The sequence below is a fragment of the Actinoplanes auranticolor genome, from assembly GCF_018332655.1.
GTDB lineage: Bacteria > Actinomycetota > Actinomycetes > Mycobacteriales > Micromonosporaceae > Actinoplanes > Actinoplanes auranticolor.
Window position 1 is genome coordinate 1 of sequence record NZ_BOQL01000028.1, and the last position, 110,572, is coordinate 110,572.

At 71.5% G+C, this 110,572-nt stretch carries 116 protein-coding genes, 2 tRNA genes and 1 riboswitch (1 of these 119 cut by a window edge); of the genes, 59 read left to right on the plus strand and 59 right to left on the minus strand.

Annotated features, from left to right (window positions below; translation table 11 throughout):
* Positions 1-2 precede the first annotated feature (2 nt).
* Entirely contained in the window at positions 3-401 is a 399-nt protein-coding gene (locus Aau02nite_RS18210) for a hypothetical protein (RefSeq protein ID WP_212989653.1), read from the minus strand.
* Between the two features lie 598 nt (positions 402-999).
* Here Aau02nite_RS18210 and Aau02nite_RS18215 point away from each other — a divergent pair.
* Together Aau02nite_RS18215 and Aau02nite_RS18220 are read left to right on the plus strand one after the other, a co-directional pair.
* Positions 1,000-2,214, plus strand: a complete 1,215-nt coding sequence (locus Aau02nite_RS18215; RefSeq protein WP_212989654.1) for a TolB family protein — start codon at positions 1,000-1,002, stop codon at positions 2,212-2,214.
* Positions 2,215-2,520: 306 nt separating this feature from the next.
* The gene (locus Aau02nite_RS18220; RefSeq protein ID WP_212989655.1) at positions 2,521-2,775 is read left to right on the plus strand and encodes a hypothetical protein; all 255 of its coding nucleotides are present in this window, start codon (positions 2,521-2,523) and stop codon (positions 2,773-2,775) included.
* A gap of 1,132 nt (positions 2,776-3,907) precedes the next feature.
* On the opposite strand, the gene Aau02nite_RS18225 is transcribed toward Aau02nite_RS18220, so the two are convergent.
* The gene (locus tag Aau02nite_RS18225) at positions 3,908-4,447 is read right to left on the minus strand and encodes a site-specific integrase (RefSeq protein WP_246595263.1); all 540 of its coding nucleotides are present in this window, start codon (positions 4,445-4,447) and stop codon (positions 3,908-3,910) included.
* Between the two features lie 45 nt (positions 4,448-4,492).
* On the opposite strand from Aau02nite_RS18225, the gene Aau02nite_RS18230 reads away from it, so the two are divergent.
* From Aau02nite_RS18230 to Aau02nite_RS18240, 3 genes are all read left to right on the plus strand, one after another.
* Complete coding sequence (locus Aau02nite_RS18230; RefSeq protein ID WP_212989657.1) at positions 4,493-4,666, plus strand: hypothetical protein; 174 nt, start codon at positions 4,493-4,495, stop codon at positions 4,664-4,666.
* A gap of 636 nt (positions 4,667-5,302) precedes the next feature.
* On the plus strand, positions 5,303-6,208 hold the full coding sequence (locus tag Aau02nite_RS18235) for a hypothetical protein (RefSeq protein ID WP_246595246.1): 906 nt from the start codon (positions 5,303-5,305) through the stop codon (positions 6,206-6,208).
* 170 nt (positions 6,209-6,378) lie between these two features.
* Entirely contained in the window at positions 6,379-7,599 is a 1,221-nt protein-coding gene (locus tag Aau02nite_RS18240) for a TetR/AcrR family transcriptional regulator C-terminal domain-containing protein (protein ID WP_212989659.1), read from the plus strand.
* On the opposite strand, the gene Aau02nite_RS18245 is transcribed toward Aau02nite_RS18240, so the two are convergent.
* The 3 genes from Aau02nite_RS18245 to Aau02nite_RS18255 all read right to left on the minus strand — a co-directional run bounded on the left by Aau02nite_RS18245 (position 7,549) and on the right by Aau02nite_RS18255 (position 8,944).
* Positions 7,549-8,427 carry an IS5 family transposase gene (locus tag Aau02nite_RS18245; protein ID WP_212989660.1) on the minus strand — a complete coding sequence of 293 codons (879 nt, stop codon included), beginning with the start codon at positions 8,425-8,427 and terminating at the stop codon, positions 7,549-7,551. The two genes, Aau02nite_RS18240 and Aau02nite_RS18245, sit on opposite strands and share 51 nt — an antisense overlap.
* 107 nt (positions 8,428-8,534) lie before the next feature.
* On the minus strand, positions 8,535-8,711 hold the full coding sequence (locus tag Aau02nite_RS18250; protein ID WP_212989661.1) for a hypothetical protein: 177 nt from the start codon (positions 8,709-8,711) through the stop codon (positions 8,535-8,537).
* A gap of 160 nt (positions 8,712-8,871) precedes the next feature.
* Positions 8,872-8,944: transfer RNA gene (locus Aau02nite_RS18255), tRNA-Lys, on the minus strand.
* A 156-nt stretch (positions 8,945-9,100) separates the two neighbouring features.
* Between Aau02nite_RS18255 and Aau02nite_RS18260 the strand changes: the two genes are divergently transcribed.
* From Aau02nite_RS18260 to Aau02nite_RS18275, 4 genes are all read left to right on the plus strand, one after another.
* The gene (locus Aau02nite_RS18260; protein WP_212989662.1) at positions 9,101-10,384 is read left to right on the plus strand and encodes a L,D-transpeptidase; all 1,284 of its coding nucleotides are present in this window, start codon (positions 9,101-9,103) and stop codon (positions 10,382-10,384) included.
* 143 nt (positions 10,385-10,527) lie between these two features.
* On the plus strand, positions 10,528-11,796 hold the full coding sequence (locus Aau02nite_RS18265) for a L,D-transpeptidase (RefSeq protein ID WP_246595247.1): 1,269 nt from the start codon (positions 10,528-10,530) through the stop codon (positions 11,794-11,796).
* Positions 11,797-11,895: 99 nt separating this feature from the next.
* The gene (locus Aau02nite_RS18270; protein ID WP_246595248.1) at positions 11,896-12,330 is read left to right on the plus strand and encodes a hypothetical protein; all 435 of its coding nucleotides are present in this window, start codon (positions 11,896-11,898) and stop codon (positions 12,328-12,330) included.
* Between the two features lie 79 nt (positions 12,331-12,409).
* Positions 12,410-13,156: a nucleotidyltransferase domain-containing protein gene (locus tag Aau02nite_RS18275; protein WP_212989663.1), complete on the plus strand. Its 747-nt coding sequence runs from the start codon at positions 12,410-12,412 to the stop codon at positions 13,154-13,156.
* A gap of 7 nt (positions 13,157-13,163) precedes the next feature.
* Here Aau02nite_RS18275 and Aau02nite_RS18280 read toward each other — a convergent pair whose 3' ends face one another.
* The 6 genes from Aau02nite_RS18280 to Aau02nite_RS18305 form a co-directional block, all read right to left on the minus strand.
* Entirely contained in the window at positions 13,164-13,529 is a 366-nt protein-coding gene (locus tag Aau02nite_RS18280; protein ID WP_212989664.1) for a nuclear transport factor 2 family protein, read from the minus strand.
* Positions 13,530-13,586: 57 nt separating this feature from the next.
* Positions 13,587-13,943: a PRC-barrel domain-containing protein gene (locus tag Aau02nite_RS18285; RefSeq protein ID WP_246595249.1), complete on the minus strand. Its 357-nt coding sequence runs from the start codon at positions 13,941-13,943 to the stop codon at positions 13,587-13,589.
* A gap of 35 nt (positions 13,944-13,978) precedes the next feature.
* Complete coding sequence (locus Aau02nite_RS18290) at positions 13,979-14,410, minus strand: response regulator (protein WP_212989665.1); 432 nt, start codon at positions 14,408-14,410, stop codon at positions 13,979-13,981.
* 2 nt (positions 14,411-14,412) lie between these two features.
* The gene (locus Aau02nite_RS18295) at positions 14,413-14,676 is read right to left on the minus strand and encodes a Flp family type IVb pilin (RefSeq protein WP_212989666.1); all 264 of its coding nucleotides are present in this window, start codon (positions 14,674-14,676) and stop codon (positions 14,413-14,415) included.
* Positions 14,677-14,743: 67 nt separating this feature from the next.
* Positions 14,744-15,094 (minus strand): DUF2750 domain-containing protein, encoded by a 351-nt coding sequence (locus Aau02nite_RS18300; protein WP_212989667.1) that lies wholly within the window; start codon positions 15,092-15,094, stop codon positions 14,744-14,746.
* Positions 15,095-15,166: 72 nt separating this feature from the next.
* Positions 15,167-15,640 (minus strand): DUF2000 domain-containing protein, encoded by a 474-nt coding sequence (locus Aau02nite_RS18305; RefSeq protein WP_212989668.1) that lies wholly within the window; start codon positions 15,638-15,640, stop codon positions 15,167-15,169.
* Positions 15,641-15,711: 71 nt separating this feature from the next.
* Here Aau02nite_RS18305 and Aau02nite_RS18310 point away from each other — a divergent pair, with 71 nt between their 5' ends.
* From Aau02nite_RS18310 to Aau02nite_RS18320, 3 genes are all read left to right on the plus strand, one after another.
* On the plus strand, positions 15,712-16,179 hold the full coding sequence (locus Aau02nite_RS18310) for an Lrp/AsnC family transcriptional regulator (protein WP_246595250.1): 468 nt from the start codon (positions 15,712-15,714) through the stop codon (positions 16,177-16,179).
* Between the two features lie 24 nt (positions 16,180-16,203).
* Entirely contained in the window at positions 16,204-16,689 is a 486-nt protein-coding gene (locus Aau02nite_RS18315; protein ID WP_212989669.1) for a GNAT family N-acetyltransferase, read from the plus strand.
* A 110-nt stretch (positions 16,690-16,799) separates the two neighbouring features.
* A complete protein-coding gene (locus tag Aau02nite_RS18320; RefSeq protein WP_212989670.1) occupies positions 16,800-17,417 on the plus strand; it encodes a hypothetical protein in 618 nt (205 codons plus the stop codon).
* 118 nt (positions 17,418-17,535) lie between these two features.
* On the opposite strand, the gene Aau02nite_RS18325 is transcribed toward Aau02nite_RS18320, so the two are convergent.
* From Aau02nite_RS18325 to Aau02nite_RS18345, 5 genes are all read right to left on the minus strand, one after another.
* A complete protein-coding gene (locus Aau02nite_RS18325; protein WP_212989671.1) occupies positions 17,536-20,121 on the minus strand; it encodes a lipopolysaccharide biosynthesis protein in 2,586 nt (861 codons plus the stop codon).
* 234 nt (positions 20,122-20,355) lie between these two features.
* The gene (locus Aau02nite_RS18330; protein ID WP_212989672.1) at positions 20,356-20,862 is read right to left on the minus strand and encodes a GrpB family protein; all 507 of its coding nucleotides are present in this window, start codon (positions 20,860-20,862) and stop codon (positions 20,356-20,358) included.
* Positions 20,859-21,962: a magnesium and cobalt transport protein CorA gene (locus tag Aau02nite_RS18335; RefSeq protein ID WP_212989673.1), complete on the minus strand. Its 1,104-nt coding sequence runs from the start codon at positions 21,960-21,962 to the stop codon at positions 20,859-20,861. The genes Aau02nite_RS18330 and Aau02nite_RS18335 overlap by 4 nt, the downstream gene beginning before the upstream one ends.
* A 137-nt stretch (positions 21,963-22,099) precedes the next feature.
* Positions 22,100-22,837, minus strand: coding sequence for an ABC transporter permease (locus Aau02nite_RS18340; RefSeq protein ID WP_212989674.1), 738 nt, complete (start codon positions 22,835-22,837; stop codon positions 22,100-22,102).
* Between the two features lie 3 nt (positions 22,838-22,840).
* A complete protein-coding gene (locus Aau02nite_RS18345; RefSeq protein ID WP_212989675.1) occupies positions 22,841-23,821 on the minus strand; it encodes an ABC transporter ATP-binding protein in 981 nt (326 codons plus the stop codon).
* Positions 23,822-23,883: 62 nt separating this feature from the next.
* Between Aau02nite_RS18345 and Aau02nite_RS18350 the strand changes: the two genes are divergently transcribed.
* Positions 23,884-24,840 carry a helix-turn-helix transcriptional regulator gene (locus Aau02nite_RS18350; RefSeq protein WP_246595251.1) on the plus strand — a complete coding sequence of 319 codons (957 nt, stop codon included), beginning with the start codon at positions 23,884-23,886 and terminating at the stop codon, positions 24,838-24,840.
* 184 nt (positions 24,841-25,024) lie between these two features.
* Positions 25,025-25,582 carry a riboflavin biosynthesis intermediates N-glycosidase gene (gene ybiA, locus Aau02nite_RS18355; protein ID WP_246595252.1) on the plus strand — a complete coding sequence of 186 codons (558 nt, stop codon included), beginning with the start codon at positions 25,025-25,027 and terminating at the stop codon, positions 25,580-25,582.
* On the opposite strand, the gene Aau02nite_RS18360 is transcribed toward ybiA, so the two are convergent.
* Together Aau02nite_RS18360 and Aau02nite_RS18365 are read right to left on the minus strand one after the other, a co-directional pair.
* Positions 25,572-26,084 carry a GNAT family N-acetyltransferase gene (locus Aau02nite_RS18360; protein ID WP_212989676.1) on the minus strand — a complete coding sequence of 171 codons (513 nt, stop codon included), beginning with the start codon at positions 26,082-26,084 and terminating at the stop codon, positions 25,572-25,574. The genes ybiA and Aau02nite_RS18360 overlap by 11 nt on opposite strands.
* Positions 26,085-26,121: 37 nt before the next feature.
* Positions 26,122-26,946, minus strand: coding sequence for an ATP-binding protein (locus Aau02nite_RS18365; protein WP_212989677.1), 825 nt, complete (start codon positions 26,944-26,946; stop codon positions 26,122-26,124).
* A gap of 126 nt (positions 26,947-27,072) precedes the next feature.
* Between Aau02nite_RS18365 and Aau02nite_RS18370 the strand changes: the two genes are divergently transcribed.
* Entirely contained in the window at positions 27,073-27,915 is an 843-nt protein-coding gene (locus Aau02nite_RS18370; RefSeq protein WP_212989678.1) for an LLM class flavin-dependent oxidoreductase, read from the plus strand.
* A 42-nt stretch (positions 27,916-27,957) separates the two neighbouring features.
* Positions 27,958-28,446, plus strand: coding sequence for an NUDIX hydrolase (locus Aau02nite_RS18375; protein WP_212989679.1), 489 nt, complete (start codon positions 27,958-27,960; stop codon positions 28,444-28,446).
* A 19-nt stretch (positions 28,447-28,465) separates the two neighbouring features.
* On the opposite strand, the gene Aau02nite_RS18380 is transcribed toward Aau02nite_RS18375, so the two are convergent.
* Positions 28,466-29,014 (minus strand): GNAT family N-acetyltransferase, encoded by a 549-nt coding sequence (locus tag Aau02nite_RS18380; RefSeq protein ID WP_212989680.1) that lies wholly within the window; start codon positions 29,012-29,014, stop codon positions 28,466-28,468.
* A 114-nt stretch (positions 29,015-29,128) separates the two neighbouring features.
* On the opposite strand from Aau02nite_RS18380, the gene Aau02nite_RS18385 reads away from it, so the two are divergent.
* Entirely contained in the window at positions 29,129-30,649 is a 1,521-nt protein-coding gene (locus Aau02nite_RS18385; RefSeq protein WP_212989681.1) for a beta-N-acetylhexosaminidase, read from the plus strand.
* 121 nt (positions 30,650-30,770) lie between these two features.
* On the opposite strand, the gene Aau02nite_RS18390 is transcribed toward Aau02nite_RS18385, so the two are convergent.
* Entirely contained in the window at positions 30,771-31,907 is a 1,137-nt protein-coding gene (locus tag Aau02nite_RS18390) for a hypothetical protein (protein ID WP_212989682.1), read from the minus strand.
* Positions 31,908-32,012: 105 nt separating this feature from the next.
* Entirely contained in the window at positions 32,013-33,227 is a 1,215-nt protein-coding gene (locus Aau02nite_RS18395; protein ID WP_212989683.1) for a cytochrome P450, read from the minus strand.
* Between the two features lie 212 nt (positions 33,228-33,439).
* On the opposite strand from Aau02nite_RS18395, the gene Aau02nite_RS18400 reads away from it, so the two are divergent.
* Together Aau02nite_RS18400 and Aau02nite_RS18405 are read left to right on the plus strand one after the other, a co-directional pair.
* The gene (locus Aau02nite_RS18400) at positions 33,440-35,758 is read left to right on the plus strand and encodes a M48 family metallopeptidase (protein WP_246595253.1); all 2,319 of its coding nucleotides are present in this window, start codon (positions 33,440-33,442) and stop codon (positions 35,756-35,758) included.
* Positions 35,759-35,953: 195 nt separating this feature from the next.
* Complete coding sequence (locus tag Aau02nite_RS18405) at positions 35,954-36,448, plus strand: hypothetical protein (RefSeq protein WP_212989684.1); 495 nt, start codon at positions 35,954-35,956, stop codon at positions 36,446-36,448.
* Here the strand turns inward: Aau02nite_RS18405 and Aau02nite_RS18410 are convergent.
* The 3 genes from Aau02nite_RS18410 to Aau02nite_RS18420 form a co-directional block, all read right to left on the minus strand.
* Positions 36,437-37,474 carry a helix-turn-helix transcriptional regulator gene (locus Aau02nite_RS18410; RefSeq protein WP_212989685.1) on the minus strand — a complete coding sequence of 346 codons (1,038 nt, stop codon included), beginning with the start codon at positions 37,472-37,474 and terminating at the stop codon, positions 36,437-36,439. The genes Aau02nite_RS18405 and Aau02nite_RS18410 overlap by 12 nt on opposite strands.
* Before the next feature lie 78 nt (positions 37,475-37,552).
* Complete coding sequence (locus Aau02nite_RS18415) at positions 37,553-38,734, minus strand: hypothetical protein (protein WP_212989686.1); 1,182 nt, start codon at positions 38,732-38,734, stop codon at positions 37,553-37,555.
* A 10-nt stretch (positions 38,735-38,744) separates the two neighbouring features.
* Positions 38,745-39,389, minus strand: coding sequence for a hypothetical protein (locus Aau02nite_RS18420; protein ID WP_212989687.1), 645 nt, complete (start codon positions 39,387-39,389; stop codon positions 38,745-38,747).
* A gap of 299 nt (positions 39,390-39,688) precedes the next feature.
* Here Aau02nite_RS18420 and Aau02nite_RS18425 point away from each other — a divergent pair, with 299 nt between their 5' ends.
* The 4 genes from Aau02nite_RS18425 to Aau02nite_RS18440 all read left to right on the plus strand — a co-directional run bounded on the left by Aau02nite_RS18425 (position 39,689) and on the right by Aau02nite_RS18440 (position 44,412).
* On the plus strand, positions 39,689-42,952 hold the full coding sequence (locus Aau02nite_RS18425; protein WP_246595254.1) for a sensor histidine kinase: 3,264 nt from the start codon (positions 39,689-39,691) through the stop codon (positions 42,950-42,952).
* The gene (locus tag Aau02nite_RS18430; RefSeq protein WP_212989688.1) at positions 42,953-43,369 is read left to right on the plus strand and encodes a roadblock/LC7 domain-containing protein; all 417 of its coding nucleotides are present in this window, start codon (positions 42,953-42,955) and stop codon (positions 43,367-43,369) included. It begins immediately after the preceding gene.
* Between the two features lie 112 nt (positions 43,370-43,481).
* On the plus strand, positions 43,482-43,832 hold the full coding sequence (locus Aau02nite_RS18435; RefSeq protein WP_212989828.1) for a DUF742 domain-containing protein: 351 nt from the start codon (positions 43,482-43,484) through the stop codon (positions 43,830-43,832).
* Complete coding sequence (locus Aau02nite_RS18440; protein WP_212989689.1) at positions 43,813-44,412, plus strand: GTP-binding protein; 600 nt, start codon at positions 43,813-43,815, stop codon at positions 44,410-44,412. Before Aau02nite_RS18435 ends, Aau02nite_RS18440 begins: the two co-directional genes overlap by 20 nt.
* Positions 44,413-44,428: 16 nt before the next feature.
* Here the strand turns inward: Aau02nite_RS18440 and Aau02nite_RS18445 are convergent, their stop codons facing one another.
* Positions 44,429-46,138, minus strand: coding sequence for an AfsR/SARP family transcriptional regulator (locus Aau02nite_RS18445; protein WP_212989690.1), 1,710 nt, complete (start codon positions 46,136-46,138; stop codon positions 44,429-44,431).
* Between the two features lie 166 nt (positions 46,139-46,304).
* Here Aau02nite_RS18445 and Aau02nite_RS18450 point away from each other — a divergent pair, with 166 nt between their 5' ends.
* From Aau02nite_RS18450 to Aau02nite_RS18460, 3 genes are all read left to right on the plus strand, one after another.
* Complete coding sequence (locus tag Aau02nite_RS18450) at positions 46,305-47,108, plus strand: hypothetical protein (RefSeq protein ID WP_212989691.1); 804 nt, start codon at positions 46,305-46,307, stop codon at positions 47,106-47,108.
* A 77-nt stretch (positions 47,109-47,185) separates the two neighbouring features.
* Positions 47,186-48,250 carry a lactonase family protein gene (locus tag Aau02nite_RS18455; RefSeq protein ID WP_212989692.1) on the plus strand — a complete coding sequence of 355 codons (1,065 nt, stop codon included), beginning with the start codon at positions 47,186-47,188 and terminating at the stop codon, positions 48,248-48,250.
* Positions 48,251-48,491: 241 nt separating this feature from the next.
* On the plus strand, positions 48,492-50,192 hold the full coding sequence (locus tag Aau02nite_RS18460) for a VWA domain-containing protein (RefSeq protein WP_212989693.1): 1,701 nt from the start codon (positions 48,492-48,494) through the stop codon (positions 50,190-50,192).
* A 52-nt stretch (positions 50,193-50,244) separates the two neighbouring features.
* On the opposite strand, the gene Aau02nite_RS18465 is transcribed toward Aau02nite_RS18460, so the two are convergent.
* The gene (locus tag Aau02nite_RS18465) at positions 50,245-51,378 is read right to left on the minus strand and encodes a PP2C family protein-serine/threonine phosphatase (RefSeq protein WP_212989694.1); all 1,134 of its coding nucleotides are present in this window, start codon (positions 51,376-51,378) and stop codon (positions 50,245-50,247) included.
* 50 nt (positions 51,379-51,428) lie between these two features.
* Here Aau02nite_RS18465 and Aau02nite_RS18470 point away from each other — a divergent pair, with 50 nt between their 5' ends.
* Positions 51,429-51,914 carry a MarR family winged helix-turn-helix transcriptional regulator gene (locus Aau02nite_RS18470; RefSeq protein WP_212989695.1) on the plus strand — a complete coding sequence of 162 codons (486 nt, stop codon included), beginning with the start codon at positions 51,429-51,431 and terminating at the stop codon, positions 51,912-51,914.
* 170 nt (positions 51,915-52,084) lie between these two features.
* On the opposite strand, the gene Aau02nite_RS18475 is transcribed toward Aau02nite_RS18470, so the two are convergent.
* Complete coding sequence (locus tag Aau02nite_RS18475) at positions 52,085-53,146, minus strand: ROK family protein (RefSeq protein ID WP_438841147.1); 1,062 nt, start codon at positions 53,144-53,146, stop codon at positions 52,085-52,087.
* Positions 53,147-53,343: 197 nt separating this feature from the next.
* Here Aau02nite_RS18475 and xylA point away from each other — a divergent pair, with 197 nt between their 5' ends.
* The 3 genes from xylA to Aau02nite_RS18490 are packed head-to-tail and all read left to right on the plus strand — an operon-like array spanning position 53,344 to position 57,385.
* Positions 53,344-54,531 carry a xylose isomerase gene (gene xylA, locus Aau02nite_RS18480; RefSeq protein WP_212989696.1) on the plus strand — a complete coding sequence of 396 codons (1,188 nt, stop codon included), beginning with the start codon at positions 53,344-53,346 and terminating at the stop codon, positions 54,529-54,531.
* A gap of 22 nt (positions 54,532-54,553) precedes the next feature.
* Complete coding sequence (xylB, locus tag Aau02nite_RS18485; protein ID WP_212989697.1) at positions 54,554-55,969, plus strand: xylulokinase; 1,416 nt, start codon at positions 54,554-54,556, stop codon at positions 55,967-55,969.
* A gap of 9 nt (positions 55,970-55,978) precedes the next feature.
* Positions 55,979-57,385 (plus strand): MFS transporter, encoded by a 1,407-nt coding sequence (locus tag Aau02nite_RS18490; RefSeq protein ID WP_212989698.1) that lies wholly within the window; start codon positions 55,979-55,981, stop codon positions 57,383-57,385.
* Here Aau02nite_RS18490 and Aau02nite_RS18495 read toward each other — a convergent pair.
* The 7 genes from Aau02nite_RS18495 to Aau02nite_RS18525 all read right to left on the minus strand — a co-directional run bounded on the left by Aau02nite_RS18495 (position 57,363) and on the right by Aau02nite_RS18525 (position 62,762).
* The gene (locus tag Aau02nite_RS18495) at positions 57,363-58,994 is read right to left on the minus strand and encodes a glycoside hydrolase family 13 protein (protein ID WP_212989699.1); all 1,632 of its coding nucleotides are present in this window, start codon (positions 58,992-58,994) and stop codon (positions 57,363-57,365) included. The two genes, Aau02nite_RS18490 and Aau02nite_RS18495, sit on opposite strands and share 23 nt — an antisense overlap.
* Before the next feature lie 37 nt (positions 58,995-59,031).
* Positions 59,032-59,751 carry an HD domain-containing protein gene (locus tag Aau02nite_RS18500; protein ID WP_212989700.1) on the minus strand — a complete coding sequence of 240 codons (720 nt, stop codon included), beginning with the start codon at positions 59,749-59,751 and terminating at the stop codon, positions 59,032-59,034.
* A 43-nt stretch (positions 59,752-59,794) separates the two neighbouring features.
* On the minus strand, positions 59,795-60,721 hold the full coding sequence (locus Aau02nite_RS18505) for an MHYT domain-containing protein (protein WP_212989701.1): 927 nt from the start codon (positions 60,719-60,721) through the stop codon (positions 59,795-59,797).
* Between the two features lie 204 nt (positions 60,722-60,925).
* Positions 60,926-61,069 (minus strand): GPGG-motif small membrane protein, encoded by a 144-nt coding sequence (locus tag Aau02nite_RS18510; RefSeq protein ID WP_212989702.1) that lies wholly within the window; start codon positions 61,067-61,069, stop codon positions 60,926-60,928.
* A 112-nt stretch (positions 61,070-61,181) separates the two neighbouring features.
* Positions 61,182-61,925 (minus strand): metallophosphoesterase family protein, encoded by a 744-nt coding sequence (locus tag Aau02nite_RS18515; RefSeq protein ID WP_212989704.1) that lies wholly within the window; start codon positions 61,923-61,925, stop codon positions 61,182-61,184.
* Positions 61,922-62,176, minus strand: a complete 255-nt coding sequence (locus tag Aau02nite_RS18520; protein ID WP_212989706.1) for a hypothetical protein — start codon at positions 62,174-62,176, stop codon at positions 61,922-61,924. Before Aau02nite_RS18520 ends, Aau02nite_RS18515 begins: the two co-directional genes overlap by 4 nt.
* A 1-nt stretch (position 62,177) precedes the next feature.
* Positions 62,178-62,762, minus strand: a complete 585-nt coding sequence (locus tag Aau02nite_RS18525) for a nucleotidyltransferase (protein ID WP_212989708.1) — start codon at positions 62,760-62,762, stop codon at positions 62,178-62,180.
* 128 nt (positions 62,763-62,890) lie between these two features.
* Here Aau02nite_RS18525 and Aau02nite_RS18530 point away from each other — a divergent pair, with 128 nt between their 5' ends.
* A complete protein-coding gene (locus Aau02nite_RS18530; protein ID WP_212989710.1) occupies positions 62,891-63,733 on the plus strand; it encodes a nucleoside/nucleotide kinase family protein in 843 nt (280 codons plus the stop codon).
* 7 nt (positions 63,734-63,740) lie between these two features.
* Here the strand turns inward: Aau02nite_RS18530 and Aau02nite_RS18535 are convergent, their stop codons facing one another.
* The gene (locus Aau02nite_RS18535; RefSeq protein WP_212989712.1) at positions 63,741-64,421 is read right to left on the minus strand and encodes an SDR family NAD(P)-dependent oxidoreductase; all 681 of its coding nucleotides are present in this window, start codon (positions 64,419-64,421) and stop codon (positions 63,741-63,743) included.
* A 550-nt stretch (positions 64,422-64,971) separates the two neighbouring features.
* Here Aau02nite_RS18535 and Aau02nite_RS18540 point away from each other — a divergent pair.
* Positions 64,972-65,973 (plus strand): sigma-70 family RNA polymerase sigma factor, encoded by a 1,002-nt coding sequence (locus Aau02nite_RS18540; protein ID WP_041840672.1) that lies wholly within the window; start codon positions 64,972-64,974, stop codon positions 65,971-65,973.
* Between the two features lie 65 nt (positions 65,974-66,038).
* Here the strand turns inward: Aau02nite_RS18540 and Aau02nite_RS18545 are convergent, their stop codons facing one another.
* The 3 genes from Aau02nite_RS18545 to Aau02nite_RS18555 form a co-directional block, all read right to left on the minus strand.
* Positions 66,039-66,965 carry a C40 family peptidase gene (locus Aau02nite_RS18545; RefSeq protein ID WP_246595255.1) on the minus strand — a complete coding sequence of 309 codons (927 nt, stop codon included), beginning with the start codon at positions 66,963-66,965 and terminating at the stop codon, positions 66,039-66,041.
* Between the two features lie 47 nt (positions 66,966-67,012).
* Positions 67,013-67,147, minus strand: a riboswitch (cyclic di-AMP (ydaO/yuaA leader).
* Between the two features lie 201 nt (positions 67,148-67,348).
* Complete coding sequence (locus tag Aau02nite_RS18550) at positions 67,349-67,684, minus strand: DUF3817 domain-containing protein (RefSeq protein ID WP_212989714.1); 336 nt, start codon at positions 67,682-67,684, stop codon at positions 67,349-67,351.
* Positions 67,685-67,728: 44 nt separating this feature from the next.
* Complete coding sequence (locus tag Aau02nite_RS18555) at positions 67,729-68,175, minus strand: hypothetical protein (RefSeq protein WP_212989716.1); 447 nt, start codon at positions 68,173-68,175, stop codon at positions 67,729-67,731.
* A gap of 88 nt (positions 68,176-68,263) precedes the next feature.
* On the opposite strand from Aau02nite_RS18555, the gene Aau02nite_RS18560 reads away from it, so the two are divergent.
* Both Aau02nite_RS18560 and Aau02nite_RS18565 read left to right on the plus strand, forming a co-directional pair.
* Positions 68,264-68,521 carry a DUF6158 family protein gene (locus Aau02nite_RS18560; RefSeq protein ID WP_212989718.1) on the plus strand — a complete coding sequence of 86 codons (258 nt, stop codon included), beginning with the start codon at positions 68,264-68,266 and terminating at the stop codon, positions 68,519-68,521.
* 16 nt (positions 68,522-68,537) lie between these two features.
* Positions 68,538-69,107 carry a DUF1360 domain-containing protein gene (locus Aau02nite_RS18565; protein WP_438841149.1) on the plus strand — a complete coding sequence of 190 codons (570 nt, stop codon included), beginning with the start codon at positions 68,538-68,540 and terminating at the stop codon, positions 69,105-69,107.
* A gap of 68 nt (positions 69,108-69,175) precedes the next feature.
* Here the strand turns inward: Aau02nite_RS18565 and Aau02nite_RS18570 are convergent, their stop codons facing one another.
* Together Aau02nite_RS18570 and Aau02nite_RS18575 are read right to left on the minus strand one after the other, a co-directional pair.
* Entirely contained in the window at positions 69,176-69,358 is a 183-nt protein-coding gene (locus Aau02nite_RS18570) for a hypothetical protein (RefSeq protein ID WP_212989720.1), read from the minus strand.
* 44 nt (positions 69,359-69,402) lie between these two features.
* On the minus strand, positions 69,403-69,600 hold the full coding sequence (locus Aau02nite_RS18575) for a hypothetical protein (protein ID WP_246595256.1): 198 nt from the start codon (positions 69,598-69,600) through the stop codon (positions 69,403-69,405).
* Between the two features lie 342 nt (positions 69,601-69,942).
* Here Aau02nite_RS18575 and Aau02nite_RS18580 point away from each other — a divergent pair, with 342 nt between their 5' ends.
* Together Aau02nite_RS18580 and Aau02nite_RS18585 are read left to right on the plus strand one after the other, a co-directional pair.
* On the plus strand, positions 69,943-70,149 hold the full coding sequence (locus Aau02nite_RS18580) for a hypothetical protein (RefSeq protein WP_212989724.1): 207 nt from the start codon (positions 69,943-69,945) through the stop codon (positions 70,147-70,149).
* 107 nt (positions 70,150-70,256) lie between these two features.
* Positions 70,257-71,156 carry a GAF and ANTAR domain-containing protein gene (locus Aau02nite_RS18585; RefSeq protein ID WP_212989726.1) on the plus strand — a complete coding sequence of 300 codons (900 nt, stop codon included), beginning with the start codon at positions 70,257-70,259 and terminating at the stop codon, positions 71,154-71,156.
* A gap of 6 nt (positions 71,157-71,162) precedes the next feature.
* On the opposite strand, the gene Aau02nite_RS18590 is transcribed toward Aau02nite_RS18585, so the two are convergent.
* From Aau02nite_RS18590 to Aau02nite_RS18610, 5 genes are all read right to left on the minus strand, one after another.
* Entirely contained in the window at positions 71,163-71,465 is a 303-nt protein-coding gene (locus tag Aau02nite_RS18590) for an antibiotic biosynthesis monooxygenase family protein (RefSeq protein WP_212989728.1), read from the minus strand.
* A gap of 94 nt (positions 71,466-71,559) precedes the next feature.
* The gene (locus tag Aau02nite_RS18595; protein ID WP_212989730.1) at positions 71,560-73,299 is read right to left on the minus strand and encodes an MDR family MFS transporter; all 1,740 of its coding nucleotides are present in this window, start codon (positions 73,297-73,299) and stop codon (positions 71,560-71,562) included.
* Positions 73,296-73,781, minus strand: a complete 486-nt coding sequence (locus Aau02nite_RS18600) for a MarR family winged helix-turn-helix transcriptional regulator (protein ID WP_246595257.1) — start codon at positions 73,779-73,781, stop codon at positions 73,296-73,298. The genes Aau02nite_RS18595 and Aau02nite_RS18600 overlap by 4 nt, the downstream gene beginning before the upstream one ends.
* Positions 73,782-73,849: 68 nt before the next feature.
* The gene (locus Aau02nite_RS18605) at positions 73,850-74,479 is read right to left on the minus strand and encodes a class I SAM-dependent methyltransferase (protein ID WP_212989734.1); all 630 of its coding nucleotides are present in this window, start codon (positions 74,477-74,479) and stop codon (positions 73,850-73,852) included.
* A gap of 65 nt (positions 74,480-74,544) precedes the next feature.
* Complete coding sequence (locus Aau02nite_RS18610; protein WP_212989735.1) at positions 74,545-75,429, minus strand: AfsR/SARP family transcriptional regulator; 885 nt, start codon at positions 75,427-75,429, stop codon at positions 74,545-74,547.
* A gap of 210 nt (positions 75,430-75,639) precedes the next feature.
* Here Aau02nite_RS18610 and Aau02nite_RS18615 point away from each other — a divergent pair, with 210 nt between their 5' ends.
* Positions 75,640-76,299, plus strand: a complete 660-nt coding sequence (locus tag Aau02nite_RS18615) for a response regulator (RefSeq protein ID WP_212989737.1) — start codon at positions 75,640-75,642, stop codon at positions 76,297-76,299.
* A 283-nt stretch (positions 76,300-76,582) separates the two neighbouring features.
* Positions 76,583-77,782, plus strand: coding sequence for a hypothetical protein (locus tag Aau02nite_RS18620; RefSeq protein ID WP_212989739.1), 1,200 nt, complete (start codon positions 76,583-76,585; stop codon positions 77,780-77,782).
* A gap of 19 nt (positions 77,783-77,801) precedes the next feature.
* Here the strand turns inward: Aau02nite_RS18620 and serA are convergent, their stop codons facing one another.
* Together serA and Aau02nite_RS18630 are read right to left on the minus strand one after the other, a co-directional pair.
* Entirely contained in the window at positions 77,802-79,028 is a 1,227-nt protein-coding gene (gene serA, locus Aau02nite_RS18625) for a phosphoglycerate dehydrogenase (protein WP_246595258.1), read from the minus strand.
* 145 nt (positions 79,029-79,173) lie between these two features.
* On the minus strand, positions 79,174-80,091 hold the full coding sequence (locus tag Aau02nite_RS18630; protein WP_212989741.1) for an aminoglycoside phosphotransferase/kinase family protein: 918 nt from the start codon (positions 80,089-80,091) through the stop codon (positions 79,174-79,176).
* 141 nt (positions 80,092-80,232) lie between these two features.
* On the opposite strand from Aau02nite_RS18630, the gene Aau02nite_RS18635 reads away from it, so the two are divergent.
* The gene (locus tag Aau02nite_RS18635) at positions 80,233-80,469 is read left to right on the plus strand and encodes a hypothetical protein (protein WP_212989742.1); all 237 of its coding nucleotides are present in this window, start codon (positions 80,233-80,235) and stop codon (positions 80,467-80,469) included.
* A 19-nt stretch (positions 80,470-80,488) separates the two neighbouring features.
* Here the strand turns inward: Aau02nite_RS18635 and Aau02nite_RS18640 are convergent, their stop codons facing one another.
* From Aau02nite_RS18640 to Aau02nite_RS46505, 5 genes are read right to left on the minus strand one after another with little or no spacing between them, the layout of a single operon-like run.
* A complete protein-coding gene (locus Aau02nite_RS18640; RefSeq protein ID WP_212989744.1) occupies positions 80,489-81,814 on the minus strand; it encodes a glycosyltransferase 87 family protein in 1,326 nt (441 codons plus the stop codon).
* On the minus strand, positions 81,811-82,950 hold the full coding sequence (locus tag Aau02nite_RS18645) for a hypothetical protein (RefSeq protein ID WP_212989746.1): 1,140 nt from the start codon (positions 82,948-82,950) through the stop codon (positions 81,811-81,813). Before Aau02nite_RS18645 ends, Aau02nite_RS18640 begins: the two co-directional genes overlap by 4 nt.
* Complete coding sequence (locus tag Aau02nite_RS18650; protein WP_212989747.1) at positions 82,947-83,270, minus strand: PadR family transcriptional regulator; 324 nt, start codon at positions 83,268-83,270, stop codon at positions 82,947-82,949. Before Aau02nite_RS18650 ends, Aau02nite_RS18645 begins: the two co-directional genes overlap by 4 nt.
* A 9-nt stretch (positions 83,271-83,279) precedes the next feature.
* Complete coding sequence (locus Aau02nite_RS18655) at positions 83,280-83,588, minus strand: MOSC domain-containing protein (RefSeq protein ID WP_246595264.1); 309 nt, start codon at positions 83,586-83,588, stop codon at positions 83,280-83,282.
* Positions 83,476-83,745 carry an MOSC N-terminal beta barrel domain-containing protein gene (locus tag Aau02nite_RS46505; RefSeq protein ID WP_246595259.1) on the minus strand — a complete coding sequence of 90 codons (270 nt, stop codon included), beginning with the start codon at positions 83,743-83,745 and terminating at the stop codon, positions 83,476-83,478. Before Aau02nite_RS46505 ends, Aau02nite_RS18655 begins: the two co-directional genes overlap by 113 nt.
* A gap of 162 nt (positions 83,746-83,907) precedes the next feature.
* On the opposite strand from Aau02nite_RS46505, the gene Aau02nite_RS18660 reads away from it, so the two are divergent.
* Both Aau02nite_RS18660 and Aau02nite_RS18665 read left to right on the plus strand, forming a co-directional pair.
* Positions 83,908-84,162 (plus strand): hypothetical protein, encoded by a 255-nt coding sequence (locus Aau02nite_RS18660; protein ID WP_212989749.1) that lies wholly within the window; start codon positions 83,908-83,910, stop codon positions 84,160-84,162.
* Positions 84,149-84,292, plus strand: a complete 144-nt coding sequence (locus Aau02nite_RS18665) for a hypothetical protein (RefSeq protein WP_212989751.1) — start codon at positions 84,149-84,151, stop codon at positions 84,290-84,292. The genes Aau02nite_RS18660 and Aau02nite_RS18665 overlap by 14 nt, the downstream gene beginning before the upstream one ends.
* Before the next feature lie 101 nt (positions 84,293-84,393).
* On the opposite strand, the gene Aau02nite_RS18670 is transcribed toward Aau02nite_RS18665, so the two are convergent.
* A tRNA-Arg gene (locus Aau02nite_RS18670) sits at positions 84,394-84,469 on the minus strand.
* A 69-nt stretch (positions 84,470-84,538) separates the two neighbouring features.
* A complete protein-coding gene (locus Aau02nite_RS18675; protein WP_212989753.1) occupies positions 84,539-85,549 on the minus strand; it encodes an alpha/beta hydrolase in 1,011 nt (336 codons plus the stop codon).
* A gap of 178 nt (positions 85,550-85,727) precedes the next feature.
* Here Aau02nite_RS18675 and ssb point away from each other — a divergent pair, with 178 nt between their 5' ends.
* From ssb to Aau02nite_RS18725, 10 genes are all read left to right on the plus strand, one after another.
* Positions 85,728-86,612: a single-stranded DNA-binding protein gene (gene ssb / locus Aau02nite_RS18680; protein ID WP_212989755.1), complete on the plus strand. Its 885-nt coding sequence runs from the start codon at positions 85,728-85,730 to the stop codon at positions 86,610-86,612.
* A 757-nt stretch (positions 86,613-87,369) separates the two neighbouring features.
* Entirely contained in the window at positions 87,370-88,377 is a 1,008-nt protein-coding gene (locus tag Aau02nite_RS18685) for a cobalamin biosynthesis protein (protein ID WP_438841150.1), read from the plus strand.
* Complete coding sequence (locus tag Aau02nite_RS18690; protein ID WP_212989757.1) at positions 88,374-89,918, plus strand: cobyric acid synthase; 1,545 nt, start codon at positions 88,374-88,376, stop codon at positions 89,916-89,918. Before Aau02nite_RS18685 ends, Aau02nite_RS18690 begins: the two co-directional genes overlap by 4 nt.
* Positions 89,919-89,921: 3 nt before the next feature.
* Entirely contained in the window at positions 89,922-90,530 is a 609-nt protein-coding gene (locus Aau02nite_RS18695) for a uridine kinase family protein (protein ID WP_212989759.1), read from the plus strand.
* A gap of 42 nt (positions 90,531-90,572) precedes the next feature.
* Positions 90,573-91,643: a M48 family metallopeptidase gene (locus Aau02nite_RS18700; protein WP_212989761.1), complete on the plus strand. Its 1,071-nt coding sequence runs from the start codon at positions 90,573-90,575 to the stop codon at positions 91,641-91,643.
* Between the two features lie 145 nt (positions 91,644-91,788).
* Positions 91,789-93,132, plus strand: coding sequence for a dipeptidase (locus Aau02nite_RS18705; RefSeq protein WP_438841151.1), 1,344 nt, complete (start codon positions 91,789-91,791; stop codon positions 93,130-93,132).
* A 1-nt stretch (position 93,133) separates the two neighbouring features.
* Positions 93,134-94,600: an FAD-dependent monooxygenase gene (locus Aau02nite_RS18710; RefSeq protein ID WP_212989765.1), complete on the plus strand. Its 1,467-nt coding sequence runs from the start codon at positions 93,134-93,136 to the stop codon at positions 94,598-94,600.
* Positions 94,597-95,388 (plus strand): HAD-IIB family hydrolase, encoded by a 792-nt coding sequence (locus Aau02nite_RS18715; RefSeq protein WP_212989767.1) that lies wholly within the window; start codon positions 94,597-94,599, stop codon positions 95,386-95,388. Before Aau02nite_RS18710 ends, Aau02nite_RS18715 begins: the two co-directional genes overlap by 4 nt.
* A gap of 98 nt (positions 95,389-95,486) precedes the next feature.
* Entirely contained in the window at positions 95,487-95,708 is a 222-nt protein-coding gene (locus Aau02nite_RS18720; RefSeq protein ID WP_212989769.1) for a hypothetical protein, read from the plus strand.
* 307 nt (positions 95,709-96,015) lie between these two features.
* Entirely contained in the window at positions 96,016-97,578 is a 1,563-nt protein-coding gene (locus Aau02nite_RS18725; protein WP_246595265.1) for an ATP-dependent DNA ligase, read from the plus strand.
* Positions 97,579-97,593: 15 nt separating this feature from the next.
* Here the strand turns inward: Aau02nite_RS18725 and Aau02nite_RS18730 are convergent, their stop codons facing one another.
* From Aau02nite_RS18730 to Aau02nite_RS18740, 3 genes are all read right to left on the minus strand, one after another.
* Positions 97,594-97,797 carry a hypothetical protein gene (locus Aau02nite_RS18730; RefSeq protein ID WP_212989773.1) on the minus strand — a complete coding sequence of 68 codons (204 nt, stop codon included), beginning with the start codon at positions 97,795-97,797 and terminating at the stop codon, positions 97,594-97,596.
* Between the two features lie 84 nt (positions 97,798-97,881).
* A complete protein-coding gene (locus Aau02nite_RS18735; protein ID WP_212989775.1) occupies positions 97,882-98,316 on the minus strand; it encodes a hypothetical protein in 435 nt (144 codons plus the stop codon).
* Positions 98,317-98,326: 10 nt separating this feature from the next.
* Complete coding sequence (locus Aau02nite_RS18740) at positions 98,327-99,145, minus strand: SURF1 family cytochrome oxidase biogenesis protein (RefSeq protein ID WP_212989777.1); 819 nt, start codon at positions 99,143-99,145, stop codon at positions 98,327-98,329.
* Positions 99,146-99,256: 111 nt separating this feature from the next.
* On the opposite strand from Aau02nite_RS18740, the gene Aau02nite_RS18745 reads away from it, so the two are divergent.
* Together Aau02nite_RS18745 and Aau02nite_RS18750 are read left to right on the plus strand one after the other, a co-directional pair.
* A complete protein-coding gene (locus tag Aau02nite_RS18745) occupies positions 99,257-100,720 on the plus strand; it encodes a cobyrinic acid a,c-diamide synthase CobB (protein WP_212989779.1) in 1,464 nt (487 codons plus the stop codon).
* A 96-nt stretch (positions 100,721-100,816) separates the two neighbouring features.
* Complete coding sequence (locus Aau02nite_RS18750; RefSeq protein WP_212989780.1) at positions 100,817-101,416, plus strand: TIGR03086 family metal-binding protein; 600 nt, start codon at positions 100,817-100,819, stop codon at positions 101,414-101,416.
* Positions 101,417-101,429: 13 nt separating this feature from the next.
* Here Aau02nite_RS18750 and Aau02nite_RS18755 read toward each other — a convergent pair whose 3' ends face one another.
* Positions 101,430-103,616 carry a transglycosylase domain-containing protein gene (locus Aau02nite_RS18755; protein WP_212989781.1) on the minus strand — a complete coding sequence of 729 codons (2,187 nt, stop codon included), beginning with the start codon at positions 103,614-103,616 and terminating at the stop codon, positions 101,430-101,432.
* A gap of 72 nt (positions 103,617-103,688) precedes the next feature.
* Between Aau02nite_RS18755 and cobC the strand changes: the two genes are divergently transcribed.
* Genes cobC through Aau02nite_RS18775 form a run of 4 tightly spaced genes read left to right on the plus strand, consistent with a single transcriptional unit; the run spans position 103,689 to position 107,440 of the window.
* Positions 103,689-104,792: an Rv2231c family histidinol phosphate aminotransferase CobC gene (gene cobC / locus Aau02nite_RS18760; RefSeq protein ID WP_212989782.1), complete on the plus strand. Its 1,104-nt coding sequence runs from the start codon at positions 103,689-103,691 to the stop codon at positions 104,790-104,792.
* The gene (gene cobT, locus Aau02nite_RS18765) at positions 104,789-105,841 is read left to right on the plus strand and encodes a nicotinate-nucleotide--dimethylbenzimidazole phosphoribosyltransferase (protein ID WP_212989783.1); all 1,053 of its coding nucleotides are present in this window, start codon (positions 104,789-104,791) and stop codon (positions 105,839-105,841) included. The genes cobC and cobT overlap by 4 nt, the downstream gene beginning before the upstream one ends.
* Before the next feature lie 11 nt (positions 105,842-105,852).
* Positions 105,853-107,037, plus strand: coding sequence for a uroporphyrinogen-III C-methyltransferase (gene cobA / locus Aau02nite_RS18770; protein ID WP_212989834.1), 1,185 nt, complete (start codon positions 105,853-105,855; stop codon positions 107,035-107,037).
* 28 nt (positions 107,038-107,065) lie between these two features.
* On the plus strand, positions 107,066-107,440 hold the full coding sequence (locus tag Aau02nite_RS18775) for a VOC family protein (RefSeq protein WP_212989784.1): 375 nt from the start codon (positions 107,066-107,068) through the stop codon (positions 107,438-107,440).
* Here the strand turns inward: Aau02nite_RS18775 and Aau02nite_RS18780 are convergent.
* The gene (locus Aau02nite_RS18780) at positions 107,429-108,859 is read right to left on the minus strand and encodes an alpha,alpha-trehalose-phosphate synthase (UDP-forming) (protein ID WP_212989785.1); all 1,431 of its coding nucleotides are present in this window, start codon (positions 108,857-108,859) and stop codon (positions 107,429-107,431) included. The two genes, Aau02nite_RS18775 and Aau02nite_RS18780, sit on opposite strands and share 12 nt — an antisense overlap.
* Before the next feature lie 130 nt (positions 108,860-108,989).
* Between Aau02nite_RS18780 and Aau02nite_RS18785 the strand changes: the two genes are divergently transcribed.
* A complete protein-coding gene (locus Aau02nite_RS18785) occupies positions 108,990-109,508 on the plus strand; it encodes a hypothetical protein (RefSeq protein ID WP_212989786.1) in 519 nt (172 codons plus the stop codon).
* A gap of 118 nt (positions 109,509-109,626) precedes the next feature.
* Positions 109,627-110,572: the 5' portion of an energy-dependent translational throttle protein EttA gene (gene ettA / locus Aau02nite_RS18790; protein WP_212989787.1), read on the plus strand. 731 nt of this gene lie beyond the right edge of the window; the window shows 946 of its 1,677 coding nt (coding positions 1-946); the start codon lies at positions 109,627-109,629; its stop codon lies off the right edge, out of view.

Sequence of the window (110,572 nt, forward strand, 5' to 3'; positions counted from 1 at the left end):
GATCAGGTTGAAAAAGGCTCATTGGTGGTTCTATGGTCTGCAGGGTCAACCGCCGTGTTCCGGCCAGCGATCGTGGCGAAGGTCGGCATGCCAAGGTTGACGGCGGCCTGACGACGCTGAATGGCGCCATCAACCTGGGCTAGCTTCTCCTTGGCCGCGGCAAGGCTGACGCGAAGTCCGTCGGCTTCGCCGAGCCAGCCTTCACGTTCCGCTTCTGCGATGCGAGTAGTGAGCTTGTTGCGAATCTCGATCAGGCATTGCCGCTGTTCAGGATCAACGCGAAGGAGCGGACAGCGGACGCAGCTGTGCTCGTGAATGCAGTTGGTGCCGTATGCGCGTCCGCAGTCGCCGAGGGCAAGGCGGCGACGCTCGAAGGCGCGGTGGCCTGCGAGGACCGTCACGCCCTGTGACGCAGGCGGAGTCGGCCCAACGCACGCTCGTAGCCGATGACAGTGCGTCAAGCGTTGTCGGCGTGCGGCCAGATGTCAGCGTTAGAGCGGGTTTTGGTAGACCACTCGATACGTCAACTGCTGATTGCTGCTGTTTGTGGACAATATTTCCACGACGACATATCTATCCGCGTCGGTCTCTACGCGAATCATTGTGTCTCTAGCAAGTGCAATGTCTTTCACCCACGGTATGCATCCGCGCCGTGCCGCACAGGGCTGTCGGCCAGTGCCACTTGCGATATCCGTCGGTCGCGCCGTCGGGTAGGCGACACATACGAACCGCAGCGGGTTACGGACGGACCAAGTCAGTAACCGTCCACCGAGAAGCGGAGCCGTCATGCATCGACCTGCACCTCGTCCCAGCCGCCGTACCACCGCGGCTGCCCCCCTCCCCGTCGCCGTGTCTCCGGTTCGTCGAGTCCATCACCGAAGAGCGGCAGGAACGGCCGTCGCGGTCGGGGTCGCAGCGCTACTGGCTGCCGCCGGACCGTCGGGCACGGCCCAGGCCACACCGGCTGAGGCCCAGCCGGCCACGACTCAGCGGGTCAGTGTGTCCCACTCCGGCCTGCAGGCAGCCGACAGCAGCTACGGCCACAGCATCAGCGCAGACGGACGCTACGTCGTTTTCGGCTCAAACGATTCCACTCTGGTTCCCGGCGACACGAACGGCATCGGCGACCTGTTCGTCCGGGACCTGCAGGCCGGCCCCACCACCCGGATCAACGTGTCGAGTACGGGCGCTCAAAGCGACGCAACCGCCGGCAACGGGGCGATCAGCGGGAACGGTCGCTACGTCGCCTTCGCTTCGTCGGATTCACACTTGGTCCCAGGGGACACCAACAGCGCCGCTGATGTCTTCGTCCGCGACCTGTGGTCCGGCACCATCACCAGAGTTAGCGTGTCCAGCTCCGGCGGGCAGGGCAGCGCCGACAGCCTCGTTCCGGTGATCACCGCGGATGGCCGCTACGTCGCGTTCAGCTCGTACGCGTCGAATCTGGTACCTGATGACAGCAACGGCGATCGGCTCGACGCGTTCGTGCGAGACCTGCGAACCGGGACCACCAGCATGGTCAGTGTGTCGGACGCCGGTGCCGGCGGTGACCACGAGACCGGCGCCGCCGCGATCAGCGCGGACGGCCGCTATGTCACCCTCGTCTCGGAGGCCTCGAATTTGGCGCCCGGCGACACCAACCACACCTACGACGTCTTGCTCCGGGACCGCACGGCCGGAACCACCCGCCTGGTCAGCGTCTCCAGCACCGGCGCCCGGGCCAACGGCGGCAGCTCCAACGCAGCCATGGCACCGAACGGGCGGTACGTGGCGTTCATGTCGCACGCCACCAACCTGACACCCGGCGACACCAACCAGGCCACCGACATCTTCGTCCGGGATCTGAAAACCGGCACCACCCGCCTGATAAGCACCTCGGTCGGCCGCTCGGCCAACGGCGACAGCCGACAACCAGTGATCAGCAACGACGGGCGCTACGTGGCGTTCACCTCCCACGCGTCGAACCTGACGCCGGGCGACACCAACAACGCCACCGACATCTACCTACGGGACCGGCTCACGTCGGCCACCACTCGGATCAGTATCGGCCGCCGCGGCGCCGATACCAACGGCTGGAGCGCCGGACCGGCGATCAGCGCCGACGGACGGTACATCGCGTACACATCCTTGGCCTCCAACCTCATACCCGGTGACACCAACGACACCTACGACGTCTTCGTCCGCGACCGGGGTGCCCCAGCCGACCCCCGGTAACCGTGACCCCAGACGGCGCGCTGACCCTACGTGACCTCAACCAGTCGCAAATACCGCACTGTCATCAAGACCTGCAAGGGCTTCCGGCCACGGTCATGACATGTGACCGTGGCCGGACCGCCGTCCTCCTAATCCGCTGCTTGCATCGGTAAGGCGAGAAGGGGCTTCTAGTCTGATGCGTGAGCGCCTTGCGGTGGAGGTAGCCTGCGGCTGTGACCAGCGATGATGTGAAACCGAGCCGGGTTCTTGGCGGGTTGTGTGGCGGGCGTTGCGGTGGGACATGTCGACGATCCCCGCTATGCCTCGTTGACGTGGCAGACCGCCGACCGCAACGTCCGCAACAGCTGGCTGTTGGTCGTCTTCGCCGTCGGTCTCACGGTCCAGGTCATTCTGGTCGTCGTGCGCCTGGTGCGCGGTGACGAGTGGTCGAACACCGTCGCAACCGCCGCAACCGCCATGTGCTTTGCGGTCGGTCTCGGGTTCCTCTGGGTGGCCCGCCGGCGCAGCAAGCGCTACCTGGAGCGCAACGGAGCACCTCCCCAGTCGGGGAGCGGGCAGTGACGGCGAAGATCCGTCCGATTCAAGCCCGCCGGCAGACCCGAGAGTAGGTTTCGTCAGTGGATCAACTGTCCTGGCTGTTCATAGCGGCGGCCGTCATCGGCATCGCCCCTGCCATCTACGGCGTCATCATGTGGTCAACGGGTCGCATGTCGCCACGGGACCGGCACCATTTCCCCACGGCCGCAAGAGCCGGCCGGTACTACGTGTGCGGCGGACTCGCCGTGGTGGCGTTGTCATCAGCGGCGCTACTGAGCCGCCGTGATCATGTGTGGTGGAGTCTCGTGGTCCTCGCGGTGGCGATGACTCTGAGCGCTTTGGCGTTTCTTCGCTACCGGCCTCGCCCACCCGCCGCAGGTTGACAGGCGGCTCATACCTGAGATTGCTAGGACGGCAGATGCCAGGCCAGCTGCCAACCGATGGTCACCGCATCATCAAGTGCGATGGCTTTCCCAAGCTAGGGGTCCCGCCGAGGTAGGCGGGTAACTCTGCGTGCGTGTTCGAGCGCCTCTGTGAGGTTGTGCGTGTGCAGAGCGAGTCGCTGGATGTTTGCGATTGCCACTTCGAGGTTCGCGGCGAGGGTTCTCGTTGTCGCGGCGTAGGCGGGTGTTCTCTTGCCGCAGGCTCGTCAGGGTGGTGCTGTCGACGGCGCTGCATGCTGCTTGGTCTGTTGCTGGACTGGTCGCCAGTTCGATGCAGATCGCGGGGAACCGGCGGCGCAGGGTGGTGTTTGCCATTCCGAGGCGCTGGGCGAGGACGAGGACGCTGGGTCGGCGGCCGGTGGCGGCATTCTCCTCGCGTAGTGCGTTCAGTGCGGTGCGGACGTCGGCTTCGGTGATCGTGGATGGCTTCGCGACTGCCTCAGCGAGCCAGAACCGCTGGTAGCCCCCGGCGCCGCGACCCAAGGGAACGTCGAACACCGTCAACGCCGCCTGCTCCGACAGCCGCAGCCCAGTGCGAACCATCAAATCGCAGAACGCGCTGTTGCGCCGAGCCCACCGGCCGCGGAACCCTGCCCCCGGCAACCCCTCGGAGATGAAGCCCCGCACCCCGACGTCGCGCCACCGCCGATACGCCTCCGGCGGCAGCCACTGCACCGCTCCCGCGCCGCATCATGCGAATACGTCGCCGGCCGCTACTCATCCCACATCCGGGCCCCTGCCCACCCCGCACCAAACCCGGCCGGTCGGCGCGTCACCTGCGGCACGGGGTTGCGCTGCACTTGGCCGCGGCGCACCGCCCATCGATAGAACCGGTTGACCGCCGCGACCTCCCGGTCCCAGGTCGCCCCAGCCACCCGAGGCCCGTCGGGGTCCCGGCGACGCCACACCAGATAGGCAAGATGATCGTCCTCGGAAGCGTCCCGCCACGAACGCCGGTCACGAGCCGACCAGAGGAACGACAAGAACGCCGCCACGTTCCGCGCATACCCCGACTGCGTCGTGGCCGCTGCCGCACGCATCGTCGGCTCCCGAAAGAAGCCGTTGAGGACCACGTCGAATCCAAACGACGGCGACACCAGGAACGGCGTCCCCGGCTCAACACCAGACTCCGCCAGCCACCCCGGCCAGGCCGCACAAAACTGCGCCATCCCCGGCAACGGTGACGACGGCACAGGCAACTCAGCGCGCGTGAACCGCACACGCCACACAGGATCCGACACGGCCGTGATCATGCCGGTCACTGACCGGGTATGCACAAGGCCTGGTCGTGAAGGACCTTGACGGCCTGTACCGGCCGGGCCGGGTGGTGGAAGCTCAAGCGGCGCGTCACCACCGAGGCGATCATCGGCGGGATCATCGGGGCGGTCGACGACCCACGGGTGCCGCTGCTCGACCGCGTCGACGACCGGGGCGGCTGCGCTACCTGGCGCGGACCGTGCCGCTCACGCTGAGCCAACGACAGGAGATCGGTCGGACGCTCCCTGCGGCCGGCGATGCGCCCGTGGCCGCAGCCACTGCCGGCGGCCTGGAGCGGCCAGCTCGATTGGCGCGAGCCGCAGCCCTACGTGCAGGTCGCGCCGCTGCTGGTGGTCGAGATCGTGGTCGACCAGGCGTATGAGCGAGGGCGGTACCGCCACCCAGTTCGGCATCTTCGCTTACGCGCTGACCTTGATCCGGCCGACCTGGAACGGTGGCGGCCGTAGGCGAGCCCGCCGACGCCGGCGAACAGGTCGACTCAGTGCGTCGAAGTCACCGCGCTCGGCGAGTCGACCGGCGGCGTGAGAGTCGCCGGCGTCAGCGCGGGCGCGCAATGCCTCGAAGTCACCGCGCTCGGCTAACACGTCGACCAGCCGGTGAGCGGCCCAAGACTCACCAGCATCGGCGCAAGGCGCGCAGCGCGGCGGTATCGCCGCGCTCAACCAACAGCTGACCGACAGCTCGTTCAGCCGGAAGGTGGCTGGCGGCTGCACGCCCGGGAGTCGCGTTAAAGAAACTTTAAAGAACGCTTGCTCAGCGTCATGAACTCCTGCCACATCATTGCTCGTATATCTCGGCACAAGCAGTACCGAGACGAAGAGGAGCCGTGCATGTATCGACGCGGAGTCAGCAGCCGGACGCGCAAGCTGGTGATTGGAGGTGCCGCCGCAGCACTGCTCGGCTCGGCGCTCGCGGTCGGCACGGGGATGAGCCAGGCCGCCGAACAGAGCAACGCCGCAGCCAGCTCCGGTAACATCAACGCTTTGGTGCCGGCGCTGGGTTTCGGCCCGGGCAATCCGAACGCGACGGCCGACCGCGTGGGCCCTACCGGGGTAAAAGTTCCCGGTCGCTGCCCACCCACTCAAGCCCAAGTGAACGCGCAGGTAGCGCTCAAGAATGCGAACCTTCCGAGTGGAACGGACCTTGAAAGCCGCATCCAACGTTTCGAAAAGACCTTGTCGGCGATTCAAGACTTGAAATGCCCCGCATCTTCCACGACTTTGCTGGGCCGCTTGAATTCCTTGACCGCGCTGCGCGGAAACGCGAACCGCGATAACATCCTGCGTGGTTTTGGTTTGAACGAAACGCCAGCAGATAACGCCGCCGCCACAGGATCCGGTGACGCGGCCGCGGGTGGAGCGACGGGGAACGCCGGAGCCAGCTCCGATAACACTAACGCTTTGGTGCCGGCGCTGGGTTTCGGCCCGGGCAATCCGAACGCGACGGCCGACCGCGTGGGCCCTACCGGGGTAAAAGTTCCCGGTCGCTGCCCACCCACTCAAGCCCAAGTGAACGCGCAGGTAGCGCTCAAGAATGCGAACCTTCCGAGTGGAACGGACCTTGAAAGCCGCATCCAACGTTTCGAAAAAACCTTGTCGGCGATTCAAGACTTGAAATGCCCCGCATCTTCCACGACTTTGCTGGGCCGCTTGAATTCCTTGACCGCGCTGCGCGGAAACGCGAACCGCGATAACATCCTGCGTGGTTTGGGTTTGAACGAAACGCCAGCCGGATAAAGCCGCGGGGAATGCGGCGCCGCAAAACGCGCCAGCGAAACAAGCGGCTCGCAGAGCGGCGCCGCGGACAACGGCAACCTGATCCTTCGCGGATCCTGATCCACCGCACGGAACCGCCTCACCGGAGGCCCTCGCACCACGGGGGTCTCCGGCGCGTCCGTGTGTGGGCCATGCGCGCGGTGATCTTCGGCTACTTCGGCACGCTGACCGACCCCGGCGCTGAGGAGTATCGCGAGCCCCTCGCGCACCGCACCGGCGGGCTGCTCGGCGGCTGCCGGCCACGGTTCTGGGAGGCGCTTGCCGGGAGCTTCGGCGAGCGCTCCGCGTCGCTGTATGGCTACGTCAGCAGCAAAGATGAGATGTATGACCTGATGGTCGACTGGGTCGACGGCGAGGACGGGCCGCCTCCAGCACCGAGCGGTAACTTGCGCAGCGACTTGTTCGGACTGGCCCACCGCATCCGCCGGTCCATCCTGCGGCATCCCTGGATGACCAGCGTCGCCGCAGGCCGGCCCAACTTCGGGCCGAACTCGCTGGCGTGGCACGAATACGGCTTGGCCGTCATGGACGACCGCGGGCTGACCATCGGCGAAATGCTCGTCGCCAACGAGATCCTGCAATCGTTCGTCCGTGGCTTCACCACCCGCGAGTTGGCCGAGCAGCAGGCCCTGCAAAGGGCCGGCCTCGACGCCGACGCATGGGGACGAGCGATGCGGCCGTACACCGAGGCGATCGAAAAAAGCGGCCGGTACCCGCGGTTCACCCGGGTCGTGCGAGACCCGCACCTTCCACCCGCGCCTGACCGGCACGAACTGGCGAAACGGCTCCCGTTGAATGTCGGCGGGGGCCGTTGCATGCGTGCCCCCGCAGGCGGGCGTGCCGTACTGCACCCACCGGCCGGGCTCGAGCCACGATCCGTAGGTCACCACCCGTGCGTGGTCGACGCGCGTCGCATGGGTCGCGTGCCACCTGTTGGCCAGGCCGCGGCCGTTGCCGCCGGGGCCGCGTTCGCCGCTCACGAGCGCTTCCACCGGGCGTCGGTGTGCCCAGCTGCTCCTCGATCTCGGTGGGCTCCAGGTGCACCGGGATACCGGCCGGTTGCCGACCTTGATCAGGAAGTTTCCTCGGCCGATCAGGACCTCTTCGCCGTCGGCGCCGGCCGACCAGGCCGGTGGTGCCGCCCAGGACAGCACCTCGCGGCGTTCGGCCTGCGACAGCGGCCGGACCCGGGACGCGGCGTCGAGTTCCAGGTCCGAGCAGGCGCCGATCATCATCACCGCGCATCGGTCGGCGAAGCTGCGGGCCTTGGCCCGGTCCTCAGTGCCCGTCCGGAAACCGGTTCAGGTGTGGTGATGGCGTGCGAGTCGGCGGGTCATGACGATGATCATTGACCATTGGACGATGGCGGCGTGGTGCTCGGCTCGGCGTTCGTAGTCGCGGACGGTGCGCCGGCATCGGCTGATCCAGGACAGGGTTCTTTCCACGACCCAACGCCGCGGCAGGACTTGGAAGCCGATCTGTCCGGCGAGTTTCGCGACGATCTGCACGGTGACGCCGAGCCTGGCGGCGTAGTCGGTCAGCGTGCCGCTGTAGCCGCTGTCGGCCCAGGTCATCGTGATGTGGCGGCAGAACATGCGGACGGCCCAGATCAGTGCGGGTCCGGCTTGACGGTCCTGGACTGAAGCGGCGCTGACCGCGACGACGAGCAGCATGCCGATGGTATCGACAGCGATGTGGCGTTTACGACCGTTAATTTTCTTGCCGGCGTCGTAGCCGCGGCTGGCCCGGGCCACGGTCTCCGCGGCGCGCACCGATTGCGAGTCGATGATTGCCGCGGTCGGCTCCCGGTCTTTGCCTGCGGCGGCTCTGGCCTGGTCCCGTAGCCGGTTGTGGACGTGGTTGACGGTACCGTCGGTGCTCCAGCGGGCGTGATAGTCGTAGACGGTCTGCCAGGGCGGGAAATCGGCGGGCAAGGCCCGCCAGACGCAGCCGTTGTGAGCGAGGTAGCGGATGGCGTCGACGATGTCGCGGCGTGCGTGCACCGGCCGGCGTCCGCCTCGGCGGGTCGGGTGTCCGGTAGGGATGAGCGGCGCGATGACCTGCCATTCCGCGTCGGTGGTATCTGACGGGTAGCGGCGGGCTCGCAGCGTGGGCAGATGCTCGGTGGACATGGTGGGGGTCGGGCATGCGCCGGCTCCGCCGACCAGGTAGAACGTCATATAGGGCCTTGAGGGATCGAGCGTGTTCGGTGTGGTTACCTGCGCTTCTACCTCAAGGCCCTACCTATGTCACCGAGACGCGCCGTACCGCAAACCCAACGACAGCCTCAGTTTCCAGACGGGCACTCAGGGTCGGGCAGCGCTTCCGGGTCGGCGAGGCTGTGGTTGATGAACGCGGTGCCGGTGCCCTTGGGCCGGTTGAGGCGGGTGAGGGCGTCGATGCGGTCGGCCATGCCGTGCCCGACGCGTAGCGCCCGCCATAGGCACAAGGTGAGCAGCGTCACCACTGATTCACGGCCCGGGCTGCCCGAATGGCAGCCGACGGTGGCCAGTGTCAGGGGGTATCAGCGTGTCTAGAGCACGCATAGACACGCAAGCGTCCACAAGGGACATGGAAAAAGCTCCGATCAGAGCATAAAGCCTGGTCGGAGCTATGATCACAAGTGCGCCGCGTAGGACTTGAACCTACAACCCGCGGATTAAGAGTCCGCTGCTCTGCCAGTTGAGCTAGCGGCGCTCGCTGACAACGCAGAAACATTAACACGGGCTTCCCGGGAGCCTGAAATCGGCACCCCCGCATGATCGTCCGGGCGAGTCCCACCGTCGGGGTGAACCCTCGCGTTGCGCGGGTAGGGCAGGATGTGCCCGCGGAACGTGGGATCGAGGATCAAGGATGGTCAGCATGCGGCGCTCACTAGTGGCGGTTGTGGCGTTGGTGGTGGTCACGCCGCTGGCACTGGCTGCTTGCGGTGGTGACGAGGACAAGCCCACCCCGGCTGCCTGGGTCGGCACCTCGCCCTCCGTGGCTCCTTCCGGCGGTGTGCCCGAGTCCGGGGTCGCCGAGTCCGGCCAGACCGGGGGCACCTCGGCCGTCTCGCTCACTGTGACGCCTGCCACGGGCAAGAAGAACGTCCCGGTCAGCGCGGAGATCGGTTTTAAGGTCTCCGGCGGCAAGGTGACGACCGTCGCACTCAAGGATGCGTCCGGCAAGGCCGTCGCCGGGGCGCTGCGCGACGACGGTTCGGCCTGGGTGCCGAGCAAGCCCCTCAAGACCAGCAAGAAGTACGACGCCACGGTCACCGCCGTCGACAGCGCCGGTGTCACCAAGACCGCCAGCACCTCCTTCACCACCATGGGCAAGCCGGGCAAGCGGACCGGCACCGGCCTCTACCTCTTCGACGACCGCACCTACGGCGTGGCCATGCCGGTCGTGGTCGAGTTCAGCCCCGGCATCAAGAAGAAGGACCGCGCCGCCGTCCAGAAGCGGATGTTCGTCAAGACCTCGCCCGAGCAGCCCGGCGCCTGGTCCTGGACCGCCAGCGGTACGCAGGCCTACTACCGCGCGCCCAACTACTGGAAGACCGGCACCGAGCTCTCGGTGCGCATCGCCGTCGGCGGTCATCCGACCGGTGGTGGCCGGTACGGCGACCAGGACCGCGGCGCCACTGCCAAGATCGGCCGCAGCCTCGTCATGAAGGTCGACAACAAGACCAAGAAGATGACCGTGGTGCAGGACGGCAAGACGCTCCGCACGCTGCCGGTCAGCCTGGGCAAGAAGAGCACCCCGTCCTCCAGCGGCACCATGGTCATCATGGAGAAGAAGGCCGCCACCGTCTTCGACACCACGGCTGAGCTGGGCCCGGACGAGGGGTACCGCACCGAGATCGAGTACGCCCAGCGCATCACCTGGAGCGGCCAGTACGTCCACTCCGCGCCCTGGTCGGTCGGTTCCCAGGGCCGCCGGAACGTGTCACACGGCTGTGTCAACGTGTCCCCGTCGAACGCCCGCTGGCTGTTCGACAAGACCCTGATCGGTGATCCGATCACCGTTCGGGGTACGGAGGACAAGCTCGACGCCGGCAACGGCTGGACGGCGTGGGACATGAGCTGGAAGGAATTCATCAAGGGCAGCGCGCTGCCGGTGCCGGCCGAGCTGGCCGCTCAGGAAGGCGCCTGAAGCTTGAAGCGTAAAGTGGGTTCGGTCGCTTGAATCCCGGCCGCGACGCCGCTCTCCAGGCGTCGCGGCACGAAACCGGGATTGGTGGCCCGGCATTCATGGGGGAGGATGGGCGCCGGGACGACAGCGCGGTGAGAGGGATCATGGGACTTCGTGGAGAACGGTCGGGGGCGCAGACGCTCCGGATGACCAGCCGGGCCGGGCGACGGCCGTGGCAGGTCGCCGTGGCGGCGCTGGCCACCGCGACTGTGCTGGTCACTGCCGGTTGCAGCGGTGACAAGGCCGAGACCCCCTCGTGGCAGGGCGGCGCCCCGGGCGACGGTGCCGCGGCTTCGGGTGCCCCGTCGCCGCAGCCCACGCTGAGCACGGTAGCGGTGACCTCGCCCGCGGCCGACGCCAAGGACGTCGAGGCGGCCACCGAGATCAAATACGACTCCGAGGACGCCGAGAACACCTCCGTCGAGGTCAAGGACGCCGACGGCGCCGAGGTCAAGGGCACGCTCGACAAGGACAAGAAGGTCTTCACGCCGGCCAAGGCGCTCGGCTGGGGCAAGACCTACACGGTGACGGTCAACGGCACTCCTTCGGGTGACAAGGGCGGCACCACGACCAGCACGTTCACGGTGATGAAGAAGCCGTCGAAGCTGGTCCGGGTGACGAGCTTCCTCGGCGACGGGAACGTCGTCGGCGTCGGCATGCCGATGATCGTCCGGTTCGGCCGTTCCGTGCCGGAGAAGTACCGCGACGACGTCCAGCGCCGCATGACGGTGAAGGCGACGCCGGCCCAGGAAGGCATCTGGCACTGGACCAGTCCCACCGAGGTGCACTACCGCCCGAAGACGTACTGGAAGGCGTACACCAAGATCTTCTACAGCGTGCAGCTCGCCGGGGTGCCGATGGGTGACGGCTGGTACGGCCGCTCCGACCTGACGGTGGACCTCAAGGTCGGCCGCTCGTTCGTGATGACGGTCTCCAACAAGACCAAGAAGATGACCGTCAAGCAGGACGGCAAGGTCGTCAAGACCATCCCGGTCAGCCTGGGCAAGAAGAAGACCCCTTCGTCCAGCGGCACGATGGTCGTGATCGAGAAGAAGGAACACACCGTCTTCGACACGACCGACGAACTGCCCGAGGGCGAGGGCTACCGCACGAAGATCGACTACGCGCAGCGGATCACCTGGAGCGGCCAGTTCATCCACGCCGCGCCGTGGTCCGAGGGCGTGCAGGGCAAGCAGAACGTCTCGCACGGCTGCGTCAACGTCTCCATGGCCAACGGCAAGTGGCTGTTCTCCCGCACGATGCTCGGCGACCCGATCACGGTCAGCGGCACCGAGGAGAAGCTGAGGAACGGCAACGGCTGGACCGACTGGAACATGAGCTGGGAAGACTACAAGAAGGGCAGCGCCCTCTAGGCGCGCTCTGCCCACCGCGTGCCGCGGGCCGGTCGGTTTCCGACCGGCCTGCGGGCTGTTTCCCGCCGGGTACGCCGTCAGCGGCCTTACGCTGAGTCCGTGCCAAGATCACTGTCCGCTTTCACGCTGTGCGTCCTGATCGCCGGCAGCCTGCTTGCCGCCGGCACGGTCGTCGGCTGCTCGAGCCCGTCGGCCGAGCCGGTCCCGGCACCGCTCGCATCCCCGTCCCCGGCACCCGCCGCCTCGGCCGCTCCGGTCGACGAGCCGCCCGGCGCGATCGCCTGCGACAAGGCCGTCCGCGCCGTCAGCGAGGCCTCCCTGATGAATCCCGGGGTGGTCGCCGACATCACAGCCGCCTCAGGCACGGCGGACGCCCCGGTGGCCGACGCGGCGCAGACCCTCTCGACCGCCTACACCAGGGCGGTCGCCGCACACGGCACCGACGCGGAACCGGACGCGGTGGCAGCAGTCAGCGCGGCAGCAGCGGAACTCGTCGCGATCTGCGGCGACTCGGGCCTGGAAACGGTCGGCTGACCCCGCCGTGACGGCCGCCAGGCCGGGAGGAGCGCCGCGACGGCCCCCGCGTTTCCATCGTGGGGCTACCGTGACGCGGGTGACCGTCGAGGAGATCTGCGCGACCTATCTCGACCTGGCCGACCGGCATGCGCCCGGCCTGGTCCGCGGCCTCTACCTGCAGGGGTCGGTCGCGCTCGGGGACTACCGGCCCGGGGTCAGCGATATCGATTTCGTCGCGGTCGTTTCCCGTACGCCGGACCTGCCCGCGCTGCAAGCCGTGCACGCCGACCTGCGGAGAGCACACCGCAAGCCGTACTTCGACGGTCTGTACGTCACCGCCGAGGACCTCCGGCGGGATCCGGCCACGTGCCCGCCCGGTCCTGCCGTGCACGAGTGGCGGGTCGAGCACCGGTCTCGTTTCGAGCGCCATCTCGTCACCTGGCATGTGCTCGCCCAGAGCGGGGTCGCGGTCCGGGGTCCCGCCGTGGCGGAGCTCGGCGTCCACACCGACTGGCCGGCGCTGGCCGAGGGCACCCGGGACAATCTCGCGGGTTACTGGACCCGCTGGCGTGCCGTCACCGCACGTGGCCCGATCGGCTTCAGCGCCTGGGCGACCGCCTGGGGTGTCCTCGGCGCCGTCCGGCTGCGGCACACGCTCGCCGCCGGGCGGGTCACCGCCAAGACCGAGGCCGCCGGTTATGCCCTGCGGACCTACGACGAGCGCTGGCACCGGGTGATCCGGGAGGCCCTGCGCGTCCGGGTCGGCGGACCGGCGCTGTATCGCAGTCCGGTGCGCCGGCACGCCGACATGATGGGCCTGTTGCGGGTCGTGCTGGACGGCTGAGACCGGCTCAGACGACGCTCGCGTGGGCCGCGATGATGCGCCAGCCGTGCTCGTCGTCGTGCACCCACGTCCGCGTGTAGCGCATCCGGGCCTCGAACGGCGTGCCGTCGATGCTGCCGCGCAGGCCGCCGAGGAACCAGGTGATCCCGGTGCGCCCGGCGACCAGCACGGTCAGTTCCTCCTCGTGCAGGGCGTCGATCACCTGGGTGCCGGCACGGTGCACGCGGAGGTCGTCCTGTTTGCCGTAGAGCGCACCGTCGGGCCCGGTGAAGATCAGCCTGTCGTCGAGCAGTTCGTCCAGCGCGGGCACGTCCGACGCCAGCTGGGCGGCCTGCAGGCGGCGTTCCGCCGCGCGTAACTCCTTCTCGTCCACCGGCCACCTCCTGCCACCGACGCTAGGCGATGGCCGGCGCCCGGCGGGACGGGGGGATCACTTCGGCTGGACCAGCCAGTTCCAGGCGCGGCGCAGACCGTCGGTGAAGGAGTCGTCGTCGCCGGCCTTGGCCATTGTTTCCTCGGTGGGCTCGTGCAGGTCCGTCGCGGGGACCGCCACGATGACGCCGTGCTCGAAGAGGCCGTCGATCTGGGTCGCGGCGGCGTACCGGTGACCGTCCGCCGTCTTCACGACCAGGCCCTGGAAGATCTCGTCCCGATCGTCGGAGAGAACGTGCGCGACCGTGCCGACCTTGTCGCCCGCGCGGTCGTAGACCGGCGTGCCGTCGGCGAGGACGAGGAACGACTGCGGGGCTCCGAGGTCTTCGGGAGCAGTGTTGTCCGACATGGTCATGCTGGTACCCCGCGGGGATGCGCGGTAACCGGCGCTCAGTCGCCCGGCGGGAGCAGCGCCACTTCGCGGTAGAAGCGGTCGATCGTGCGGACCGTCGCCTCGAACTCGTCGAGCCCGAACGGCTTGGTCACGTACGCGTTCGCCCGGTGCTGGTAGCTCGACGCGATGTCCGGCGCCGCGCCCGAGGTGGTCAGGATGACCACCGGGATGGTCTTCAGTCGCTCGTCGGATTTGATCGCCGCGAGCGTCTCGCGGCCGTCCATGCGCGGCATGTTGAGGTCCAGCAGGATCAGATCCGGGCGCTGGGCGTCCTCGTACGGCGCCGTGCGCAGCAGATAGTCGAGCGCTTCCCGCCCGTCCGCCACCCGGTTGACCGTCGTCTGCTGCTCGGAGCCCTCGAGCGCCTCCGAGATCATCAGGGCGTCGGCATCGTCGTCATCAACGACGAGGATCTCGAGACTCCGCACCGCTACCCCCTTGTTTGCAGTTCGGCAAGCATAGGGGGTGCCGGTGTCCGTGACCACCGGCCCTCGTGACCGATACCCAGCTGTGCCTGGGCGTTGTCACCCCCGGACGCGTCGAGGTGCTGCGCGAGGCCGGTGACCATCGCGCCGAGGTCGCCGCCGAGCAGCGTCACCGACGCGACGACGATCACGATGATGAGGCCGATGAGCAGGGCATACTCGACAACGGCGGCCCGGGTTGGGCGCCGATGAGGGTGCGTGGCGGACAACGGTCTCCTCCGGCGGTACGCGACCTGGCGCCGTCTGTATCGGTGCCGCCGGGATCCACTTAAGGGTTCAGGGCAGCTCAGTGAACCACCCGGCGACCTGCTCGGGTGCCACGTCGAAACCGGTGGCGCGGGCGCCCGCCCAGTTCACGCCGACCAGCAGGCCGTCACTGCGCAGGCCGGGCAGCCAGCTGTCCAGCCAGTCGTCCACCGGGATCTCCACCACGTCGAACCCCCGGTACGCCGGCACCGCGCCGACCACGCGCTCGGCCCGCGAGGATTTGGACCAGAACGGCATGGCGCGCCGGCCGGCCTCGTCCGCCGGGGCCGGGTGACCCGCGGCGTCCCGGATCGACCAGACCCGGCCCTCCCGGGGGACCTCGCGGCGGAACGCCGCCGAATGGGCCGCACTGAGCGACATGCCGTCTCCCTCTGTCGGTAACCGTCCCTATCGTCGCGTATCGGAGCTTTATCGGTGATTTGAACGGTTAAATCAAGCGAGCAGGCCCAGGCGGTGCACGAGCTTGTCGATCCGGTTGCGCGGCCCGACCAAGCTGATCGCGTGGTACGCCAGCTGGGCGCCGGGAGTCTCCCCGACCTGGCGCAGGTACTCGTCGTAGACCCGGGTGGCCTGGCCCTGGACCGGCATGTCGGCGACGAAGACGCCCAGCGACCCGGCCGCCCGCGTACGGATCTCGGTGAGCCGGGCGACCGGAGCGCCCAGCACCGTGCAGCCCGCCCAGGGCAGGCCCGGGTGTACGGAGCCGTCGGCGTCCTTGGCGTCGGGCCCGAGCAGCCCGGTCACGGCGGCTGTCGTGGCGGACGCGACACAGACGGCCGCGTTGGTGGCGCGCCCGGCCGGCAGCGCCTCATCGACGACGATCACCCACTTGAGCCGGGCGGAGCGGGTCGGCTCGTCGGTACGGATCTCCTCGGGCTCGAAGCCCACCTGATTAACGCCGTTCATAGTGGGAGACGGTAGGCATTTGCGCGGGAGGCTGACAAGGAATCCGTATTTAATCCGGCTACACTGCGGCAATGGCGCACCTGGACGAACTTGATACGGCATTGCTGCGGGAACTGCAGGTTGATGCACGGCGCACCAACCGCGACATCGCCGCCGCGGTCGGGGTCTCGCCGACCACGGCGCTGGACCGCACCCGGGCGCTGCGCGAGCGGGGCGTGATCCGGGGTGCCAGCCTCACCGTCGACCTGGCCGCGATCGGCCGCCCGGTGCAGGCACTGATCGCGGTCCGGATCCGCCCGCCGTCGCGGCAGAACATCGAGGCCTTCCGGAACTGGGCGGCGGCTCTGCCCGACACGCTGGGCGTCTTCGTCACCACCGGCTCGGAGGACTTTCTGATCCACGTGGCGGTGCCGGACAACGAGAGCCTCTATGCCTTCGTCATCGACCGGCTCACCGGGCACGCGCACGTGGCGGACGTACGGACCTCGGTGGTCTACGAGCACCTGCGCAACGACCGGATCAGCCCCGTCGCCCCCTGAGCCGGTGCCCCCTAGGGTCGGGGCATGCGGATCAGAGAGGCGACAGAGCAGGACTGGCCCCGGATCTACCCGTTCTGGTCGCAGATCGTGGAGGCCGGCGAGACGTACGCGTACCCGCTCGGGCTCGGCCCGGACGAGGCGCGGGCCCTGTGGATGGAGCAGCCGCCCGGTCTGACCGTGGTGGCGGTGGAGGGCGACGAGGTCCTGGGTTCGGCCAAGATGGGGCCCAACCGGCCGGGCCGCGGCGCGCACGTCGCCACGGGGAGTTTCATGGTCGACCCGCGCCGGCACGGCCGTGGCGTGGGCCGGGCGCTGGGCGAGTACGTCGTGGAATGGGCCCGGCGCAGCGGCTACCACAGCATCCAGTTCAACGCGGTGGTGCAGGTCAATGCCGCTGCGGTGCACCTGTGGCAGTCCCTGGGATTCGTGATCATCGGAACGGTTCCCGAGGCATTCGATCATCAGTCGAAAGGACTAGTGGGCCTCCACGTAATGGTTAAAAAGCTATGAATCGTCCCGAAACGCCCCCAAATCCCGTAGTAGACGGCAAATCGCCCATAACCTGATCCACGTCAGGCCAGCCCTCGGCCTGACAACGAACTAGTTTCGGAGGAAATGGGATGAACAAGTCTCGGCGTATCGGAGCCCTCGTGGCCGCCACCGTCGCTTCGGTTGGCATGTCGTCGCTGGTGGCGCCCACCGCTGCGGAAGCGGCACCGCGGGGACCGCAGCCCGTCTCCAACTTCGTGCAGCGCGTGCGGGCCAACGTGGACACCTGGGTCAGCATCCGCTGGCAGACGGACCGCCGCATCTGTGACGCTCAGGTCTTCGTGAACGGCCGGCGTGTCGACGTGGACTACCCGCGCAACGCCCGCTCGACGTCCTTCTCGCGGGGCGACTCGCTGCGCCCGGGGCGCACCGACTTCACGGCCTTCCGGGTGAACGCGGACTTCAACCGCTCCGGCGTGGCGCTGCTGCGCGCGACCATCGTGTACGACAACTGCGGCCGCTTCGACCGCCCCGTGCGCAAGACGTTCGGGATCGCCATGCCGGTCGTCGCGTTCCGCCCGGGCAACGGCGGCCCGATCGGTGGCGGTAACCACGGTGGCGGCAACGGTGGTCACCAGGGTGGCAACAACGGTGGTCACCAGGGTGGCAACAACGGTGGTCACCAGGGTGGCAACAACGGTGGTCACCAGGGCGGCCACAAGGGCGGCACCACGGGCGGGCAGCGCTGACGTCCGGTTCACTGAAGTAACGCGCGGGCGGCCGGACGGCCGGCCCGCGCGTTTCCTCTTCCCGGTTCGATTACGCGCGGCCGGCGGGGGCGGCCGGCCGCGCGTAAGTCCTCATCCCTCAGCGGGTCGCCATGATCAGCGCGGCCGGGTCGGTGCAGACCAGCTCCAGCGCCCGGGCCACCACGGCCGGGTCGTACGTCGAGGCGTGGAACGTCGCCTCCAGGTGGAGCACCCCGCCCATCTCGGACGTGGTGAGCGTGATGCCCTCCGGACCGTTCAGCGTCGGCACGCTCTGGTTCACCCGCCCGGCGGCGTCGACCGCCCAGGGCAGATCGGCGAGCACGTCGTGCCGGCCCTGGTTGCTGAAGGTCAGCCGCGGCCGCGGCTCCATCGCCACCTGCGACGGGTACGGGTCCGGCAGGGCCGGCGCGCCGGTCACCGCGATCTTGCCCTCGCGCAGCAGCATCATGGTCAGGATCCGGCCGGTGGCCAGCTCCGCCTTGAGCGTCGTGTGGATCGCCTGCGGGTCGGTCAGGCTCGGCGGGCTCAGGTACGGGCCCATGCAGAAGTTGCTGTCGATGCTGACCCCCTGGTCCACGTAGCGCCGGGCGTCGGCCAGGAAGGTGCCGCCGGACAGGTCCGGGTTCAGGCCCAGCTCGCGCAGCGCCGCGGTGAACGCCGCGAACGTGATCGCCGAGGTGGTGACGCCGGGCGCGTGCTGGTCACGCCAGGTGCGCATCTTGCCCAGCACCTCCGCCGAGCGGGTGGTCTCCACCGTCAGCCCCGGCGTCCAGGGCCGCGTCGGCACCTCCGGCAGGTGCGGCGGCCGCGCGAAACTCAGCCCCTGCTTCCACCGGCCCGGCTTGGTGCCGAACTGCTTCCACCAGGCCTTGGGCAGCGCCCACCGGTGCCGGACGGACGGGGCGATGTGCGCGGCACGTTCCTCGCCGGCCGCCCGGATCAGCTCCCGGAGCAGCGTGTTCACCGGACCCGCGTCGCCGTACGCGTGCGCCACCTTCATCGCCACGTACCCGCCGCCGGCCAGGATCCGCACCGGGTGGTGACCGCGCGGCTCGGCCTGCAGCTCGCGGGTCATCGCGTCGAAGTCGGCCGGCCCGTCACCGAGGTCGGTGACCGCCTCCCGCACATAGGCGGCGAACGTGGGCGCGTCCATGTGCAGCCACTGGGCGCCGGAGCGGTCGAGGCGCGACACCGCCCGGTGGGCCGGGTCGGCCGCGTGCAGGCCGATCAGGGCGGTCCGCAACCGCTCGGCGGTCACCCCGGTCAGCGGGCCGACGGTACGGATGTACTCCAGCGGCAGCCAGGCGCGCTCGCGCAGAGTCAGGCTGGTGGTGGACATGATGTTCTCCTCGAGGGGCGGACGGGCGAAGACGACCCGCAGCACGGTCGGCGCGACGAGCACCATCTCGGCTGCCATCACCACCGCCACCCAGGTGACGAGTTCGGTGAGGCTGCCGCGGCTGCCGCCGTACCAGGCGGCGACGAGCTCGGTGACGCCGGCGAAGACCGAGAAGATGCCGGCGCCCCGGACGCGGCCCTGCACCCGGGAGATCGCCAGGAAGAAGTGGTGGAACACGAACGGCACGTAGGTCAGGGCCAGGATCATCAGCGCGGTGCCCGCCGACTCGGCGTAGCTCGGCCCGAACAGGCCCATGATCGGCTTGGCGAAGAAGACCACGATCAGCGAGACCGGCAGGCCGCCCCCGAGGCAGATGAGCAGGCCCATCCGCACCTTGGAGCGCAGGGCGGCCTTGTCGCCGCTGGCCACCGCGAACAGTGTCAGCGCCACGTTGCCCGGCACCATCGCCAGGAACGACAGCACCATGAACGCGGTGTAGAAGGACGCGTTCGCCTCGGCCGACAGCACCGCGGTGACGACCAGGGGCAGCGCCGCGCGGGGCAGGTAGGTGGCCAGGTTGAGCAGGTTGTGGTCGAACGTCGCCCGGCCCCGGCCCCGCAGCAGGGACACGCGGGGGCGTACCGAATCCACCATGCCCTTGCGCCGCAGCGTGCGGCCCAGGATCACCACCGAGAGCACCATGCCGGCGATCCAGGTGAGCAGCAGTTCGCCGCCGGTCAGGGTGAGTGGCAGGACGGCGAGCACGCCCAGCAGGACCAGCTTCACCACGGAGAACCAGGCGTTGCGCATCAGCTGCAACGGCCCCTGCAGGAGCCCGACCAGGGCCTCGTCCAGGACCAGGGTCATCGCGTTGAGCGCGACGCCGAAAACCAGCAGCACGGTGGCGGCCGTGCTGCCGAGCGCGTTCTGCAGGCCGGGGACGGCCAGGTGGGCGAGCGCGACGTAGCTCAGCCCGCCCAGGGTCGCGGCGCTGCCGGCGACCAGCAGGCACGTGGAGATCAGTTCCCACTTGCGGCCGCGCAGCGCGGGCAGGTCGGAGATGAGCATGGTGCCCATGCCGAACATGCCGATCGTGCCGATCAGCGTCATCGCGGACACGGCCGCGGACGCCTGGCCGACGGCCTCGGCGGGTGCGGTACGGGCGGCCAGCCACCAGTACGCGAAGCCGAACAGAGAGGTGATCGCGGTCGTGGCCATCAGCGAACCGGCGTTCAGGAACAGGTCCAGATGCCCGCGCAGCACGGTGACCAGGCCACCACGGCCAGGGCCCTCCGGTCCGGCATCCAGGCTCTCCGGCACGACCTCGGTGACCGTACTTTCCACTACTACCGCCCCCAGTGCAGTGATCGAAACCAAACGGTAGTTACCCGGAGTATTCGACTGCCACGGCAGAGTGGTGCACACTCCGCATACTGTCCGGAGTGGAGACCGGGCGGACCGGGGGACGGGTCCGGGACCGTTCGGTGGATCTTTGATGCGGCTGGGACCTCAGGCGTTATGCCTGGTCACAGCCGTAACGTCCGATGCCCCGTGGGTGAGCCGGGACACGGTCGGGAGCTATTCCTCCCAGACCGGTACGGAGGGTAGACCCCGCTCGGCCCGGGCCGCGTCGGTGAGCTCCTGGATCAGCTCGGTCTTACCCCGCGTGTACGCGTCACCCGGCCCGAACTTGGCCATCAGTTCGCGCTTGAGGGCGGCGTACCGGTCCCGGTCGGCGGGATGGGTGAGCAGATGGTCGCGCAGCAGCCGCTCGTTGCGCACCGGCCAGCTCTCCGCGGTGACGACGTGCAGGTGGTACGCCGTGCTGTCGTAGTCCTCCCGCCGGTAGAAGAGGCGCTGCGGCATGTCGGTGGCCACCTTGCGGTAGCCGAACGTCGCCAGCGCACTGGTGTTGACGTCGTCGAGATCCTCGAGACCGGCCATCAGGTCGATCACCGGCTTGGCCGGCAGCCCGGGCACGGCGGTGCTGCCGACGTGCTCGACCGTCAGGAACAGCGGTGCCAGCACGACGCAGGCCTGCCGGCCCAGCTCGGCCCACCGCGGGTCCGGTTCCGCGATCGTCACAGCCAACCCACCTTCTTCAAACGCCGGTGCAGGAGCACCGCGGCCCCGGCCATCAGCAGCAGCACGCCCGCGTAGCCGTACTTCCAGCGCAGCTCGGGCATGACATCGAAGTTCATCCCGTAGATGCCGGCGATGGCGGTCTGCACGGCGGCGATCGCGGCCCACGAGGCGATCTTGCGCATGTCGTTGTTCTGGTCCACCGACACCTGCGCCAGCCGGGCCTGCAGGATCGAGTTCAGCAGGTCGTCGAAACCGGCCACCCGGTCCACCGCCCGGTTCAGCCGCCCCCGCACGTCGACCAGGTACGGGTACAGCCCCGCCGGCACGACGTCGCGGTCGAGCAGCCGCTGCAACGGCTCCTGCAACGGCAACACCGCCCGCTTGAACTCCACCATCTCGCGTTTGAGCTGGTAGATGTGGGCGATTTCGGGCGGCCGGCTGGCGGAGAAGGAGACTTCCTCCAGCGCCTCGAGGTCGTGTTCCACGTGCGCGGCGACCTCCAGGTAGAGGTCGACCATCCGGCTGCTGACCGCGTACGCGACCGCCCACGGACCCTCGGCCAGCAGGGCGGGCCGCTGCTCCAGCTCCTCGCGGACCGGCCGCAGCGCGCCCGCGGCCCCGTGCCGCACGGTGATGACGAAGCGGTCCCCGATCAGCACGGTGACATCGCCGGTGTCCACCACCTCGGAGCTCTCGGTCAGCTCCTCGTGCTCGACGTACCGCGCGGTGCGCAGCACCAGCCGGGTGACCTCCCCGATCACCTCGGCGGCGGGCCGGTGCCCGGCCTCGGCGGCCTGCGCGGCGGTGAGCTCGTGCAGGCCGAAGGCCCGGGCGATCGCGGCCATCGTGGGCTCGTCGGGCTCGTGCAACCCGAGCCACACGAAGGCGTCCTTCTGCCGCTGCGCCTGGCGGACGGCGTGGGCGTAGTGCATGGCTCCGGGCCGGCGCGAACCTTCGTGATAGACGGCACAGTCGACGACCGCGTCGGGATTGCGGCGCTGGGGCTCCGGCTCGGCGGGCACCGGACGGGCCAGTCCCTCGAGGAGCCGGCCGAGCGTACGCGGAAGGGAGCGCGTTTCGCGCCGCCGCAATCCGAACATCCGCGGTTCCCCCATCGCTCGCCGGCCGTCCGGGGATGACGGTAGCGGTTGACCGCCCGCCCGTGCCGCACCGTCTGCCCGTGCCGGGTTCGCACCCCCGCGGGCCGGGCCGGCTCGTCCGGCCCGGCCGATGCGGATCAGGCCGAGCGTTGCATCGCCCGGGTTCCGACCAGCAGGCCGAACGCGCCTACCGCCACTGCCGCGATCGCGCCGGTGACGGTCGTCGACGCCCAGACGTCGCCCGCGAACAGAGCCCGCTCCGCCTCGACCACGTAGGTCAGCGGATTCCACCGCGACAGCGCCTGCAGCCAGCCGGGCCCGGCCTCGACCGGCAACAGCATCCCCGCGAGCAGCAGCAGCGGGAACAGCAGCGTCTGCTGCACGGTCCAGAACAGCCACTCCTGGTTCTTCGCCGCCAGCGCCAGCGTGTACGACAGCGAGCCGAGCCCCAGGCAGAAGACCGACAGGATGACCAGGCCCAGCAACGTGCCGGCCAGGTGCAGATCGAAGCCGAACGGCAGGCAGAGCGCCACGATCACCGCCGCCTGCACGACGACCGGCACGATCTCCTTGAGTGCACGCCCGATCAGCAGGGCCGGCCGGCGCAGCGGGGTGACCAGCATCCGCTCGTGGGATCCGGTCTGGATCTCGAAGAGCAGGTTGGAACCGGTCATCGAGGTGCCGAACAGGCAGGACATCACCACGATGCCGGGCACGAACCACTGCAGGCTCAGGTCGTCGGGCAGCAGCGGCGCGAAGAGGCCGAGGAAGACCAACGGCTGGACCATTGCGAAGACGACGGAGAACGGGTTGCGCAGGACCGGCCGCAGCTCACGGCTGAACACCACGCCGGTATCGGTGACGAGATTGGTCATGACTCAGACCTCCACGAGTGCGGGTTCGGTGTCCTCGGTATCGCCGGCGGACCGGGCGGCGCCGCCCTCGCGCAGGCTGCGTCCGGTCAGCTGGAGAAAGACGTCGTCGAGCGTGGCCCGCCTGACCTCGACCTCGGCCGGAGGCAGCCCCCAGGCGCGCAGGTCGTCGAGCAGCCCGGTGACCAGACGGGGAGCGCCCGGGACGGAGATGGTCAGCTCGGTACCGGACCGGTGGAATTTGTGCGGGACGCGGGACGCGACCGCCGCGGCGTCGCTCTCGTGCGCGAAGCCCAGGATGATCCGGTCACCGACGTGCTCGTCCTTGAGGCGGGCCGGGGTGTCGTCGGCGATGATCCGGCCGTGGTCGATCACGATGACCCGTTCGGCCATCGCGTCCGCCTCGTCGAGATAGTGGGTGGTCAGCACGATCGTGGTGCCGTACCGCTCGCGCAGCTCGACGATGTGCTGCTGCAGGTTCGCGCGGTTCTGCGGGTCCAGCCCGGTCGACGGCTCGTCGAGGAAGAGCAGCTCGGGAGCGTGGATCAGGCCCATCGCGATGTCGAGCCGGCGGCGCTGACCGCCGGAGAGCGTCGACACGGTCCGGTCGGCGACCGCGCCGAGGTCGAGCGACTCGATCAGCTCGGCGGCCCGCCGCCGGGCCTCGGTGACCTTCATCCCGTACGCGCGGCCCTGGCTGATCAGCTCGTCCCGGCCGCGCTGGCTGTGCGCGGCGCCGTTGCCCTGGCCGATGTAGCCGATGCGGTAGCGCACCTCGCGCTGGGCGCGCACCACGTCGTGGCCGGCGACCTTCGCGGTGCCCGAGGTCGGCGGGATGAGGGTGGTGAGCATGCGCAGGGTGGTCGACTTGCCGGCGCCGTTCGGGCCGAGCAGCGCGACCAGCTCGCCCGGGGCGACGGTGAGGTTGATCCCGCGCACCGCCTGCACGTCCTTGAAATGCCTGGTCAGCTCGTGTGTCTCAATCATGGGCACGACGCTAGGGTGAGATGCGGCCACTTCCTGACCGCAATCAAACGGAGACTGGCGGTATGGCGAACACGAGTGCCCGGATGCTGCGACTGCTCTCCCTGTTGCAGACCCACCGCTACTGGCCCGGCACCGAGCTGGCGGACCGGCTCGAGGTCAGCCCGCGCACCCTGCGCCGCGACGTCGACCGGCTGCGCGAGCTGGGCTACCCCGTCGATGCGGCCCGCGGCGTCGCCGGCGGCTATCAGCTGCAGGCGGGCGCGGCGGTGCCACCGCTGCTGCTGGACGACGAGGAGGCGGTCGCCATCGCGGTCGGGCTGCGCACCGCGGCCGCGGGCGCGGTGGCGGGCTTCGAGGAGACCTCGGTGCGTGCCCTGGCGAAGGTCATCCAGCTGCTCCCGCCCCGGCTGCGTAAGCGCATCGACGCGTTGCAGGCGGCGACCGCGCCCGGTGTCCTCGGCGGCGGTCCCACCCTGGACGCGGCGACCCTGACGACGATCGCGCTCGCCTGCCGCGGCGAGGAGCGGCTGCGCTTCGCCTACACGCCCCGGGAAGGCGACGGATCGTCACGCTATGTCGAGCCGCACCGCCTGGTCTCGCTCGGCCGCCGCTGGTATCTGGTGGCCTGGGACCTCGACCGCGGTGACTGGCGCAGCTTCCGGATCGACCGGCTGACCGGGCCGCAGCTCACCGGCGCCCGCTTCCGCCCGCGGGAGATCCCGGGCGGCGATCCGGTGGCCTGGATGCGCAGCCGGCTGGCTGCGGTGCCGACCCGCTACGACGTGTCGGTGGTCGTCGGCCGGCCCGCGCCGGACGTGCAGAAATTCGTGGGGCAGTGGGGCACGGTGGAGCCGGTGTCGGCGGCCAGCTCCCGGCTGCGGATGAACGTGGACGACCTCAGCTGGCCGGTCATGGTGCTGGGGATGCTGGGCGCCGACTTCACCGTCGAGTCGCCTCCGGAACTGCGCGATCAGGCCCGCGCAGCAGGCGAAACGCTGCTGCGCGGGGCCGATCGTTAGCTGGACGGATCGGCGCCCCCGTGGCGCCGATCCGCACGAGAAACCTATCGACCGGGTACGACAGTTTCGGTGCCGCTATCCCGCAGGATGGGATAGTCGACAGTGGAAAGACGGCGATCCGGGCGGTCGCCGGATCCGGTGAAACCCGGCTGAGAATGTCGGAGGGGACCGGCATACTTCCCGCGTGGATCAGGTGCCGGGCAATGTCGAGGACGTCATCGAGCTGACCCGTGCGGGCCGGCGGCTGAAGTACGTGTTCTTCTGGGGCCACCGTCCGCAGCGTGACGGCAGCATCGGCACCGGCTGCCTGAGCCAGTGGTGGCCGTCGGCGTTCACTGTGGACGGTGTCCGGTTCAGCACGGCGGAGCACTACATGATGTGGCGCAAGGCGCTGCTCTTCGGCGACGAGGAGACCGCCCACCGCATCGTTGCGGCCAGTCACCCCCGCCAGGCCAAGATGCTGGGCCGCCGGGTCCGCGGCTTCGACGAGCAGACCTGGGCCGACCAGCGCCGTGCCATCGTCACGCAGGCCAGTGCGGAGAAGTTCGGCCAGCGTCCCGAGCTGTGTGACTTTCTGCTCGGCACCGGCGAGCGGATCCTGGTCGAGGCGAGCCCCACGGACCGGATCTGGGGCATCGGGCTCGCGGCGACCGACGAGCGGACGGCGGATCCCGCCCGGTGGCCTGGGCTCAACCTGCTCGGCTTCGCCCTGATGGCGGCCCGGGAGCAGCTCAGGGGATGAGCCGGCGCATCCGCCAGGTCCACACGTCGTCGTCCGGGCCGGCGCCGTAGGCCTTGCGTTTGCCCATCTGCTCGAAGCCGCGGGCACGGTAGAACGGGATGCCCTTGTCGTTGTCCACGACCACCGACGCCCACACCTCCCGGGCGCCGAGCGCGGTCACCTGCTCGATGATCCGGTTCAGCAGCAGGGTGCCGAGCCCGTGTCCGCGTTCGGCCGGATCCAGGTAGATGACGAAGAGCTCACCGACGCCCGGTGCGGTCGTGCCCCCGCCGGCCGTGCCCAGCACCCGGCCGTCCTCCTCGACGACCTGATAGCCGAGCCAGGCGGGCGGGTTCGCGGCGATCTCCCCGGTCACCCGCCCGGGCTCGTAGAACTCGGCGATGACCCGTTCGACGTAGTCATCGGGGACCAGGCCGGCGTAGGTGTCGCGGTAGGCGGCGGTGCAGATCCGGCAGATGGCCGCCACGTCGCCGGAGGTGGCAGCCCGGACGCTCGCGCTCATGCGACGCAGATTATCGCGGCCGGGGCGGGCCCGCCCGTCACCAGCGGCGGTGGTGGCCCGCGCGGTCGCGCACCGTGGCCCACACCATCTTGCCGCCCGCGGTCGGGATGGCGCCCCAGGCCACCGAGTCCGCGTGCACCACGCGCAGGCCGTGCCCGCGCTCGTTGAGGGGCAGCTCCGGATCCACCGGGCAGGGGTCGATGATCCGGGGCAGCGTGGGGTCGCGGTCCCGGACGGCCAGGTGCAGGGCGGTGCCACGCCGGGAGATCGACACCTCCATCTCCGTACGGGCGTGCTCGACCGCGTTGGCGACCAGCTCGGACAGCACCGCCCGGCCGGGATGCAGCAGCGGGCCGAGGTTCCAGGCGTGGCAGGCGCCGCCGACGAGGTTGCGCGCGACGCCGGGAGAGACGGGCGAGGGTGGCAGGCGCATCCGGACCACGTCGGTCAGCGGGCGATTGCCGGTGAGCGACTCCCGGGCCTCCGCGACCGTGGTGAAGACCGGCAGGTAGCGATGGGTGCCGACCTGACTCAGCCGTTGCCCGAGCGGCGTGCCGGCTGGCAGGCAGAGGGCCAGCCGGGCCGGGGGATCGGCCGCCGCGGCGGCCTGGGTGGCGGACAGCCACACCGGCACGCTGTCGGCCGCCGGGTCCGTCACACCCGCCACGTCGATGAGGATGGCGGCCGGACTCTCGGCCAGGCAGCGGCCGATCTCCAGCGCCACCGTCGCGCCCAGCTGCGGATGCCAGTCGCCGCGTACCGCGATGTCGATGACCGCGCCGTCCACGTCCGCGGTGACCGAGACCTGGGCGCGGGCCCCGTCGAGCGCGGGCAGGAACAGGTACGGAGGGTTCGCCTCCATGGCACGCGGCTCCTCATTCGACACGTCGGTCCGGGTATCAGGCAGTGTCGGCCGGGGCCGGCGACGGGTCAACGAAGCTCACCCGTACGGGTTCAGTCGTCCGGCTTCGCCGGGCAGGATGGACGGGTGACCGGACTAGGCGCCATCTTCCTGCCCCAGAATCCTCCCGAGCGGCTGCGGAGCATCGCCCGTGCCGCGGACGAGGCCGGCCTCGAGCAGCTCTGGCTGTGGGAGGACTGCTTCCTCAACGGCGGTGTCTCGGCCGCCGCGGCCGCGCTGGCCTGGACGACCAGGCTGCGGGTCGGCATCGGCATCCTGCCGGTGCCGCTGCGCAACGTCGCCCTGACCGCGATGGAGGTCGCCACGCTGCACCGGATGTTCGGCGACCGGGCGATCGTCGGCGTCGGGCACGGCGTGCAGGAGTGGATGAAGCAGGTCGGCGTCAAGGCGGCGTCACCGATGACCATGCTGCGGGAGCAGGCCACCGCACTGCGGGCGCTGCTGAACGGCGAGAGCGTGACCACGGACGGCCGCTACGTCCAGCTGGAACAGGTCAAGCTCGACTGGCCGCCGGAGCAGCCACCCGCGCTGCTCGTCGGCGCGACCGGTCCCAAGACCCTGCGGCTCACCGGCGAGCTGGGCGACGGCACGATCCTGACCGGCGGCACCTCGCCGGACGGCGTGCGGGCGGCCCGCGAGCACATCGGTGCGCCGGACGGTCACCAGCTGGTCGTCTTCCTGCCGGCTGCCCTGGGTCCGACGGCAGCCGACCGTATGGCCCGCCAGCAGGAGCGGTACGGCATGGACTTCCCGGGAGTGGCGGGTGACTCGCAGGCGGTGGCCGAGACGGTCGCCCTCTTCGCCGAGGCCGGAGCCACCACGGTCGTCCTCCAGCCGACCGTCGACGACCCGGATCCAGAAGGCTTCGTCCGGGCCGTGGCGACCGAGGTGCGCCCCCTGGTCGGCTGACACGAGCGGTATGCCGGACGGCGGTCGACTATCTTGTCCGACATGCCCATTTCGCCGTACCTGCACAGCCTGCGGGAAGTCGTCGGACACCGGATGCTCCTGCTGCCGGGCGTCACGGCGGTCGTCTTCGACGATGCCGGCCGGCTGCTGCTGGGCCGGCGCGCGGACAACGGCAGCTGGGCGCTGATCGCGGGCACGATGGACCCGGGCGAGCAGCCGGCGGAGACGGCCGTCCGCGAGGTGTACGAGGAGACCGCCGTCCACGTGGTGCCGGAACGGGTCACCAGCGTGCTGACCCAGCCGCCGAACACGTACCCGAACGGCGACCGGACCGAGTTCGTCGACATCACCTTCCGCTGTCGCGCGATCGGCGGCGAGGCCCGGGTGAACGACGACGAGTCGCTGGCCGTGGGCTGGTTCGCGCTGGACGACCTGCCGCCGATCAACGACCTGAACCGCCGCCGCCTCGAGTACGCGTTGACACCCGGCGCGGCGGCCTGGTTCAGCGCCCCGGCCGTCCACCACCCCTGAGCGCCGGCCGGCCTGCGGCTCAGAGCCTGCGGGCTCGTACGTGGTCGTCGTGCCAGACGTCGCCGACCAGGAACTTCTTCGTGCCGATGATCTCGAAGCCGTGTTTGGCGTAGAACTTCGCGGCGCGCTCGTTGCGCTGGTTGACCCCCAGCCAGCAGAGTCGCGCCCCGGTCGCGACGGCAGCCTCCAGCGTCGCCGTCATCAGCTTCGCGGCGATGCCGGAGCCGTGATTGCGCGCGGCGACATAGAACTTGCTGAGCTCGATGGCCGGCGCCGCACCCGGGTCGTCGGCGGCACGGATGACGGCGGCCAGCTCCGGGTCCTGGACCGGGCCGCCGATCAGCATCGCGTACCCGACGGCCTCGCCGGCCTCCTGGGCCAGCAGCAGGATCCGCGCCGGATCGGCCAGATACTTCTCGAAGCTCGCCAGCGCCAGATGCTCGGCGATGAATGCCTCGATGTCGGTCTGAAGCGTGCCCGGCGGGGTAGCCAGAGCGAAGGTGTCGGCCGCGAGCCGGTGCAGCTCAGCGGCGTCCGCCGGGACCGCGCGCCGGATGGTGATCGCCATGGCGTCACGATAACGGCGGCGTGACGCGGGCCATCGGGGCGTCCTGAAACTGGAAAGAGGGTTTAGAGTCGTGCCGACCGACCGATCGACGGTCCGGAACGGGAGGATGAAGCGGTGAGCGAACCGGCAATCCAGCGCAGAGGGCTCGGCGACGTGATTCCCGTGCCGGCCGAGGTGCGGCCCGACCCGGCCGCCGACTTCACCCTCGGCGAGGGTACGGCGATCCGCACGGCGCCCGGTTCGGCCGAGGCCCGCCGCATCGGTGACCACCTCGCCACGCTGCTGCGCCCGGCCACCGGCTACGCCCTGCCGGTCGGTGAGGAGTCCGGCGAGATCGCCCTGCTGCTCGACCCGGACGGCGACGGCGACGCGGACGACGACGAGGACGGCGACGAGGGCTACCGGCTCGAGATCGGCGCCTCCGGTGTGACCGTGCGGGCCGCTGCGCCGGCTGGTCTGTTCGCCGCGGTGCAGACGCTGCGGCAGCTGCTGCCCGCCGCGATCGATGCGACGACCCCGCAGCGGGAGGCATGGGTGCTGCCCGGCGGGCAGATCGTCGACCGGCCGCGGTTCGCCTACCGCGGCGCGATGCTGGACATCGCCCGGCACTTCTTCACCGTCGCCGAGATCAAGGCGTACATCGACTCGCTGGTCCAGTTCAAGATCAATCACCTGCACCTGCACCTGACGGATGACCAGGGCTGGCGGCTGGAGATCGACGGCTGGCCCCGCCTGACCGAGATCAGCGGCGGCGAGGGCACGGGGGTGGACGGGGCCGGGCCGGGCTACCTGACCCGGGAGGACTACACCGAGCTGGTCGGCTACGCGGCGGAACGGTTCGTCACCATCGTGCCGGAGATCGACATGCCGGGACACGTCAACGCGGCCCAGGTGGCGTACCCGGAGCTGACCGCCGATGGGGTGGCGCCCGCGCCGCGTACGGACATGGAGGTCGGCTACAGCTCCCTGGTCGCCGACAAGGAGGAGACGTACGCGTTCGTCGAGGACGTCGTGCGTGAGGTCGCGGCGCTGACCCCGGGCCCGTACCTGCACATCGGCGGCGACGAGGCCCAGGCCACCACGGCCGAGGACTACCGCACGTTCATCCAGCGGGTGCTGCCCCTGGTCGCCAAGTACGGCAAGCGCGTCGTCGGCTGGCACGAGATGGCCGGCGTGGAGCTCCCGGAAACAGCGATCGCCCAGTACTGGCGCATCGAGGCAACCGACGAGGGCACCGCCCGCGCCGCCGAGAACGGCAGCAAGGTGATCATCTCGCCGGCCGACCGGACCTACCTCGACATGCGCTACACCCCGGACACCCGGCCCGGCCTGGACTGGGCCGGCGTGATCGACGTGCAGCGGGCGTACGACTGGGACCCGGCCGACCGGCTCCCCGGCGTGGGCGAGGAATCGCTGCTGGGCGTCGAAGCGCCGCTGTGGTCGGAGACGCTGCGCAGCCTCACCGACGCACAGACGATGACCTACCCCCGCCTGCCGGCTGTCGCGGAGATCGGCTGGTCTCCGCGGGAGACCCACGACTGGGAGTCCTTCCAGCGACGGCTGGCGGCGTTCGCCCCCCGCTGGCGCCACCAGGGCGTCGCCTTCCACCCGTCCCCGGAGATCCCCTGGAGCTAGGGCATCGCGGCATCGCGGACCGCGACGGCTAGCGTCACGCTGACCGTGCGGTCCGCGCACAGCGCCGCCGAGTGACGAAACGGGAAGCCTCGACCTCGTCAGCGCCGCCGGCCGGCTAGCGTCAACCGATCCGTTCCACCAGGGCAACGTGGTCCTTGGCCGGATCCGAGACCGTGCCGACTCCCCAGAACGCCGAGGTGCCCGGGACGTTCTCCACCGCTGACAGGAACGGGTCGGCGGCCCAGAACGGATCGTCGGCGCGGACCTTCGGGCCGTAGACCACGCTCCACTTCTTCGCCTGGTAGCGCAGGAACAGCGAGCCCGGATACGAGACGCCGTACGGCTCCGCGGGGTTGCTGCCGGTCACCCACAGGTTGCCCGCGGCGTCGCCGCCGACGGCCCACAGGTCGGCTGACCCGGTCGGCGGGGTCACGCGCTGCCAGGAGGTTCCGTCCCAGTGCATGATCAGCGGCTGCGGGCGGGTGGTGTCGTACCCGATCGTGCCGACCGCCCAGGCGTCGGTGGCCGAGCGGGCGTGAATGCCGGTCAGGCGGGCGCTGAGCACCTTGGGCAGCGTTGCGACCCGCCAGGTGCCTCCGGTGCGCTGCACGATCAGGGGTTCCGGATATCCGGCGTCGTCGACGTGCCACGAGCCGACCGCGAACGCCGCGCCGCCCGGTGCGGACGCCACTGCGTGCAGGCTGCTGCTCCACGCATCGCTGCCCGGCACGGCCACCTCGGTGAACCGCCGGCCGTCCCACTCCATGACCAGGGCGCCGCCCGCGCGCCGGGCACCGACGACCAGCGGCTTGCCGTTGCGGGCCGACACATCGCTGAATCGGCCCTGGTCGGGCACCGGATAGCCCTGCCACGCCGTGCCGTTCCAATGGGCTGCGTACGGCAGCTGCCGGTCGTCCTGTCCGACCGCCCACACGTTCGCCGGGGTCACCGCGCACACCGCCTCCGGTGAGTCGAACTCCGCGGGCAGGAGGCTCTCCGACCAGGTCCGGCCGTCCCACCGCACCAGAGCGGCCGGCTGGGCGGGGATGTGACCGTACCTGTTGTCCTGGTAGCCCACTGCCCAGGCGTCGGCCGGCCCGGTCACGCTGACGTCGACCAGCCGGCTCGCCGGTCTCAGCGGCGGCTCCGCCACGATCCGCCAGGACGCCGCCGCCCCGGCCGGCACCGCGCCGGCCAGACTGACGGCGACCGCGCCGACCAGTGCCGCCACCGGCGCACGCCGCATCGTTGCCCCCATGGACATCTCCCTCGATAGGTGACTGCCCATCAGCGTCACAGCTGTCGATGCCCGGCGCGAGGTGTCCGGCGGGACTGTAAGGGCCTCGTAAGAGGTCCCGCGCGCTCAGGGAACCACGATCTCCACGTCGCTCGCGGGACGGGCCGGGATGCGGCTCAGATTGATGCTCAGGTCCTGCGGGGGCAGGTAGTAGTCGAGCCGGGCCAGCCGCTGCGCCAGGGTGCCCAGCAAAGCGACTGTGATCTGTTCCCCCGGGCAGCGGTGGCCTGTCCGGGGATCGCCGCCACCCTGCGGGATCAGGTCGAACTCGCCGATCGGCCGGTCCACGAACCGCTCCGGGCGGAACTCGTAGGGCTGCGGGAAGAGCAGGTTGTCGTGGTTCTGGCCGTAGACGTCGAGCAGCACCAGGGCACCCTTCGGAATGCGTTCGCCCGCGAACGTCAGGTCCTCGACCGCCCGGCCACCGAGGAACGGCGCGAACGGATAGAAGCGGCGCACCTCGTGCACGAAGGCAGCGGTGAACTCGTCGTCGCCGTCGCGCAACGGCCGGCGGTGCTGCGGCCAGCGGTCCAGGGCGTGCGCGCTGAACGCGAGGAACCACGCGACGGCGGTCGCCGGGCGGAGGATGTTGATCAGCTCCACGGCCGCCGTACGGGGCTCGAGCGGCTCGCCGTCCTCGCGGTAGTGCGCGATCGTGGTGATCGCCGCATCGGCCGGTGCGATGACGTCGCCGCTGCGTACCCCCTCGATCTTGGCGGCCAGCCAGCGCTCACGCCGGCGGCGGGCCGCCAGGGCCCGCCAGTGCCGTGGGCCCGGGGTGGCGAAGCCGTCCACCATCGCGACCAGGTCCGCGGCCAGTTTCGGCAGCTCGTCGTCGGTCACCGGGATGCCGGCCCACCGGGTCACCGCGCGGGCGATGACCAGCGCCGCCTCGTCGAAGAGGGTCACCGACGACCGGCCGCGCCAGCTCTCGGCCGCCTCGTCGAACGACTCACCGACCAGCTTGGCCAGCACGTCGATGCCGTCGTTCATCAACAGAGCCACGAACAGCGCCTTGCGGTGCCGGTGGGCCGCACCGTCGAGCGTGTGCACGGCATTCTTGCCGAACAGTGTGGCCACGACGGGATGCGGCAGCGCGGTGTGCCGCTCGACGTGGCTCTCGTCGTAGAAGAACCGCACGGCCTCCGGTCCGCAGACGGCCACCGCCCGCTGACCCAGCACCCGCAGGGGCACGGGCCGGTCGTGGTGCTTGCGGCGCAGGTCGGGCAGCCAGGCGTAGCCCTTGATGCCGGCGACGAGAGTCTGATCGAGGTTTGCCATGCGGTCGTGCATCCCCCCGAGGCCGCCGCCGAAACGGCGGCGTTGTGTCGCAAGCGTGAACGTCCCGAAATCTTCCTTAAATCTTCTTTCCCGGTACGGCGGGCCGCCACGCCGGATCCGCGCACGTCACCACCCTTGTTCGGGGCTCAATCGTGACCGTCGGACGGAGCGGCGGCCGTGGCGTTGTCGTAGGCCGGCCCTAGGCTTGCCGCGTGCAGAAGAGGGTGCTGGCATCGGCGACCGCGCTGGCCGGATTCCTGCTCGTCGCGGCGGTGCAGCTCGCGCTGGTCGTGGTGCCGGTCCTGCTGCTGCTCTCGATGCTGCCGGGCGCCGCGGCCCTGCGGCTCGGCCTGCCGGTCTGCATCGCGACGGTCGGCGTGATGGCGTACGCGACCTGGCGGGCCCTGCACACCCGCCGCCCGGAGCCGGTCGGCATCCCGGTGACCCGCGCGGACGCCCCGCGGCTGTGGGAGCTGCTCGACGGAGCGGCCGCGGCGGCCGGCACCCGCACCCCCGACCGCGTGACGATCGTCGCCGACGCGGCCGCGAAGATCATCGAACGCACCCGCCTGCTCGGACTGCTCGGCGGACGCCGTGACCTCTACCTGGGCCTGCCGCTGCTGCAAGCCTGGGACGAGGCGCACCTGCGCGCGGTGGCGGCCCACGAGCTCGGCCACTTCTCGCCCCGGCTGGGCGCGCTCGCGCCGCTGGCCTACCGCGGCCGGGTGGCGGTCGGCCGGACCGTGCCGCGCATCCCGCGGCGCAATCCGGCCGGGCCACTGCTCCGGACGTACGCGAAGCTCTATCACCGGATCGACGCACCGTTCAGCCGCGCCCAGGAGCTGACCGCCGACCAGATCGCCGCCGAGTACGCCGGCCGCGAAGCCGCCACCGCGGTGCTGCGCGACCTGCCCGCGCTGGACGCCCTGCAGCGGATCTTCCACGCGGAGTACCTGGGGCCGGGCTGGCAGGCGGGGCACGTGCCGGACGACCTGTTCGGCGGGTTCCTGCGGGTGCTCGCGGCCCGGGCGGACGACGTGGCGGTGCTGCGCGCCCGCGACTCCGGCGCTCCGTCCACATGGGACACCCACCCGCCGGTCACCGAACGGCTGGCCGCGCTGACCGCGGCACCGGTCGTCACGCCCCGGACGCCCGGCGAGGACGAGCGGGAATCCGCTCCGGACGAGCCACAGCTGGTCGGCGCGGCGGTGTCGGCTTCCGGCACCGCGGCGACCTCGGCCGGACCGGGCAGCAGCGGATCAGACGTCGGCGGATCAGGCGTCGGGACCGGCGGGCCGAGCGGTGACAAATCGGGCGATGGGTCCGACGAGCCCGACCGACCTGATGGACCGGGCGGCGACAAGGCCGCGAAGCCGGCGGAATCGCCCGGCACGGCGGTCGATCGGCCGGAGTCACCCACGCTGCTCCCGGCCAGGCCCGAGCACGAACAACCTCTCACCTCGATGGGCGGCGCGGGCGGCATGCTGACGTCCGAGGACCCGCCGGCGTCCGGGACCGGAGGAAGCCGGCCGGCTTCCGAGAGCGGAGACAGCACGGTCGGGCCCGACCCTGACGGCGGCGGAGGAACGCCCCCACCCCGTGCCGCCGGCGCCACAACGACCGGGTTCGCGTTCGGCGCGCCGGCCGGGGAGCTGGTGCCCGACCTGCCCGGCCTCGGACGGGCGCTGCAGGGCGTCGCCTTCCCCGCGCAGGGCCGCACGACCGTGGACTGGGACTCCTTCTTCGGCGCCGCCCGTACGGTCGAGATGCAGCGGGAAGCCGACGGCGCTCTCGCCACGATCTCCCGGGCCGCCGGCGTTCCGGTCGCGACCGCCGCCGACGTTCTCGATCTCGCCGCCGACGGCCGGCTGTACAAGGCCGCCGAGTCGGTCTTCGCCGGGCTGCCGGCCGATGAGACCGCCGGCCGGGTCGCCGAGCTGGTCACCCTGCTGCTCGCCCTGGCCGCCCTGCGCAGTGGCGCGGCGCGCTGGCGGCACAGCTGGACCGGCAACGCCGAGCTCATCGCCGCCGATGGTGCCCATCTCGACCTCGGCGGGCTCGCCGCGCTGGCCAGTGATCCGGCGACGGTCGCCACCGCGCGGGAGCGGCTGGCCGAGCTGCACATCGACCCGGCCGCCGTGGCCGGCGCGGACACCGCCCAGACCCGGCCCGAGGTCGTCGGGGGCGTCGTCAACCTGGTGGTCGACGGCGTCCGGACCGATGTGCTCATCGTCGACACCGGACTGTTCCTCGTGCCCGGGCTGCCGCGCTCGCAGAACGGTTCGGCGAAGCGGCGGCTCGCCCGCTTCGCCGCCGCCGACGTGCCGCGGCGCGACGAGACCGCGCCCGGCAGCCGGTTCGTGCCGTTCGCCGAGGTGGCCGGTGCGACCCGGACCCGGCGCAGGGGCTGGGATCTGAGCCTGCGCGACGGCGGGACGATCAGTGTGCGGACCGCCCTCGATTCCGACGAGTTGCCCGGTGGCTGGGCCGCCCTCGACGACGCCGTGGCTTTCCTGTCCCGTACCCGATAGTTGCCCGGCCGGCTGAACCGTTCGGCGCCGTCGCCCGTGGTGAAGACAGAGACATCATTCCGACGGGATGAGTCACGAACTTGTTACCAGGGGTCATGATGGGTGCCATGTTCGTTCGCTTACCCTTCGCCGAATTGGGTAGATGAAGGCCACTCGAAGCGGCGATGATCGTCACTGACAGGGGGGAGGGGCGCTATGGAACGGGGACCGATGGCGCTCTTCGGGGCCATCATCGCGGTCGGCCTCGGACCGGCAATGTGGCTCGGCGCGCAGTTCGGTCAGGTGACGTTGTCGCCTGAGCGTCCGCCCGCCGTGACAACCGTGCAGAACGATGTGGAAGCGCCGCGCGGCGGATCCGGTGCGGGCGACGCACCGACCGAGGCCGAGGCGATCCGTACCGAACCGAAGGCCGACACCGAACCGCTCACCCGGACCAAGAACGCCCGTCCGGCGGGGACCAAGTCGCCGACACCGTCGCCCTCCACGTCGGAGAAGCCGTCGACGCCGCCGACCGACCCGGTCTCCTCGGACACCCCGGATCCCGGCGACAACGGGACGACCCCGCCGACGGAGTCCTCGACCCCGCCGGACGAGCTGCCGCCGGACGACGAGGACCCGGACGTGCCACCGCCCACCGACCCGCAGACCGGCCAGGCCGACCAGACCGTGGCCGACACGTCACTGGTCTGACGAGCGATCCACCCGGAGCCCGGGCCCACTCGGCCCGGGCTTCGTGCTGTCGGCGGCGAGATAGGTCCGGCCCAGGCCGCGAGCCGTCTCCGCGAAACACTCGCGCAGCTCCGGCGGATCCAGCACCTCGGCCTCCGCACCCAGCTTCAGCAGCTCGATGTGGCCGTGCCGCACCGACTCGATCGGCACGGTCGTGGTCAGCCACCCGTCGTCACCGACCGGGCCCGCGCAGGCCCGGGCCGTCCGCGACATCTCCGGCGGAAAGACGTACGCCATCCGGTTCAGCGCCTCGGTCGTCATCCGGACGGTTGCCCGCGCGGTGTAGACGCCACGCTCGTACTGCTCGGTCCACTCCTGCCAGAACGCCGCCAGGTCGAAACCGGCGGGCCGCTCGGCGGGCTCGTCGAGCAGCGTCGCGTCGAGGACGTTCACCACCCGGTACGCCGTGATCCGCTCGCGGAACGCGGCCACCAGGTACCAGCGTCCCGCCTTGAGCACGACCCCCAGCGGGGACAGCGTCCGGGCCACCTCCCGGGGCGCCTTCCAGCGCCGGTACCGGACCTCGATCTTCCGGGCCCGCCACACCGCGTCCGCCACCGTGGCCAGGTGCGGGGTCGGCTCGTCGGAGCGGAACCAGCCCGGCGCGTCCAGGTGGAAGCGTTCGCGTACCCGGTCCGCCCGGTCCGCCAGCTCACCCGGCAGCGACGCCCGCAGCTTGAGCTCCGCGGCCGCCAGCACCGAGCCGAGGCCGAGTTCCGCCGCCGGGCCCGGCACTCCGGCGAGGAAGAGCGTGCCCGCCTCGTCGCCGGTGAGGCCGGTCAGCCGGGTGCGGTAGCCGTCGAGCAGTTGGTAGCCGCCGGCCGGGCCGCGGTCGGCGTAGACCGGCACGCCGGACGCGCCGAGCGACTCGACGTCGCGGTAGACCGTCCGCACGGAGACCTCGAGCTCGTCGGCGAGCTCCTGGGCGGTCATCCGCCCGCGGTTCTGCAGCAAGAGCAGCAGGGAGAGCAGCCGGGACGCACGCATCCGCCCAGCATGGCACCGGCCGCGTGCGGTGAGCACGCGGCCGGGATGCGGGGCCGGGTCGGAGAACGCCGGACGGGGTCAGAGGCTGAGGATGCGGTTCAACATGTCCCGGTATCCGCGCAGCTGTACCCGGAGCTGCTCGGTGTCGTCGGTGTCGTTGTTCAGGCCCTCGCGCTGCGAGCGCAGGCTGGCGGAGAGCTTCTCGACGGCCTCGTCGACCAGCTTGGCGGCGTCGCCGGCGGCGTCCTTGGGGCTGTCGACGAAACGCAGCTGCACGTCGCGCCACCGCTCCTGGAACGTCCGGGCGTCGTCCTGGTCGAACAGGTTGCCCGGCTCGTCCGCCGTGCTGCCGGCGGTCGTGGCCGCTGCGGCGGCGACCGGGACCGCCACGGCGGCGGGCGGGGTGCTGTCGATCGGCGTACCCGTGGCCGGGTCGACGGCCTTGGGGTCGTCGAAGCCACCGTCGTCCTTGAGCGGCGCGGCGTCAGCGGTGTTGCCGTCCGAGGCGGAGCTCTCGAGGGGGGTCTCGGTGGCGGGGTCGACGGCCTTGGGGTCGTCGAAGCCGCCGTCGTCCTTGAGCGCGCCGGACGTCGCCGGGGCCGGGTCGTCGAAGGTGGTGACCGAATCGTCCCGGTTGCCGTCCCGGTCGAGGTCGGGGCTGTCCGAAGTGTTCTGGTCGGTGCGGGCGCCCGACCCGGCCGAGACCGCGCCGGCGTCAGTGCTGGTCGTGTCGTCGAGCGGAACGTCGACGACGCCGTCGGGGTCGGTGCGGTCGCGCCCGTCGCGGGTGTCGTCCGCCGTCCAGGTGGCCGGGACGGTGTCCGGAGCGGTGACCGTGCCGTGCCCGGGGTGCGGGTCGGCAGTGGAGGTCACCACGCCGTCGCCCGGAGCGACATTGGCGTCGTCGCCGACGCCGGTGTCGGCCGCCGAGTCACGGTCGGTCGCGTCCCACCGGTCGTTGGTCGGATTGGCCATGGCCGACGCGGCCACCGCGCCGCCGACGGTCGACGCGCCGAACGCGGTCGGCTGCGGGCTGGGCTCGTGGAACGGCGGCGGGTCGGTGTCCTCGCGGCGGGTCGCGTCCGCGTCCGCGTCACTGTCGCGGACGGTGTCGTCGTCGGCCGTGGGAGGCGTGTTCGACCAGGGCGACGGCGGCCGCTGGTTCGGTACGGCCACCGGTTCGGACCGTACGTGGTCCGGCCCGTCGTCGCGGGGCTGCTCATCGCTGGACTCGCGCGCGTCGTTGGAGAAGAAACGCATGGTCGGCTCCTCAGCGGCTCGTGGCGTCGGGACGGGAGCCCGCGACGTCGCTGTCGTGGTTGTTGATCTGCTGGTTCGGGACCTTCGGCTCGTCGGCCGGGGTGCTCGCGCCCTCGCTGCGGACCGGGTTCTCACCGAGCAGGTCGGCGAAGAGGGCACGGTAGTGGACCAGCGCCTGCCGCAGGTCCTCGGTGTCCGCCTGACCGTTCTTGCTGCGCTCGCTGATCGCGTGGGCGTCACGGTAGTGCTCGAGCGTGCGGGCGTGCTCGACGGAGAGGGTGGCGAGCTGGTCGTCGTAGTCGCCGGTCGGGTAGCCGCGTTCCGCGATGAGCCGGGTGGTCAGCTCGTCGGCGGTCGACACGGCGGTCTCGGGTGCGTCCACGAACTGGATCTGCACCTCTTCCCAGGCGACCGAGTACTTGGCCTTGGACTCGGCGGACAGCGGCTTGAGCTCGAGCTCGGCATGCCGCTTCTCGCGCTCGCGCAGTTCACGCTCGGCATCGGTACGGCTGTCGGCGTCGGCGACGACGCGGTCGTACTCGGGGCCGAACGTCTGCTGCAGCTTCTTGCGGCGGCCGGCCCGGACCGCGAGCAGAATCGCGGCGACGATCACCAGCACGATGACGATCAGGACGATGGTGAGCCAAGCGGACATGGCGTTCCTCCTTCTTCACCGGGAGGTATGCCCACTCAACCAGGGTCATCAATCCGATTCCAGGTGCCAGGGTGAAATCTTGCTCACGCGGGTCGCGAGCGGGCCCTCCGCACCGGTTCGACCGGTTCGCGAGTGCTTTGTGGAGATCTGTGGCACACCGGCGAGGTGGCTGGGAGCGCATCCATTCCGTATTCTGCCGGAGGCGCACGCAGCACCGAGGTCAACGGCCGTCAATCCCTCGTCCGTGGTACCCCGGTCCGGCGTGCCGACGGTCCTGCAATCCCCTCGGGCGGAGTCTGATGCGAACCCGCAACTGGTCGATCCGTTCGAAGATCGTCGCGCTGGCCGCGGTCCCGCTGACCGCGCTGCTGGCACTCTGGATCTTCGCCACGGGCGTGACCGCCGGCCCGGCGAGCAAGCTGCTCTCAGCCCAGACCCTGGTGGACAAGGTGGGCTCGCCCGGCGAGCGGCTCGTCGGTCAGCTGCAGATGGAACGCCGGCTCTCCGTCGCGTACCTCTCGGACGACCGGCCCGTCCCGCCGGAGCTGGCCGCCCAGCGGGCCTCGACCGACCGCGCCGCCGCGGATTTCCGCCGGGTGGCGGGCAGCGCCGACGCCCAGGACGCGGCCGACGACGTGCTGCGGACCCGCATCCGTCAGCTCTTCTCCGAGCTCGACGGGCTGAACGAGAACAGGCAGCACATCGACCGCCGGGAGGTCGACGCGCTCGGCGCGCAGAATCTCTACAACAGCATCGTGGAGTCCGGCTTCCGGATGTTCATCGCGACCGCCGCCTTCGGTGACGAGCGCATCGACCGCAAGATCCGCGCCGTGGTCACCATCGCGCGCGGCCAGGACTACCTCAGCCGGAGCAACTCCCTGGTGGGCGGGGCCCTCACGGCCGGCGAGCTGAGCGCGGACGCCCGGGTCGACCTGCTGCAGGCGATCAGCATGTCCCGCTTCCTGTTGGCCGAGGGTGTCACCGACCTGCCCGCGCAGGACCGGGCGGCCTTCCAGAAGCTCAGCACCGGCCCCTCGTTCAGCCGGCTGCGCGAGCTGCAGGACGAGTTGCTCAGCGACAGCCGGCCCAGCACGGCGCTGCCGATCACCGCGGCCGAGTGGAGCCCGACCTTCGACACGGCGACCCAGCAGCTGACCGCGTTCGAGGTCAACGCCGTCGCGGCGCTGCCCGGCGACGCCCGGCCGGTCGCCGTGGACGTGCTGGTCCGGCTCGGCCTGGCCGGCCTGCTCGGCCTCATCGCCTTCATCATCTCGATCGTCGTGTCGGTGCGGGTCGGCCGCTCGATGGTCGGCCGGCTGACCCGGCTGCGCGGCGAGGCCCTGGAGATGGCCGGCGAGCGGCTGCCCGCGGTGGTCCGGCGCCTGCAGCGCGGCGAGGCCGTCGACGTCGAGGTCGAGACGCCACCCCTGGAGTATGGCCGGGACGAGATCGGTCAGGTGGGGCGCGCGTTCAACGAGGTCCAGCGCACGGCCGTGCAGTCGGCGGTCGAGGAGGCCAACGTCCGCCGCGGCATCAACGAGGTCTTCCTGAACATCGCCCGGCGCAGCCAGACCCTGTTGCACCGGCAGCTGGCCCTGCTCGACAAGATGGAACGGCGCGAGACCGAGCCGGACGAGCTCGAGGACCTGTACCGCGTCGACCACCTCGCCACCCGCATGCGCCGGCACGCCGAGGATCTGGTCATCCTGGCCGGTGCCGCCCCGGGCCGCGGCTGGCGCAACCCGGTGCCGGTGATCGACGTTGTCCGCGGCGCGATCAGTGAGGTCGAGGACTACAAGCGGATCGACATCGTGTCGGTCGAGTCGTCGGCGGTGCTGGGCCGGGCCGTGGGTGACGTCATCCACCTGCTCGCCGAGCTGCTGGAGAACGCCGCGTCGTTCTCGCCGCCGCAGACCCGGGTCCAGGTGGTGGGGCAGGTCCTGCCGAACGGGTACGCGCTGGAGATCGAGGACCGCGGCCTGGGCATGTCCCCCGAGGCGCTCGCCGAGGCCAACCGCAAACTGCTCGAGCCGCCGGACTTCGATCCCGCCGACAGCGCCCGGCTGGGCCTGTTCGTGGTGGCCCAGCTGGCCAACCGGCACGGCATCCGGGTCTCGCTGCGGCCCAGCGGCTACGGCGGCGTGACGGCCGTCGTGCTGGTGCCCGGTGAGCTGGTCACGACCGGGCAGGGCCAGGCCGCGCTGCCGGCCGGCAGCACCCCGCCGGACACGTCCTGGGACCGGCCGCTGGTCGGCACCGGCACCGAGGACCCGGCTCGCAGCTCGCTCGGGGCGCTGCAGTGGCAGGGCACCGAGCAGGTGCGCTCGATAGCGATGACCGGCCGTCCGGTGACCATCAACGGCACGGCGACCGCGGGCCCCGAGCTGACCGACGCCTCCGGCCTGACCCACGACACCGGGCAGCCCGGCCCGGGGCGGCCGGAGCCGGCCACCGCGACGGGCGCCGACGTGGGCGACCCGACCCGGCCTCTGAGCCGGCACACCCTGGGCCTGTCGGACAGCCCGGTCACCGATCCGGCCGGGACCCCCGGTGGGCCGGCGCCCAGCGCGGTCGTGGACGGGCTGACCGAGGACGGCCTGGTGCAGCGCCGTCGCACCAAGCCGCGCCGGGCGAACGACCAGCGGTCGGCCCCGCCGGCACTGCTGCCACCGAACCTGACCTCACCGGCCGGTCTCTCCACTCCGTCCGGTCCGGCCGCGCCGGTCACGCCGACTACCCCGGCCGCGCCGACAACGCCGGTCACGCCGACAACCTCGGCCGCGCCGGTCACCCCGGCCTCGCCCGCGTCGCTGAGTTCCGACTTCCCGTCGGCCGGCAACGGCCGGACGACGACGAACGGCAGCGGCCTGACCGGCGCCGGGCTCAACGTCCCCGGCGTGGGCCGGCCCGGCCCCGGTCTCGACGGGGCCGGTCGGGACGGGCCGGGTATCGACAGCCCCCTCCGGCCCGGCGACGGACCGCTCCGGCCCGGCGACGGACCGCTCTGGCCCGGCGACGGACCGCTCTGGCCCGGCGACGGACCGCTCCGGCCCGGCGACGGACCGGCGGTGCCCGGCGCTCCGGGCCCGGTGCCGGCGCCCGTGCCGCCGCGAATCCCGTCGCCCCGGGTCGCTCCCGAGGCGATGCCCCGCGAGGCGCCGTCCGGCGACGAGGCGGACGAGCCGCTGTTGCCGCGTCGCGTCCGTCAGGCCAGCCTCGCCCCGCAGCTGCGGGGACCGGTCGCCGAGCAGACCGCGGCCCCGTCGCGGTCGCCGGAGCAGGTCCGGTCCCTGATGAGTGCCCTGCAGCAGGGCACCACCCGGGGTCGGCGGGAGGCAGCCGGCCTGACCGCCGCGGCGGCCGGCTCGCCGGATGCCCAGGCGGACGGAAGTGCAGATGACAGTCCGGAAACTGACAAACAGCGGACGGTTGGGGAGCCGATGTGGTCCGAGGCGGCTACCGTCATTTTCCCGGCAGTGCAGGACCCGGTGGCGGCCGGATCCGACGACAGCACAGACAACGCGCCCGAAAATCACGAGAACCGGCCGGATAAGGACGCATAAGTGGGATACACGACAAACCAGAGTGCCAACCTCACCTGGCTGCTCGACGATCTGATCGAGCGAGTGCCGTCCGCGCAGCAGGCTGTGGTGCTGTCGGCGGACGGGCTCATGATGGGCGCCTCGGCGGCGCTCAGCCGGGAGGACGCCGAGCACCTGTCGGCGATGGCCGCGGGCTTCCAGAGCCTGGCCAAGGGTGCGAGCCGGCACTTCCGGGCCGGCCCGGTACGCCAGACGGTGGTCGAGATGGAGGACGCGTTCCTCTTCGTCACGGCCGCCGGGCTGGGCGCCTGCCTGGCGGTGCTCGCGGCCAGCGACGCGGACCTGGGCCTGATCGCGTACGAGATGGCCATGCTCGTCACCCGGGTGGGGCAGACGATGGACGCCCCGGAACGTCCCGCCGGGTCCGATGCCCGCTGACCCGCGGGCCCCGCACGACTGGGGTGGCCAGGGCGGGCAGTCTCCGCGTGACTGGGGCGACCGGGACACGGTTCCGCTGCGGACCGATCCGCTGCGGGCCCCGCACGACTGGATGGATCAGGACGCGGGCCCGGTGGTCCGGCCGTACGCGGTCACCCAGGGCCGGGTCGCGCCCTCCGGCGGCGAGTTCGACCTGCTCGCCTTCGTGGTGGCAACCGTGCCCGACGCGCCGCCGGCACCATCGCTGCAACCGGAGCATCACGCTCTGGTCGGCGCGGCGTGGGAGCCCACGTCCGTCGTGGAACTAGCCTCCAAACTGGACCTCTCCATCGGGGTCGTCCGGGTCCTGCTGGGTGATCTACGCTCGGCGGGATTGATTTCGCTCTACGAACCCCCCGCGGCCTCCCAGCCGCACGACGTCGACGTACTCAAGGCGGTTGTCAATGGACTCCGTGCGCTCTGACCGAGACGGCACGCGCTCGCGTATCCCGGTCGCGCTCAAGATCCTCATCGCCGGCGGGTTCGGTGCGGGCAAGACCACCATGGTCGGCTCGGTCAGCGAGATCCGGCCGTTGCAGACCGAGGAGGTACTGACCGGCGTCGACGGCGCCGACGACACCTCGGGTGTCGAGGGCAAGCGGACGACGACCGTCACCATGGACTTCGGTCGCATCACGATCACCGAGGATCTGCAGCTCTACCTCTTCGGCACGCCGGGGCAGGACCGCTTCTGGTTCCTCTGGGACGAGCTGTCGCAGGGCGCGCTCGGTGCCGTCGTGCTGGCCGACACCCGCCGGCTGGCGGACTGCTTCCCCTCGATCGACTACTTCGAGCAGCGCGGGACGCCGTTCGTCGTGGCGGTGAACTGTTTCGACTCCGAACGTCGCTTCGGCGGCAAGGCGGTGGCCAAGGCCCTCGACCTGGATCCCGACGTGCCGGTGGTGGAGTTCGACGCGCGGGAGCCGCTGGCTGCCCGCAACGTGCTGATCGAACTGGTCGAGTACGTCGCGCGCCGGCAGCTGCTGGCGGCCGGCGCCCGCTGAGGTCGCCGGCGCGGCGTCAGCCGTAGCGCGCCGAGGGATACGTCGACGGCCAGCCGCCGGGCGGGGTGCCGTGCTGGGCGACCGGCAGGCAGATCAGCCGCGAGGCCAGCCGGTTCACCGCGCGCATCGGCAGCACGCCGCGGATCACGAGATCCTCCGGCTGGCCGTACGGGCCGCGGTTGAGCCGGTCGATGACGATCCCGTGCGCCTGCTCGGAGCTGATCCCCGGCAGCCGGGCCAGTTCGTTGCCGGGCACGTGGTTCACGTCGACCAGGCCGCCGTCGTCGAAGGCGCGCATCAGGTCCGGCCGGCCGATGCCGAGGCTGCGGGCCCGTTCCGGGTCGAAGGTGGCGAACTGGCGGGCCTGGTCACGCAGGTTGCGGCTGCGCGGGCTGTCGCCCGGGTGTGACGCCAGCACCGCGCCGTGCACCGCCGAGGCGACGGCGACCGCGGCGAACAACAGGAAGGCCATCCACTCGGTCGGGTTCAGGTCGGGACTGTCGACCGGGCTCGGATTCGACGCGGCGAGCAGGACGCCCACCACGAACAGCCCCGCATAGCCCACGGCGGCGAGGAACTGGCGTCGCTCCTGGCGGCGGATGCCCGCGTACACGAAGTAGATCCAGCTGCCGAACGAGCAGATGATGATCGGCAACAGGGCGGCCACGATGACCTCGCCGACCGGGAAGCGCTTGCGGGGCGGCGCGTACGCGGGCGGCGACGGGGGCGCCAGTCCCCAGGCGGCCGCACCGATCGGGAATCTCGCCGGGGCGGGAGCCGGCCGCCGGTCCGGCACCACCTCGGTGACGTCCGGCGGCACGTACTGCTGCACGTAGTTCTGCGGTGCGGCGACCGCGGCCGGCGCCACGGGCCGGGCGTTCTCCGGTGAGGCGCGGGGCGCCGGGATGTCGTCGCTGTCGGCCCACGGGTCGACCGGCTCGGAGTAGAACGGCTCGCCGCGCAGGATGCGGCGGTGCGTCTCCTGCATCCGTTCGCCCGGCTCGACCCCGAACTCCTCGAGGAAGTAGGCGCGGGCGTCGCGGAACGCGGCCAGCGCCTCGGCCTGCCGTCCGCCCTGATGCAGGGCGATCATGAGCTGCGCGCGCAGCCCTTCGCGCAGCGGGAACTGCTCCACCAGCCGGACCAGGTCGGGCATCAGTCCGGTGTGGTTGCCCCGGGCCAGCTCGATGTCGGCCCACTTCTCCCACGCGGTGGCCCGCGCATCGGTGAGCCGGTTACGGGCGGAGTCGAAGGCCGGCCCGGTCAGCCCGGCCAGCGCCTCGCCCTGCCACAGACCCAGGGACCGGCGCAGAGTGTCGGCCGCCTCGGCGAGCTGCCCGGCCTTGCGTTCGGCCGTGGCCTGCGCCAGGCCGGCCTGGAACCGGTCGGCGTCCAGGGCGCCCGCCTCGACGCGCAGCACGTACCCGCCGTTGGCCAGGGCGATCAGCTCACCCGGGGAACGCGGCGATCGTTCCGGTTCCAGCACCCGGCGCAGTCCGGCCACGTACTTCTGCACCACGTTGGCGCCGTTCTCCGGGGGCTCGTCGCCCCACACGGCGTCGACGATCTGGTGCGTCGGGACCGGGTGGCCGGCGTGCAGCAGCAGCACGGCGAGCACCGCGCGTTGCTTGGCGGGCCCGAGATCGACCTCCTCGGCGCCGCGCAGGGCGCGTACGTCACCGAGGATCTCGAACCTCAGCGCGGGGTCCGACGGAGTGCCGGTCACCGCGACACCCCCCTTGAGCAGCCCGGATGAGAAACGGCAGCGGAACGGCAGCCGGCAGCAGCATAGCGGCAGCCCGGCCGCAGCACTGTCACCCAGGCTTCACCGCGTCAACCCGACAAGGCGGGCCGGCCGGACCGGCCGCCATGGGAGAGAAAGCGATGACCTGATGAATGTTTCCAAGGCTCGGCTGGCCGGTCTGGGTGTCCTGCTCGTGGTGGGTGTCGCGGCCGGTGGCTGCGGTGTCGCGGATGCCGTCGGGGATGCGGCGCCCGCCTCGGCCAAGCCGCTCGCACCGCGCGACGCGTTGCTGAAGTCCTTGCCGGACGCGTCGACCGGCAGCTTCAAGTTCACGGTCGAGGGCGGGGAGGCGCCGGCCGCCGGGGAGATCGACGCGAGCAAGCGGAGCTACCGGGTCGGCTTCCGCTACCGGGAGCCGGAGGCGGGCTTCACCCTGCACTCGGACTACCTGGTCGTGAAGGAGCAGGCCTGGATCAAGATCCGGTTCACCGGCACCGAGGGGCTGACCGGACTGCCCAAGCTGCCGAAGAAGTGGATGCTGATCGACCCCGCGAAGGTCAAGGACGACGACGTCCCGGTGCGTTACGACAACGAGACCGACCCGGGCGAGGCGGGCACGGTGCTGCGGGCCATCGTCGCCGTCGAGCGGACCAGCGACGGGCACTTCGCCGGCACCACGGACCTGACCCAGCAGGGCGACGCGGCCATCGTCGACGCCGGCCGGCTCAAGGCGCTGGGGGAGAAGGCCAGGGCGGTGCCGTTCGAGGCGACCGTCGACGACCAGGGGCGGCTGACCTCGACGATTGTGCGGATCCCGGCTGCGGGCAAGGTCAAGGCCACTCGCTACGCGATCACCTACACCGGCTACGGCGCCACGCCCACGCCGGCAGCGCCCGCGGCGGACGAGCAGCAGCCGGCGACCAAGGCCGCCTACGAGTTGCTCAACGCCTGAGGTACGGCCGGACGGCGGTCGCGCGGGTCTGACGGGGGTCCGCGCGCCCGCCGCCCGCGCGTGATTGGATCTGGGGCATGGGCGCGAATCACGAGTACGTCTTCCTCGGCTGCTACACCGGTGAGAGCGGCGGCGAGGGGGAGGGCATCGCGCTGTTGCGGCGTGACCCGGAGACCGGCGACCTGACCCGGTTGGGTGTCGCCGCCCGTACCCCGTCGCCGTCCTTCCTGGCCCAGCACCCCCGGCTGCCGGTGCTGTACGCGGTGAACGAGCTGGACGCGGGCACGGTGAGCGCGTTCGCGATCGGCGAGGACGCGTCGCTGACCCCGCTCGCCGTGCAGTCCACCGGTGGCTCGGCCCCGTGCCACCTGGCGGTCTCCGCCGATGCCCGGCACCTGCTGGTGGCCAACTACACCAGCGGCGACGTGTCCGTGCATCCGCTCGACGCCGACGGTGTGCCGGGCGAGCGCTGCGACCTGCTGCACCTTCAGGGGCAGGGCCCGGTCGCGGACCGCCAGGACGGTCCGCACGCGCACATGGTGGCGCCGGATCCGAACGGTCCGGACGTGTTGATCGCCGACCTGGGCTCGGACCGGGTCTGGCGGGCCCGCCTGGACGCCGTGTCCGGCCGGTTGACGCTCGTCGGTGCGGCGGTCGTCGCGGCGCCCGGCACCGGCCCGCGCCACCTGCGGTATGCGATCGACGGGGCACTGTTGCTGGTGGGCGAGCTCACCGGCGACCTGACCTGGTACCGACCGGACACTTCGGACGGCAGCCTGTGCCTGGCCGGCGGTGCGGCCAGCAGCTCCGAGAAGTCGAACTACCCCTCCGAGCTGGCGACCGGGCGCGACGGCCGTTTCGTGTACGTGGCCAACCGCGGCCCCGACACCGTCTCGGTCTTCGCCTGGGAGCCCGAGGGCGGCACCCTGATCGCCGAGGTGGCCACCGGCGGAGTGTGGCCGCGTCACCTCGCCCTGCTCGGGGACCATCTCTACGTAGCCAACGAGCGTTCACAGAACGTCACCGTGTTCCGGATCGACCCGGACACCGGCATTCCGCGCGCCCAGGGTGAGCCGGTGGCGGAGGGTAGCCCGACATGTGTGCTGCGCTGGAACGCGGTCGCAGCCACCGGAAAGTCATAACCGGACACTCGCGGAGTGTTGTTACTTATCGCCGAAATCCGGCAAGCACCACGAACGCCTGCGCACTGCTCGGATAGGGCTCCTCACGGAACGTGAATTAAGGAGGGGAAAAACCCAATCCGAGTAACTTTCGTCCGAACGTATATGGCATTCGCGTCCGCTACTGCGCAGTATGGAGCGCGTGTCAGGCCGCCATCGCAGAAACTTCAATCTCAGAGGAGCCGGCGTCGTCGCATCTGCGATGGCGATCGTTGTCGTCCTCGCTGGTTCCTGGCTCGGCTATCAGAGTCTCGCTGCGGACAAGTGTTCCGGTCAGATCAAGCTGACCGTCGCTGCCGCCCCCGAGATCGCCCCCGCCGTGGACCGCGCTGCTCAGCAGTGGAGTTCCGGCGGCGCCAATGTCAACGGAACCTGTGTCGCCGTGAACGTGACCGGTGTCAACCCCGCCACCACGGCCTCGGCCCTGGCGCTCCGGCACGGGGTCACCCTCACCGGTCTTCCCCCCGCGGGCAAGTCCGCGCTGGTCCCGGACGTCTGGCTCCCGGACTCGTCGACCTGGCTGCTGCGACTGAGCTCGGAGGCCTCCGGCTTCGTGCCCACCGACGGCACCTCGATCGCGCAGAGCCCGGTCGTGGTCGCCATGCCGGAGCCCATCGCCCAGCAGGTCGGCTGGCCCGACAAGAAGCTGGCCTGGTCCGACCTGGTCGCCAAGATCACCACGGGTAACTCGCTGCGCACCGGCATCGTGGACCCGACCCGCGATGCGGCCGGGCTAGCCGGTCTGCTCGCCCTGGGCAGTGCCACCGGCACCAGCCCGGACGCCAAGGCCACTCAGGTCGGTGCCCTGCGCGCGCTGGCGGCCGGCAGTTCGTCGCTGCGCGACGACCTGCTGCAGAAGTTCCCCCGCTCGCTCGACGCGGCGGATCTGGCCAGCAGCATCAGCGCCGCGCCGCTGTCCGAGGAGGACGTGGTCGCCTACAACGCGGAACGTCCGGAGGTGAAGCTGGCCGCGCTCTATCTCGAGCCGACGCCGCCCGCCCTGAACTACCCGTACGCGGTCATGCCCGAGGTCGACCTGACCAAGGCCGCGGCCGCCACCGGCCTGCGGCAGGTGCTGGAGCAGGCCAGCTTCAAGAACGAGCTGGCGGCCACGGGTCTGCGGGCCCCCGACGGCACGGTCGGCGCCGGTTTCGCCGCTCCGGTCGGCGCGCCCCAGGCTTCGCCCGCCGCGGCGAAGCCCGCCGGTGGCTCCGAGGGTGCCGCCGCGGCCGGGCTCGACGCCGGTGCGCTCAACCGGGCGCTGGGCAGCTGGGCCGCGATCACCCTGCCGGGCCGCGCGCTGGCCGTCTTCGACGTCTCCGGCTCGATGCTCACCAAGGTGCCGACGGCCGGTGGCCTGACCCGCGCCGAGGTGACCCGGCGTGCCGCCGCCCAGGGCCTCGCCCTGTTCGACGACAAATGGGCGGTCGGCACCTGGATCTTCTCCACCGAGCTGGTGGGCAAGCAGCCGTGGAAGGTGATCGAGCCGATCAGCCCGCTGTCCTCGCGCCGGTCCGCGCTGGCCGCCTCGATCCAGAAGATCCAGCCCAAGCAGGGCGGCCAGACCGGTCTCTACGACACCGCGCTGGCGGCGTACAAGAACGTGCAGGACACCTGGCAGGGAGGCCGGGTCAACTCGGTGCTGCTCTTCACCGACGGAGCGAACAAGAACCCGGACGGCATCAGCCGGGCCACCCTGGTCGCCGAGCTCAAGAAGCTCGCCGATCCGACGCGTCCGGTCCGCCTGGTGATCATCGGTATCGGCAACGAGGTCGACCGGGCCGAGCTCGACGCGATCGCCAAGGCCACCCGCGACGGCGGTGTGTTCGTCGCGCCCGACCCCGCGAAGATCGCCGACATCTTCCTCGAGGCGATCTCCTCCCGCTCGGGCGCCGCGCGCTGACCCGCTGAAGGCACCACGGCCGCCGGCTCCCGCAGGGGAACCGGCGGCCGTGTCAGTTCACCGGGCCGCCGGTCCAGTCCAGACAGACGGCCACCGCGTCGTCGTCCAGGTCGCCACCGACGAAGGCGCGCAGATCACCGAGCAGCGAGCGGATCGCCTGCAGCGGCGCCAGCGAGCCGGTCCGCCGCACGAAACGGTGCAACGCGGACTCGCCGTAGCGGCTGTTCTCCCTGGCCGCGTCGAAGACCCCGTCGCTGACGATCAGAAGCCGGTCGCCGGGGCACAGGGTGAAGGACTGCGGCCGGTACTCCGAGGTCTCGAACATCCCGAGCGGGAACTGCGCCTCCAGCGGCTCGTCCAGCACCTCGCCCTCGCGCAGCACCATCATCCGCGGCGAACCGGCGTCCACGGCCAGCACCACACCGGTCCGCAGGTCCAGCTCCAGCAGCAGCGTCTCCACGTGCAGGTCGCCGCGATGCTGGGCGAAGACCGCCTGATCGGCGAGGGCGGCCTGGTCGGCCAGCGCCAGCCCGGCGCGGCGGGCGTTGCGCAACGCGTACGTGGCCAGCGACGTCAGCAGCGTGGCGTTCATCCCGTCGCCGTGGCCGTTGAGCACGTTGAGATAGAGCCGCCCGTCCTGCTCGGCCCAGTCGAAGCTGTCGCCGTGGACCGCGTACGACGGCTCCAGCTGCCCGGCCAGGCTGAACGACGGGCCGGTGCGGCTGCGCCCCGGCAGCAGCTCCCATTGCATCTCCGCGGCCAGGGTGAGCCGCCTGGTCCGGGCGGCGACCGCGTACCTGTCCGTGCCGGCCGCGGCCGCCTGCAACTCGTGCGCGAGCATCGAGGCGACCTCGGCGAGCTCGGCCCGGGCGGTTACGGCCTCGGGGACCGGCGTGTAGCGCAGCACCCCGATCCGCTCCCCGCGCGCGGTCACCGGCACGAACCCGGTGTGCCCGGCGGTGACCTCGCTCTGGTGGTCGAACGAGCGCCACGCCGGATCGCCCGCGCGGGTCACCGGGGGACCGTCGAGCAGCGGCAGCAGGGTGGCCAGGCGGTAATCGACCAGCAGCAGGTCGAGGTCGGTCACCGCGTACTCCTTGGCGACCGTCTCGGTCAGGCACTCGACCAGGCGGTCGGCCGGCGCGTCGCGCAGCGCGCGCCGGACCGCGGTCAATCGGTCGGACACGGTTTCCACCCCTCGACAGCCTCCGGCGTACGGGTAGTCTCTGCTGCACCATGGCCGAACACCATGGGCCGGATGGGCCGGACCCGACGCGCGCCGCGGCAGTCGACGACGCCGCGCCCGCCCTGCTGGCCACGTGGGATGCCGCTCGCCAGCTGGCCACCCCGCTGCTCTCCGGCCCCCAGCTGAACGCCCTGCTCGTGGTCGAACGCGAGGAGGGCATCAACCTGCGTGGCCTGGCGACGCAGCTGCGGATGATCCTCTCCTCGGCCAGCCGGCTCTGCGACCGCCTGGTGGCCTCCGGCATGGTGGAGCGCTCGCCCGGCCGGGCGGACCGCCGCGAGATCGCGCTGTACCTGACACCGTCCTCGCGCCAACTGCTCGACCACCTGCGCACCACCCGCCGTGAGCTGCTGACCGACGTGCTGGAGCGGATGACGCCGGCGGGCCGGGCGGCGCTGCTGCGCGGCCTCACGGAGTTCGCCGCCGTGGCCGCCGTGGCCGAGGAGACCCCGGGCTCCACCGCCCGCTCGGCCTGAGCTTACGACTCCGGCGGACCGGCCGGGCCGCCGTGGCGGAAGCCGCCCGCGAGGCTGGGCGTCACGGCCCGGCGGGCGGTCGGCGTCGCGGAAGCGGTTCGCGCGGATCGGTGGTGGCCGGCGGTGTGTCAGGCCGGCCGCGGAGGTCGAGGCCGGGCGCGCCGCCGCGCTCACGGTCGGCGGGCCAGCCAGGCGGCCGGGTCGTCCAGGACGCCACGCAGCACCGAGCCGGCCGCGCCGAGCATCGCCGCGTCCGGTCCCAGCGTCGCGGCCCGCAGCTGCACCGGGGACCAGGCCGCGGTGAGGACCCGCCGGCCGGCCTCGGCGGCGATGCCCTCGCGCAGCCAGGGCAGCAGCGAGGCGTAGCTGCCGCCGAGCACGATCGTCCGGACGTCGAGCAGATTGACCACGGTGGCGACGGCCATGCCCAGCGCGGCCCCGGCTGCCGTGAGCGCGGCGAGTGCGTCGGGCTTCCCGGCGGTGGCCGCGCGGGCCAGGGCACCGACCGTGTCGACCCCGGCGGCGCGGAGCACGGCCTCCTGGCCGGCGTACTGCTCCAGGCACCCGCGGGCGCCGCAGCGGCAGGCCGGGCCGTCGGAGTGGATCGGGATGTGCCCGATCTCGCCGCTCCAGCCGCGGGAGCCCCGGTAGAGCGCGCCGCCGAGCACGATGCCGGCGCCGATGCCGATCTCGCCGGACACGTAGACGAAGTCGTGGGGCAGCTCCCCGAGGTCACGCTCGCCGAGCGCGGCGAGGTTGGCCTCGTTGTCGACGGTCATCGCCAGCCCGTCGGGCAGGTCGCCGACGGTGACGTCCTGCCAGCCGAGGTTGGGGGCGATGCGGACCACGCCGTCGGCGGCGACCAGGCCGGGCACGGCGAGGACCGCGCCGGCGACGGTCAGCCCGTCCGCCTCGGCGAGGGCCCGGGCCCGCGCGGCGAGCCGGCCCAGCCCTTCGAGCACGGTCTGGGGGTCCTGCAGGCGCTGGTCCCCCGGCTCCACCAGGCGGTGCCGGATCGTGCCGGCCAGGTCGACGACGCAGGCACCCCGGTAGTCGACGTTGATCTCCAGGCCCAGCCCGGCCGGGCCGTCCGGCGCGACGACCAGGCCCACGGCGGGCCGACCGGCTCCGGTGCGCGGTGCCGGCTCCCGTTCGGTCAGCAGCGCGCCGGTGACGAGGTCGTCGACCAGCGCCGAGACGGTCGCCCGGGTGAGCCCGGTGGCGGCGGCCACCGATGCCCGAGATATCGGATCTGGGCTGTTCGCCACGGTTCGCAGCACCAGCGCGAGATTATGAGCTCGCACGCTCGATTGCCGGACCGGAGACCCTGTAGCACTCATCATCCGGCCCGTCACGCCCTTGACAATGCCACACCGCGGTCAAATAATTCAACCAATAAACAAATCAGGTCTGTTACGTGGAGGTAACCGTGTCGGTCCAGCCCACCCGCGAAGACAAGTTCTCCTTCGGTCTCTGGACCGTGGGCTGGACTGCCCGTGACCCCTTCGGTGACGCCACCCGCGCCGACCTCGACCCGATCGAGGCGGTGCACAAGCTCGCCGACCTCGGGGCGTACGGCATCACCTTCCACGACGACGACCTGGTGCCGTTCGGCTCCGACGCGCCCACCCGCGACGGGATCATCGCCAACTTCAAGAAGGCCCTCGAAGAGACCGGCCTGATCGTGCCGATGGTGACGACCAACCTGTTCACCCACCCCGTCTTCAAGGACGGCGGCTTCACCAGCAACGACCGCAGCGTCCGCCGGTACGCGCTGCGCAAGGTCCTGCGCAACATGGACCTCGCCGCCGAACTGGGCGCCAAGACGCTGGTGTTCTGGGGCGGCCGCGAGGGTGCCGAGTACGACGTGGCCAAGGACGTCCAGGCCGCGCTCGACCGCTACCGCGAGGGCCTCAACCTGCTCGCCCAGTACTCCGAGGACAAGGGCTACGGGCTGCGCTTCGCCATCGAGCCCAAGCCCAACGAGCCCCGCGGCGACATCCTGCTCCCCACGGCCGGGCACGCCATCGCGTTCATCAACGACCTCGAGCGCCCCGAGCTGTTCGGCATCAACCCCGAGGTCGGCCACGAGCAGATGTCGAACCTCAACTACACCCAGGGCATCGCCCAGGCGCTGTGGCACGGCAAGCTCTTCCACATCGACCTGAACGGCCAGCACGGCCCGAAGTTCGACCAGGACCTCGTCTTCGGTCACGGCGACCTGCTCAGTGCGTTCGCCACGGTGGACCTGCTGGAGAACGGCGGACCCGGCGGCGGCCCCGGCTACGACGGCCCCCGGCACTTCGACTACAAGCCCTCCCGCACCGAGGACTACTCGGGCGTGTGGGAGTCGGCCAAGGCCAACATGCGCATGTACCTGCTGCTCAAGGAGCGCGCGGCGGCTTTCCGGGCCGACCCGGAGGTGCAGGCGGCACTGGAGGAGGCCAAGGTGCTGGAGCTGTCGAAGCCGACGCTGAACGACGGCGAGAGCTACCAGGATCTGCTCAACGACAAGAGCGCCTTCGAGAACTACGACGTCGACGCGGCCGGTGCCCAGGGCTACCACTTCGTGAAGCTGCACCAGCTCGCCATCGACCACCTGCTGCGCGCACGCTGATCTTCGACGGAGAATGAGCCCCATGACGCTGGTAGCCGGGATCGATTCCTCGACACAGTCCTGCAAGGTGGTCATCCGTGACGCCGAGACCGGCAAGCTGGTCCGGCAGGGACGGGCGACCCATCCCGACGGGACGGAGGTGCATCCCGACGCCTGGTGGTCCGCGCTGCAACAGGCCATCGACGAGGCCGGTGGCCTGGACGACGTGGCGGCCGCGTCCGTCGCCGGCCAGCAGCACGGCATGGTGGTTCTGGACGAGAACGGCGAGGTCGTGCGTCCGGCGCTGCTGTGGAACGACACCCGCAGCGCCGGCGCCGCCGCCGACCTGATCGGGGACCTCGGCGGCGGCGACGCCGGCCGCCGGGCCTGGGTCGACGCCGTCGGGATCGTGCCGGTGGCCAGCTTCACGCTCACCAAGCTGCGCTGGCTGGCCCGGCACGAGCCGGCGGCGGCCGAGCGGGTGGCGGCGGTCTGCCTGCCGCACGACTGGCTGACCTGGAAGCTCTCCGGCGCGAAGGGCCTGGACACGCTGCGCACCGACCGCAGTGACGCCAGCGGCACGCTGTACTGGTCGGCCAAGACCAACGAGTACCGCCACGACCTGCTGGAGCTGGGCTTCGGCCGGCGTCTGCTGGTGCCCGAGGTGCTCGGCCCGACCGGGATCGCCGGGCACCTGCCCAACGGCGCGCCGCTCGGCCCGGGCGCGGGCGACAACGCCGCGGCCGGCCTCGGTGCGGGGGCGCTGCCCGGTGACGTGATGATCTCCATCGGCACGTCCGGCACGGTGTTCGTCTCCTCCGACGTCGCCCCGGACGACCCGAGCGGCACGGTCGCCGGCTTCGCCGACACCACCGGCCGGTTCCTGCCGATCGTCGTCACCCTGAACGCCGCCCGGGTCCTGGACGCGGCGACCCGGCTGCTCGGCGTCGACCACGAGGAGCTGTCCCGGCTCGCGCTCTCCGCGCCCGCGGGGGCGGACGGGCTGGTGCTGATCCCGTACCTGGAAGGTGAGCGCACCCCGAACCGGCCGAACGCCACCGGGGCCGTGCACGGCCTGACCCTGCGCACGTCGGACCCGGCGCACCTGGCCCGGGCCGCCGTCGAGGGCATGCTGTGCGCGCTCGCCGACGGGCTGGACGCCCTGGTCGCCCAGGGTGCGACGGCCAACCGCATCGTGCTGGTCGGCGGCGGGGCCCGCAGCGAGGCGGTCCGCCGCATCGCGCCGGCGCTCTTCGGCCTGCCGGTGCTGGTCCCGCCGCCCGGCGAATACGTCGCCGACGGCGCCGCCCGCCAGGCCGCGTGGGTCACGGCAGGCGGCGACGCGCCACCGACGTGGTCGGCCGAAACCCCCGAGGTGTACGAGGACGAGAGCGTCCCGCTCATCCGGGAGCAGTACGCCGCCGCCCGTGACGCCGTGATCGACAGGGTGTCCCGCTAACCTCGTCGCGTGAGATGGCGGGGAGGGCCGGCGCATCGCGCGTACAGCGTGATCGTCTTCGTCGTCCTCGCGTCGCTGGACAACGTCGCGATCAACCTGGTCCCGCCGCTGTACGGCAGCATCGCCGACGACTACGCCGTGGGCGAGGGCCACATCGCCCTCGCCACCACGGTCATGTTCCTGATCAGTGCGGTCGCCGCGATCGGCTGGGCGTACGCGGGCGACCGCCTCGACCGCAAGCCGGTGCTCATCGCCGGCACCCTGATCTGGGTGGCCGGCACCGCCTGGTCCGGCCTGGCCGGCAGCTATCCGTCGTTCCTGCTGTCCCAGGTGCTGGCCGCGATCGGCCTGGGCGGGGTCGCCAGCGTCAGCTTCGCGGTGGTCAGCGACCTGATCTCGCCGCGGCGCCGGGGCCTGGTGATGAGCTTCTGGGGCCTGTCGCAGGGCGTCGGCACCCTGGTCGGCACGCTGCTGGCCGGGGTGCTCGGGTCGGCCGACTGGCGGCGGCCGTTCCTGGTGGTGGCCATGGCCGGGGTGGTCGCCACGGCGGCGTACGTCCTCACCTTCGACGTGCCGCGCGGGGACAGCCAGCCGGAACTGGCCGGGGTGGCGTACGACGAGCGGATCCACCACGACCATCTGCCCCGGATCCTGCGCCGGCGGACCAACATCTGGCTGATCCTGCAGGGCTTCACCGCGCAGATCGCTTTCGGGTCGCTGGTGTGGCTGCCGGTGCTGTTCCGTTCCCGCGCCGAGGACCAGGGCTACTCGACGGCCACCGCGGTGATCGTGGGCAGTGTCTTCGCCACGCTGTTCCAGCTCGGCGGGGCGCTGTCGATCCTGGGCGGGCTGATCGGCGACCGGCTGCAACGCCGTACCCCGCGGGGCCGGGCCCTGGTCGCGGCCGTGGGCGTCGTCGCCGCCGTGCCCTTCTACGTGGTGCTGTTCTTCGTGCCGTTCCGCATCGACGTGCCGGACGGCGGCAGCGCCGGCCAGGTCGTGCTGGCCATCCTGGGTCAGGTCTTCACCGAACCCACGGTCGGGCTGAGCCTCGCCACCGCCATCTTCGCGCTGGCGCTGACCTCGGCCAACTCGCCGAACTGGTTCGCGCTGATCGCCGACGTCAACCCGCCGGAGCACCGCGGCACTGTCTACAGCCTGGGCAACCTGGTCAACGGCGTCGGCCGGGCCGGCGGCAACGCCCTGGTCGCGCTGGCCTTCCGGCAGCTCGCCGGGGCGTTCCCGCCTCCGCTGAACTACGCGGTCGGCCTGGCCGCGTTCCAGTTCTTCTTCATCCCGACCGGCATCATGTACTGGCTGGCCAGCCGGACGGTGGCCAGGGACATGGCGGACACCCATGCGGCCCTGGCCACCTACGGCAAGCGGGAAGAGGTCAGACCCGCGCCCACACAGTGACGTCCTGCGGCACCCGGCCGTCCTCGGTGAGCGGGCCGCTGGCCAGCCGCACCCGGGCGTTGAGCGGCAGCTCGGCCGGCGCGTCCCCGAAGTTGGTCAGCACCAGCAGGTCACCGTTGCGGAACGCCAGCACGTCCGCCGGGGTGTCGACCCAGCGCAGCGTGCCGGTGCCCAGCTCGTGCGCGGCGCGCAGGCGCAACGCCGTCCGGTAGAGCTCGTACGTCGACCCGGCCACACCACGCTGGCGGTCCAGGGCGTACTCGGCCCACACGCTCGGCTGGGGCAGCCAGCTCGCGTCGGCCGGCCCGAAGCCGTACGACGGCGCGTCGGCCTCCCACGGGATCGGCACCCGGCAGCCGTCGCGACCCCGTTCGGCGTGCCCGGACCGCTCCCAGGCCGGATCCTGCCGGTACTCGTCCGGGATCTCCGTGGCCTCCGGCAGCCCCAGCTCCTCACCCTGGTAGAGGTACGCCGAGCCGGGCAGCGCCAGCATCTGCAGGGTCGCCGCGCGGGCCCGGCGCAGGCCCAGGGCGACGTCCGGCTGCGGGTCGCCGAGGCCGATGCCGTGCTTGCGGGGCTCGCCGACCGGGTAGCCCAGCCGGGTCGCGTGCCGCACCACGTCGTGGTTGGAGAGCACCCAGGTGGTCGGGGCGCCGACCGCGGCGTTGGCGGCCGTGGTGCTGTCGATGACCTTGCGCAGCGGGTCGGCCGACCACGGGGTGTCGAGATACTCGAAGTTGAACGCCTGGTGCATCTCGTCCGGGCGTACGTAGCGGGCCAGCCGGTCGGCGGGCTGCACCCACGCCTCGGCGACCAGGATGCGGCCGCCCTCGTACTCGTCGAGGACCGAGCGCCACTGCTGGTAGATCTCGTGCACGCCGTCCTGGTCCCACATCGGCGGCGGCGGGGCGCCCTCGGGTGCGAGACCACCGAGGATCTCACCGGCGTAGTGCCAGTCGGCGAGCTCCGCGTCCTTGATCAGGCCGTGCGCCACGTCGACCCGGAAGCCGTCGACGCCGCGGTCCAGCCAGAACCGCAGCACGGAGACGAACTCCGCCCGTACGTCCGGGTTACCCCAGTTGAGGTCCGGCTGCGAGACGTCGAACAGGTGCAGGTACCACTGGCCGTCGCTGACGCGTTCCCAGGCCGGCCCGCCGAAGACGCTCTTCCAGCCGTTCGGTGGCTCGCTACCGTCCGGGCCGCTGCCGTCGCGGAAGATGTAGCGCTCGCGTTCCGGGCTGCCGGGCGCGGCGGCGAGCGCGGCCTGGAACCAGGCGTGCTCGCTGGAGGTGTGGTTCGGCACCAGGTCGACGATGACCTTGAGCCCCAGGGCCCGCGCCTCGCTGATCATCTTGTCGGCGTCACCCAGATCGCCGAAGCGCGGGTCGACCGCGCGGTAGTCGGCCACGTCGTAGCCGGCGTCGTGCTGCGGCGACGGGTAGAACGGCGACAGCCACACCGCGTCCACGCCCAGGTCGCGCAGGTCGCTCAGGTGGGCGGTGATGCCGGGCAGGTCACCCATGCCGTCGCCGTTGTTGTCGGCGAAGGAACGCGGATAGATCTGGTAGATGACGGCGCTGCGCCACCAATCGGTCTGGGGGGATGGCATGTCTCCAGGCTAACGGCGGCGGGGCGCCGAACCGGGGTCAGCCGTCCAGAATCGCGGCGAACCGCTCCTCCGCTAAATCGAGTTGGTCCAGGATGTGGTCCTTCGCGGCGACCGACAGCGGGGTGTCCGGGCGCCCGACCAGCTCGCGCAGCTTCGGCACCAGCGGCCGGTACTTGATCGCCGAGCTGCGAGCCTTGTCATATGTGGTGTGGATGACGCCGACGCCGTTGTCGGTGAAGTCCGAGATCTTGATGACCCGGGCCCACGGATCGCGCTCGAGATTGTCCGCCACGTGCGCCCGGTACTGCTCGTGCTTGTCCCGTTCCGGGTCGTACTCCGGGTTGGTCACCGACCGGACCAGCTCGGCCATCCGCGGGTTGAACCGCCGGGCCAGCTCGGCCACCGCGGCGTCGGCCAGCGCCTGGTGGCCGAGCCCGGCGTCCAGACCGGCCAGCTCCGCCGGATGGTCCTCGACGGCGTCGTGCAGCAGGGCCGCCGTGAGCACGTCCACGTCCCGGATGCCGTAGTAGCGGATGATCCGGATCGCGACCCGCAACAGGTGGTTGAGGTACGGCTCCCGGACCCGCCGGTCGTCGGCGTGCAGCCGGGCCGCCAGTTCCAGCGCCTCCTCGAGCTGCCGCCGGTCGTCGGCGGGGAACTCGAGCAGTTCGAGGGAGAACCGCTCGCGCAGGCCCGCCTCGCCGTACACCTCGGTGATCGCGTGCAACGGCATCGACAGCAGCATCCTTGGCGCCATGCCGATCAGGTATACCGGAAGCGGCCCTCGCGTGGGTCCGCGATCAGGAAGCGACGTCGATCAGCGGCTCGTCGATCAGCGGCTTGGCCCGGGGCGGGACCGGGCGCGGCGAGGGCCGGGTCCCGGGTGACGGGCGGCTGCCGGGGGCGCGCCGCATCGCCGACACCGACGCCTGCTTGAGCGACCAGGGGTTCTCGGCGTGCATCCCGCGGCGCGGCACACCGTCGCCGAAGGTGAACTCCTCGTCGGTCATCGCCTGCAGGGCGCTGAGCGCGACACCGAGGATCAGGGCGGCACTGACCAGGGTGATCGGCACGATCATCAGCAGCGGCTTGATGCCGCTGACGTTGGTGGGGACGGTCGGGCTGAGCTCGACGGACATGCTCGCCATCCCGGTGTAGTGCATGCCGAAGACGGCCATGCCCATCAGAGCGGCGGCGCCGGTCATCGCGCCCATGCCCTTGACCGAGACGGCGAACCAGAGCGCGGCGGCGCAGGCGACGACCGCGATGATCGCGGAGGCGGCGACCAGGGCCGGGTCGAAGTGGATCCGGCCGGAGACGTGCAGCCCGGTCATCCCGGTGTAGTGCATGGCCAGCACGCCGATACCGGTGAAGAAGCCCGCCACCGCGATCTTCGGCAGGCTGCGCCGGCCGTGGCCGACCACCATCAGCCCGATACCGACCGTGACCACCGCCAGGCCCAGGCTCGCCATCGTCGTCCAGGGGTTGTAGCGCACCGGGCTCTGCGGCACGTCGAAGCCGAGCATCGCGGTGAAGTGCATGAGCCAGATGCCGGCGCCGCCGATCGAGAAGGCGGCGATGACCAGCCACCGGTTGCGGCGGCCGCGGGAGCGGGCGCTGCGTGCCCGGCCGGTGGCGAGCAGGCCGAGGAAGGAACCGAGAACCGCGACCAGGTACGCCGCGACCGGATTGAAGGCTCCGTAGGTGAAGTGATGGACCTCGGCCACTTTGTCGTCACGCCCTCACGAACATCGGGAACAGTTCGCTGAGGATTGAGCCATACGTCCGATGTGGTTCATCGCACGTCGTGTGCGTCCCGCTACCCAAAGAGAACCGGGACCACCGTAGGGCTGCCTGCGAGAGGTAGCCGTACGGCAGCCCCGGTGCGGTCGTCGTGACCGGTCAGGAAGTTGCCGGGGGAGGGGCCGGGGTTAACCGAAGATGCTGACGCCGAACGGGCCCACGAGAAGGCCCACGATGATGAGGACGGCGCCCCAGAGGATCTGCCGCCGGAACAGCGCGAGGATGCCGGCGACCACGAGGATGACTGCGAGGATCCAGAGCAGAAGTGACATGTCGATCTGGTACCCGAGCGCCGAAAATCCGAAACCACGGGCCCCGGCAACCACATCGGCCCCGTTCCTGCCCTCGGCGGGGCGGGAACGGGGCCGGTCGGCCACCGCGCTGTCAGACGGTCGCGAGATTGGCGTCGACGTCCTCCGACAGCAGCTGATAGACGTTGTACGCCTGCTTGATCACCGGGTGCGCGACGTTGCGGACCGGCACGCCACCGGGCGTACGCCCCCGCTCGCTGCCGTGGTGCGCGTGCCCGTGCAGGGCCAGCGCCGTCGGGGCCGAGTCGATCGCCTGCCCCAGCAGGTACGACCCCAGGAACGGATAGATCTCCAACGGCTCCCCGACCAGCGTCTCGGGCACCGGGGCGTAGTGGGTGAGCGCCACCAGGGCGTCGCAGTCGAGCCCTCTCAGCGCCGCACCGAGACGCTCGGCGATGGCCTCGGTCGTACCCACGAAGTTCTTCATCTCGCGCTCACCGAACGAGCTGGCGCACGCCCCGGCGAACCCGCCGCCGAAGCCCTTGGCCCCGGCGATCCCGAGCCGGTGGCCGTTGATCTCCAGGACGGTGGCGTCACCCTCCAGCACGGTCATCCCGGCGTCGCGCAGCACCTCGCTGAGCGCGTCCTGCTGGTCACTCTGATGGTCGTGGTTGCCGAGCACGACGACGACCGGTACGCCCACGTCGCCGAACTCGGTCGCCATGCACTTGGCCTCCTCGACGGTGCCGTGCCGGGTCAGGTCCCCGGCGATCAGCAACGCGTCGGCGACCCCGGGCAGCTGCTCCAGGGCGGGCCGGTACCGGCCCAGGACGTCCTTGTCGACGTGGACGTCACCCACGGCGGCGATCCGGATCATGAGATCTCCTCCACCTCGCTGGGCGCCGCGGCGCGCACGATGCCAATGTCACAGGCGATCTCCACGTCCGGGAACTTCGCCGTGATCTGCCGGCAGATCTCGTCGCGGCGCTGCGCACTCTCCACCTCCCCACCCAGCACCAGCAGGTGCTCGCGACGCTGCAGGGTGATGCCCTGTTCGGCGACCGCGCCGGTCTCGGTGAGCAGGCGCTGGATCTCCGCCTCCACGTATTCGTCGAGCTGTGGTGTCATCTCAACCCCCCACTGTCAGACGGGCTTCCCCCGGCTGCGAGACCACGTCCAGGCGGTCGAGCAGGACCAGGAAGGCCTCCGCGTACGGCGACTTCGTGGTCTCCTCGCGCACCCGGTCCCAGTCGATCTGCTCCCGCAGGGACCGGGCGACCGGCAGGCCGGTGGCGAAGTCGCAGTAATGCTGGGTGTAGCTCAGCAGCTTGTGCACCATCAGCTGGGTCGCCGACAGCACGGGCATGTTGATCGCCTCGACCGGGCGCATGACGGTGTCACGCAGCGTGGCGTCGGTCACCGGCGATTCGACCGGGCGGTAGATGAGGTCCACCATCCTGCCCTCGTCGAACACCTTGACCAGCCAGTCCTCGGGCGGCTGCTCCACCTCGAAGCCGACCGCGGACAGCTCCTCGAGCGCCCGGGCCTTGTCCTGTTCGCGGATCAGGAAGTCGACGTCGTGATCGCTGGAGTGCCCGCCGTGGGCGTACACCGCGAAGCTGCCGCCGAGCGCGAACGGGACTTCCGCCTGTTTGAGCACGGAGGCGACCCGTTTGAGCGTGTTGACCAGGCCCTCGTCCACCCGGTGCGGCATGGCGGTCTCCCTGCGTCGGTTGGTGTGCGTTTGGCACCTCCGGGTCTACCCCCGGCGGTGCGCCTTCACACCCGGAGCGCGGCTCGGGCCGGAACCGAGCGTGACTGGCCCGGGTACCGTTGGTGGGTATGGTCCCTGACCTCGGTTCCGCCCGCCCCGCTTTCCGTGATGTGTCGTCTCCGGTCACCGCCGTCCGCCCCCTGCGCACGGTGGCGCTGGTCGGCATCGACGGCTCCGGAAAGACCACCCAGGCGCACCAGCTGGCGGCCGCACTGGCCGCCCAGGGCCTGCCCGCGACCTACCGGCGCAACGCCGGAGGCCGCCGCTGGTTCGGCCGCCTCGCCACGGCACTGGGCCGCCGTGACGGCGAGCACCTCCTCGGCCGCAAGACGATGCTCCTGGTCGAGTCCGTACTGCGCTGGCTCGCCATCCTGCGCACGTTGCTGCGTCGCACGGTCACCCGGGAAATCGCGATCATGGACAGGTACGCCGTCTGCCAGTACGCGAGCATCCGCGCGCACGCCAAGACCCCGCGCCCGGAACGGCTGAACCGGGCCGAGCGCCGCGCCCGCCTGGCCTACCGGGTCTTCCCCGAGCCGGACGTGACGTTCCTGCTGGCCGTGGATCCCGCCGTCGCCTACGACCGCATCGAGCGGCGGGGATACGACCACGAGGAGATGGACTACCTGCGCGCCGCCACGGCCGCCTACGAGGCCCTGCCGGAGCACCCCCGCTTCGTGGTCATCGACGCCAACGGCACTCCGGAGCAGGTGCAGCAGGCGCTACTGGCCCACCTGCGGGAGTGGATCCCTGTGGCGGTGCCGGTGGCCGTCCCGGCGCCGCGGGTGCCGGCCGGTTCCCGGCGGCCGGGAGCGATGCTGGTGGCCCACGCCCGGGCGGTGCTGGTGACCGTGGCCACCCTGGCCGCGGTCGCCTCCGTCGTCACGTACCAGCTGGCGGAGGGCTTCTAGGACCGCGTCAGGCCCGGCCGTAGACGGGGATGGCGGCGCCGCTGGTCGGCGCCGAGCCGTCCCCGGCCAGGAAGCCGATCACCTGGGCGATCTCGGCCGGGGTGACCCAGCGCGAGAAGTCGGCGTCCGGTTGGGCGGCCCGGTTGCCCGGGGTGTCGATGACGCTGGGCAGCACGGTGTTGCAGCGCACCCCGCTCTTCCTGTACTCGACGGCGACGGCGTTCGCGAAGGCGAGCACCGCGGCCTTGGCCGTCGCGTAACCGGCCGCGCCGGCGAACGGGGCGACCGCCGCGCGGGACGAGACGCACACCACCGAGCCGCCGCCGGCCGCCACCAGGTGTGGCAGCGCAGCCGCGGTCACGAGGTAGGTGGGGCGCAGGTTGGACCGCAGGATCGCCTCGAAGTCGTCGATCGGCGTCTCGTGCACCGGTCCGCCGCCGGCGTATCCACCGGCCAGATTGACCACCGCGCGCAGTGGCGCGGCCGGCTCGGCAGCCGCGACGGCCATCGCTGCGGCCACGTCTGCGGGTTCGGTCAGCTCCGCCGTGACGGAAACCACATTCTTCGGCAGCCGGTCGGCGCTCCCGCGGATCGGGGCGACCACACGCCAGCCCTGATCGCGCAGTACCTCGAGGACGGCTCCGCCGAGCCCGCCCGCCCCGCCCGTCACCAGCACGCTGCGCTCCATACCGTGAACCGTAACGGTGTGTTTTCTGTCACTACCGACGGGACTCGGTGGAACGGCGCGAGGCGGTCGCCGAACGGCCGTCATCCCCCAGGAGGGTCACCCGTACGGGCGAGTGAACTGCGGCTTGTCGTGCCGCATCGTGGCAGGTGGTCCCGTTCCCGGCCAGCGGCCGGAGCTTCGCCTCGGCGTTTGGGTCAAGCCGGACGGCAACCTGTCGATGCTGGACGTGAACCCAATCGGCTACCAGGCCGTACTGGGTAGTGATGAGCATCGCAGCGGAATCCGTGATGCCCGTCGCTGTGACGAATGAGGGGCCGATGGTGTCATGAAGCGGGCACAGGGTATGCGTCTCATCACGCATCCACCGGCGGGTGCTGCGCCGAATACCTCTGTGAGAGCCCTCTTCAGTAAGTATGCACGCGGCTCTCAGCTGATGCTCAGACACTCGTGACACTTTCGACTCACCAGCCGGAATCAGCGCAGGGCGCCAACTGTTCAGGTATGTGTCAGCACCGCAATGCACGAACTGCGGACGTTACGGGGAGGGCTGATGGACGCAGGTATTGCCCGTAACAGGGTTAGTGAAGGCAATGAGGGGACCGTGGGCAACGTGGAGAAGAACACCGTGATGAGGACCGACCAGGTCGCCGAGGAGCGCGACCTCGTCGGAGTCTACCTGCACGAAATCTCCCGGACGCCGCTGCTGGATGCTGCCAGGGAGGTCGACCTCTCCAAGGCAATCGAGGCCGGCCTCTACGCCGAGCACCTGCTCGACACCGGCGAGGTCCGTCGCGGCGTGAGCCGGGAGGAACTGGAGCGGCTGGTCACCGAGGGCAAGCGGGCGAAGGATCTCTTCATTCGCGCCAACCTGCGACTGGTCGTGTCGATCGCCCGCCGTTACGTGCGCTCGGGCATGCCGATGCTCGACCTCATCCAGGAGGGCAACACCGGCCTGGTGCGCGCCGTGGAGAAGTTCGACTACGAGCGTGGCTACAAGTTCTCGACCTACGCGACGTGGTGGGTCCGCCAGGCCATCAGCCGGGCGATCGCCCAGCAGGAGCGCACCGTGCGCCTGCCCGTGCACCTGGTCGAGGACGTCAACCGGATGCGCAACGTCACCCGCCAGCTCGTCCGCGAGCTCGGCGCCGACCCGGAGCCCGCGCAGGTCGCCGCGGCCCTGGGCGTGACGGTGGAGCGCGTCACCGAGCTGACCCGCTGGGCCCAGGACACCGTCTCCCTGGACACCCCGGTAGGCGACGACGGCGACACCAACCTCGGCGACCTGGTCGCCGACAGCGACGCGCCGTCGCCCGAGGAGATCGTCCTGACCGCGCTGGAGCGTCAGCGCATCGAGGGACTGCTGAACCACCTCGACGACCGGTCGGCGGGCATCATGCGCGCCCGGTACGGCCTCGAGGACGGTCGCGAGCACTCGCTGACCGAGGTGGCGTCGCGCTTCTCGCTCTCCCGGGAGCGCATCCGCCAGCTCGAGATCCAGGCGCTCGGCCGGCTGCGTGAGCTGGCCCGGGCCGAGGGCCTGCAGGCCGCGTAAGGCCGCAACGGCGAAAGGCCGGTGCCCCTTGACGGGGACACCGGCCTTTTCTCGTGCCTGACGACTCAGGTGACCCGGCCGTAGCCGTTCGGAGTCATGATGTCGATCGTGCGCTTCTTGACGGGCTGGCCCGCGCGGGAGGCGTCGATGATCTGACCGCCGCCCACGTAGATGCCGACGTGCTTGTTGGCGCGATAGAAGACCAGATCGCCGGGCTTGAGCTCGGAGCGGGAGATCCGGGCCGTCGCGTTGTACTGCGCCGCGGCATTGTGTGGCAGCGACTTGCCGGCGGTACGCCAGGCGGCGGAGGTCAGACCCGAGCAGTCGTAACCGTTCGGCCCGTCGGCGCCGTAGTCGTACATGACGCCGATCGCGTTGTAGGCGAAGGTGACGGCCTTACCGGCGGAGCCCGCGATGGACGGGATGTTGCCGGTGTACTTGCTGGCCTTCTCGGTGGGCGAGCCGAAGGCGGCGGTGCGCATCGCGTACAGCTTCTTGAGGTCGCCCTCGATCTTCTTCTTGCGCGCGTTGAGCGCCTTGGCCTCGGCTTCTTGCTTCTTCTGGGTCGCCTTCAGTGCGGCCTGGCGCTCGGCGAAGTTCTCCGTGGTCGCGCGGTACTCCGCGATGTCGCGGCCGCGGCTGCGGGAGATCTGCTCGAGGATGCTCATCCGGTCCATGAGGTTGTCCGCGCCCTCGAGCACGACGTTCATGGTGCCGATGTTGCCGGTCTTGTACGCCGACGCCGCGATCGCGTCCATCTGCGTGCCGGCGGCCTCCAGGGCGGCCTTGGCCGGGCCCAGCGACGCGGCGAGCTTCTTCTCCTCGGCCTTGGTCTGCTTCAGGCTGATGTTCATCTTGTTGTACGACTCGACGACGTCCTCGAGCTGGTCGGACGCCTTGTCGATCTTCTTCGTCAGCTCACTCGTCGACGGTTCCGCGTGTGCGGCGGTCGCGGTGGTGCCGGTGATCGCGATCGCCAGGGCGGCAACCACCAGCGCACGGAGCCTCGTGCGGGCGTGTGGCAACGGTTTGTGGCCTTTCTTCCGCTCGGGCCGCCTACCGGGTTAGCTGACGGGTTCGGGGCGGGAAGAAGGCCCCTACCGCTCGCGCGGATTCACCCCGGTGCTGCTTCGGTTGGTTCCCCGGTTCGTCGTGGCGGAGGCGGTGACCGTGGGGGATCGGGTCGCCCGTTTCCGCCGGCGAGGATTCGGCGGCGTTGGCCGGCGCCACCGAGGGTGTGGCTGCGGACCGGACCAACCGCATTAACTTATCGGCGCGCGGCATTAACACAAGAGCCCGAAGAGTGACTTGCGCCAATGATCACAAATAAGAGAATGATCCCGATAACGGCGGGCAACAAAACCGTTCCGCAGCGTTACCTTTTCTCCTCTGCCATGGCCGGCGGGGAAGTGTGCGCCGCCGGCACCCACTTGTGCGAGACGACCCGCTCGGCCCAGAAGGAGAGGAACGGGACCGTGCCGGCCAGCATCACCAGCAGCATCCGGCCCAGCGGCCAGTGCGCCCGGCGGCTCAGGTCGAAGGCGGCCACCAGGTAGACCATGTACAGGAAGCCGTGGAACGGGCCGATGGCGGCCACCACGGTGTCGTTGTCACCCAGGTACTTCAGCGGCATGCCGACCACCACGAGCGCGATGAGGACCACGCCGACGATCCAGGCGATGATCCGGTAGCGGGTGAGGGCTCCCTGCACGGTGCACGTCCTTCTTGAAATCGCTGGAACGGGGCGGTCTGCGCTCAGCCCGCGCTGGTGCGCCGGCCGGGATAGTCGCCCGGCCGGGCACCGGGGTGGGCGGCCAGCCAGCTCAGATAGTCGTTGTAGGCGGCCAGCTCGGGATCGTCCTCGGCGGGCGCCACCGGCGCCACCGGCACGCGGACCGGCCGGCGCACGGTCACCGGGGCATCCTGGCGGGGCACGGACGGCTGCTCCGGCTCGGACTGCGGCTCCGCCGGTGCGTCCTCCTCGGCGGCGCGGGCCGCCCGGCGCTCCTGCTGGACCTCGCGATACCAGATGAACACCACGAAGGCGGCGAACACCGGCCATTCGAAGGTGTAGCCCCAGCTGAGCGAATTACCCCCGGTGGCCCGGCTGAACTGCCACCAGCCCAGGGCCAGGAACCCGGCGACGAGCACGAGCGCCAGGATGTGGCGCGCGATCCACGCGGGGGTCCACAGCCCTTTCATGTCCCTCAGCCTACCGGCGGGTTTGGCGGCGGGACGCACGGGCAACCGTTGCAGCAAGTACTGAGCGACCGAGGAAGGGAGCGCCGTCATGACCGACGCCCGGCTCGACTCCGCCGGCGACGAGACCGTCGTCTCCGAGAACGGCATCGACCCCGCGGGGCTGGCCGACGACGATCTGTTCCGTGAGCTGGCCAGCCTGCACCGCACCCGGCTGCAGACCTTGCGGCACGGCCCGGACGCCGCCCTGGCCAACCATCTGCGGCGGACCGAGGAACTGGAGAGCGCCTACCTGTCCCGGTACCCCGGCCGTGAGATCGACCCCGGCCGGCTCACCCAGGACTTCTGAGAGGAACCCGGATTCCATGATCTCCTCGGTACGCGGCCGGCTGAACCGGCTGCGGCGGGACTACGCACCCCACGAACACCGGCCACTGGACGGCTACGTGGCCACGATGGGGGCGTTCGGACTGCTCGCCGGCAGCCTGGCCGCCGCGGCGAAGCTGACCGCGAAGCCCGTACCGGATCGTCCGGCCACGGCCGACATCGTGCTGATCTCCATCGCGACGCACAAGCTGAGCCGGCTGATCGCCAAGGACGCGATCACCAGCCCGCTGCGCGCGCCGTTCACCCGCTATGCGGCGCCGGCCGGCAGCGGTGAGATCAACGAAGAGGTACGCGACCAGGGCAGCACCCTGCGACACTCCGTCGGCGAACTGCTCAGCTGCCCGTTCTGCCTGGCGGTGTGGGTGGCCACTGGTCTGACCAGTGGCCTGGTCTTCGCGCCCCGGCTGACCCGGTTGGCGGCCACCGTCTTCACCGCGACGGCCGCGTCCGACTTCCTGCAGATGGCGTACACCCTGGCCAAGGAGGCCGCGGAGGGCGAGCACCAGAGCGACGACGAGGATCGCCCGGCGCTGGCCCAGGCGGCCTGACCCGCACACGGAGAAGCCCCCGGCCGCTCGGCCGGGGGCTTTCCTGTTGTTCGGTTCCGGGGGACAGGTCAGGGCGGGCCCTCACGGTCCAGGCCGGACCAGCCGCGCGAGCTCTCTTCCTCGCCCTTCTCGCCCTCGATGACCTCCCGGTCCACCGCGGTGTCGGAGTGCTCCCCGGCGAAGTCGCTGTCGCCGTCCGGTACGGGCTCCTCGTCACCGAAGGCCGGCAGGCGTTCGTTCTGCTGAGTCATCTCGCTCCTTGGTCGGGCATCGAGGTCGTCGGGCATCGACGGGGTCAGGTGTCCAGTGTCCGCAAGGCCTCGGCCGCCTCGTCCTGGGCGTACTCGCCCTCGGGCAGCGCGTCGATGCGGGTCAGTGCGGTGGCGGGCAGATCGGCGGCGATGGCACCGCGCTGCAGATCGGCGCTGCTGAGCCGTTCCTGCCCGCTGTAGGCCTCGTCGAGGTAGTCGTCCAGCACCTGGAAGTCACTCACGACGGTTCGTCTACCCGGGGGCGGGGTCGTCAAACGGTGTGGCCTGAGTCACAACCGCTACCGGAATCGGCGGGCCCGGCCGACGGTTGGATCAGATGTCGGTGTGATCAGTGTCCCCGGGCCTCACCCTTTGCCTTCGCGGAACACCGTTCGGCTGGAGCCGCGTTGAGCCTTTCGCCGAGAGGCGACCTGCACACCGACATCTGCAATTGCGCCGCTCCCGGTCCGCCGGGGGCGGCGCTTTTGCGTGCGGCCGGAGCCTTGATTTCGCGCGCGGCCGGAGTCCCGGGACATCGATCATGATGCAGGTTCGGTTCGCCGTGGCCGGGGTATCCAGCCGCCATGACTGACGACCGGACAGACCAGCGGGCGGCCGACCTGCTGCCCGAGGAACGCAGCGCGGGTGGCAGCAGTGACCCTCGGGCGCAGGCCGAGGCCATTCTCGCCGAGTCGGACGAGCGCGAGGCCGACCTGGAGGCCGCGCCGAGCTCGTTCCTGGAGCATCGATCGTCGGAACAGACGATCACGCCGGGAGACGGCACCCGGTAGTGGACATGACTTTCGTGTTCAGCGAGCCGCATGGCAATGTCGGCCGGATGGCAGCCCCGCAACGAAGCTTCGGGCGCAACGTCTCGCGTCGAGTGCCCGGTTCCGGCATGGCCGCGAGCCCCGATCAGGTCCGCGGCACCGGCCGCCGGCGCACGCCCGCGGCCGTGAAGACCATCTTGGCGGCGCCGGACGCCACCCCTGCTGTGCTCACGGCCGCCGGGGGAGACCAGTCCCCGTTGCGCGCCAACGCCGTCGCCGTCCCCGAAGTCCGGCTCGACCTGCTGCCGCGCGCTGGCACGCCGGGCTCCGCTGCCCCCGGGCCACTGGCCGGGCCGCACCCGGTGGAGCTGGCCGGGCTGTTGCACGAGCTCACTGCGCGGCTGCTCGGCGCCGACGACGTGCCGCAGGCGCTGGACCGGCTGGCCGCCTTCGCGGCCGGTGCCATCCCCGGCACCCTGCGCTGCTCGGTGGCGCTGATCGGCGAGGGCGGCCCGCCGGTCGTCGCGGCCTCCGGCACCGCGGCCAAGGCCCTGGACGACCTGGAGTACGCCGGTGGTGACGGTCCGGGGCTGGAAGCCGCCCGCACCCGGGCCCTCGTGACCGCTTCCGACCTGCAGTCCGACCCGCGCTGGCCGCGGCTGGCCGAGTGCGCGCGGGCCGAAGGGGTGCACAGCGTCGTGGCGATCCCGATGGACGTGCAGCGCTCCTCGGTGGGTGCGCTGAGCCTGTACGTCGCCACGCCGGGCGGCGTCGACCCCGAGGTGCTGCTGACCGCGATGGCGATCGTCAATCAGGCCGAGCTCCTGCTGGGGGAGCTGGGCCGGCGTGAGGGCCTGCGCGAGGGCGCGACGGTCGACCGGGCGGCCGGAGTGATCATCGCCCAGCGCGGCTGCGGCGTGCAGGAGGCCTACACCGTGCTGCGCGAGACCGCCCAGCGCCTCGGCCTGGACCGCCGGGCCGTCGCGGAACGGCTCATCGCGGCGGCCGCCCGCAACGCCGAAGCCTGAGCGGACCTACTTCTCGACGCGCTGGACGACCTCGAACTCCAGCAGACTCGCGCCCGACGCCACCGGGCGGCTGCGCTCACCCGCGTGGGCCGCCCGGCCCGAGCCGGCCGACCAGGCCTGGAAGTCCTCCTCGGTCTCCCAGCGGGTGTAGACGAAGTAGCGGGTCTCGCCGCCGACCGGGCGGAGCAACTCGAAGCCCAGGAAGCCCTTGGCGTTCTCCACCGCGCCCTGCCGGGCGGCGAAGCGCTGCTCCAGCTCGGGGCCGGCACCCTCGGGGACCTCGATCGCGTTGATCTTCACGACTGCCATACCGAGAAGGGTACGAGCGCGGGCTGCGCTCTGAGCTGACCCGCGGCGGAAACCCATGCAAATTCGCTACTGGGCCTCCAGTGTCTTCCGCGGGTCAGCGGGAGCTCTTGGTCTCCACCTCGGGGCCAGCCCCGACCTCGCCGGGCACGCCGTTGCTGTGCTGGGCGGCCAGCGCGTCGTCGGCGCGCTGCTGCTGCGCCGAGCGCTGCGACAGCGGGATCTCCGGCAGGAACAGGACCACGATCAGTCCCAGGATCATGACCGCCGCCGCGAGCAGGAAGACCAGGTGGATACCGTCCGAGAAGCCGACCTTGAACGGGTGTGACACCACGTCGGAGAGCCGGCCGAGGAACGACGTGTCGTTCAGCGCGTCGCCGCTCTGGGCCTGCTGCAGCGTCTGCAACTGGCTCGGGTCGGCCGCGACCGCCTGCTGGAACTCCGGCGTGCCCTGAGCCGACCGGTACGCCGAGTCGATCTTGCCACCGACGACGTTGAACAGCACCGACAGGAAGATCGCCGTGCCCAGCGTGCCGCCCATCGACCGGAAGAAGGTCACCGAGCTGGTGGCCACGCCGATCTCCCGTGGGGAGACCGCGTTCTGCACGGCGGTGATCATCGGCTGCATGTTGCCGCCCAGGCCCAGGCCCATGACCACCATGATCAGCATGGTCTTCCAGAGCGGAGTGTCGGCGCCGATGAGCGAGAACAGCCCGAGCGCGAGGAGCATCAGCGTGCTGCCGATGATCGGGAAGATCCGGTAGCGGCCGGTGCGGGCGATCAGCTGGCCGGCGGTGATCGAGCCGGCCATGATGCCGATTACGAACGGGATCATCTGCAGGCCGGCCTGGGTCGCCGAGGAGCCCTTGACGATCTGCAGGTACAGCGGCACGGTCAGCAGGCCGCCGAACATGGCCATACCGATGATCGTGCTGGAGATGGAGCCGACCGCCACGGTGCGGTTGCGGAACAGCCGCAGCGGCAGCAGCGCCTCGTCCTTGTAGGCCCGCTCGGCCAGGATGAAGCCGACGATGCCGATGAGGCCGATCGCGTAGCAGCCCAGCGCGCGGGGCGAGTCCCAGCCCCAGGTGCGGCCCTGCTCCGCCACGGTCAGCAGGGGCACCAGGCCGACGATCAGCGCGACCGCGCCGGGCCAGTCGATCCGGTGGTCGGTACGGGTGTGCGGCAGGTGCAGCACGCGCGCCACGACCAGCATGGCGGCGATGCCGATCGGCACGTTCAGGTAGAAGATCCAGCGCCAGCCGGTGATGCCCAGGATCGTGTCCTGGCCGGCGAAGAAGCCGCCGAGCAGCGGCCCGATGACGCTGGCGGTGCCGAACACGGCGAGGAAGAAGCCCTGGTACTTGGCGCGCTCGCGGGGCGGCACGATGTCGCCGATGATCGCCAGCGCCATCGACATCAGGCCGCCGGCGCCGATGCCCTGGATCGCCCGGAACGCGGCCAGCTCGTACATGCTCTGCGACATGCCGCAGAGCACCGAGCCGATCACGAAGACGGCGATTGCGAACAGGAAGAAGCCGCGCCGGCCGTAGATGTCGGAGAGCTTGCCGTACAGCGGCGTCGAGATCGTCGAGGTGATCAGGAAGGCCGTGGTGGCCCACGCCTGCAGGTCGAAGCCGCGCAGGTCGTCGGCGATGGTCCGGGTCGCGGTGGCCATGATCGTCTGATCCAGGGCGGCCAGGAACATGCCCATCATCAGGCCGGCCAGGATGGTCAGGATCTGCCGGTGGGTGAATTCCGCCGACGGTTGCCCGGCGCCCGGAACGCCCGCCGCGGGACCCGTCCCCGCGGGGGCGGTGGTGCTGGAGTTACTCACGCGTTCTCCCGTGCTGGTACGGCTGGGTCGCAGCGCACGAGCGCCTCGACGGAGCTGTTGAATTCTTCGAACAGGTCGGCGAACGTACGCACCCGCTCGACCGGCCAGCCGCTGAGGGCCTTGCTGATCAGGGCGTTGCGTGCCTGGTGCAGTTGCAGGCAGGCCGCCAGGCCCTCCTGCGTGATGGCGAGGCGGGACGCGCGGCCGTCGGCCGGGTCGGCCTCCCGGCGGGCGAGGCCGGCCTTGACCAGCTGCGCCGCCTGCCGGCTGACCGTGGACGGGTCCGCGCCCTTGACCTCGGCGAGGTCGGTGACGCGCATCGGGCCCAGGTGCCGGAGCGGGAACAGCAGCATCAACGCGGAGAACTCGGCACCGAAGTCCCCCACGTGGAGCATGCCCTTGGCGCGCGGACCGAGCCGGGCGAATCGCACAAGTTGCTCGGCCAGCTGTCCACCGGCCTTCTCGGCTTCACCGTCGGTCACGGCTGCACCTCCCATCAAGATGCGTGCAGCGTACAACTTGTTGGTTGGTGAAGGCATTTCCGCTTGCGTCACGGGGTGGCGATTGTGGTGCGCATCTCCCAGATGCCGGTGAGCAGCGACTCGCTCTCCTCCAGGGCGGCGGGCACCGGCACGACGTACTCGGCCACGCGGGTGAAGAGCCGCTCCGGGAAATACCCGCGGCCGGGGTCGCCGACCAGGACGCGCGTGCCCCGGCGGCCCGCGCGGCGCAACCGCTCGGCCATCCGGTCGGCGACCGTACGGGTATAGAAGACGTCACCGGCCAGGATCACATCGGCGGCCACGTCCGAGTCGGCTATGTCCAGCGCCCGGGTGCCGACCGTGACGCCGTTGGCGGACGCATTGCGGGCGGCCGCGGCCACCGCCAGCGGATCGACGTCCAGCGCCGTCACTTCCGAGGCGCCCGCCTTGGCCGCGGCGATCGCCGCCACGCCCGATCCCGACGCCACGTCGAGCACTGTGCGGCCCCGCACGAGCTCGGGATGGTCCAGGACGTGCCGGGCCAGGGCCTGGCCACCGGCCCAGACGAACAACCAGAACGGCGGCGGCACGTCACTGCTGAACGCGCCGCCGGTCCCGTCGAACAACCCCACCCGGCCGTCGGCCAGGTGCAGCGAGATCTCCGGAGCCAGGGGTACGGGCAGCAGCGTCGTCTCCACGGCGGGGATTCTTCGCCCTTACCGCCTCAGGTGCAGGTTATTTGACCTGCGTCACAGATCGCCGGTCAGGCGGCCAGTTCCGCGGCCCGGCGCAGCAGCCCGCTCACCGACTCCGGCCGGTGCTCCTCGCCGGCAGCGGCCAGAACCGCGGTGACCGCCAGCTCCAGCGGAGTACCCGTGCCGTCCTCGCGCAGCAACTCCAGGAACAGCGCCCGCGTCCGGCTCGACGGCTCCACGCCCAGCCCCTCGGCCAGCTCCCGCCGGCACCGGTCGTACGCCCGCAGCGCCGCCACCCGGTCCCCGGTCAGCCGGTGCGCGGCCATCGCGATCGCCCAGCCGCGCTCGGCCACCGGATCCAGCCCCACCGCCCGGTCGGCCAGGGCGAGTGCCTCCCGCGGGTCGCCGGCCGTGAGTGCGTGGCCACCGGCGTCCAGCAGCGTCGCCACCAGCCGGGCCCGGTACCGCTCGCGGGCCTGGTTCGCCCAGTCGTGCTGCTCGACGTCCTCCAGCAGCGGGCGGGCGGCCACGTGGGCCGCGGCGGTCAGCGGGCGCAGGGCCCGGCCGGCCGTACGGCCCGAGGCCGCGGCGACCAGCTCGTCGAAGCGGGCGACGTCGACGCGGACCTGATCGGCCACGAGGGCATAGCCCCCGTTGCGCGTGGTGATCACGGAGTCACGCGTCTGCCCGTCCGGGTCGAGGCGATGGCGCAAAAGGGACACATAACTCTCCACCGTGGCCTGATGGTTGGCCGGCGGCCGCCCGCCCCAGAGCAGTTCGGCCAGCTCAGCCTTGTGCAGGTCGCCACGCAGGGCGAGCAGTGCGAGGATGTGGCGGGGCTTGACGCCGCCGAAGTCGCGACCGGTCAGGCGTACGCCCCGGGTGCGGACCTCGAGTCGGCCGAAGAGCTGGATGTCGTACATGGCGTAAGACCCTGTACGGGCGACGGTCACGCGACAAGCGTCCGCCGCGTCGTTTGGCACCCCGAAAGCGAGGGGTGGGCTCCACCGAAGATACGAGTTATGGCGGCCGCTCGGACTCATCCCGTCGGCGCGCGTACCGAGCGATCGACGTGGCTCGCAGGTGCTGTCCGACTGTTGGTACGCCTTGGCTTCCGGCGCGGGACACATAGACTTCCAGCGCTGGCGGATCAGGAGGCATGAATGGGCGAGGCGATCACGGTGCTCGTGGTGGACGGGCATCAGACGTTCGCCGAGTTGCTCGGTGTGGCGTTGGCCGGGCAACCGGACCTGCGCTACGTCGGGCATGCGCGGACCGGCGAGCAGGCTATCCGGCTCGTGCAGGAGTTGCGGCCGAATGTGGTGCTGATGGATCCGGACCTTCCGGACGCGGACGGGATAGCGATCGCCGAGCTGCTGCGGCATCGCCAGCCCGACACCCGTTTTGTCGTCCTGACGGCGAACAACGAGTCCGCCCTGGTGGGGCGGGCGACCGCGGCCGGTGCCTCGGGCTTCCTGTCGAAGAACGGGCCGCTGGGCGACGTGCTCAACGCCGTGCACACCGCGCACGGCGGCGGCATGACCGTGTCGACCGACATCCTGGCGCGGCTGCTGCGCAGCACCACCCCGGTGGTCGGGCCGCGCGCCGGTGGACTGACCGCGCGCGAGCACGAGGTGCTGGTGCTGATGGGCTCCGGGCTGGACCCGCGGGCCATCGCCCGGCGGCTCGGCATCAGCGTGCACACGTGCCGCGGCTATGTGAAGGCCGTGCTGGGCAAGCTCGGTGCCCACAGCCAGCTGGAGGCCGTTGCGGTGGCCACCCGGCGCGGGCTGCTGAGCCCCGACCGCCATAACGGAGAGTAATTCACGCTCGTACTCATCCGTTAAGCCGCGGGATCCGTACTTCTCGCCGGAGCGCTGTCGAAGACTGTCGGCGCCGGCGCGAGTTGGAGGACATCGCGTGGAACGTTCGATCGCCGATTCGTCCGATGTGTCCGTCGCGTTGGCGGAACTCGCGTCGACCTCGGGTGCCGACTGGGCCAACCGTGACAACGAATCGCTCTACCGCCGGACCGAGGGCGATCCGGCACCCTACCGGCGACCCCCCGCTGTGAACTCGTTCCGTGACGATGCTGATGAGGAAGACATGGCCGACTCCCCGAGCTGGAGTGCCTTCGGGTCACCCCGTACCGCTTCCTCAGCCCCGGACCCCGTCGCGGACCCGCCGGAGCCCGAGTACGGCCCGGCCCCGCCCGCGGGTCCCGGCCGCGCCTCCTTCGGTTTCACCGCCGGTCCGATCAGCGGCAACCACACCGGCAGCCACGCCACCATCGGCAGCCCGCGCAGCCATCCCGCGCCCGTCTCCGGCGCGCCCTTCCTGCCGCCGCCCGCGGGCCCGCCGCCGTACCCCGTCCGGTCGATGACCGGCGAGCAGCCGCCGGTGCCGGCCCGGCCGGCGCGCACCGCGCCGCCGGTGCAGCAGGACGAGGGCATCGGTGACTTCATCGGCGGTCCCGGCCGCGAGATCCGCCCGCACCGGGCCGCCCGCCACCCGCACTCGGCCGCCGAGCAGCAACTGCTCGCCGAGCCGGCGCCGCGCGGCCGCGGCGTGCTGGTCGCCGGTCTCGTGCTGGGCCTCGCCGTGCTGCTCGGCGCCACCGTCGCGGGCGTCAGCTACTTCTCCGGCGCCGACAAGGGCCTCACGTCGGTGCTCGAGCTCGGCGCCGGCAACTCCGGCGACCTGACCGCGACGGCCCCCCTCGACGGCCGCACAGCGGCGTCGTTCGAGCTGTCCACGGCCGTCACCAAGGTCAGCGTGCGCAGCGAGGACCTCGGCGACGACCTCTACCGGATCTCCACCGCCGAGGACGCCGGCCTCATCCCGAAGCCCGTGCTGGCGCAGGACCGCGTGCAGCTGAGCCTGGTCCCGGACGGCGACGGCACCACCGGAGCCGTCGAGGTGGTGCTCACCTCGAAGGTGACGTGGAACCTGCGCTTCGCCGGCGCCACCGACGAGCAGCGCATCGACTTCACCGGGGGCGAGGTCGGCGGCATCGACCTGGTCGCCGGCTCCCGGGTCACCGAGATCGCCCTGCCCCGGCCGGCCGGCACGGTCGAGCTGAAGGTCACCGGCGCGGTCGACGAGCTGTCGCTGACCTCCCCGGCGGGCAACCCGGTCCGGGTGCAGATGCAGGGCGGGGCGAAGACGGTCGCGGCGGGCACCCGTACGCTGCGCGACGTCAAGCCGGGATCGACCCTGACGCCGAAGGGCTGGACCACCAACAACCGCTACGACGTGACCGCGCAGGCCCGGGTCACGCTGCTCTCCGTCGAAACGGTGAAGTAGCGCGCCCCGGGCGTGCGGCTCAGAGAACCCGGAGCCGCACGGTCTGGCTCATGCCGCGCAGCTGGTCCAGCACGTCGGCGCTGTAGTTGCCGCTGATGTCGGTGATCAGGTAGCCGTACTCGCCGCGGGTGCTCAGCAGCTGGCCCTCGACGTTCACGTGGTGCTCGGCCAGGATGCTGTTCACCTGGGCCAGCACGCCCGGCATGTTCAGGTGCACGTGGATGACGCGGCTCATGTCCGTGCCGGCCGGCAGGGCGACACTGGGCAGGTTCACGCTCAGCGTGGTGTTGCCCTCCTGCACGAAGTGCACGAGCTTGTTGGCCACGAAGTCACCGATGTCGGACTGGGCCTCCTCGGTGGACCCGCCGATGTGCGGGGTGAGGATGACGTTCGGCAGGCCGCGCAGCTCCGAGACGAACTCGTCACCGCGGCCCTTCGGCTCCTTGGGGAAGACGTCGACGGCCGCGCCGGCGAGGTGCCCGCTGGTCAGGGCGTCGCGCAGGGCCACGTGGTCGACCACGATGCCGCGCGAGAGGTTGAGGAAGATCGCCCCGGGCCGCATCCGGCCGAACTGCTCGGCGCCGAAGAACCCGGCGTTGCCCGGACGCCCGTCGACGTGCAGCGTCACCACGTCCGAGCTCTCCAGCAGCTCGTCGAGGCTGGCGCAGCGCTGGGCGTTGCCGAGGGCGAGCTTGTCGGCGGTGTCGTAGAAGGACACGTGCATGCCGAGATTCTCCGCGAGCACGGAGAGCTGGGTGCCGATGTTGCCGTACCCGATGATGCCGAGGCGGCGGCCGCGGACCTCGTGGCTGCCGGCGGCGGCCTTGTCCCACACGCCCTGGTGCATGAGGTTGTTCTTCTCGGTGAGCCGGCGGGTCATCGCGATGATCTCGGCCAGGGCCAGCTCGACCACGGAGCGGGTGTTGGAGAACGGCGCGTTGAACACGGCGATGCCGGCCTGGGACGCGCCGGCCAGGTCGATCTGGTCGGTGCCGATACAGAACGCGCCGATCGCGACCAGGCTGTCGGCGGCCTCCAGCACCTTCGCCGTCACCCGGGTCTTGGACCGGATGCCGAGCAGGGCCACCCCCGGGATGCGCTCGGCCAGCTCGACCTCGTCGAGGGCGCCCGCGACGGACTCGACCTGGTAACCCTCTGCCTCGAGCCGGGACACCGCGTCCGGGTGGATGCTCTCGAGCAGCAGGACTCGCACCTTGGGTTGGTCGATCATCACTTTCCGTTCCATGTCGGATTCTGGTGCACGTGGAAGGGGGACCGTCCGGGCCGCCACGCCGAAGCCCAGGTCAGGCGTACCAGCCTAATGCCCCGGATTGCCCGCCCCGGGCCGGTGTGCCGCAGCTCCCATCTGGCGGTCACCCGTCACCGCGGGCTCAGCCGGCGATGCGCCGCCGCAGCCAGGGCAGCACCGCGTCGGCGTGGGCGCGCTGGAACTCCCGGACGTGCGGGATGCCCGGCGAGGGGTGCCGGGAGCGTTCCAGGAAGTCGCCGGTGAAGCCCGCGATGACGGCGGTCGCCGTCCGCGGGTCGATCCCGGCCAGCAGCCGGTCACCCGGGCCGCCGTGCACCAGCACGTTCATCGCCAGCAGGACGGTGTCCAGCCAGGCCGGTCCGACGCACCCGTACGGCCAGTCCACGACGACGACCGAGCCGTCCGGGCGTACCAGAAGATTGTCGGCCCGGATGTCGCAGTGCGCGAGAGTGTCCCCGGTCGCGACCGCGGCCAGGCCCCGGTCCGCCGCCGCTCGCAGGTCGTCGAGGTGGGCGGCCACCCACGGGTCGAGATCGGGCAGCGGATCGGCGGCGATCCGGGCCCAGCCGCCGAAGCACTGCGCCAGGTGCTGCCCGGCGGTCGGAACGCCGGTCACCGGCGACGGCGTGACGGCCGCGGCGAGCTCCCGCAACGCGTGCACGGCGGCCCGGATCTCGTCCTCGACCCACGGGGTACGCGGATGCCGGCCCTCGACGTCCTCGTGGATCAGCACCACCCACTCGCCGTCGTCGAGAGCCGCGAGCAGCTGTGGCACGGGCGCCTCCGCGGGCATCCGTGCGGTGACGTGCGCCTCGGCGCGGGCCAGCTCGACCGACCGGGTGTTCAGGCCGGTGCTGACGGCCTTGACGAAGGCCCGCCGGCCGTCCGCGGTGATCACTCTGTCGGCCGTCCCGGGCGAGAACCCGCCCGACTGCGAGGCGGCGTGCACGACCGGCCCGCCGATCGCCGCCTCGACCTTCTCCCGGATCCGCTCGGGCAGATCCGCCCAGCCGATCCGCACTCCGTACGTCTGGATCATCCCATCGACCTCCTTCGCGGTGGATCGTCGCCGCGCGCGGGCCGGTCCCGGCGTACTTGATCGCACAACTCGCCCCCGCACCCGCGGAAATGTCACACCGCCCCGGCACGATGGCCGTCAGGCCCGGCGAGGGGACAGGACATGAGCGCACCGACCGCCGCTTCCAGCGCGGCGCGGATGACCGAGGACGAGGCCGAGCAATGGCGGCAGCGGCTGCGGGAGCGGTCGGAGGTGGCTCTGCACCGGCGGTCGGAGCGTACGGCGGCCCGTCAGCTGGCCGCCCGCCGCCGCGCTCACGGGCTGATCGATCGGCGGGCCGCTCGCCTGGCGCGTGGCCGGACGTACGCCTTCGAGCCCGACCTCGACTGCACGCAGTGACGCCCCGGCTGGCCGAGCGTTACGGTATCTGCTGTTTGGCCGGTTCACGACCGGGAGCACACCTGCGGGTGGGCAGCGCCGAGCGGGACAGTGGCAGCAGCGCCGCGATCGTGATCGCCAGCAGCAGCCGCGAGTTGCTCCACAGTGGTGGGCCGAGCGCCGGGACCGGCAGCAGCATTACCACGAGCACCAGGGCCGGCCAGGCGCGCCGGGCCCAGGCCGGACCGCGTACGGGCAGGAGCACGGCGAGGACCAGCCAGATCTGATGATGGGTCCAGGAGACCGGGGAGAGCACCACACTCGCCGCCCCGGTCAGCACCAGCGCAGAGAACCAGTCACCGTCACGGGCCCGGCGGGTGGCCCGGTGCAACGCCAACGCGGCGATCACGCCACCGGCCACCAGCACGACGGCCGAGCGCACCGGTGCGGAGAGCTCGACGCGCAGCAGGGCCCCGTTCAGCGACTGGTTGCCGACCGAGGTGATGTAGCCCAGGCGGCTCACGTGCGAGATCTCGGTGGTCCAGAACCGCCACGAATCGCCGGGCAGCGCGACCGCGGCCAGCACGCCGCACGCTGCGAAGGTCGCCGACGCCAGCACGGCAGCGCGCCGGCGACCGGCGAACCAGAGCAGCGGGATGAAGATCAACGGGGTCAGCTTGATCGCGGCGGCCAGCCCGATCAGCAGCCCCTGCCACCGGCTGTGCCGCAGCGTCAGCAGGTCGACCGCGATCAGGGCGGCGAGGAAGAGACTGACCTGGCCGTACTTCAGATCAGAAGAGACCGGGGCCGACAACACCAGGATCAGGGCGTACGCGGGAGCCCGCCGGCCCAGCAGCAGCGCCAGCCCGGCGACGGTGACGATCGTGGCCAGGGTCCACGCCAGCTGCAACGGCAGGGTGGGGACGTCGGCGAGGGGCAGGAACACCAGGCCCGCGAACGGGGGATAGGTGAAGGGGGCGTTGCCGGCGCTGATGAAGTCGTACAGGCTCGCGCCGTGCGTGAGGCCCTCCACCGCGCCGGTGTAGACGCCCAAGTCGGAGAGGCGGACGTGGGCCGGGCGGGCGAGCACAGCCCAGGCGGTGATCAGCGCCGCCAGCGCGGCGGGCAGCCAGAGCAGGGCGGTGCGCGAGCTGCGCTGCCCGGTGACGGCCGGAGCCGGGCCGGTGAGACGGTACGCGCGGCGGCCCGCCGTCCAGTGCGCCTCGACCAGGCCGGCGCGCTGCAGGCGTACCAGAACGGGGTAGAGCGACCCGCTCGAAACGCCCGCCTCGCGCACCAGGTCGAGACCGTGCCGGGGGCGGCCGGGCTCGGCCGCCAGGCTCGCCAGCACCGCTGCCTGGCTCATGAGGTGCGGCGGGCCGGGGCGCCGAGGTGGGCCACCAGCAGGCCGATCAGCAATGCGACGGCCACCCGGCCCGCCGGGTGGGCGAGGAAGCCGAAGCCGAAGACCGCCGAGTTGTCCACCAGCCGGTGCAGGGTCAGCTCGGCCGCGCCGCCCGAGCGGCGCAGCACCTCACCGACGGCCAGCCCGCCCAGGCCGGCCACCACGCCGAGCGCGACCTTGCCGGCGGCGTCCTGGGACGGCACCGCTGCCGGCCGGTGGGGCGAACCCCGGCGCAGCAGGCCGGCGACGACCGCGACCGAACACAGGGTGAGCGGGCCGATCATCGCGGAGGCGTTGCCCAGCAGGACATCTGAAGCATGGAAGGCGGGGCCGGCCTGTTGCAGGCTGCCGAACGCGGCGGTGCCGTCCGCGAAGTACGCGCCGAAGTCGGCGATCCCGCCGGGAAGGAGTGCGAGCGGGAACCACAACGGCGCCGAGGCGGCGTTGACCCCGAGGACCGCGGCCGCGTGCAGGGAACCGGCGGCTGCGGCGAGGTCGAGAGCGAGCACGGCACCGGCGACGGCCGCCCCTGCGGCGAGCACGGTGCGGCCCGTGGCCCGCAAGCTGGTGCTCACCCGTACGGTCGCAGCGGTCAGGATCGTCCACACCAGCACCGCGGGACCGATGTCGATCCAGCCCATGAACGGCATGACCGCCACCTGGTTACCGGCCAGCAGGAAGGCGTAACCGGCCGCACCCAGCAGCACCACCCGGCGTACGGTCGTGCGGCCACTGACCGTCACCATCACGGCCGCCGCGGTGACCAGCGCCAAGGCCCCGGCGATCGCGCCGAAACGCCCTTGCGCCAGGTGGGCGGCGTTGAACAGAGCCGCCGCCAGCAGGGTCAGCGCGGCCGGCACCGACAGCGTGCGGGCCCAGCCGGCACCGCGCTGCGCCCAGGTCACCGGCTCCTCGTCCGCCTCCTCGACGGCGGGGGAGACGGCCAGGCTGCCGGCGAAAGCCAGTCCGCGCCAGCTCGGTCCCATGGCGTCCAGCTCGCCGTGCCATTCCCGCGCCAGCTCGTCACGCAGGTCGGCCGGCCAGCGCCGGGCGGCGGAGTCGACCAGGCGGCGCGCCAGGTGGTCGGCCGCCCTCATGCCGGCTGCGCCTTCGTGCCGGGCAGGGCCACCCGGGCCATCTGCTGCTGCATGGCCGCGACCTCACGCCGGGCCTCGACGGCGCCGTCCGTGGTGAGCCGGTAGTAGCGCCGGGTGGGGCGGCCCTCGGCGGCCGGATCGGTCTGCTCCCAGCGCGACTCCACCCAGCCGGCCCGCTCGAGGCGGACCAGGATCGGGTAGAGGGTGCCGCTGGGCAGGCCGGTGGCCTGCATGAGCTGCAGGCCGTAGCGCTCGGCGGCGGGATCGGCGAGCAGCGCCGCCACCACCTTGAGCACCGACGTGGTCATCCGGGGAGGCATGTAGGTACTCTACATAGGGTCGGCAACCATGTCACTCAGCAGCTCGATCCGGCCTGCGCGCTCGACGGTCGCCCAAACGCCGAAGGTCATGTCGTGGTGCTCCGCCACCGTCCGCAGCAGCCCGCCGTGCTCCGGGACGCCCTCCTGGGCGAGGTCGATCATCGCGCACCGGGTCAGCCGCCGCCGGGGCCGCAGCACGACCCGGTCACCGATGCGGAGATCCCGCCCCAGCCACTCCTCCTCCGGGAAGCCGTCGCCGGGCACGTCGATGAGCAGGTTCGCCCGGAACCGCAGCGGATCGACCGCCTCCCCGGTCAGGTCCCGCAGCCGGCGCAGGGCGGCGGTGCTTGCCGTCGGGGTCGCGTACCGCCCAGAGCCGGTCGCCGGCGAGCCCGCGCTGGTCGACCTCAGCGACCGGCGGCCGCTCACCCAGCAGGGACTTGATGGGATACCGGCGGATCTCCAGGACCTTCATCAGCTGACTCTTTCGTGTCCGCTCCTGGATTGCATCCGGTCGGACCGACCTGGCGGCCGATCATCCGAGATCCGGGCGTGGACGCTGTGTCTGGTGGCTGCGGGCATCCACAGTGTTCGGGCGGTCGCTTCCCGCCCACTCTGCCGTCGCTCGGGAGTTCTCATGGCGTATCCGCCCCAGCCGCCGTACGACCCGCACCAGCCGCCGCAGTACCCGCAGATCCCGGTCGTGCCGCCGGGCCCGCCGGCGGCGTTCACCGGCTACGGGCCGCAGTACGACTCCAGCCAGCCGCAGCCGCCGCGTCGCAGCCTGCTGCCGTGGCTGGCGCTGGCCGTCACCCCTGGTCGTGGCCGGCACGGGCGGGTGGTTCATCTACGACAGGGTCATCCGGACGGATCCCGGGGTGGCGGCCTGTGAGGCGATCCGGGACGACGAGAAGTCGGTGGACGGCGAGGATGGCGACAAGACGATGACCGAGCACATGACCGGGCTGCAGTCGGCGTGCGCGGACCAGGGCGTCATCGTCGATCTGACGATGGGTCAGTAGCCGTTGCCCACCGCACCGGGGCGGCTGCGGCGGGTTGTGCCGGTGATTTCGCACAGAGCCCCGCAAAGGGGAGCTCGTGGTTGACGATCAGGACGGTGAGCTGGCGCGCCCGGCAGGATTCGAACCTGCGACCGACGGATTAGAAGTCCGTTGCTCTATCCGCTGAGCTACGAGCGCCTGGCCGGCCCACGGAGTGTGCTGGCCAGCACATACTAGAGTTTCGTCGCCGCCCGGTCGAGCGGGATGTCAAGCGGTCGTGGCGTCCGCTTTGTCCTCCGGAGCCGGCGGCACCTCGATCTCCGGCGTGCCCTTCGGTGGGACGAACGCGTCGACCCATCTGGCCAGTTCCTGGAAGAGCTCGGTGCGTACGTCCTTGCCGGACAGCGTCAGGTCGTGCATGCCGCCGTCGAAGCGCGCGATCGTCACGCGCGGCCCGAGCCGCGGCGCCCAGCGCACGATGTGTTCCACGTCCAGGACCGAGTCGCTCAGCCGGACGTCCTCGTGCCAGCTTCTGCCGCGGAAGGTCCGGGTCGAGCAGGCGACCAGGACCGGGGCGTCGATGGCCAGCCCGGCGCGCAGGCGGGCCTGGCCGCGGCGGATCGCTTCGAGCCATCCGGTACGGACGGGGAAGCCGTTCACCGGTTTCCAGGAGAGGTCGTACGTCCACTCGCCACGGTGGTCACTGTGCAGGCTCTGCCCGTACAGGCCGGCTGTGCTCATCGGCAGTACCCGGTACGGGTTGCGGCTGCTCGTACGGCCGATCATGTGCGCGAACGGCCGGCGCAGCAGCCAGGGCACGTTGAAGTCGAAGAACGGGCTGTTCAGGAAGAGGCCGTCAACGATGCCGCGGTCGTGGCGGGAGTGCGACCACAGCGACGTGATCAGGCCGCCGGTGGAGTGGCCGGCGACCAGCAGCTGGTCGTGGCCGTCGTCCTCGCGGATGATCCGGGCCGCCTCGTCCAGCTCCGGGTAGTACTCGGTGAGGCTGCGCGCGAAGTTCGGCGTCTGGTGCGGCAGCAGGCTGCGGCCGTACTTGCGCAGGTCCAGCGCGTAGAAGTCCCAGCCGCGTTCGACGAAGAAGTCGGCGAGGTGGGTCTGGAAGAAGTAGTCGACGAAGCCGTGCACGTACAGCACCGCGCGCCGTGACGGCTTCCCCCCGCGCCGGCGGACCAGGGTCGCGACGACCGGGCCCTCGTCATCGGTGCCCAGGTCGATGGTGAGCCGCTCGTACGGCAGGCCCAGGACGTCGGTCTCCACGCCGCCAGGTTACCCACGCGTAGAGACCTTCGCGCCATACCAGATCAGCCGGAATCTCCGTGCCCATCCACATTCCCCCGTCGTCCACAGGCTCGCGCCGCTTCCGAAGCGGACACCAGGGCGGTCGGAGCACGCTGCTTCCCAGATCGCCCGCCGTACCCCTCGAGAAGGAGACGCAGTGTTCGACACCAACATCGTGGTGGTCGGGAACGTCCTGACCGCGCCGGAATGGCGCCGCACCGCCAGCACCAACGCCCTGGTCGCCAACTTCCGGGTGGCGTCGACCGCCCGCCGGATGGACAAGGAGACCGGCCGCTGGGTGGACGGCAACCAGTTCCGGGTACGCGTGAACTGCTGGCGCCGGCTCGCCGAGGGAGTGGCGGCTTCCGTCACGGTCGGCGATCCGGTCGTGGTGGCGGGACGCCTCTACACCCGCGACTGGACCGACTCGGAAGGCAACCTGCGCACGACGTACGAGATGGAGGCGGTGTCCGTCGGTCACGACCTGGCCCGCGGCCGGGGCCGGTTCTTCCGCAACAAGCCGACGACGGCGACGAGCGCGACCGAGACGGCCGAGGCCGACGGCCAGATCCGCGGGGAGACGGCCGTGCCGGTCGCGGAGGACGAGGCACCCACGGTGTACGGCGACGGCGTGCTGGACGGCGACGAGCCGACGTTCGAGGAGGTGCCTGGCATGACGCCGGGTGGCTTCGATCCGCTGGCGGCGCTGCGTGGTGGCAGCATCGAGCCGTTCGACACGGCGATGGTCATGCCGGCTGCGGACGCCATCCCGGTTCCGAAGCCCGGCGACTCGGAGCCGGATCCGGCGCCTGCTCCGGAGCCGGGCTCGGAGGACGACCCAGACCCCGACTCCGCGCCGGCTCCCGGCCCGGTTCCGGGTCCCGGGCCGAGTGTCCGCTCCGGTTCCCGGTCAAGCCGGTCCGCGGATCGGGGATCCGCCGGGATCGGCGCCGGAGCGGATCAGCCCGAGGCGGACGGCGAGAGTTCGGCCCGCCGCACTGGCCGGGGCCGCAGCGTCAGGCGCCAGCCCGTCCCCGCCTGACCGCCTGTACTGCGTGACCGCCTGGCCTGCCTGCCTCGGCCTGCTGCCGGCGTGATCGCCTCCTGAACTGCCGTCGTTGCGAGCCGACTTCCCCCGCGGGTTCGCGACGGCGGCACCGGACCGGCCCCTCCCTTCCGCCCACCCGGCCGACAGCCTTGTGTCCCGGCGCCGACCTCCGCGGCCGCCACCGCAAGGGCAGGTCGGACGGTACGCACCGGGCTTCGGTGCGGGTGGTCGAGGGCCGGCCGGCCGGTGGGCCTCGCCGGGGGTGTATGCGAGGCCCACCGGCCCGGCGGACGGATGCTCGGTGGTCGGCATCCGTCCGCCGAACCCCCTGCCGCGCGGTCCCGGTGACCGCCGGCGGTCCGGTCGCCGTCCCCTGCGGGCGGGCGACGGCCGGGCCCTGAACGTGGCGGCGGAAGGTTTCCGTCGCTGAAGTCCGGTCGATCCGGCGCGCCGGTGAGGCGTCCGGATCGACCGGGCGGCGGGTGGGTGTTCGGTGGTCGACACCCACCCGCCTGCCCCCAGCCGCCCGTCCTGCTCCGGGGCGCTCCCCCCTGAGAGAAAGGCGCAACCGCTCGGCCAAGCGGACCTGCGCCCGAGCAGGACGGGCGGCCCCCACCGGCCGCCACAACCGTGGCCGGCCATCGGCTCGGCCCGGTCAGCCCGGCCGGGTCTGAGACGCGGCTCGGTGTAAGGACGGCCCGACGGGTGGGCGGGCCGGGACCGGCAAGGAAGGCTCACTAGGGTGGTCGGAGTGGAAAGAGCTGGGCGGATACTGACCGCGCGACCGAGCGCCCGCAACGCCATCACCGCCGATGCGGCCGGGCTGCTGGCGGGGTTCGCGCTCGATGCCGTGCTCGGCGATCCGCGGCGCCGGCATCCCGTCGCGGGGTTCGGCCAAGCAGCCGGCGCGCTGGAACGTCGGCTCTACGCACCCAACCGCTGGGCCGGCGCCGCGTTCACCACGGCCGCGGTGGGCGTACCCGTGGCCGCTGGTCTTGCCGCCTCCTTCCTCACCCGGCGCCAACCCGTCGCCCGCGCCGCGCTGGTCGCCGCCGCGACCTGGACCGTGCTCGGCGGCCGCACGTTGCGCCGCGAGTCGGCCGTCATGGCCACCCACCTGGAGAACGCCGACCTGGCCGCGGCTCGCGGACGCCTCAACCACCTCTGCGGCCGTGACCCCTCAACCCTCGACGAGCCCGAGCTCGCCCGTGCCACCGTCGAGTCCGTCGCTGAGAACACCTCGGATGCCGTCGTCGCACCGCTGCTCTGGGGCGGGTTGCTCGGGCTGCCCGGCCTGCTCGGCTATCGGGCCGCCAACACCCTCGACGCCATGGTCGGGCACCGGTCGCCGCGTTATGCCCGCTTCGGGACGCCGTCCGCGCGGCTCGACGACGTGCTCAATCTGCTGCCGTCCCGGCTCACCGGGATGCTCACGATCGTCGCGGCGCCGCTGGTCAGGGGGCGGCCGGCCGAGGCGCTGCGGGTGTGGCGCCGGGATCGCAACGACCACCCCAGTCCCAACGCCGGCCAGTGCGAGTCGGCCATGGCCGGGGCTCTGGGCGTACGGCTGGGCGGGCGCAACGTCTACTTCGGGCGTACCGAGACCAGGCCGCTGCTGGGCGACGGACCGCGCCCGTCCGCCGTTCACCTGCGTCGTGCTGCCCGGCTTTCGGGCGCGGCCGGCCTGGGCGCCGCCGTGCTCGCCGCGGGCGTCGCCCTGGCCCGTTCCGCTGTCGTCGGCCGGGCGGGTGGGCGATGAGCGGGGGACTGCTGGTCGCCGGAACCACCTCCGACGCCGGTAAGAGTGTGCTCACCGCCGGCCTCTGCCGGTGGCTGCACCGGCGGGGCGTCAAGGTGGCACCGTTCAAGGCCCAGAACATGTCCAACAACTCGGTCGTCGTGGTCGGCACCGACGGGCGGGGCGGCGAGATCGGCCGCGCTCAGGCCATGCAGGCCGCCGCGTGCGGGATCGCCCCCGACATCAGGTTCAATCCCGTGCTGCTCAAGCCGGGCAGCGACTTCTCCAGCCAGGTCGTGCTGCGCGGGCAGGCCGTCGACACCGTGACCGCGGGCAACTACCGGTCGCTGCGGCCCCGGCTGGCCGAGGCCGCGCACGCCACCCTGGCCGAGCTGCGCGCCGAGTACGACGCGGTGATCTGCGAGGGCGCCGGCAGCCCGGCGGAGATCAACCTCCGGGACGGGGACTTCGTCAACATGGGCCTGGCGCGGCACGCCGGGCTGCCGACGATCGTCGTGGGGGACATCGACCGGGGCGGCGTCTTCGCCGCGCTGTTCGGCACGGTGGCGCTGCTCAGTCCCGAGGACCAGGCACTGGTCAGCGGCTTCGTCATCAACAAGTTCCGCGGCGACCTCGGGCTGCTGCGGCCCGGGCTCGACATGATCACCTCTGTCACCGGGCGGCCGGTGCACGGTGTGCTGCCGTTCAACCTGGACGTGTGGCTCGACGCCGAGGACTCCCTGGCGTACGGGCGGATGCTCGGCCGGCCCGCCGCCCCGCGCGGCACCGAGTGGCTGCGAGTGGCCGTGGTCCGGCTGCCGCGGATCTCCAACGCCACCGACGCCGAGGCGCTGGCCACCGAGCCCGGCGTGCAGGTGCGCCTCACGATCGAGCCGGCCGAGATCGCCGACGCCGACCTGGTCGTGCTGCCCGGTTCCAAAGCCACGGTCAGTGACCTGGCCTGGCTGCGCGAGACCGGCCTGGCCGACGCGATCCGGGCGCACGCCGCGGCCGGCAAGCCGCTCGTCGGCATCTGCGGCGGTTTCCAGATGCTCGCCCGCACGATCCACGACGACGTCGAGAGTCGCCGGGGCACCGTGCCCGGCCTCGGCCTGCTGCCCGTGGACATCACCTTCGGCGAGCGCAAGACCCTGGCCCGGTCGCGCGGTGCGGCCTGGGGGCAGGTCGCGGTGAGCGGCTACGAGATCCATCACGGGTACGTGTCCGGAGGCGATCCCGCCCCACTGTTGACGTACGCGGACGGCACGCCCGAGGGTGCAGTGGTAGGAGCGGTCTGCGGGACGCACTGGCACGGCGCCTTCGAGTCGGACGAGTTCCGCCGCCGGTTCCTGACCGAGGCGGCACGGCAGGCGGGCCGGCACGGCTTCGTGGTCGCCCCGGACACCCGCTTCGCGGAGGTACGCGAACGCGCGCTCGACGTCCTCGGCGACCTCGTCGAGGAGCACCTGGACACCGAGGCCCTGTGGCGGCTCATCGAGTCCGGGCCGCCGCCTGGCCTCCCCTTCATCCCGCCGGGTGCGCCCGTGGAGCCGGGGCGGTGACGGATGACGGCTGAGACCTTCGCCGCGCTCGCGGAGCGGATCTTCGAGCGGGCTCCTCGCCTGGGACCTGTACGGCTGGTGGCCGTCGACGGGCCCAGTGGAGCCGGTAAGAGCTGGTTCGCCGCGCGGCTGGCCAAGGCCGCGGACATCCCCGTGGTGCACACCGACGACCTGCTCGACGGCTGGGACGACCAGTTCAGCTTCTGGGCGCGGCTGGAGGAGCAGGTGCTCGGCCCGCTGCGTCACGGCCGTCCCGCCACGTACCGCCGGTACCTCTGGCACCGCAAGGCGTTCGGTGGCCATCCGGTCACTGTTGCGCCTGCTGACGCCGTACTGCTGGAGGGTGTGACCGCCGCCCGGCGGGAGATCCGGCCGGAGCTTTCCTTCTCGATCTTCGTCACCGCGCCGGCTGATCTACGGTGGCGGCGGGCTTTGGCACGCGACGGTGCCGACGATGTTGCCTTCCGGGCGTACCTTGAGCGCTGGCGCGTGAACGAGGACCGGCACTTCGCCGCGGATGCCACCGCGGCGCATGTGGATCTCCTGGTCGACGGGGCCGCGGAGGGTTTCGACGATCGGTACGAACGGCTCTGGCCGGCGCCGCCGGACTGAACCACGATCAGCCGCGTGAGCGGCGGGAACGGTGGACGGACGATGACGACCGAGGACGACAACCGACCGGCGCGGCGCCGGATCACGCTGACCGGCATCAGCTCGCGCGCCTGGGAGCACCCCGCCGACCGGGGCGCGCTCACCGCGCTGCGCGAGCTGCGGGGCTTCGACGACGTGGTGAAGGCCTTCTTCGGCATGTGGAACGAGCGCGGCTTCCGGCTGTCGTTCCTGGCCGGCGCGATCCGGGTCGACCACCGGCAGTATCCGCGCGTCTACCAGCGTTTCGCCGAGGCCGCCGCCACGCTCGACGTGGCCGAGCTGCCCGAGCTCTACGTCAGCCAGTCGCCGGTGATCAACGGCCAGGCGATCGGCATGGACAAGCCCTTCATCGTCATCACCACCGCCGCGGTCGAGAAGCTCGACGACGAGGAATTGCGCGCGCTGCTGGGCCACGAGATCGGGCACGTGCGCAGCGGCCACGCCGTCTACAAGACCATCATGATGATCCTCACCCGGTGGGCGGCGAGCCTGAGCTGGCTGCCGGTCGGTGCGATCGCCCTGCGCGCGATCATCGCGGCGATGTACGAGTGGTGGCGCAAGGCCGAGCTGTCCGCCGACCGTGCGGGCCTGCTTGCCGGCCAGGACCCGGCCGCGTCGCTGCGGCTGCTGATGAAGCTCGCCGGCGGTGGCGACCTCTCGCAGATCGACACGGCGGCCTTCCTCGAGCAGGCCGCCGAGTACGAGGGCGGGGGAGACCTGCGCGACAGCATCCACAAGCTGGGCATGACCGCCTGGAGCAGCCACCCGGTGCCCGTCGCGCGCGCCGCCGAGCTGCGCAAGTGGGTCGACTCCGGCGAGTACGGCCGGATTCTCGGCGGGGACTACCCGCGTCGCGACTCCGACGGCAACGCCTCGGTCACCGAGGATGTCAAGGCCGCCGCCGACTCGTACCGGCAGTCCTTCAACACCTCGCAGGACCCGCTCGTCGGGCTGCTCCGCAAGCTCGGTGACGGCGCCGCGGACCTGGCCGGATCCGCCGCTCGCGGCGCCCGGGGCTGGGCCGGCAAGGGCCGCCGTCCCGACGACGAGCCGCCGGTGCCGCCGGCCGGCTGAGTTGTCCACAGGCCGGTGAAGCGGACCCGCACGACCCGAGCCGCCCGGCTTAGGATCGGTTCATGAGCGAGCTTGCGACCGAATCATCGACTCCGCGCCCGACGGCCGTCATCGCGGCAGCGCCGGCGGAGGCGATGGCATGAGCCTGACCGAAGACGAGCTGCGGGCCGCGATCACGCGCGAGCTGCCCGGTGTCCGTGCCGACCTGGAGCGGCTGGTCCGCATCCCGGGGATCGCGTTCGACGGCTTCGACCACTCGCACGTCGAGCGGTCCGCCGAGGCCGTCGCCGAGCTGCTGCGCGGTTGTGGCCTCGAGGTGCAGATCGTCCGCGGCGCGGGGCAGCCCGCTGTCATCGGCCGCAAGGCTGCGCCCGAGGGGGCGCCGACCGTTCTGCTCTACGCGCACCACGACGTGCAGCCGGCCGGTGACCCGGCGCTGTGGACCAGCGACCCGTTCGAGCCGGTCGAGCGCGACGGCCGGCTCTACGGTCGTGGCGCTGCCGACGACAAGGCCGGCGTGATGGCGCACGTCGCCGCGCTGCGGGCGTTCGGCGACGAGCTGCCGGTCGGGGTCGTGCTGTTCGTCGAGGGCGAGGAGGAGTTCGGCTCCGATTCGCTCGACGAGCTGCTCGAGACCCACAAGGAGACGCTGCGCTCCGACGTCATCGTCATCGCCGACTCCGGCAACTGGGACATCGGCGTGCCGGCCCTGACCACCTCGCTGCGCGGCCTGGTCAACTGCTTCGTCGAGGTCAGCACCCTCAGTAACGCCGTGCACAGCGGCATGTTCGGCGGCGCGGTGCCGGACGCGCTCACGGTCCTGGCCCGGCTCATCGCCACCCTGCACGACGAGAACGGCGAGGTCCTCGTCGACGGCCTGGCCCGTCGGGAGGCCGCGACCGTCGACTACCCGGAGGATCGCTTCCGCCACGAGGCCGGCGTGCTCGACGGCGTCAAGCTGATCGGCCAGGGGCGGCTCACCGACCGGATCTGGACCAAGCCGTCCATCTCCGTGCTCGGCATCGACGCGCCGAAGACCAGCGAGGCGCCCAACGCCCTGGTGCCCCGGGCCAAGGCCAAGCTGAGCGTGCGGCTGGCCCCCGGCGATGACTGGAATTCGGCGTACGCGGCGATCCGCGCCCACGTCGAGAAGTTCGTGCCCTGGGGTGCCCACGTCGAGGTGACGCTGGAGAGCGGCGGCGAGCCGTGCGTCATCGATGCGACCGGCCCGGCGTACGACGCTGCCCGGGCGGCGTTCCAGCAGGCCTGGGACGGGGTCGCGCCGGTCGACATGGGGGTGGGCGGCTCGATCCCGTTCATCGCCACCTTCCAGGAGTTGTTCCCGGAGGCGGCGATCCTCGTGACCGGCGTCGAGGACCCGTACGCCGGTGCCCACGGGCCGAACGAGAGCCTGCACCTCGGCGAGTTCGCCCGGGTGTGCCTGGCCGAGGCCCTGCTGCTGCGCAACGTGGCCGCGCTGGGCAGATGACATGGCCGCCGAGCTGAGCTGCGACGTGCTGGTCGTCGGCGCCGGCCCCACCGGGCTGATGCTGGCGAACTGGCTGGTGAAGCTCGGCGTCCGGGTCATCGTGGTCGACGGCAAGGACGGCCCGACGCGGGAGTCGCGCGCGCTGGTGGTGCAGGCCCGCAGCATCGAGGTGTACGACCAGCTCGGCATCGCGGACAAGGTGCTCGCGGCGGCACACCGGGCGGTCGCGTTGGCTCCGGGCTTCGGCAGCCGCGTCTTCGGCCGGATTCCGATCGGGGCGCTGGGGTCGGGTGTGACGCCGTACCCGTGGATCGAGGTCCTGGAGCAGAGCCGCAACGAGGAGATCCTGTATGAGAACCTGCAGGCTCTCGGCGGTGATGTCCGCTGGGGCCGGCAGGTCACCTCGCTGACCGCCACCCCGGAGCAGGTCGAGGCCGTGGTCGGTGACGAGACGATCACGGCCCGGTTCTGCGTCGGCGCCGACGGCGCGAATTCGGTGGTCCGCAGATCGCGGGGCATCGCGTTCGACGGGGTGACCAATCCGCACCTGTTCTACGTCATCGACGCGACCGCGGTCGGCGGGCTGGTGGCCGGCGCGATCAACGTGCGGCCCGCCGGTGACGAGTTCCTGCTCGGCTTCCCGATGCGCGGCCGGGGCAACTGGCGGCTGATCGGCCTGGCCCGCGACGACGACGGCGACGGCGAGATCACCGAGCAGGACGCGCAGGCCCGGATCCGCCGCTCGTTCGCGGTGACCTACGCGCAGGCCCGCTGGTTCGCGACGTACCGGGTGCACCACCGGGTGGCGGCGACGTTCCGCGACGGCCCGTTCTTCCTGGCCGGCGACGCCGCGCACGTGCACTCCCCGGTCGGCGGCCAGGGAATGAACACCGGCCTGCAGGACGCGCACAACCTGGCCTTCAAGCTGGCGGACGTGGTGCACGGCCGCGCCGGCGACGCGTGGCTGGACCGCTACGAGGCCGAGCGGCGCCCGGTCGCCCGGATGCTGGTGGCGACGACCGACCGGATGTTCGGCTTCATCACCTCGCAGCGGGTCCAGCTCAAGGCGCTGCGCCGGCTGATCGTGCCCCTGCTGGCACCCGTCGCCGTCCGGCTGCTGCCCCGAGCGAGCGGTGGCTCCCGGCTTTTCGGGTACGTCGCGCAGGTCCGGATCCGCTACCGCATGACGCCGGACGCGCGGCGCGACCCGGTGGTCAGCCGGCGGCTGGCGTGGGCCGGCAGCAACTACGAGGTGCTGCGGTCACTGCAGTGGCAGATCCACGGGTACGGCGGCATCGAGAAGTCCGAGGTGCCGGACCTGGGGCTGCCGGTGCACCTGTTCGACGCGGCGCCGGAGACGCCGCTGCTTCCGGGGCGGCTTTATCTCGTACGGCCGGACGGCTTCGTGGCCGCGGCGGCGACACCGTCGGAGGCCGCTGCCGTGTTCAGGCAGGCCATGCCGCAGTGACCGAGGCGGCAGTCGTCACCGACCTGGACGGCACGATCGTCCGCGCCGACGGAACGATCAGCGAGGCGACCGTCTCGGCCTGCCACGCACTTCGGCGACAGGGCATCCCGGTGATCGCCGCGACGGCCCGCTCGCCGGCCGGAGTCCGCGCCCTCACGGAGCTGACCCCGCACCTCACGCTGGCAGTCTGCTGCGGCGGCTCGCTGGGGTACGCCCCCGACCCCGCCACAGTCCTGTGGCGCGACACGCTGCAGTCGGACGCCGTACAGGCACTGCTGTCGCTGATACGCGCCGAGCTGCCGGAGGCGGGAGTCGCGATCTACGACGGCGAATCGTGGCGCATGACCGAGGCCTACGTCGCCATCCGTACCTCCCGGCACAACGGCCCTGCGGCTGTGGTGCCCGTCGACGCCTTCGCCGGGGTGGCGGCCTGCGCGATGACGCTGTGCCATCCGGTGCTGAGCCCAGCCGAGCTGATCACCCTGCTGACCCGGCGAGGCATCGCTCTGAGCCTGAGCTTCGCGGGTCCCGAGCTGGTCGAGATCGCGCCGGCCGGCATCAGCAAGGCCAGCGGAGTGGTACGAGCCCTGCGCGAAGTGGGCGTGTCGGCGGAGCGGGCGGTGGCCTTCGGTGACATGCCGATCGACATCCCGATGTTCACCGCGGTCGGCCGGTCGGTGGCGATGGCGGACTCTCCGAGGGAAGTGCTGGACGCGGCGACGATGGTGACAGAGACGGTCGAAGAAGACGGTTTCTCGCGTGCCCTGACCCGCCTCGGCCTCATCTGAAGGGGCTGTTTCCGGCGGGTTCATCCGTGCGGGAATCCCCTTCGCTTGATCGGGTGAGTCGGCTGCGCGGGCGAGATCATTCCTGTTAGGATTCGAACATGAGTTCGAACGAGGCTATCGTGGCGCTCCGCGCCGCCGGCAGTGCTCTGGGGGACGTCGACGTCTCCGGGTGGGACGACACCGCCCTCACCGCTCAGCTCGCTGAGCTGTCCGACGCCCTGTGCCAGCTCGACGCGCAGCTCAGCCGCGTCGCCGAGGCCATCCGCGCCCGCGGCTACCGCATCGCCGAGCCGGTCATCCCCGAGCCGGTCGCCGCCTGACTTTGTTCTCTGTCCCCGGGCCCGTCGCCCGGCGCGCCCCGTCGCCACGCGGTGCGCCGGGCGGCAGGCCCCTCCCACCGCCGAGCCCTTCTCGGCTCGGTGGTGCTGCTCGGTCCTCCCCGGCCGCGCCCGGTTCGCTCGACTACCTGGCCGGATCGACACGGCTGGTTCGGGTCGCCCTGGCCGATCCGGATCGCCACGGCCGGCCCGGATCGCTCGGGCCGGTCCCGGCACGCGGGCCGGTTGCGAACGCTTCACGGGGGAGCGGATCGCGACCGGCCCGCGAATGTCGTACGTGGCTGCCAGGATGGGGTTCGTGCAGTTCCTCGACCTGGCAGCCACGTCGGCAGCCGTTTCCGCCACCTCCGGCCGCAAGGCCAAGATCGACCTGCTCGCCGCTGCCCTCCGGCGTCTTGATCCGGGCGAGCTGGCCGCCGGCTCCGCCTACCTGGCCGGTGAGCTGCGGCAACGCCAGACCGGTGTCGGTTATGCCGGCTTGCGCGACCTTCCCGCCCCCGCCGCCGAGTCCGCTCTGACCGTGGCCGAGGTCGACGAGCGGATCGCCGCCATCTCCGTCGTTTCCGGTGCCGGTTCCCAGGCGCGGCGGCGTGAGTTGCTGGCCGGGCTCTTCGGGCGGGCCACCGCTGACGAGCAGCGGCTGCTCGTCGGACTGTTCAGCGGTGAGCTGCGCCAGGGCGCTCAGGCCGGGCTGCTCGCCGATGCCATCGCCCGTGCCGCCGAGGTGCCTGTCACGGTCGTTCGGCGGGCGCTTCTGCTCGCCGGTGACCTCAAGCAGGTGGCCGTGGCCGCGCTCACCGGTGGGGCGCCCGCTCTCAGCGAGATCAGTCTGCGGGTCGGCACGCCGCTGACTCCGATGCTGGCCAGCAGTGCCCCGGATGTTGCTGCCGCGCTGGAGGCGACCGGGTCGCCGGCCGCCGTGGATGTGAAGCTCGACGGCATCCGGATCCAGGTGCACCGCTCCGGGGACGAGGTGGCGGTGTTCACCCGCAGCCTGGACGACATCACGTCCCGGTTGCCCGAGGTGGTCGCCGCCGCGCGGGGCGTTGCGGCGCGGGAGTTCGTGCTCGACGGAGAGGCCATGGCGCTCGACGCGCAGGGGCGGCCGCGACCGTTTCAGGAGACGTCGAGCCGTGCCGCCACCCGGGGTGCCCGGCGTGGTGGGAAGGAGGGGCCGGTGGACGGGCCCGGGCTGGTTCCGTACTTCTTCGATCTTCTGCATCTCGACGGCACGGATCTGCTGGACGAGCCGGGGCGGGTGCGCTGGGCCGCGCTGGCCGATGCGCTGCCCGCCGAGCTGATCGTCGGCCGGCGGACCGTTGAGACCGAGGAGCAGGCCGCCGAGGCTTTCGCCGCCGCGCTCGCCGCCGGGCAGGAAGGCGTTGTGGTCAAGGCCCTGGAGGCGCCGTACGACGTGGGCCGCCGGGGGGCCGCCTGGGTCAAGGTCAAGCCCCGGCACACGCTCGACCTGGTTGTTCTCGCGGTGGAGTGGGGGCACGGGCGGCGTCAGGGATGGCTGTCCAATCTGCACCTGGGCGCCCGGGATCCGCGGACCGGCGGGTTCGTCATGCTGGGCAAGACGTTCAAGGGCCTCACCGATGAGCTGCTGCGCTGGCAGACCGAGCGGTTCAAGGAGCTGGCCGTCGACGACTCCGGCTGGGTGGTCACCGTCCGGCCCGAGCAGGTCGTGGAGATCGCGTTCGACGGCGTGCAGACCTCGCCGCGCTATCCGGGCGGGGTGGCGCTGCGGTTCGCCCGCGTCCTGCGCTACCGCGACGACAAGCGCGCCGAGGAGGCCGACACCATCGACATGGTCAAGGCCCTGGGCTTTCCCGCCACACCGGAAGCCTGACCTGGGGCAACACCATCAGTCGTCGGTCAGGTCGGCCAGGACCTCGGCTGCGTGCCGGCTGCCGGCCTCGGCCAGCCTTCGCAGCTCAGCCACATCGGCGCGCTCGCCGGCGATCTCCACCAGGGCCTCCACCGCGTCGGCGCTGCCACTGGCGGCGAGACGGCGGAGCTGGTCCAGGTCGTCAAGCTCGACCGCCCGCCCTACCGGGTCGTCAGCCACGCCGGCCTCCTTCCATAGCTCCGCAGCGGCAAGAACCCGGGGCGTCGCAGCGGCAAGAACCCGGAGCGCCGCAGCGGCACGGGCTCAGAGCGCCGCGAGCGACCGGACGTAATTGACCTGCTGATGGACGTAGGTGACCTGCGACTGATCGGTCACCGGGATCCGCGCGACGTACTGCCGCGTCGCGTTGGTCACCGTCACCTGCACCGTCCCGCGTGGGACCGTCACCTTCACCAGCAGGAACAGCAGGCTGAACACCGTCAGCACGCAGAAGCCCACGATCGCCGCGGCGATGGCCCACGGCGGGATCTTCTGCTCGTTGTGCCAGTAGTCGTTCACCGTCCACGTCGAGCCGGCCAGCGGGATGTCCCCGGCCGGCGTGTGGACCACCGTCGACGTGACAGCCATGTCGCCGATCTGGGCGATCACCGGGCCCGGTGCGAGCGGGTCGGGCGGGACCGGCTGGGCGGGGGCGGGCACGCTCCAGGGGTCACTCGGCGTGGAGTCCGGAAAGGTCACTCCGCCGAGGTTAGTCGGGCTGCCGCGCGCTGGGAACGGCCGCCATGCGCTGGTCCGCCGCCGCCACCCGGTCCACCCGCTTCTTCGGTGCGTCGCCGTTGGCTTCCTTGCGCGCCTGCCACCCGTACGCGAGCAGCGCCATCACCGCGAACAGCCACCACTGGACCGCGTAGCCGCCGTTCTGCCAGGCGTCCTCGTGGTCGATCGAGACCCGTGTGAAGCCCGGCTCCGGCTCGCTGACCAGCACGTACGCCCCGTACACGGGGAACGGCAGCTCGGCCGCCAGTTTGGGCACCGCGATCCGCCGGGTGTCGATCCGGCCGTCGCGCCGCGCCAGCGGGGCCGGCCGGCTCTCCGACAGGTGCACCTGGCCCACCACCGTGACCTGGCCCGCCGGCGCCGGGGGAGCCACCGGGGCCGAGATCGCGTCGCCGTCCTTCGACGGGACCCAGCCGCGGTCGATCAGCACCGCGGTGCCGTCGGCCAGCAGCAGCGGGGTGACGATCTCGAAGCCCACCAGCCCGTCGACCGTGCGTCCGCGCGCCTGGATCTCGTGCGCCGGGTCGTACCGTCCGGTGACCGTGACCTTCGTCCACGCCGCGTCCTCGCCGGGGGACGCGCCCGGCCTGCCCGGCGCTTCAGGCCGGGCCAGCACCGAGCTCAGCGGCACCGCGGGGGTGGAGTCGGCGGCGTCGATCCGCGCGTTGATCGCGCTGCGTTCCTGGTAGCGGTGCAGCTGCCAGTTGCCCAGGAACACCATGATCACCGAGGCGGCCACGGTGAGCGCCGCGGCGGCCAGCCAGCGGGGCGTCAGCAGGAACCGGTACACGTTCTGAGGCTACCCGGCTCGCGACGGCCGCTTTCCGCTGGCAGGTAGGGTGCGATGTCCGGCGGTCAATATCATGTCGCCGCCGTTCTCCATATCCCCGAGGGAGCCATGATGTCCGCCCACTCGCGCCTGGTGGTGAGCGCACCCTCGTCCGGGCACGGGAAGACCGCGATCGCGGTCGGGTTGCTCGCCGCCTGCACCGCGCGCGGCGTGCCGGCCACCGGCTTCAAGGTCGGCCCCGACCACACCGACGCCGCCTATCTCGGCCTGGCCGCGGGGCGTCCCGGCCGCAACCTCGACCCGCGCCTGGTCGGCGCGCAGCGCATCGCGCCGCTGTTCGCGCACGGCGCGGCCGGCTCGCAGATCGCCGTCATCGAGGGCGCGATGGGCCTGTTCGACAGCCTGACCGGACAACCCGAGATCGACGGTACGGCCGCAGTCGCCGCCGCGCTGCGCGCGCCGGTGGTGCTCGTGGTCGACGTGGCCGCGATGGGCCACTCGCTGGCCGCGCTGGTCCACGGGTTCCGGATGTTCGACGAGATGGTGCACCTCGGCGGCGTCATCCTGAACCGGGTGGCCTCGCCCCGCCACGAGGAGATGCTGCGCACCGCGCTGGACGACATCGGCATGCCCGTGCTGGGCGCGCTGCGCCGCGGGGATCTGCCGGCCGTGCTGCCGGCCCGCGCGCAGGGCCCGGTGCCGGTGGCGCACCGCACGGTCGAGGCGGTCCGGGCCGTGCGCCGGCTCGGGGAGGCCGTCGCCGGCGCGATCGACCTCGATCGGGTGATTGCGCTGGCCGATGCGGCGCCGCCGCTGCCCGAGCCGGCCTGGTCGCCGGTGGACGCGCTGGCCGAGGCGACCGGCGAGCCGCCGGTGCCGCCGGAGAACCGGCCGGTGATCGCGCTGGCCGGCGGTCCGGGCGCTCCGTACACGTACGTCGAGACCGTGGAACTGCTCACGGCGGCCGGCGCCGAGGTCGCGATCGTCGACCCGCTGCGCGACGAGACCCTCCCGGCGGGCACCCGCGGGCTCATGATCGGGGCGGCGCTGCCGGAGGGGTACGCGGAAGAGCTGTCCGCGAACCGTCGCCTGTGCGCGGCCGTGGCCCAGCTGGCCCACGACAACCGGCCGATCATCGCCGAGGGGGTCGGCCTGCCCTGGCTGACCCGTGACTTCGACGGCCGCCCGATGTGCGGGGTGCTGGACGCGTCGGCGCTGACCGCCGGCCAGACGATCGCGGGCTACCGCGAGGCGACCGCCCCGGTGACCTCCCCGCTGGCCCCGGCCGGTGCCCGGATCACCGGCTACAAGCAGCACCGGGCGATCGTCACGCCGCGGGCCGGCCAGGTGCCGGCCTGGACCTGGGCGGGCGGCAACCCGGAGGGTTTCATCCGGCGCCAGGTGCACGCGTCCCAGCTCGGCCTGCACTGGGCCGGCGCGCCGGAGATCGCCCGCCGCCTGGTCGCGGCGATGCTGACCCCGGCGCAGCCGGCCCCGGTCGTGCCGCCGCAGCCCGACGAGGACCCGGGTGAGCAGACCCTCTCGCTGTCCGGGCTGACCCCGCCCCCGGCCTGATCGCCGCCTCCCCGCTCAACCCGGCCGGAAGTGGGGTCGGTCGATGTCGCACCCCGGCCTTACGGTGAAGGGGTTCGACGAGAAGGGAGCACCGCCGTGGCCGACCGTGTCCCGCTGGATTTCGCCCCACCGGTCCGCCAGGTGCGGTCCCTGCTGCTGGGGATCACCGACGACCACCTGGGTGCCCCGACGCCCTGCCCCGACTGGACGGTCGGCGACCTGCTGGATCACCTGGCCGGCCTGTCCCGGGCGTTCACCCAGGCCGCCCAGAAGAAGTCCGACGCGCCCGGCGGCCCGCCGCCTCCGCCCTCCGCCGCACTCCTGTCACCCCAGTGGCGCAGCCGCTTGCCGGTCGTCCTGGAGGATCTGGCCATCGCCTGGCGCTCGCCCTCGGCCTGGGAGGGCACGGCGCGAGCGGGCGGCGTCACCATGCCCGCCGCCGAGATGGGCCTGGTCGCGGTCAACGAGCTGACCATGCACGGCTGGGATCTCGCCCGCGCGACCGGTCAGGAGTATGCCGCCGATCCGCGGCTGCTCGAGCCGCTGATCGAGTTCCTCTCCCAGGGCCCGCCGGAGGGCACCCCGGGGCTGTTCGGCCCGGTCGTGCCGGTCGACGGTGAAGCCGAGCTGCTCGATCAGGCCGTCGCCCTGGCCGGCCGCAATCCCCGCTGGCGCCCGGTGTCGTCCGCGCGCTGAGGGCGCGGGCCCGTCACCAACCGGAACGGTTCGAGGAGCCGGAACGGTTCCACGAGCCGTGGATCAGCTCGTCCGGCGGCGGGGTGAACTTCGCCTTGGGCTGGCCCTTGAGCGCATCCTTCAGCGTCTGCGCCACGGTGAACTTCGAGATCGTGCCCCGGCTCGTGCCCACCGTGTTCTTGGGGTTGTCCGGGTCGGCCACGAAGGCCGCCGCGGCCAGCTGGGGCGTGAAGCCGCAGAACCACGCGCTCCGGTTGCTGTCCGTCGTGCCGCTCTTGCCGGCCACCGGCCGCTTCATGGTCGCGTGCACCATGGGTGAGGTCTCCCAGCCGCCGCAGCTGCCCTTCGCCGCGCCGTAGCCGGTGACGCAGCGGGCCGCGTCGGTCGCCGCCCGCGCGACCGCCGGTCGCAGCGCCTGACGGCAGCGGGGCCCGGCGACCTTCTTGCCCTGGTACGTCAACGACGCCCCGTCCCGGGTGTTGATCATGCGGACCGGGATCGGCTCGCAGTACTTGCCCTCGGCGCCCAGCGTGGCGAAGACGTTCGCCATCTCGATCGGCGTCGCGTCGCTGACGCCCAGCGTGAACGCTCCCCACCCGTCGGCGTGGTCCGGCCCGGCCAGCGTGCGGTCGACCTCGGTGCGCCACTTCAGGCCCAGCCGCTCGGCCATCCGGACCGCCTTCTCCGCGCCGACCTTCTGCTCCAGCTGCACGAAGTACGTGTTCACCGACTTGCCGAACCCGCTCCACATGGTCTGCCGGCCGGTCATCGAGGCGCTGGAGTTCTTCGGGCACCAGTGCACACCGCAGGTCGCCGGTCCGGGGGCGGTGATGTACTTCGACACGTACCGCTGCGGGGAGTTGAAGGCCGTGCTCAGCGGCATGCCCTCGTCCAGGGCGGCCAGCATCGTGAAGATCTTGAAGGTCGAGCCGGCCTGGTAGCCCGCCATGTCGCCGCCGCCGAGCAGCGGGTTCACCGTGTTCGGGTAGTTGCCCTTGAAGTCGTCGCGCTTGCGCCGGTCGCTGTGCTCGCCGTTGTTCTCCTGGTCGAGCGAGTACTTGCGGTTCACCGCCATCGCCTTGATCCGGCCGGTGCCGGGCTCGACGACGACCTCGCCGTGGGCGTAGACGCTCTTTCTCTTCTCCTTGTCCAGGACGTGCTTGAGCGCCGACTTCTGGATCTTCGGGTCGAGGGTGGTGACCACCTTGTAGCCACCGCGACGCAGGTTGGCCATGCGTTCCTGCGACGTCTTGCCGAAGGCGGGCTGCTCGATCCACCAGTTGCGCAGGTAGTCGCAGAAGAAACCCCAGTCGTTGTGCTTCTTCGGCACGGAGACGCAGTCGTTCGGCGGGGCGGTCAGCTTCAGCTTGATCTTCGACCTCTTCGCCGCGGCCGCCTCGGCCCCGGTGATCGCGTTCATCTTGTGCATCTGCTCGATCACGTAGTTACGCCGGTTGGTGGCCGCGGTCCGGTCGTTGGTCGCCGGGTCGTACGCCGAGGGCGCCTTGACCAGCCCGGCCAGCAGCGCCGCCTCAGTCAGCGACAGGTCCGCCGGCTTCTTGGAGAAGAAGACCTCGGCAGCCGCGAAGATCCCGTACGCCCGGTGCCCGAAGTACGCCGAGTTCAGGTACCGCTCGAGGATGTCCTGCTTCGACAGGCGCTTCTCCAGCTCGATGGCCAGCCGCATCTCGCGCAGCTTGCGGGCGGTGGTCTGCTCGGTCGCCTCGAGCGCCTGCTTGGGGGTCTTCGCGCCGTCGCGCAGCGCCATCCGCACGTACTGCATGGTCAGCGTGGAAGCGCCCTGGGAGACGGTTCCGGCCTGCTGGTTCGCCACGAAGGCCCGGGCCACGCCTTTGGCGTCGACCCCGTTGTGCTCGTAGAACCGGGTGTCCTCGGACGCCACGATCGCCTGGATGATGAACGGCGACATGTCCGCGATCTTCGTCGGCTTGCGGTGCTCCTCGTAGAACGTGGTGAGCAGCGTCTTGCCGTCGTTGGCGTACACGTAGGTGGTCTGCGCCGAGGGCACCTCGGTGAGCCCTTCCGGCATGCTCGCCAGCGCGTCGGCACCGTTCTTGGCGCCGACCCCGGCCAGCGCCACCAGCGGGAAGATCAGACCCGCGACCACGATCCCGGCGATGAGTCCCGCGCGGATGAGCGGCGCGATCCGTCCAGCTTTGGCGAGTCCGGTCTTCGTCACCCTTCGAAGGTATGACAAAACCGCTCATGTCCTCACGGAACGGCTGAAGTAATCGGCCGGATCACATCCGGCATGCTGGGGCGTGTGACCTTTTCCGTGGACCTTCCTCCGGATGCCGGTGCCGGAGCGGCGGATCTGCATCACCATGGTGACGCCGAGGTGGCTCCCGGCCTGGTGGACCTGGCGGTCAACGTGCGGCGCCAGCCGATGCCGCAGTGGCTGGCCGGACCGATCCAGGCCACGCTGACCGAGCTGGCGGCGTACCCCAGCGACACCGCCGCGACCGCCGCCGTCGCCGCCCGGCACGGCCGCGACCCGGCCGAGGTGCTGCTCACCGCCGGCGCCGCGCAGGCCTTCGTGCTGATCGCCCAGACGCTGCGCGACGCGCGCCGGCCGGTCGTGGTGCATCCGCAGTTCACCGAGCCCGAGGCGGCGCTGCGCAATGCCGGGCACCGGGTCGAGCGGGTGCTGCTGCGCGAGGCGGACGGCTTCCGGCTCGACCCGGAGCTGGTGCCCGCCGACGCGGACCTGGTCTTCGTGGGCAACCCCACCAACCCGACGTCCGTGCTGCACCCGGCCGCCGACGTGGCCGCGCTGGCCCGTCCGGGACGGGTGCTGGTGGTGGACGAGGCGTTCGCCGACACCACGTACCGGGCCGGGGTGAGCGGCGAGCCCGAGTCGCTGGCCGCCCGCCGCGACCTGCCGGGGCTGCTCGTCCTGCGCAGCCTGACCAAGACCTGGGGGCTGGCCGGCCTGCGCATCGGCTACGCGCTCGGTCCCGCCGAGCTGCTGGCCCGGCTGGCCACCGCGCAGCCGCTCTGGGCGGTCGCCACCCCGGCGCTGGCCGCGGCCACCGCCTGCGCGAGCCCGGTCGCGGTGGCCGCGGAACGGCGGATCGCCGCCGAGCTGGCCGCCGAACGTGACCACCTGGTGGAACGCCTGAGCGGCGTGCCGGACGTCACTGTGGCCGGCCGACCGGCCAGCGCCTTCGTCGCGGTCCGCCTCGCCGGCGCCGACCAGGTGCGTCTCGAGCTGCGCAAACGGGGGTACGCGGTGCGCCGCGGCGACACTTTCCCGGGGCTGGGTGCCGATTGGCTCCGGATCGCGGTGCGCGACACTGCCACCACGGACGCGTTTGTTGCGACCCTGACGGATGTGTTGAAGGAGCGACAGTGACCCTGGAGACGACCCTCGCCGCGATCGGCCCCGCCGATGAGCCGGCCATGGCCGCCGCCCGCGACCTGCAGGCCCGGCTGACCAAGCCGGCCGGCTCGCTGGGCGCCCTCGAGGAGTTGTCCGTCCGCCTGGCCGGCCTGGCCGGCACCTGCCCGCCACCGCTGCCCGAGCCCGCCTCGATCGCCGTCTTCGCCGGGGACCACGGCGTGCACGCGCAGGGCGTCTCACCGTGGCCGCAGGAGGTCACCGCCCAGATGGTGGCCAACTTCGTGGCCGGTGGCGCGGTGATCAACGCGTTCGCCCGCCAGGTGGGCGCCTCGCTGATGGTCGTGGACGTCGGCGTGAAGATCCCGCTGCACGGCGGGGACACCCTGCTCGACGCGAACATCCGCCGGGGCACCCGCGACTTCACCGTCGAGCCGGCGATGACCGTCGACGAGGCCCGCGCAGCGCTGGAGGTGGGCATCTCGGTCGCCCGCGCGCTGGTCGACGGCGGCGCGAAGTGCCTGCTCACCGGGGACATGGGCATCGCCAATACGACCCCGGCGGCGGCCCTGGTGGCCGCCTTCACCGGTGCCGAGCCGGTCGCGGTGACCGGCCGCGGCACGGGCATCGACGACGAGACCCACGCCCACAAGACCGCCGTGATCGCCGGTGCGCTGGCCACCCACGCCCCCGACCCGAAGCAGCCGCTGGCCACGCTGGCCGCGCTGGGCGGTCTGGAGCACGCCGCGCTGGCCGGCTTCATCCTCGGCGCGGCCGAGCGCCGGGTGCCGGTGATCATCGACGGGGTGATCGCCTGCTCGGCCGCCGTGGTCGCCGCCGCGTTCGCGCCCGACGCGGTCGCCGCGATGGTGGCCGGACACCGTTCGGCCGAGCCCGGCGCCGCCGTCGCGCTCGCCCACCTGGGCCTGACCCCGCTGCTCGATCTGGGTATGCGGCTGGGTGAGGGCACCGGCGCCGCGCTGGCGCTGCCGATCGTCACCGGCGCGGTCCGGGTCCTGCACGACGTGGCCACCTTCGACTCGGCGGGAGTGTCGGAGAAGTGAACCTCTATCCCATGGCGCTCAAGCTCGATGGCCGGCGCGTACTGGTCGTCGGGGGCGGCGCGGTGGCAACCCGGCGGATGCCGGCTCTGCTCGCCGCCGGCGCCCGGGTCGACCTGGTGTCACCCGAGCTGACCCCGGCGCTGCACGCGTACGTGGCGGCCGGGCGGCTGACCTGGCAGGAACGGCGGTTCGTCGCCTCGGACGTGGACGGCGCCTGGCTGGTGCAGGTGGCCATCGACGACCCGGCCGCCGCCGCCGAGGTCAGCGTGGCCGCCGAGGAGCGGGGCGTGTTCTGCGTACGCGCGGACGACCGCGACGCCGCTACCGCGTGGACCCCGGCGGTGACCCGGCACGACGAGGTCACGGTGGCGGTCACCGACAGCGGCGACCGCAAGCGGGCCCGGGCCGTCCGCGATCTGATCGCCGCCGCCCTCGAGGAGACGCCGCAGCGCCGGCACGAACCCTTGCGGGGCCAGGTCGCGCTGGTCGGCAGCGGTCCCGGCGACCCGGAGCTGATCACCGTCAAGGGACGCCGCCTGCTGGCCCGCGCCGACGTGGTGGTGGCCGACCGGCTGGTGCCCGGCATGCTCCTGGACGAGCTGCGGCCCGACGTGGAGCTGGTCGACGCGGCCAAGATCCCGTACGGGGCGTCGGTGGCGCAGGAGGAGATCAACCGGGTCATCGTCGAGCGGGCGAAGGCCGGGGCCTTCGTGGTGCGGCTCAAGGGCGGTGACCCGTTCGTCTTCGGCCGTGGCGGTGAGGAGGTCGTGGCGTGCGCCGAGGCGGGCGTACCCGTGCTGGTCGTCCCCGGGGTGACCAGCTCGATCGCCGCTCCGGCGCTGGCCGGCATCCCGGTCACCCACCGCGGCGTGGCCCACGAGTTCACGGTGGTCTCCGGGCACGTGCCGCCGGACAGCCCCGAGTCGCTGGTGGACTGGGCCGCGCTGGCCCAGCTGCGCGGCACGCTGGTGGTGCTGATGGGCCTGAAGAACCTGCCGAAGATCGCCGCCCGGCTCGTCGCCGAGGGCCGGTCCCCGCAGACGCCGGCCGCGGTCGTGCAGGAGGGCTCGACGGACGCTCAGCGGGTGCTGCGCAGCACGCTCGGCGAGGTGGCCGCGGCCGCCGCCGGCGCGGGGATCAGGCCGCCCGCCGTCGTGGTGGTCGGCGACGTGGTCGCGGTCCTGGAACGGGGATAGCCGCGTGAGCGATGGGTAACGGTCAGACATGAGTGAGCGACCGCACATGACATTGTCCGGGATCGTGCTCGATGCCCCGGACGCACAGGAACTCGCCGCGTTCTATCAGCGGCTGCTCGGCTGGAGCGTCATCCAGGACGAGCCCGGCTGGGTCAGACTGGGCGCGCCCAACGGCGGGCCGGGACTGTCCTTCCAGACCGAGCGGGCGTACGTGCGCCCGGTCTGGCCGGCCGGTCCGGACGATCAGCAGATGAGCGTCCACCTCGACATCGAGGTGGAGAATCTGGAAGCCGCCTGCGCCCACGCCGAGAAGGCCGGGGCGACCAGGGCGGACTTCCAACCGCAGGACGACGTCCGGGTCTACCTCGACCCGGACGGCCATCCCTTCTGCCTATTCCTTTAGCTGGTCCGGCTCGGCGGCCGGCTCGGCGTCGGTCTCCGGCACGCCGAGCTCGTTGAGGAACGTGCGGGCCCACTCCGCGACGTCGTGGGTCCGCAGGTGCCGCTGCATGACCCGCATCCGGCGCTTGAGCTCGGCCGGCTCCGCGCCGACCGCGCGCAGCAGGGCGTCCTTGACCCCGTCGGGGTCGTGCGGATTGCACAGGAACGCCTGGCGCAGCTCGGTCGCCGCGCCCGCGAATTCGCTGAGCACCAGGGCGCCGCCGCCGTTGGCCCGGCAGGCGACGTACTCCTTGGCGACCAGGTTCATGCCGTCGCGCAGCGGCGTCACCATCATGACGTCGGCCGCGACGTACATCGCCGCGAGCTCCTGCTTGCTGTACGACTGGTGCAGGTAGTGCACCGCCGGCATGCCGACCCGGCCGAACTCGCCGTTGATCCGGCCGACCTCGCGCTCCACCTTGACCCGCAGCGTCTGGTAGTGCTCGACGCGTTCCCGGCTCGGCGTCGCGACCTGCACCATCACCGCCTCCGGCACCTTGAGCTTGCCGTCGGCCAGCAGCTCGCGGAACGCCTTGAGCCGCAGCTCGATGCCCTTGGTGTAGTCGAGCCGGTCGACGCCGAGGATCACCGTCTCGGGGTCGCCGAGCTCGGCGCGGATCTGCTTGGCCCGGGCCTGCACGGCCGGGTCCGCCGCCATCCGTTCCATGTCCGCGGTGTCGATGCTGATCGGGAACGCCCCGGCCTTGACCTTGCGGCCGTCGACCTGGATCGACTGGCCCTCGTAGCGCAGGCCGAGCAGGTGGCGGGCGAGCCGGACGAAGTTCTGCGCCGCGAGCCGCTGCTGGAAGCCGACCAGGTCGGCGCCGAGCAGCCCGCGCAGGATCTCGGCCCGGAACGGCATCTGCATGAACAGCTCGATGGGCGGGAACGGGATGTGCAGGAAGAAGCCGATCCGCAGGTCGGGACGCATCTCGCGGAGCATCGCGGGCACCAGCTGCAGCTGGTAGTCCTGCACCCAGACGGTCGCGCCCTGCTCGGCCACGTCCGCCGCGGCCTGGGCGAACCGCTGGTTGACCAGCCGGTACGCCTCGCGCCAGCGCCGTTTGTAGACCGGCGTCTCGACAGCGTCGTGGTAGAGCGGCCAGATCGTCGCGTTGGACTGGCCCTCGTAGTAGCGCTCGAGCTCCTCGGCGCTCAACGGCACCGGGTGGATCTTGATGCCTTCGAGCTCGAACGGTTCGGGCGCCTCGCCGTCCCCGCCCGCCCATCCGATCCAGGTGCCCTGTTGCTGGGTGAGCACCGGATGCAGGGCGGTGACGAGTCCGCCGGGGCTCGGGCGCCATTGCCGCTCGCCGTCGACCATGACTTCGTCGACGGGCAGGCGGTTGGCGACGACGACAAAGGAACTTCGTTCGGCCACGCTGAGTGCACCTCCGGGTCGTGCTGGGTTCCCAGCCCCTGAGCCTACTGTGCGTAGCCACTCGGGGCTGGCCCCGCTATGGTCCGGCCGCGCGGCACCGCCTCTGGCGGGAAGGTGCCATTCTGAGCCGGTGAGCCAGTCCGTTGATCTTCCCCCGCCGCGCCGGCCGCTGTTCTTTCCTGTGGTCATTGCCACCGTGCTGCTGAGCATCATCGGGATGTCGGCGGGCCTGGTTCTCGGATCCCGCCACCAGCCGCTGCAGCAGACGGTGGACCAGACGGGATACGTACCCACCGAGCCCACGGTCTCACCTGTCCGTTGTCCCCGGGAGATGCACGACACCGCCCTCCAGGTCCTCCAGCGCTCCGTCGAGCTCCGTCAGCTGCTCCGGGTGAAGGTTCCGGAGACCGGCATGACGGTGTGGATCTGCGCCGACGCGGCGGGCAGCCTGTACTACCAGGCCAACGCGGGCGGCGAGACGGAAAAGTGGATCGAGGGTGAGACCGCGCTGTTCCTGGAGAATGTGGTCGAGCGCGACGGCGGCTACTTCGCCAAGGCCCACGACGGGAACACGTTCTTCGTCACCGAATACCGGCTGGAGGTCGTCAAGAAGGGCAAGAAGCAGCCCTACGACGCCGTGCCCGAGTGAGATGACGGGGAATCCCGGCGGCCCGGCCGGGGTTGCTGTAAGTGGCCGGCGGGGACCTGGAAAGATTGTCCTCTCGTTCCGGTAACCGGAAATCACGATCTCGGAGGTAGGCCGCACCGTGGCCCAGTTCATCTACGTCCTGGAAAAGGCGCGCAAGGCGCACGGCGACAAGGTCGTGCTCGACAATGTGACGCTCAACTTCCTGCCCGGCGTCAAGATCGGTGTGGTCGGCCCCAACGGCGCCGGTAAGTCCAGCCTGCTGAAGATCATGGCCGGCGTCGACACCGTCAGCAACGGCGAGGCGCGGCTCATGCCGGGCTACTCCGTCGGCATGCTCGCCCAGGAACCCCCGCTCAACGACGCCAAGACCGTCCTCGGCAACATCGAGGAAGCGGTCGCGGAGACCAAGGCCAAGCTCGAGCGGTTCAACAAGATCGCCGAGCAGATGGCCACCGACTACACCGACGAGCTGATGGAGGAGATGGGCAAGCTCCAGGAGGAGCTCGACCACTCCAACGCCTGGGACGTCGACTCCCAGCTCGAGCTGGCCATGGACGCGCTGCGCTGCCCGCCGCCGGACGCCGACGTCACCCAGCTCTCCGGTGGTGAGCGGCGCCGCGTCGCGCTGTGCAAGCTGCTGCTCGAGGCGCCCGATCTGCTGCTGCTCGACGAGCCCACCAACCACCTGGACGCCGAGAGCGTGCAGTGGCTGGAGCAGCACCTGGCCAAGTACGCCGGCACCGTCATCGCCATCACGCACGACCGGTACTTCCTGGACAACGTGGCTACCTGGATCCTCGAGCTGGACCGCGGCCGCGCGTTCCCGTACGAGGGCAACTACTCGACGTACCTCGACAAGAAGGCCGCCCGCCTGAAGCTGCAGGGTCGCAAGGACCAGAAGCTGCAGAAGCGCCTCGAGAACGAGCTCGAGTGGGTGCGCTCCAACGCCAAGGCCCGCCAGACCAAGTCGAAGGCCCGCCTCGACCGCTACGAGGAGATGGCCACCGAGGCGGAGAAGACCCGCAAGCTCGACTTCGAGGAGATCCAGATCCCGCCGGGCCCGC

Bases quoted from the DNA above. Each gene is read 5' to 3' on its own strand.
- Aau02nite_RS18225 (WP_246595263.1), bottom strand. From the start codon at position 4,447: ATGATCACGGCCGTGTCGGATCCTGTGTGGCGTGTGCGGTTCACGCGC.
- Aau02nite_RS18235 (WP_246595246.1), top strand. From the start codon at position 5,303: ATGTATCGACGCGGAGTCAGCAGCCGGACGCGCAAGCTGGTGATTGGA.
- Aau02nite_RS18240 (WP_212989659.1), top strand. From the start codon at position 6,379: ATGCGCGCGGTGATCTTCGGCTACTTCGGCACGCTGACCGACCCCGGC.
- Aau02nite_RS18245 (WP_212989660.1), bottom strand. From the start codon at position 8,427: ATGACGTTCTACCTGGTCGGCGGAGCCGGCGCATGCCCGACCCCCACC.
- Aau02nite_RS18260 (WP_212989662.1), top strand. From the start codon at position 9,101: ATGGTCAGCATGCGGCGCTCACTAGTGGCGGTTGTGGCGTTGGTGGTG.
- Aau02nite_RS18265 (WP_246595247.1), top strand. From the start codon at position 10,528: ATGGGACTTCGTGGAGAACGGTCGGGGGCGCAGACGCTCCGGATGACC.
- Aau02nite_RS18285 (WP_246595249.1), bottom strand. From the start codon at position 13,943: ATGACCATGTCGGACAACACTGCTCCCGAAGACCTCGGAGCCCCGCAG.
- Aau02nite_RS18300 (WP_212989667.1), bottom strand. From the start codon at position 15,094: ATGTCGCTCAGTGCGGCCCATTCGGCGGCGTTCCGCCGCGAGGTCCCC.
- Aau02nite_RS18305 (WP_212989668.1), bottom strand. From the start codon at position 15,640: ATGAACGGCGTTAATCAGGTGGGCTTCGAGCCCGAGGAGATCCGTACC.
- Aau02nite_RS18310 (WP_246595250.1), top strand. From the start codon at position 15,712: ATGGCGCACCTGGACGAACTTGATACGGCATTGCTGCGGGAACTGCAG.
- Aau02nite_RS18315 (WP_212989669.1), top strand. From the start codon at position 16,204: ATGCGGATCAGAGAGGCGACAGAGCAGGACTGGCCCCGGATCTACCCG.
- Aau02nite_RS18320 (WP_212989670.1), top strand. From the start codon at position 16,800: ATGAACAAGTCTCGGCGTATCGGAGCCCTCGTGGCCGCCACCGTCGCT.
- Aau02nite_RS18335 (WP_212989673.1), bottom strand. From the start codon at position 21,962: ATGTTCGGATTGCGGCGGCGCGAAACGCGCTCCCTTCCGCGTACGCTC.
- Aau02nite_RS18340 (WP_212989674.1), bottom strand. From the start codon at position 22,837: ATGACCAATCTCGTCACCGATACCGGCGTGGTGTTCAGCCGTGAGCTG.
- Aau02nite_RS18345 (WP_212989675.1), bottom strand. From the start codon at position 23,821: ATGATTGAGACACACGAGCTGACCAGGCATTTCAAGGACGTGCAGGCG.
- Aau02nite_RS18350 (WP_246595251.1), top strand. From the start codon at position 23,884: ATGGCGAACACGAGTGCCCGGATGCTGCGACTGCTCTCCCTGTTGCAG.
- Aau02nite_RS18360 (WP_212989676.1), bottom strand. From the start codon at position 26,084: ATGAGCGCGAGCGTCCGGGCTGCCACCTCCGGCGACGTGGCGGCCATC.
- Aau02nite_RS18365 (WP_212989677.1), bottom strand. From the start codon at position 26,946: ATGGAGGCGAACCCTCCGTACCTGTTCCTGCCCGCGCTCGACGGGGCC.
- Aau02nite_RS18375 (WP_212989679.1), top strand. From the start codon at position 27,958: ATGCCCATTTCGCCGTACCTGCACAGCCTGCGGGAAGTCGTCGGACAC.
- Aau02nite_RS18380 (WP_212989680.1), bottom strand. From the start codon at position 29,014: ATGGCGATCACCATCCGGCGCGCGGTCCCGGCGGACGCCGCTGAGCTG.
- Aau02nite_RS18390 (WP_212989682.1), bottom strand. From the start codon at position 31,907: ATGGGGGCAACGATGCGGCGTGCGCCGGTGGCGGCACTGGTCGGCGCG.
- Aau02nite_RS18395 (WP_212989683.1), bottom strand. From the start codon at position 33,227: ATGGCAAACCTCGATCAGACTCTCGTCGCCGGCATCAAGGGCTACGCC.
- Aau02nite_RS18405 (WP_212989684.1), top strand. From the start codon at position 35,954: ATGGAACGGGGACCGATGGCGCTCTTCGGGGCCATCATCGCGGTCGGC.
- Aau02nite_RS18410 (WP_212989685.1), bottom strand. From the start codon at position 37,474: ATGCGTGCGTCCCGGCTGCTCTCCCTGCTGCTCTTGCTGCAGAACCGC.
- Aau02nite_RS18415 (WP_212989686.1), bottom strand. From the start codon at position 38,734: ATGCGTTTCTTCTCCAACGACGCGCGCGAGTCCAGCGATGAGCAGCCC.
- Aau02nite_RS18420 (WP_212989687.1), bottom strand. From the start codon at position 39,389: ATGTCCGCTTGGCTCACCATCGTCCTGATCGTCATCGTGCTGGTGATC.
- Aau02nite_RS18425 (WP_246595254.1), top strand. From the start codon at position 39,689: ATGCGAACCCGCAACTGGTCGATCCGTTCGAAGATCGTCGCGCTGGCC.
- Aau02nite_RS18435 (WP_212989828.1), top strand. From the start codon at position 43,482: ATGGATCAGGACGCGGGCCCGGTGGTCCGGCCGTACGCGGTCACCCAG.
- Aau02nite_RS18440 (WP_212989689.1), top strand. From the start codon at position 43,813: ATGGACTCCGTGCGCTCTGACCGAGACGGCACGCGCTCGCGTATCCCG.
- Aau02nite_RS18450 (WP_212989691.1), top strand. From the start codon at position 46,305: ATGAATGTTTCCAAGGCTCGGCTGGCCGGTCTGGGTGTCCTGCTCGTG.
- Aau02nite_RS18455 (WP_212989692.1), top strand. From the start codon at position 47,186: ATGGGCGCGAATCACGAGTACGTCTTCCTCGGCTGCTACACCGGTGAG.
- Aau02nite_RS18460 (WP_212989693.1), top strand. From the start codon at position 48,492: ATGGCGATCGTTGTCGTCCTCGCTGGTTCCTGGCTCGGCTATCAGAGT.
- Aau02nite_RS18470 (WP_212989695.1), top strand. From the start codon at position 51,429: ATGGCCGAACACCATGGGCCGGATGGGCCGGACCCGACGCGCGCCGCG.
- xylB (WP_212989697.1), top strand. From the start codon at position 54,554: ATGACGCTGGTAGCCGGGATCGATTCCTCGACACAGTCCTGCAAGGTG.
- Aau02nite_RS18495 (WP_212989699.1), bottom strand. From the start codon at position 58,994: ATGCCATCCCCCCAGACCGATTGGTGGCGCAGCGCCGTCATCTACCAG.
- Aau02nite_RS18500 (WP_212989700.1), bottom strand. From the start codon at position 59,751: ATGGCGCCAAGGATGCTGCTGTCGATGCCGTTGCACGCGATCACCGAG.
- Aau02nite_RS18510 (WP_212989702.1), bottom strand. From the start codon at position 61,069: ATGTCACTTCTGCTCTGGATCCTCGCAGTCATCCTCGTGGTCGCCGGC.
- Aau02nite_RS18515 (WP_212989704.1), bottom strand. From the start codon at position 61,925: ATGATCCGGATCGCCGCCGTGGGTGACGTCCACGTCGACAAGGACGTC.
- Aau02nite_RS18520 (WP_212989706.1), bottom strand. From the start codon at position 62,176: ATGACACCACAGCTCGACGAATACGTGGAGGCGGAGATCCAGCGCCTG.
- Aau02nite_RS18525 (WP_212989708.1), bottom strand. From the start codon at position 62,762: ATGCCGCACCGGGTGGACGAGGGCCTGGTCAACACGCTCAAACGGGTC.
- Aau02nite_RS18530 (WP_212989710.1), top strand. From the start codon at position 62,891: ATGGTCCCTGACCTCGGTTCCGCCCGCCCCGCTTTCCGTGATGTGTCG.
- Aau02nite_RS18535 (WP_212989712.1), bottom strand. From the start codon at position 64,421: ATGGAGCGCAGCGTGCTGGTGACGGGCGGGGCGGGCGGGCTCGGCGGA.
- Aau02nite_RS18540 (WP_041840672.1), top strand. From the start codon at position 64,972: ATGGACGCAGGTATTGCCCGTAACAGGGTTAGTGAAGGCAATGAGGGG.
- Aau02nite_RS18555 (WP_212989716.1), bottom strand. From the start codon at position 68,175: ATGAAAGGGCTGTGGACCCCCGCGTGGATCGCGCGCCACATCCTGGCG.
- Aau02nite_RS18560 (WP_212989718.1), top strand. From the start codon at position 68,264: ATGACCGACGCCCGGCTCGACTCCGCCGGCGACGAGACCGTCGTCTCC.
- Aau02nite_RS18565 (WP_438841149.1), top strand. From the start codon at position 68,538: ATGATCTCCTCGGTACGCGGCCGGCTGAACCGGCTGCGGCGGGACTAC.
- Aau02nite_RS18570 (WP_212989720.1), bottom strand. From the start codon at position 69,358: ATGACTCAGCAGAACGAACGCCTGCCGGCCTTCGGTGACGAGGAGCCC.
- Aau02nite_RS18580 (WP_212989724.1), top strand. From the start codon at position 69,943: ATGACTGACGACCGGACAGACCAGCGGGCGGCCGACCTGCTGCCCGAG.
- Aau02nite_RS18585 (WP_212989726.1), top strand. From the start codon at position 70,257: ATGGCCGCGAGCCCCGATCAGGTCCGCGGCACCGGCCGCCGGCGCACG.
- Aau02nite_RS18590 (WP_212989728.1), bottom strand. From the start codon at position 71,465: ATGGCAGTCGTGAAGATCAACGCGATCGAGGTCCCCGAGGGTGCCGGC.
- Aau02nite_RS18615 (WP_212989737.1), top strand. From the start codon at position 75,640: ATGGGCGAGGCGATCACGGTGCTCGTGGTGGACGGGCATCAGACGTTC.
- Aau02nite_RS18620 (WP_212989739.1), top strand. From the start codon at position 76,583: ATGGCCGACTCCCCGAGCTGGAGTGCCTTCGGGTCACCCCGTACCGCT.
- serA (WP_246595258.1), bottom strand. From the start codon at position 79,028: ATGGAACGGAAAGTGATGATCGACCAACCCAAGGTGCGAGTCCTGCTG.
- Aau02nite_RS18630 (WP_212989741.1), bottom strand. From the start codon at position 80,091: ATGATCCAGACGTACGGAGTGCGGATCGGCTGGGCGGATCTGCCCGAG.
- Aau02nite_RS18635 (WP_212989742.1), top strand. From the start codon at position 80,233: ATGAGCGCACCGACCGCCGCTTCCAGCGCGGCGCGGATGACCGAGGAC.
- Aau02nite_RS18640 (WP_212989744.1), bottom strand. From the start codon at position 81,814: ATGAGCCAGGCAGCGGTGCTGGCGAGCCTGGCGGCCGAGCCCGGCCGC.
- Aau02nite_RS18645 (WP_212989746.1), bottom strand. From the start codon at position 82,950: ATGAGGGCGGCCGACCACCTGGCGCGCCGCCTGGTCGACTCCGCCGCC.
- Aau02nite_RS18650 (WP_212989747.1), bottom strand. From the start codon at position 83,270: ATGCCTCCCCGGATGACCACGTCGGTGCTCAAGGTGGTGGCGGCGCTG.
- Aau02nite_RS46505 (WP_246595259.1), bottom strand. From the start codon at position 83,745: ATGAAGGTCCTGGAGATCCGCCGGTATCCCATCAAGTCCCTGCTGGGT.
- Aau02nite_RS18660 (WP_212989749.1), top strand. From the start codon at position 83,908: ATGGCGTATCCGCCCCAGCCGCCGTACGACCCGCACCAGCCGCCGCAG.
- Aau02nite_RS18690 (WP_212989757.1), top strand. From the start codon at position 88,374: ATGAGCGGGGGACTGCTGGTCGCCGGAACCACCTCCGACGCCGGTAAG.
- Aau02nite_RS18695 (WP_212989759.1), top strand. From the start codon at position 89,922: ATGACGGCTGAGACCTTCGCCGCGCTCGCGGAGCGGATCTTCGAGCGG.
- Aau02nite_RS18700 (WP_212989761.1), top strand. From the start codon at position 90,573: ATGACGACCGAGGACGACAACCGACCGGCGCGGCGCCGGATCACGCTG.
- Aau02nite_RS18710 (WP_212989765.1), top strand. From the start codon at position 93,134: ATGGCCGCCGAGCTGAGCTGCGACGTGCTGGTCGTCGGCGCCGGCCCC.
- Aau02nite_RS18720 (WP_212989769.1), top strand. From the start codon at position 95,487: ATGAGTTCGAACGAGGCTATCGTGGCGCTCCGCGCCGCCGGCAGTGCT.
- Aau02nite_RS18725 (WP_246595265.1), top strand. From the start codon at position 96,016: ATGGGGTTCGTGCAGTTCCTCGACCTGGCAGCCACGTCGGCAGCCGTT.
- Aau02nite_RS18745 (WP_212989779.1), top strand. From the start codon at position 99,257: ATGTCCGCCCACTCGCGCCTGGTGGTGAGCGCACCCTCGTCCGGGCAC.
- cobC (WP_212989782.1), top strand. From the start codon at position 103,689: ATGCTGGGGCGTGTGACCTTTTCCGTGGACCTTCCTCCGGATGCCGGT.
- cobA (WP_212989834.1), top strand. From the start codon at position 105,853: ATGGCGCTCAAGCTCGATGGCCGGCGCGTACTGGTCGTCGGGGGCGGC.
- Aau02nite_RS18775 (WP_212989784.1), top strand. From the start codon at position 107,066: ATGAGTGAGCGACCGCACATGACATTGTCCGGGATCGTGCTCGATGCC.